The sequence below is a fragment of the Streptomyces sp. NPDC026394 genome (assembly GCF_055567735.1).
Window position 1 is genome coordinate 228,112 of the sequence record NZ_JBVHPX010000009.1, and the last position, 108,897, is coordinate 337,008.

Genomic DNA, 108,897 nt, shown 5'->3' on the forward strand with positions numbered 1-108,897 from the left:
ATACCGCAGCCGAACACGAAGGGCGACATGCCTGTCCCGTGGTCCGCGCCACGGCCCCTGCGACGACGGGTCTTCGGGAGCGGCCGGCGCCGGGTGACGACGCCGGCCGTCGGCGGGCCGGGCAGTGTCGTCCGGGTCGGCTGGTCGTTGGACCGGGTATGCCGTCAGATGTCGAGAAGAGCATGGCGCCGGAGCGGACCGGGCCCCGCGGCCTGCTCCTCGATTTCGGCGGGGTACTGACGACACCGGTCACCGACAGCATGCGGGCCTTCTGCCTCCGCGAGGGTCTGGCCCCCGACGCGTTCCTGGACGTCGTCTCGACGGACCCGGTCGGCCGGGAGCTGTACGAGAACCTGGAGTGCGGCGTCATCACCCAGGACGAATGGAACCTGCGTACCGCTCCCCTGCTGGGTGTCGAGGCGACGAATCTGCTGGGCCGCGTCCTGGCCGGCCTCCGCCCGGAGCCGGCGATGCTCGCCGCGGCGCGCTGCGCCCGGCGGGCGGGGGTCAAGGTCGTTCTCCTCACCAACAGCGCCGGCTCGGTGCCGTACGACCCTTACGAGGGTTACGGCCTCGACGCGTTGTGCGATGCCGTGGTCCTCTCCGAGCACCACGGCGTCCGCAAGCCCGACCCGGCGCTGTACAGGATCGCGCTGGAGTCCGTCGGGCTTCCCGCCCGGGAGTGTGCCTTCGTGGACGACTCGGCCCGCAACCTGCCACCGGCCGAAGACCTCGGCATGACCACCGTCCTGGACACCACCCCGACCGAGACGATCCGCCGCCTGGAAGGCGTCCTCGGCACCCCGCTCAGGTGACGGCGCCGACGGCACGTGCCGTTCGGCCGCCCGTCCGTCGCGTCACTGCGGGTCGCGGAGCTGAAGGAGATACGCGGCAGTCAGTGCGACAGCGCGGTCCTCGTCGTGCGAAAGCTCCCCGAGGGCACGGGACGCCGCCGTCCCCGGGATGTCCGCCAGTGCTTGGGTCAGCCGTCCGCGTGCAGGGGCTCCGGTGGTGTCGTGGGCGAGGCGGTCGACGAGCCTGGTCGCGATCTGGTCCGCCGTCGCGGTGTCGCTCGCCAGTCTGCTCAGTGCGTCGGCGGCGTCGGTGTCGTTCCGTCCCGCGACGATCATGTCGATGAGCACCGGGACCGCTTCGGCCACTCCCCGTGTCCCGAGCGCCAGAGCCGCGTACCCGCGGACCTCGGCGTCGGGGTCGGTGAGGGCGTCCCGCAGGAGCGCGGTCGCCTCAGCACCGGGCAGTACGGCGAGGCATTGAACAGCACGGCTGCGCACCGCGGCCACCGGCGAGCCGAGGCCCTTCGCCAGCAGTGCCGGGCCGTCGTCGCCGGATCGCGCCAACGCCCAGCGGAGGGCGCCGGCGACGCCGGGCTCCGTCTCGTTCAGTGCCGCCTCGACCAGGGCCTCCGTCGGCACCGGGATGCCGTCGGCCGAGGTGAGGGCCGCGCGCTGGCGGGCGTCGGCGCTCCGCGATCCCAGCGCCTGGAGGAGCGCGACGACCTGGAGGGCACCCTCCCAGTCGGCGGGGTCCGCGGCGTCGATCCGGCACAGCCGCGTGAGCAGCTCGGTTTCGGCCGCGATGCGGTCACGTGTCTGGCGGATGAGGTCGCCGACGAGCGCCGAGGGCGTGAACCCGGGATCATCGAGCGCGCGTCCGATCTCCCGCAGCGACAGACCCAGGGACCGCAGGCTCTCGATGTGGAAGACCCGCCGGATGTCCTGCGCCGAGTACTCCCGGTAACCGGAGCCCGTACGGCCCGAAGGCCGCACGAGACCGAGTGCTTCGTAGTGCCGGAGCATACGGGCGCTGACTCCGGACCGTTTCGACACCTCACCGATCAGCACGGTGCTCATCTTCCGTCCCGGGGGCCCCGGCGAGGATCCCGACGCGCTTGGCCTCCTCGATCGCCGACTCGAAGCCGGCGTCCGGGTCGCGCAGCAGCCGTTGGGTGGCGCGCGCGTGCGCACGCACGCGCGGGTCGGCGGCCGTCGTCGCGGCGAGCAGAGTCGGCACCGTCACTTCGCCCAGCGCGACCAGCGCCTGGCTGAGACTCAGCCGGGTGTCCCGGTCACCGCGTCCGAGCTGCGTCGCCAGCGCCGTGGCCAAGGCGGGTTCCGCTCCTTCCGGTACGAGCACGACCGCGGCCCGCCAGGCGCTCCGCGCCACCTCGTCGTCGGCGTCGGACAACAGGGCGGGGGTGATCGTCGGCCACGCCCGCCGGTCCCCGATCTTGGACAGCGTGTGCAGGGCCTGGCTCCGTGCCTGCGCACGCTCGGAGCGGACCTCGCGCAGCAGCCCGGGGAGTGTCAAGGACACCGGGTGGCGGGTGAGCGCCCAGGTCAGCATGTCGCGGACGAAGAACTCGGGTTCGATCGCACATCGCTCGATCAGCTTGTCGACGAAGCACGGGTCAGGCGCCGTACCGACCGCGAGGGCAGCCCGCAATCGCACGGACGAGCGACGATCCTCCAGCCCCTGCAACGCGCGTACGGTATCCGTGTCCTGTCTCGTCATGGTCATCGGGACCACCTCCTTGGGCAGCAGTGAAGACCTTGCCACCGTGTCAAGGTCAAGCGGAGACCGGACGAAAGCGGGTGAAGTCCGGCACACTTGCCCTGTGCCCGTACCGCCTGAGCGAAGGGCGGGACGTGTGTCGCTGGACGTACGTCGGCTCGTCGTCACCCCGGTCGGCCGGTCGTCGCTCCTGACGCGCCGGCCAGGCCCGGTCTCCGACGAACCCCAGGACATTCAGGCGTGCGTCTCCCGAATCAGGGACGGTGCGCACATCTGCATCTGTGCATCCAGGCAGCACCCCCGCTGGACGGAGGACAGCAGCCGCATCAGGACCGCTTGCCCGTGCGGTCCGACGACCTTGCCCTGGTGGTGTGCCGGCCCGTCGCCCCCGGCACCTCCCCCACCGGACGTACGGGCTGTCCGCCGGTGGCCACCGCCGTCCGGGGCGGCCCCGACCATGAGACGGCAGCGGCACAGGTCAACTACCTGGCGGCGCTGGCGGAGCCACCGCACGAAGCGATCCTGGCCAAGGCCAAGGCCAAGGCCAAGACCTTGGACCGCCGGATCACCTACTGGAACGCTGCGGCCCAGCGGCTGCACGGTCACCCCCCGCAGCAGGCGATCGGCTCCCATGGCTCGCTCCTCGCGCCGCCCGAGCGCGAGGAGCGAGATCGGCGAACTGCCGGACCGACTCAGCCGCGGCGCGAAGACCGGGCACTGCGGGACCATCCGGGTCACCAGCACCGGGGTACGGCTCGACGTGGACGTCACTCTCTCGCCCACCCGGACCTCCGACGGCCGGACCGGTTCCTCTTCTTCCGCCGAAGCGGGGCTTACCGATAGGCCGAGGAGTAGCCTACGGACAACGGAACGTGACCGCCTTGGGTGGTCCGTTCTTCGGCGCGGGGCTCAGAAAAGAGGCGCCGGATGTCTGTGCAGGAGTTGCTCACCGGCCTGAAGCGGGCCGTGGACGCGGGCGAGCACCGGGTGTGGGCGGTGCGGTGCGCACGTGCGTTGGGACTGGGAGGCATAGCGGTCTCGTTGCGGCAGGGCGCGGAACTGGTGTGGTTCAGCGACGACATCAGCGCACGGCTGGAGGACGTCCGATTCACCGTCGGGCAGGGGCCCGGCATGACGGCGGACTCCCACGGGGTGCCCTGTCAGGTACCGGATCTGCGCGCCCAGGAAGGCCGGCGGTGGCCGATGTTCACGGCGGAAGCCGAGGCATTGGGCGTACGGGCGGTGTTCGTGTGGCCCGTGCGCTCCGGGGCGGCGCGCTTCGGCGCACTGACCGGCTACCGTACGACGCCGGGTCCGCTGAGCACCCAGCAGGCAGCGGACGGGCTGCGGGTGGCCGACGCGCTGACCGGCCGGCTGCTGGCCTGGCACCCGGAGGCCGGCGACTCCGACGACGGGCCGGGGGTGGCGGGCGCGGTCGACCTGCACCGGGTGGAGGTGCACCAGGCCACCGGCGTGCTCAGCGTCCGCCTCGGCGTCCCGCTGGAGGAGGCGCTGGTGAGATTGCGGGCCCGGGCGTTCGCCTCGGGGCGGCCGCTGACCGAGACCGCCCTCGACATCCTGCGGGACCTGCCGACGTGAACCACCGCGGCGCGGGATCGTCGGCGCGCACCGAGGAGTGAGGACATGAGCAGGGAAGAGAAGATCACACAGACGTTCGTGGAACTCGCCGACACCCTCGTCGACGACTTCGACGTCATCGACTTCCTGCAGCAGTTGACCGTGCGCTGCTGCGACATCCTGGCCGTCACCGACACCGCCGTCCTGCTGGCCTACCCGGGGCCCCATCTGTACAGCCCCGCACCGTGCGATCCCAGCCCGGCCCTGTCCAAGGTGCTGGACCCGGCCCTGCGCGAAGGCCCTGGTCTGGACGCCTACCGCACCGCCACCACCGTCGCCCCCGGCCACCTCGCCCGCGCACCGGCCGCCTGGCACGACTTCACCACCCAGGCCATCGAGACGGGCTACACCTACGCCAGCGCCGTCCCGATGCGGCTGCGCCGAGAGAGCCTCGGCAGCCTCCTGCTGCTGCGCACCAGCGACAGCCCGCTGCCGGTCGCCGACCTGTCCGTGGCCCAGGCGTTCGCCGACGCGGCCGCCATCGGCCTCCTCCACGCCCACTCCCTGCGGCGCACCGACGCCGTCGACACCCATTTGCACGCCGCGCTGCACTCCCGCATCCTCATCGAACAGGCCAAGGGCGCCCTCGCCGCCCGCCGCGCCCTCTCCCTCTCCGAGGCCTTCACCGCCATGCGCCACCACGCCCGCTCCCACCATCTGCTGCTGACCACCGTCGCTCAGCACATCGCCGACCACGGCGACCTCCCCCAGCCACCACCCAATCGCCCCCGCCACCCCCGAGTGAGTACGAGCACCCGTGACGGAGACCGGCATGGCCCGCACACCGGTGGGCGAGACTGGTCGCGCACCAGATACTGGGATGCAGCCGGCAAGCAGCGTGAAGAGGGCAGGTACAGCACGCACGGCGCAGCCATGACCAGGCTCAACCACCTACCCAGGGAGAAGCGCGCTACGCCCTGTGAATACCTTCTAAACACTCCACGCACCGGGCCCACACCCGCCTGCCTCGGCGTGCCGCCGCCTGGCCAGGGCTGCGGCACGCTGTACCGCTGGCGCTCTGCTGGACTGACGTGAACATGCCCCCGGCCCCCGGGCGCACGCCGGGATGGCCATGCAGTCCATGCAGCAGCTCGCTGATAGTGCGCTATACGTTGGCGCCAAGGTTGACAACAGCCGGGAGTTCGGCAGGGCCCGGCTCGCAAACTCCGTCTCGGATCGTTTGGTGAATGCGACGGCGGATCCAGTCGAGGCGGACAGCTTCGGAAGTGGCCTGGATGACGTAGGCGAAGTCTGCGCGGCGACTGTTCACGCTGGTCCGGGTCATATCGGCGAGCCCATTCAAGGAACAGCGGCGCGTAAGCGTATTCGCCAGGCACCCGTATGGAGGCCAGGCTGTTATCACTCACGTCGTACCCGGTGGCGCGGAGGCCCCCAGCTCACCTGTAGTACTCCTCGTACGTCCGAGCCGACCGGCTGCTGTCACCGCTGAACTCACCTGATCTACGCCGGCACCCTCCCGGGCAACGCACCGCCCCACCAACCGAGTAGCCCTCTGCGTCCTCGCGGCTTCGCCACCTGCGGCACCTGCTGGTGGTGCTTATCGCCGCCGCCGATTCCCCGACGGCAGCGACCGCTCACCGCGGCCTGCCGGCCGACTGCGGTGAACATTCCCTGACCCTCTTGCAAAACCGATCAAGGTCATGGCCGAGTAACCCCTTTCCCCGACCGTAAACCCACCGCCCTATGCCAGTTGTCCAACCGCATCCGATGCGCCCGGTGCGCCCGGTGCGTAGGAAATCTCATGCAGACGATCAGGGATCCCGCTGGGGCAGACCATGCTGCTGGCGCGCACCGAGCTGGTCCGAGCCGCCGGAGGGCACGGCGGCCTGCCCCAGGCCGAGGGCTTCCTCATGGTCAACGGCGTCACCACCCTGACCGCGGGCGAACGGCTGCCCCACGTTGTGTGCTCTTACCGCAAGCCCCCACCAGGGACGCGCCGCCCTGGCCGAGCGCTTTGATCTCACATCCGCGAGTTGATGCGCTCTGTCCGGATTCCAGTTCATCGATCGCGCCACCAAACCACTGGTCCTCGCCCAACGCAGAGCAGGGTTCTCCCACGAAGCGGACGCGTTCCTCAAGACCCGTCGGCAGGCTTCAGCCGCCAACCGGACGTCGATCCGGATCTCCGTCCAGGAAGCTGACGTCTGGAAGGAGACGTATTTGCGGGTACTTCAATGAGTGCCGGCAGCCGGCGCCCGGGGCGCGTCAGGCGACAGCACACTGGGCACGGACGCGCACTGCCAGGCCGGTGCCCAGCGCCGGGGCTTCGCCCGCATCCACGACTGGCTGGGCGACGTCATGGCTGAAAGCGCCTGAGTCCGCCCGGGCACCGGCCCTTCCTGTCTCCCCGTCTCCCGGCGGCGGCTGCGCCGTCTCAATACAGACCGCTCGTGTCCTCCCGGTAGGTGTTGTCCAGGATGTCGTCGAGGAAGGTTCCGAACCCCGACCGGAGGTGGAGGCCGCTGCCCGGCTCGTAGGCGAACAAGCCGGGGCAGACACTCTCGTCGAGACTGCTGTCGACGAAGAGCGCGTACGAGAAGCGGTCCGGCTTGGCCCCGCCGCCCGGTGGCTGGCGTACCACGCGGTGGGCCACCGCGGCCACCGGTGTGGCGGTCCGCCGGGTCAGGATCTCTATCGCACATCCGAAGTTCACGATGAAGGTGCCGGGGACCGGGTCGATGGGGTGCCATTCACCGTCCCGGTCCACCTCCAGCCCGCGCTCGATGGAGCGCAGCACCGTCACCCAGCCGGAGTCCTTGTGAATGTTCAGGCCGCGCGCGGCCACTTCCGGGCGGAAGTGGTTGAAGGTCAGGGTGTGTGTGCCGTGCGGGGTCAGGCTGTGCCCGGTGCCCTGGTCCCAGAGGGCGCGCGGCAGGTCGAGGCGGGCGAGCACCGCGCGCTGGATGTCGAGCGCGAAGTCACGCATGCGCTCGGCCTGCCGGGCGAGTGCGGCCGGGTACACCTGGTCCCACCAGGCGCTCTCCAGGAAGAACTGTTCGGTCTGGTCGGCTTCCCGGCAGAAGTAGCCCTGGTGCGGGCCGAGTTGCTCGGACGTCCAGCGACGGTATCCCCGGTACGGGTCCGTATGCTCCGCGGCGGGGCCCGCCGGGTCTTCGGCCGCGAGGTAGAAGGAACGGGCGAAGCGGTCCCCGGCCGACAGGTCCGTGCCGGCGGGCTGCTGCACGTAGAAGAAGCCGTCCTTCAGGGCGCGCCGGAACCCGTCCTCGGCCGCGAAGTGCAGTTCGCCGTCGCGCAGTTCGGCCATCTGCCAGCCCTGCAGCGCGGCGGTACGCGAATGTCCCGCAGCCGTGCTCATACGCGGGAGTGGAAGTCGTAGCCGAGCTTGCCTGCCTTCTCCACCGAGAAGTCGCGGAAGCTCTGGTACTCGCGCAGTCGCCCGTCGGTGTCGTACTGGTAGAGCTGCATGTCGTAGCGGGGACCCATGTAGACCGTGAAGGAGGAACGGTCCGGGGTGCCCGCGTCCGGGCGCAGCTCCGGCACACGGTGGTAGACGGCGGTCACCGGCCTGGGCAGCTTCCTGGTCAGGACGCGGAAGGCGTCGCCGAGGTTGACGGTGAAGTGGCCGGGACGCTCGCGCACCGGAAGCCAGCGGCCTTCGTGGAGGATTTCGTAGCCTGGCTGGTCGGTGCAGATCGTGGTGATGAATCCGCTGTCGGAGTGCTCGACGATCCCGGCGCGGTCGCTCAGGCCCGAACGGTAGTGGTTGACCGTCGTGTAGCACAGGCCCGTGTCCTGCGCGGCGCCGCCGGTGATGAGGTCACGGTCGGCCTCGGGCACCCCCGCCGCGTCGAACACGCCGTAGAGGACGTCCAGGGTCAGCTGCCGCATGCGCCACAGCAGCGCGGTGACCTCGTCCGGCAGGTACTCCTCCCACAGAAAGCTCTCCAGCTGGAGCTGCTCGACCTGGTCGGGCCGGTCCTCGTATCCCAGCTTGGAGGCCGGGTGGCCGTGTTCGCGGTGGCCCCGGTGGCGGTCGTCCGGTCCGCCGGTCCCCGGCTTGTAGAAGGTGCGGCAGAAGTCGAGTCCGGCGCGCACGTCGAGGCCCTCGGGGACCGCCACGTTGAACGCGCCGATGCGCAGCGCCCGTTCGATGTCGTCCGCGGTGCCGAACCGCAGGGTGCCCGCGTCGGCCTCGGCCGCGGGGAGGGTGAGGTGGGTTTCATCCCGCTCTGCCTGCTGCGCCTGCGCAGTGTCCGTCATGGTGCGACTCCCGTCCTGGTCGGTTTCCGCCGGCGCCGTGCCCGTGCCCCGGCTACAGCGCGCCGTCGTTGTCATAGGTCCGGCTCACCTCCTGGGCGGCGAAGTCCGCGACCGACTGCACGGGGTGCGCCGTGCCGTTGTCGAGCCGGTAGACGGTGCCGTCGAGGGCGGAGTCCAGGAATGTCACGTACGAGATGCGGTCGGCCCGGCCCGCGGAACGCTCGGTGGAGACCACGCCGTGCACGTTCGCGCGCACGGGCCGCGGCAGGGCGGAGGTGAGCACTTCGAGCGAACTGCCGAAGTTCACGATGAAGTGCCCCGGCTCGGGGTTGACGGCGCCCAGCTCTCCGTCGATGAGCGCGAGGAGGCCCGGCTCGAAGGAGCGGAGTACCGTCACCCATCCGGAGTCGCGGTGGAACTTGCAGCCCCGGGTCTCCTTCCGGGAACGGAAGTGGTTGAAGGCGAGCATCTGGTGACCAGCGCTGTCGGTGAGGCCACCGGACACCTCGCTCCACAGGTGCCGCGGTACCTCCACGTGCCGCAGCACCGCACGCAGCACGGCGACACCGAGGCCGGTCATCCGGTGGCCGAGTTCGGCGACCTCGGGCGGCAGCAGCGCCCAGTTCGCCCTCTCGATGTAGAAGTTCTCCCACTGGTCGTGTTCGCGGTCGAAGTAGCCCTGGTAGGTGCCGGGGACCTCCGCGTGGCGGTAGCCCCGGTAGGGGTCCAGGTCGTCACCGGCCGGATCCTCGTGGAAGTGCGCGGCGAACCGGTCCCCCGGGCCCGTGTCGAGGCCGTCGGGTACGCGCAGCAGGAAGAATCCTTTGGCCAGTGCGCGGTCGAAGCCTCCGTCGCGCTCGAAGAGCAGCTCGTCCCCGTCGAACCAGGAGCGTTCGAGGTCCACCGGCGGGTACGCGGCCTGAGCCTGCCGCTCGCCGGGCATGGGTGGCAGGCTGACCGGGGGCCGGGAGGTGGCGGGGTGCAAACGCGTGGGTGACGTGCGGGAGTTGGCGGTGGTCATGGGGACGGCTCCCTCGGGGTTGCGGTGTCGCGCTGCGTGCCGGGACCGGGCGGCGCGCCGGGTTCGGGCCGGATCGTGATGGTTCCCGGCCGTGCCGGGCGCGGCATGGACGCGTGGTGCTTCAGCCGGAGGTCCACGCCCTGCGTGGCGACCGCGTACCGGCCGTACAGCTCGGCGAGGACCACGGACTGCATCCGCACCGAGAAGAGCCGGCCGGGGCACTTGCGGGGGTTCCGGTCGGCGTTGACCATGCTGAACGAGTTGATCTCGTAGCGGCCGCGGGAGAGCAGCGAGGAGACCGTCTCCCGGTCGGAGCGGACGATGGCCTTGATGTTGGCCGGGGCGAAGCGGCGCGGCTCGGGGAAGACGGCGGGGTCGCGGTTGGCCTGCCGCCGGTCCAGCCACATCATGGTGTCCGGCGGTACGGTCACCCGCACGCCCCGGTGGCGCAGGGTGAACGGTCCGGTCGTACGGCGCCACAGGGCGCTGGGATTGCTGCCGCCGAGGCGTACGGCCTCCAGGACCGCGAGGTCGGTCACGGACAGCGCGGCGCCCGCGTGCGAAGGCGGTGCTGCGTACGGGCACCCCGTTCCGGCCGCCGCCCCCGCACCGCTCCTGGCCTCCGCCACGACGGCGTCCTTGACCTGGGGCGTGGCCTCCACATAGCCGATGGCCCACATCAGGCTGAGCGCCGTCGTGTCGTACGTGGCGACGATGACCGTGCCCAGTTCCTTGACCCGCGCGGCATCGAGCGCGGCCACCGACCGGCGGGTGAAGGGCAGGCCCCACAGGCTGAAGTGGCGCCGGATCAGGTTGGAATCGGGGGCGTCGGCCAGGGCGTCGAAGTTGTCTGCCAGGAGGTCGCGGACGAACGGCACGATGATGTCGAACTCGCGCATCGCCGCCGGGTTGTCGTTGCTGATGACGTCGGAGGCGAGGTCGAAGAAGCCGCGCACCACACGGCCGTACTCTGCGGAGTGCAGGTACTCGGGCAGCGGCCGCTGGGTGAGGTCGAGAACGCCGGGGAGCATGCTGTCCACGTAAGCCGTCAGGGACAGCGTGAAGTCGTCGAGCGGCAGGGGGCGGCCGGCCGCGCGGCCGAGGTGGTCGGCCGTGAACCGGCGGACGGCGGGCTCCAGGCTCTCGACGAACTTGGCGTTGCCGAGGGAGCGTTCGACCACAGCCCGCTTCCCCGGGCGGTCCGGATGGTCGTGAGGCAGGGAGCCCATGAAGTCGCCGAACAGCTCGCGGTTGGCGTCGGTGGAGGGGGCGAGGAGGTCATCGCCGACGAGCGGCTCGTTGGTGATCTGGTAGACGGCGAGTCTGGGGCCCATCCAGAACGTGCACAGGCCGCCGTTCTCCTCGGCACAGGCACTGATGCCGGAGGCGCGGAAGTAGTGCGAGGCGGGCTCCCCGCGCACCACGGTCGCCTCGTGGAACGCCGGGGCGTGGCCGTGCCGCAGGCTGGGCCCGTCGTGGTGGGCGACGAGTCCGGGGAAGGCCGCGCCGGGGGCCTGCGGCAGGGCAACGGTACGGCCCTGCCGCGGGGCGCCGAGGCGGTCCGCCGGGGCGCTCATGCCGTACCGCCGCCGCTCGCGCCGGCGGCTTCGGCGATGCCGAAGTCGGCATGCCGGTCGGACCAGGTCCGCTCGTTGAACTCCCGCAGGAAGTCCTCGGAGCTGCGCACGGGGGCGGCCGAGCCGTCCTCGCGTACCTGGTGGAGGTAGCCGGTGGCGGGCGGATTGGCGAAGGCCGCGAAGGAGAAGCGGTCCGGGGCGCCCGAGGCCGGTGCGCACTGCCGCACCTGGTGCAAAATGGCCCGCACCGGGCGGTCGAGGGCCGCGGTGAGCAGTTCGAAGGCGCCGCCGAAGTTCACCACGAAGTGGCCGGGTACGGGGTCGACAGGCACCCAGGCGCCGTCGACGGAGGCTTCCAGGCCGGGCTCCTCGTTGTAGAGAACGGTCACGAATCCGGTGTCCTTGTGCGGGGCGCAGCCCAGCTTGGCGCGCTCCGACCGGTAGTGGTTGGCCGCGAACCAGTGGGTGCCGAGGCCATCGACGGCGCCACCGGTGATCTCGCTCCACAGCGCGGGCGCGATACCCAGCTCGCTCATCGCCTCACGCAGCACCAGGAGCGTCAGGTCACCCATCCGCTCGGCCATGGCGAAGAGTTCGCGCGGGAAGTGCCGGCTGCGCCCGGGGCCGTCGATGAGTACGTGCTCGGTCTGGAAGTGCTCCCGGTCGAAGTAGACGCCCGGCACGTCCTTGAAACCGCGGTACGCGCGGGTGGCCGCGGCCCCTTCATCGTGCGCCAGGTGGAACTCGCGGCACAGCGTGATGCCTGGCCCCGGATCGAACCCGGCGGGCATGGCGAGCAGGAAGCAGCCGTCCCGCAAGGCACGGGACAGGCCGTCGGCGGCATCGAAGCGCAGGCCGCCGCCCGCCACGGTGGCGCGCTGGAGGGTCATGGTGTCGGCGGTCATCGGCGTACACCCTTCGCGGTGGGGTGCTCCTCGGGGCTGCCCGGAGCGACGGTGGTGTCCGACCCGCCCGGTGCATCCGGTGCGCCCGGTGCATCCGGCGCATCCGTACCGGCGTAGATCTCGTAGTCGTTCTCGTCGATGAGTTCGCGCGAGCCGCAGACACGCTCCAGGCCGCTGCCGTGTACGTAGCGGTAGATGCCCTGGTCCCCGCCGGGCAGGCAGCCGCTGGAGCTGAAGTGCCCGAAGCTGGACCGGTCGCCCTGTTGGCGGGCGACCCTGTGCATGATGGCGGCGACAGGCATGCGGCTGCCGGCGGTCAGGATCTCCATGGACAGGCCGAAGTTGACGATGAAGCAGTCCGGGTCGGCCGGGACGGTCTCCCAGTGGTCCTCGCGGCTGACTTCGAGGCCCGGGGCGGTCGTCCGCAGGATGGTGAGGAACCCGTCGTCCTTGTGGGAGCTGAGCCCGATGTCCTCGTGCGCGGGACGGTAGTGGTTGAACGTCAGGTGGTACGAGCCCGCGCACCGCGAGCAGCCACCGGTGGCCCGGGCCCAGTCCCGCTCCGGTATGCCCACCGCGGAGAGGACGGAACACAGCACGTGCCGCGAGAGCCGGGTGAGCGACTCGCCCAGGGCGGTGATCTCCGGCGGATAGGCGGCGGCCCAGAACCGGCGTTCCAGAAGGAACTGCTCGATCTGGTTGATCCGCTGGTGGAAGCCGAGCAGCGGATCCCCGAAGTGGTCGCTGCCGATGTCGCGGAACCGGCCGTACGGCGCCGCGTCCGGACCCTCGTAGAACTGGCGCGCGAACGCGTCGCCCGCCGACACGTCGAGCCCGCCCGGGATCTCCAGGAGGAAAACGCCGTCCCGGAAAGCCCGGTCGCGCGCCCCGGAACCGCCGAAGTCCAGCGCCCCGCCCACGGCCCGGGCCCTTTCGAGGCGTGCTTCGCCGAGCGCGGGACGGCCGGGCGAACGCTTCTCGTAAACGTCCTGGTATATCTTTCCCCGCCGTATTTCGGGGACCAGGTCTCGGGCTTCGGCTGCCATACTCACCGGCCTTTCAGGTGGAGGGAGACCACGACGAGGTCGCGCAGCTCTTCCGGGGCTCCCGGATGTTCGCCCCTGGCTATCTCGGACAGGGTGCTGAACGATCCGGGATACACCATGACCGGCAGCCCCTGCTCTTTGAGGCAGGCGAAGATGGCGAACTCTTCGAGAAAGTAGTCGCTGGACATCCGGATGCGGTCTTCCAATGCGGCCGCACTGATGCCGTCGGCCCGCTTCCGGTGATAGGCACGACCGAACGATTCGACCGAGGAGCGGAACGCCTCGTCCTCGTCGAAGAACGCCCGCAACTTGCTGTGGAACTCGGCGTACCTCTCGCCTGCTTGCACTTCAGCGCAGGTCAGGAGGTGGAAGTCGGTGCTCTCACGGTACGCGTCGAACACCTCCCCCGTGGCCTCCACGAAGCGCCGGCCGAGCTCCAGCGCCCGTTCCCTGGCACGGTCCGGGGGAAGTTTCTGCGTCGACTCCAGAGTGAGCCGGTGAATGCTGTCGCCGATGAGCACAGTGCATCGCCCGAACCTTCGGGAGATCCACTTGACCATGCTCGCGAGTTTGGGGGAGGTGAAGTTACTGTTTTCCAGGCTGACACCGAGAAAACATGTTTCGAACTGCTCGAAGGTGTTCCTGCTCGAAACCGGAGAAACCGAGCCGATCTCTGCTTTGTAGCGCGTTCTGCGGGTGGGCGCTACCCGGCGCATCGGAGTAGCGGTCCCCTGCGCATCTAACGACATCACATCCGCCTAATCCATGGGGGGAGAGGTGCAGGAATGACATGCTTCTGCCGCATTGAATTTCTAACAGGAGGGTGAACCGGAAGCCAAGATCCCCCGGTAGGGATCAGGCCGCCCCGCCGAACGACCGCATTTTCCGGGCGCCGCACGGCGACTGACCAGGAAATTGGTCGGTGTAGGCAGCATGAACCCGGCCGGGCGATACGGGTGTTGCCCCTGTGGTCTCGCCATGGGCGATGGGCGGGGCCGCGACGCGAGATCCCGCCATCGGCGGGATGACCGACACACGGCGCTCAACAGGCAGTTCGCGGCCTGCGGGTCCGGGGCACGGCTCTCTGCCGTCAGGGGCGGGGAGCACCCCCGTGCGGCCCGCGGGGCCACAGCCCCCAGCGTGGCTCGAGATGGCTGAATGCCGCCGTCCCACCTGACGGAACACCACAAGCCTGCCACTCAGCGCAGATTCCGTAAATCCACGCCTTCTTCCGCTATGAGAGTCCGCGCAGGGACGGGTTGGCAAGTGCCCTGGGGTCGGTTACGGTGATCTCGTCCCGACCGCCTGTCGAGGCGCGGCCCTGCGTACAGCACGCACGGAGCGGCCCCGTCGACATGGCACATCGGACTTCCCGTGGGCAGCCTCTCCACACCGGCCCCACTTCTCCCCTCCTCCTCTCTCGCAGCGGCGCTCCACGTCCAGGAGCGCTCTTCGGCTGCCACCTCCCCCTCACCACCAGCGTCTCGTGCCGCCGCGCATCCGTGCGGCGGCAGTACATGCCGTCCCGGAAGGGGCCGACCATGAGGAGAAGTGGACCATCGTGAGCAAGAGCACGGCCTTGAAGGGCGGTACCGGCGGCGGCGCGACGGCGCCGCCCTTCGCCACCCGGCGATGGGCCCTCCTCGCCATGTCCGTGGGTGTGTTCTGCATCCAGCTCGACTCGTTCGGGCTGAACCTCGCCCTGCCGGAGATCGGCCGCGACCTGCACGCGGGCGGAGACGGTCTCCAGTGGGTGATCAGCGCGTACCTGCTGTCCACCGGCACGCTGATGCTGGGGGCGGGGCGGCTGGGCGATCTGTTCGGCCGACGGCGGCTCCTGGTCACGGGCCTTGCCGCGTTCGGCGCGTCCTCGCTGGTCTGCGCGCTCGCCCCGTCCCTGCCCGTCCTCGTGGGCGCCCGGGTGGCCCAAGGCGCCGGAGCCGCACTGATCATGCCGGTGGGGCTGTCCCTGCTGACCAACGTCTACCCGGCCGAACTGCGCGGCCGTGCCACCGGATGGGCCCTCGGCATCGGCGGGGTCGCCACCGCCTGCGGCCCGTTCATCGGCGGCGCCCTGACCGAATCGGTGTCCTGGCGTGCCGTCTTCTGGCTCAACGTCCCGCTCGCCGTACTCGGCGCGGTCTGTGCCGCACGTACCGCCGAGAGCTACGACACCAGCGCGCCCCGCAGCGTCGACTGGAGCGGCCTGGCCGGCGGCACGGCCTTGCTCGCCGCGCTCTGTGTCGTCATCGACCGCGGGCCGCGCTGGCCGTGGCCGGCCGCGCTGGCGGGCGTGGCCGTCGCGGCAGCCCTGCTGATCCTGTTCGTACGGCGTGAGCGGACCGCGGCCCATCCGCTGGTGCAGCTCAGCCTGTTCCGCAACGGACCGTACATGGCACTCACCCTGGCCGGTGCCGCGGCCAACACCACCACCGTGATGTTCCTCTTCGTGGTTCCCCTCACGCTCCAGGGCCAGTGGGACCTCTCGGTCGTCCTCGCGGGCACCGCGTTCCTGGCCCCCGCGCTGGCCATGGCGATCGCCGGGCCGCTCGCCGGGCGGGTACCGCCACGGGCCGCGGTACGGCTGATGGCGGGCTGTCTGTGCGGCGGAGCGCTGGTGCTGGCGTGCCTCGCCGGGGTCTCCTCCCTGGCTCTGTACGTAGCCGTGGCCACCGTAGGCGGAGCGGTCCTCGGAGTGGCCAACTCACTGACCCTCATCGCCACCCAGGCGGTGATCCGGCCGGAGCGGGCCGGGGAGGCCTCGGGCGTCACCAAGACGGTCATCACCGTGGCCGCAGGGCTGGGCGTCGGACTGGCCGGAGCCGTCACCGACCAGAACCGCGGCGTGGGCTCGGAAGCGGCCGCCGACACGGCATTGCTGATCACCGCGGCGGGCTGTCTGGCCGCGTGTCTGGTCCTCGTCGGGTGGATCAGACTCCGGGAGGGCAGGACGCGGGCCGGGGCGGGCCGGCCGGGAGGGTGACGTCGTTCCGCGGACGGCATACCGCAAAGCCGTCACCGGATCGGCGCCGAGGCCGGTAGGGCGGGAACGCCGCGGAGTCGGCGAAGTCCCGGTCGGCGGCGGGCCGGCGGCGGCGGGCTACGGCGGCGATGCGGTGTACGAGGTCGCCCCCGTAGCGCCGGTCGCCCTCGGCCTCCGGGATGCCTCGGGCCAGGGCGCGGCGACACCGGTCGGCCCAGGTCCGTACTGGCCGGATCGCCCACCGTGTGCCATGGGGTACCGACGACCGAATTCCGTAGTGGCGCCGAGCTGTTCGGATGCGCCCGCGCCTGCTCGGCAAGTCTTTCGCTCGACAGCGTTGTGAGGGGCAAGGCGGGTATTCTCCGCGCCCCTCTGTCTGTTCAGCGACGGCCCGATCAACACGACTCCACCGCCCCGCATCGCCGGTTCTCCCCCGCCTCACCGACCCCGTCCACCTCCCGGTGACTGGCACCAGGATCCGGACCATACGCGGGCCAACGTCCCCTCAGTATCCGCGACATCCGCCAAGGCCGCAGGTCAACACCACCGTGAGCCCTGTACCACCGGTAGACGAAGAACCTGCTCGTGTCGTACTCGCCGAAGAAGCCGGGACCCTTCTGAGCGTAGACAGGTAGGCGGCCTGACCTGGGCTATTGCCCGTCAGGCGCCTTCCGCTGGACTCACTCAGGGCCAGGCCCGGTTTCCGTCGTACCTCCCGCTTCCTCCCACCGCCAGCCCCGTCCCGACCAGCTCTTCCGGACCAGTCACGGACCAGAACTGCGCTTCACCCCCGCAGAAACGCCTCCTCCCCCTGAAGCGGTCCCACTCCGGCAGGGACTGCTCGATGAGCCGGTTGACCTGCTCGCGCACACCGTCCGGGTCAGGGCCAGTTCCCCGGCCCGCGCCCACGTCGTGCCGTACGCCGCGACCTCCACGTGATCGCCCGCCCTGTTGCGAAACAGCCATCCGCCCGGTGCCACGCCACCCGACGCCGCACTCGGCTCGCGGCGCGCGGCCCGAACCAGGCCACCGCGAAACGGGCCGCCTGCCGCAGAAGAAGACCGGCCCGGCACCCGGCCGGAAAAAATCCAGCACTGGGCCGACCACAAGGACCCGCGCACGACGCAGCGCTGCCTTACCTGGAGCGTTTCACTGATCTTTTTGATGTCGCCCGCAGCGGCGGTACGAGTTCCGGGTGGTCGCCACGGAAGGCGGACTGGAGCAGTTCCGTGGCCAGGATCATCTGGGCGGCTTGGCCCTGTGGTGGGTCGGCAACGTCGGCGAACTCGTGCTTCACACGCGAGGCGGTGGCGGGTGCGAGGAGGCTGTAGACGTACAGCAGCTCGGCGTCGTACCAGTCACGCCTCGGCCCCGCCTACTCCGACTCCTGCGTGGCCGCCTTGCGGTAGCGGGTCACGGCCATGCGGGACAGGAGGATGGAGGCGGCCGTGACGGCGAGCCACAGCGGCCCCATGAGGATGTGCAGGACTCCGAGCCAGGCGATCTCGGCCTGCCGGTAGAGAATCACCTGCGCCACCAGGCTCGCGAGGCTCACCACCGAGATGAGCAGTGTCGTCGCCCCGTAGAAGCGCCGGAGGGGCCGGTACGAGCGCCACCGCGGCGGGCCGCCGACCAGCCGGTTCGCGACCAGACCGGCCAGCGGGCGGCCGGCGGCCACCGACAGGACGCAGACCACCGTCGCCACGGCCGGTACCAGGATCGGCAGCAGGAAGAATCCTTTGGCCTCCCCGGTGCCGGCCGCCACGGCCGCACAGGCCACCGCCACCAGCGCGCCGATGACGGCGTGCCGTACCTGCTCCTTGGCGCGCAGCCGCCAGGCGAGGACGACGATCACCGTCACCGTGGTGGACACCAGGGCGAGCCGCAGGCCGCCGAGGCGGTCGGCGACGACGAACACGAGGGTGGGAGCCGCGGTGGCCACCAGTCCCGAGGCGCCGCCGAACCGTTTGATCACCGCCTTCCCGGGGCTGAGTCCGGAGGCCGGGAGGGGGCTGTGGAGGGCGCCCCCCGTCGAGACCTCGGTGTGTGGTGTGTCCATGGCTTCCTTCCGTTCGCCACAGTTGCGGCGGGCAGTCCGAGCCGCCGGGGACGGCACGTGCTCGGTTCCCGGTCCGCGCCGGAGGATGGCGCGCCCCGCCGTACCCGCCGTGGCAGGCAACGTACGGCGGGACGCGTATGCGTGCGAGGTGTCAGGCCGAAGCGGATGCGGACGACGACATGCCGGCGGCGGCGCCCTGCGCCGTGTCGAAGGGGCTGGGCTGCGGGACCGCCCCCTGGTCACGCCACACCACGCCCCGGCGTTCGTGCGCGAAGAGGTGCTCGACGGCCAAGGCGATCTTCGGGCCGATCTCCCGGTCCAGCAGGTGCAGGGCCAGGTCGAGACCGGAAGTGACGCCCCCGGCGGTCACCAGGTCACCGTCGTCCACGACGCGGGCGCGGACGACGGTGACGCCGTTCCGGGCGAGCAGGTCCACGCCCTGATGGTGGGTCATCGCGTTACGACCTTCGATGAGCCCGGCCATCGCCAGAACCAGCGAACCCCCGCAGACCGTGGCCACCGTGGTGCCGGGCGTGGCGAGGGCCTTGGCCAGCAGCCCCGGAAGCTCGGTGGTGAGGGAGTTGCCGATGAGGACGGGGATGGTCGCGCCGGACGGCCCCCCGGCGGGGTCGTCCGTCCCCGCGGGCAGCGTGCCCGCCGCGCCGGGTACGACGATCAGGTCCGCGCGGCTCGGGTCCAGCGGGGCAGCGGCCGTCAGGGAAACGCCGGGAATCCCACTGGGGACCTCCCTGGCCCCCTCGGCGCTGACCAGTTCGACCCGCACCTGGTCGGTGAAGTTCCCGGCGGCGCTGAACACCTCGTACGGGGCGATGACATCCAGCGGGTCGAAGCCGTCGAAGAGGACGAACTGGGCGAGCATGGCGCTTCTCATTTCTTCCGGAGGCTGCCGGTCTCTTGACCGCGCCCCTCACGCTAAGCAGCGCGGCAGGGGCGGGCCATGGGCTGGATCGACAGTCTCCAACGGGATCTCGCCAACGCCATGAGCTGCGGGTTCTTCCTGCTGACCGACGTTGCCCCGTCGGGAGGCCGTGGGGAGTGGCGCCGAGCTGAAGCGACCGGTGCGGTAGGTGCCGGCGACCCCGACCGGGTGCGAGCGGCAAGGTGAGGCGAGTACGGTCCGGCAGCGCGAACCGGGGCGGCGCTCGATGCCGTCCGCGTCGCTCGGGGTGGCTTCCTACGGGGCTGTCATGCCGCGGATGCTGTCGCAGACGTCTGGTTTGCGTCGGGAGCCTGTGATGACGTAGCGTGACAGGGTTCCTGTGCCGAGGTATCGGTGGCAGCGACCGGATTCTCTGTTTTCTTCTCTATCGATCTTGGGGTGGCGACCTATTAACCAGGCCATGTAGTCGTCCGCGTTCCCCGCGTGCTGTTGTGTCGCACGTGTCCGGGGCGGACGTCGCGCTGGCCTGAGTTGCGTCACCCTTCCCCGCAGTTTTCCTTCCCGGGTGCAGCTCTGCCGTCTGCCCCGGGTTTCGTGCTTTCCGGACCCGGTGCGGCTGTCGGCAGGGCTCCCCGATTCCTTTGGATCAGGAGTTTCCCGTCGTGTCTTCCTCCGCGCTCGGCAACGAGCCGAAGCACACCACCCAGCCCCCGACCCAGCCCACACCCGGTCTGTCGAAGATGGGCCTGGCGGCCTGGATCGCCCTCTTGGTGCTCCTGGGCGCCGAGCTGATGGACATGATCGACCAGTCGGTCGTCCTGACCGCCCTGCCCGCGATCCAGGAGTCCACCGGCGCCGGACCGGACACGGTGCAGTGGCTGACCACCGGCTATTCGCTGCCCATCGCCGTGGGGCTGATCACCGGCGGACGCCTCGGCGACCTCTGCGGCCGACGCAGAATCCTCCTCATCGGCACCGTCGTGTTCACCACGGCCTCACTGTTGTGCGGCCTCGCTGCCGGGCCGGGTGTGCTGATCGCCGCCCGTGCGCTCCAGGGCGTGGGCGTGGCCGTGATGGTCCCGCAGATCCTGGCCACCCTCCACGTCACCTTCGAGGGGCAGAACCGCAGCAAGGTGTTCGGCCTGTACGGGGCCATCATGTCGCTCGCCAATGTCCTGGGCCCGGTGATGGGCGGTCTGCTGACCGAGTCGGACCTGTTCGGGCTGTCCTGGCGGCCGATCTTCCTGGTCAACGTGCCTGTCGGCCTCGCCGTGATCCTCCTGGGGCGCAGGTTCATCCCCGAGTCGACCGTGAAGAAGGCCGACCGGCTCGACCTGACCGGCATGCTCCTGTCCGCGCTGGCCATCGTCCTGATCGTCTTCCCCCTCACCGAGGGTCACCTGCATCACTGGCCACTGTGGTGCTTCGCCCTGCTCGCCGCGGGCCTGCTCGTCCTCGGCGTCTTCCTGCGTCACCAGCAGCGCAAGCAGGGCAACGCCCCGCTCGTACCTCTGCCCCTCTTCCGGAGCCGGCAGTTCTCCGGCGGCATGGCCGCGCAGTTGATGCACGGCCTTCTGTGCGGGCTGTTCTTCATGACCTGGACCCTCTACCTCCAGCACGGACTGGGCATGAGCCCCTTCCACGCGGCCCTGGCCTTCGTGCTGCTCTCCGTCGGAGAGCTGGGCGGTGCGACGGTCGTGGCGAGGAGCGGCGGGCGTTTCGCCCGCCGGCTGCCGCAAGCCGGAGCTCTCGTCACGCTCGCCTCGATGGCTGCCTACGGGCTCCAGATCGAAGCAGGCCAGGCGGACCTGAGCCTCGTGGCGATGACTGCTCCGGTGGTACTGATCGGATTCGGCCTCGGCATGGTCGGCGGCCCGCTCGCCGACATGTCGCTGGCCAAGGTCCCGCACGAGGACGCCGGGGCCGCCTCGGGCCTGTTCAACACCGTCATGCACCTGGGTATCGCCCTGGGCACCGCGCTGACCGCGCTGGTGTTCTTCGCGACCACCGGCGGCTCACCCGAGGCCGCACTCAACCGCGACGCGTTCGTCACCGTGCTGTGGTGGGTCGGCAGCCTCCTGGCCCTGCTGTGGGCCCTGCTGTTCTGCCTGCCCAAGCACACGAAGAACCGGGCCGGGTAGACCAGTTCCCCAAGGCGGCGGCACCCGGCCCGTGCCGCCGCCTCGTCCTCTCCCCGTACACCCCATACAGCCACGACGGGTGAAGCCTCACGACCACGACCACGTCCACGCCCCCAACCCGACTCTGCGGACACCTACGGGTACGGGAGCGATAGGGCGGCCGGGCCGAACCACTGCCCGTCGAAAACGCGAGGTGGGACTTCACAACATCGGCGCACGCCCTGAAGACACACTCTTCGCCATGCTGGTCACCCCCACCCGGCGGCGCAGCCTCTGGCCGCACCGGACACAGGCCATCCGGCTGCTCAAGGGGGCCATTCAACCCCGCCTGCGTCGCCGGTTCGGCCGGAAAACTGACCATCACCCGGTGCGGTCCGGATCGCGGACCACAACAGCCCAGCGCGGCGCCGGGTCCCGGCAAACCGCAGGTCAGAAACCCTTGGCCACTTGCTCAAGGAACATCACACACTCCACATGTTGCGTAACGGGAAACAGATCACGCGTCGCCTCCGACAGCCGCCCCCAGCCTCCGCGTCCCAAAGGGTGACCCCATGGCGTACGGGTTCACCGGGGACCGAAGCAGCCCGGCAACGGTCTCCGACAGGGCGGAATCAGCCCTTCCGTGATCCTTTGTGGCCAGTTCCGGCCTCACGCCACCACCCCCTAAGGCCGCTACATTCACCCCGACCGGACACACACAACCAGGGGGAAGTGGGCAACGATGCGCCCCAGCAGACCCGTCAGCCGCATTGGCAGACCACTCATGGCGGTGACCGCTACGGCGGCCGCCTGTGCGGTCACCGCCATGGGCCTCGCCGCCTCACCGGCTGCCGCAGCACCCACCACCACGACGGCGCAGACGCCCGCGCCCGGCGACACCTGTACGGCGGCCGACCTCGGCACACGCCACCCGTACATCAAGACAACCGAAGTCTCCCCGACGATCACCCACTTCAAGGGCTGGTACGTCACCGAGGGCACCACCGGCACCCAGACCGTCACCGCCACCACCCAGACGACCATCACGGTCTCCGTCGGCCTCAACGGCAATGTCGAGGGTGGTTTCGGCAACGAGGTCCTCGGCAAGGTCGGCGCGAGCCTGGGCCTGAACGTAAAGGTCGACTACACCTCCACCAGCACCGAGTCGAACGCGGTCACGTGGAACTTCAACCAGCCCGGCTACTACGGCGCCTACAAGGGCACCAAGAAGGTCACCGGAACCTACGGAAGCCTCAACTGCAACCGAGTCCAACAGAGCGGCGGAGCTTGGGCGTTGAAGTGGATCGAGGGGCCCGACGGCGGCAACTTCACCACCTACACCACCCTTGAGGAAGGCGCGGTGCGCTGCCAGGACAAGGTGCCCGCAGGCAGCATCATGGCCAAGGCGCAGTCCCTCCTCGACTGCGGCTCGGCCGCCGCGAAGGCCGAGCACCCGGCGGGTGCGGTGGCGCCGACGGCGAAGCAGATGCGGGACCGCGTCGTGCAGCGCCCGGCTCTCGCCGGCGGCACGTCCGCCGAACAGCGCGGGGCCACCGGACGTAGCGCGCGGGCCGCGCTCGACTGCCAGGCCGGCGTCTACAAGATCGCCGTACCGGGCAAGCCCCTGTCCTGGGGCGCGCCGCTCCTGGCGGCCGACGGTGTCCGCCTGCGGCCCTCGACGATCTTCAGCGCCCACCTGGACAACTGGCGCCTGTGCAACGTGACGGAGCGCAACGGGGTCCTTGAGGCGTCCCTGTGGAACTGGGGCAACGGCGGGTGCGCGACCATCGCCTCGCAGAACGCGGCCACCGATCGGGCGGTCCTGCAGACGACCACCTGCGCGGAGGACGACCTCCAGCGGTTCTACATCTACCGCGACGTACCCGGCAGCTCGAAGATCGGTGTGCAGAACAAGTACACCGGCTCCATGATGGGCCACGACCGGTACGCGGACGGGGAGTTCATACGCCAGTACTCCAGCGGCCGGCAGGACGGTACGGGCACGTACAGCCTGATCGCAGTCTGACGGCCCACACCCCGTGAGCGGCCCCGCACGTGCAACCCGGCCTACCGGTTGCGTGCGGGGCCTACGCGTCCCTGCTTCTGGGCCGGCCTTGGGGGGCCTGGGCGTGTTGCTCGATCGCCATGGCGTCGGGTGACCGGATTCCGGGGGCGGCGATGGCTTCGTGGCGGGAGGGGGGCCGGAACTGGCGGGCTGGCTGAAGCTGCTGCGCCGCAGGCGGAAAGCGTTTTCCGGGCTGGCTGGAAGGCGTCCGAGAAGCCCCGTTCAGAACAGCGATCTTCCGAGCGGTGCAGCAGGCGCATCACGGTCGCCAGGTGGACCGCGTTCTCCTGGCTGGCGGCCAGGTACTCGTAGTCCTTCGAATGTCGCCGGTAGCGGCCCAGCCAGGCGGAACTCCGCTCGATCACCCAACGGCGGGGAGCCGCCGCGAACCTCGGCACCGCCCGTGGTGGAGCGTCGGCCCTGGCCCAGGTGCTGCGGAAGCCGCCGTCCTCGCGCTGGACGATCTGGATGGTGATCCCGGTCTCCTCGCGGACCCAGTTCAGGAAGTCCCGGCCGCGGTGGCCCTGGTCGGTCCACAGGTGCCGCAAGCGGGGGAACTTGCCCGCGCAGCGGGCCAGCAGCACGGCGGCGCCGTCCCGGTCGCTGACGTCGGCCGGGCTGACGCAGACTGCGAGCACCAGGCCGAGGGTGTCGGCCAGGAGGTGGCGTTTGATGCCCGGCATCTTCTTGCCGCCGTCGTACCCGTGCCGGCTGCCGCGTTCGGTGGCCCTGACGCTCTGGCTGTCCAGCAACCCGCACTCGGTGTCGGCTCCCGCCCCCGAACGGTACGTTCCCGAGCTCTGAGGGCCGCGAGGGCCCCTTCCCAACTGAGCGCCTCCCCGGGGACGGGAACGACTGCAACCGAGGAGCTTCTCCGGGGAGAAACTGGGGAGAACGGAGCCCCGGTGGGGGCACCTGGGGAGAATCGGCTGCGTAAAGCTGAGCCGCCTGGGCGTTCGGCTCCCCGTTCGCCCTCGTCCTGGTGGCGAACGTGTGCACCGGTCTGTACGTCGGGTTCAAGCGGCGGGACTGGTTGTGGGCCACCACCGGGACAACCTCGTCTCACGTGCAGGATGTCGGAGTACCGTACGCCGGAGTCGCGTCGACGGGCGGGCGCGGTGGGCGCCGCGCCCGCCCGTCGCGGGGACTGTCGTGGTACGCCGCTCCGATGGGCGGCGGCGTGGCCAAGGTGTGGGTCAGTTGCCGCCCGGCGGCACCAGTTCGCCGTAGTCCTCGCGGTCGCCGCCGCGGTCCAGGTAGAGGTCCTCCGCCATCTTCCGCTGGACGGCCGGGACGTGGCGGGCGACCCAGAAGTAGCCGCGCATGGAGGCGAGGGTGGCCCGGCCGATGACCGGCTTGTGGATGGGCTGATCGCCGCCGGTCTGCTTCAGGGACTCCTTGACCGCCTCGAACCCGTACTGGACCATTTTGGCCTCGTAGGTGTCGACGGCCTTCAGGAGCGGGATGTCACCGCGGACATACTCGATCAGCAGCTTGCACAGCCGGGCCGCGTCGCGCAGGGAGGTGTTGGCGCCGACGCCCTGACCGGGGGTCATGGTGTGGATGGCGTCGCCGATGAGGGTGACGTTGCTGGCGCTCCACCGCGGGATCGGCACCGAGGTGCGGATGTTGATGGGGAAGGTGGTCTGCGGGTCGCCCATGCTGAAGAGCTTGCGCAGGTTGGGGCTCCAGTCGGGCGTCATGTCCAGAACGAGCTTGATGAGCTCCTCCGGCGACTTCTTCATGACACCCTCGGGGAATTTGTCGGTCGAGGCCCAGAAACCCCAGTTGATGTAGTCGCGGGTGTTGTCGAAGAGCAGCCCGGGCCACTGCTCGATGAGCGCCGCGTCGTTGCCGCCGATGCCGGACTTGACCCGGCCCTCCCGGTCCCAGCCGAACTCCATCGTGTGCAGGATGCAGCTGTACCCCTTGGGGGCGACGACCAGGCCGATGCCCTGGTGGACCTTGTAGGGCAGCAGCGCCTTGGTCTCCGGGGTGAGCGGGACCTTGGCGGTGATGGAGATGATGTTGGCGTCCTGCACCCGGGAGTGCGGCAGGTACTGCTTGCGCACCCGCGAGTTGGCGCCGTCGGCGGCGACGAGCAGGTCGCCGGTGGCGTTGGTGCCGTCGTCGAAGTACGCGGTGACGCGGCCGTCGGACTCCTTCTCGTAGTGCGTGAAGGTCTTGCCGAAGTGGACGTCGTCCTCGATGCCGGTGAGCAGCACCTGCCGGAGGGTCATCCGGCTCACGGACCTCTCGTTGTTGACGGGGTCGTCGCTCTCGACGATGTCCAGGGTGACGCTGGGGGTGAGGTCCTCCTTGAGGAAGCTGAAGTACTTCGGCGCCCGGGCGCAGGTGGCGAGGAAGGTGTCGAACAGTTCGGGCGGCAGCAGGTACTTCAGCGCCCGGCTGCCGTCGGGGTTGATGCCCACGCGGTAACCGTGCAGGCCGGAGCTGCGGGTCTGCTCGCGCTCGTAGACCGCGAAGCTGATTCCGGCCCGCTTGAGGCCGTGCGCCAGGGCCATGCCACCGGTGCCGCCACCGATGATGAGGACGTGGAACGGTGAGTCGGTCATGTCGGGTTGTTCCCCTCAGGTGTCTTGCGGGTGTATTGCGAGTGCGTTACTGGTCTCTGCGGTACTGCGGGTGGTACGGGAAGGGGTACGGGGCGGTTCTCCCTGGCGGGTGCCGTGCTGCGTAGCGCGGTGTTGTGTTGTGTGGTGTTGTGCTGCGCGCGCGGGCGGAGTACGGGCCGGGTACGGCGAGCCGGCGTCAGGACTCCCCCGCGCAACTCATGCCCGATGAACGGCCGGTCACGTCAGCAACACTGTGGTTTTAGAGGGACTTGAGCATCCCGGCGTCGATGAGCCAGTCGCCACCCGTGGCGCCCGGGAGCCGCTCGGAGGCCAGGAGAACGACCATCGCGGCGACCTCCTCCGGGTCGATGAAGGCCCCCGTGGTCAGGCGCATCCGACCGGGGACCGCGGCCAGCCGCTCCTCGGTGCCGGGGTCCGGACGCTCCAGGCGGTGCGGGTTGACCCACGCGTCGGTGAGGACCGGACCCGGCGAGACGGTGTTCACGCGTACGCCCCGCGGGCCGAACTCCTCGGAGAGTGCCTTGGCCAGGTTGACCAGGGCGGCCTTCATCGCGCCGTACTCGGTGAGGAACGGCAGCGGCAGTTGTGCGTTGACCGAGCCGATGTTGACGATGGCGCCCCGGCTTTCCAGCAGGGCCGGCAGGGCCGTCCGCACGGCCCGTACGGTGCTCAGGAGGTTGAGGTCGAAGCTGGCCCGCCAGTCCTCGTCGGCCAGTTCCAGGAAGCCGGTGGCGGGCGTGGTGCGGCCGCCGACGTTGTTGACCAGGATGTCCAGGCCGCCGAAGGTGTCGACGGCGCGGCCGACCAGGCGGGCCGGCCCGTCGGGCGTGGCGAGGTCCACCTCCATGGTGTGCGGGGTGGCGTCGCGCAGGGCGGCGCTCTCGCTGCGCGTGCCTCCCATCACCTGCGCTCCTTCGGCGGTGAGTGCCCGAGTGACGGCCAGGCCGATGCCGCGTCCGGCGCCCGTGACGACGGCCCGCTTGCCCTGCAGCTTCAGATCCATGACGGCTCCTCGCGGTGCTCGTGGGGTGGGGTGCGGGAGTTCCCGCCGGTCGATCGTTGCCACGGACTCTCGACCGTGGCTCGAACGGGAGCGGGTGTCGCGGGTGTACGAGCCGGGCGGATCGGGGCGGGCCGGCCGGGTCGGGTGGATGCGGTGGGCCGGGACGGCCGGGCCGCCGGTTCAGGCGATGGTGAGCCGGTTGGCGCCGGAGTCCAGCGTGATGTCGTAGCACCCCGGTGTCGACTCGACCGGCTCCGCGCTGCGCCAGTCGGCCTCGGTGCGGGTGCCGGCCCATTCGCCGTCCAGTGAGAGGCCGGTGAAGCCGGTGTCGCCCCGCAGGGTGGCGCGCACGGAGGGCGGGCGCACGATCGTCGTCTTGCGGACACCGCTGCCGAAGTGCACGGCCACGGTGCGTTCGGTGTGCGGCAGGACGAAACGCGCCTGGGTGAGCCCGCCGGTGACGGTCAGCGAGAGCAGCGGCAGACCGGTCAGGTCGGCCTCGATGTGCGCGGCCGGGCCCTGGACCTCGATGTGCCAGGCGATGAGCGGGCTCAGGGTCACGTGCGCCGTGCGCCGGGCCAGGTCGAAGGGGTGGACGGGGCCGCGCCGGCGGATCGTGATCGTGCCCTTTCCGTCGTCCTCGACCAGCGAGTCCCGGCCGCCGAACTCGGTGCTGCACGGCTGCGGGGTGGCACCGGCCGAGACGTCGGCGACATCCAGCGTGAGGTGCTGGACCTGTGGGACGAAGACGAGTCGGCCGGTGGGGGTGGTGTCCATCGGAGCTCCTTTCACCGCACCAGACGTCCGTCTGGGCAAAAATCGTGTAAGCCGAGGTTCTAGTAGCTAGATTCCCTAGCCACTTAGAACTCTACGGAGCAGTTCGCTAGAATGTCAAGAGACCCGGGGAGAGGATCGGACGTGACAGTGGAGAAGGTTCCGGAGCAACGGCCTGAGCGGGCCGCCGCCGACGACGGGCGGGAACGGCTCATAGAGGAGTTCGGCACGGTCATGCAGGAGTTCCAGCGCTCGGCCGACACCCTCGACCAGCAGGTCGCCGACCGGCTCGGGCTCAACCGCACCGACCTGCGCTGCCTCGACCTGCTCTTCGGGCCCGCCCCGATGAGCCCCAGCGAGCTCGCCACCGCCGCCGGGCTGACCACGGGCGGCGTCACCACCGCCATCGACCGTCTGGAACGTGCCGGCTACGCCACCCGCGCCCGGGACACGGCCGACCGCCGCCGGGTCATCGTGACGCCCACCGAGAAGGGCTACGCGATGGTCGCCGAGATCTTCACACCCATCGCGCGCGAAGGGGCGGAGTACCTGCGCGGGCTCGACGCGGACACCCTGGGCGAGATGGTCGCCTTCCTCCGCTTCGCCACCGGCCAGCAGCGGGATCACGCCGCGCGCCTGGCCAAGGGGGACTGAGCCCCCACCGCGCGGCACGGGCTGCCGGTGGCGGACGACGCCCGGCCTCACCCGCCGTACGGGAGTTCCTGTCCGTTCGCCACGCACACATACGTCGGCCCCGGCCCGCTCGTACCGTCGCCCCCCGCGGGGGTGGCTTCGGTGCGAGCGGAGCCGGGGCCGGCCGTGCGTCGCGGATCAGTCCTCTTCCAGTCCCTCCACCCGGATGGAGCGCGTCGGGCAGCTCCTCCTGACGCGGAGCAGCTCGCGGGCCAGCTCGGCGGACGGGTGCGGATCGAGGACGACGACACAGCCGTCCTCGTCCTGGCCGAAGACCTCCGGGAGCCGGTTGACGCACAGATTGCTGGTCACACAGGTCTCGTTGTCGGCGATGACGGTCAGACCGGCCTCGGGGCCGTCCGGAGTGCCGGTACCGGGCATGGCAGCCTCACCACTTCACGGGGATCTCGGCGTATCCGGCGAGGAATCCGCCCACGGGACGGACCAACTGCTCTCCCGGCACCGCGAGAGCCAGGCCCGGGAAGCGGCGCAGCAGGCCCGCGGTGGCCTCCTGGAGCTCCATACGGGCCAGGGCCGCGCCGGCGCAGAAGTGGATGCCCGCGCCGAAGGTCAGGTGGTGGTTGTCCTCGCGCCGTATGTCGAGGGTGGTGGGGTCGGTGAAGACCTCCTCGTCCATGTTGCTCTCGACGGAGAGCAGGACGGTGCTGCCCTCGGGGACCACCGTGCCGTCCTGGAGGGTGATGTCCTCCAGGGCGTAGCGCAGCGAGCCGAGCGAGGTGCCCATGATCTGGTAGCGCAGCAGCTCCTCGACGGCCGAGGGGACGAGCGAGAGGTCGGCCTTCAGCTCGGCGGCGACCGCGGGCCGGTGCAGCAGGACGGCCATGCCGGTGCCGATCTGGGAGGCCGTGGTGACGTATCCGGCGATGAGCAGGGTCTTGACCCAGTGCTGGAGCTGGTGGTCGGTGAGCTTGTCCGGGTCCTCGGCATTGACCTTGATCAGGTCGCTGATCAGGTCGTCACCGGGGTCGGCCCGCTTGGTGGCGATCAGCTCGGAGAGGTAGTCCCAGTACTGCACGCGGCAGCGCTCGACCTCCTCGTCCGACAGCTTGCTCACGGACAGGTAGCCGTCGATCAGGGTGCGGAACTTGCCCCGGTCCTGCGGCGGTACGCCCAGCATGTGGCAGATGACGAGGATGGGCAGCGGGAAGGCGAACGCCTCCATGAGTTCGGCCTCGTTGCTCCCGTCCGCCTCCATGGCGTCCAGCAGATCACCGGTGATCTGCCGGACCACGGGGCGCAGTGCCTCCAGCCGGCGGTGGCTGAAAGCTCGCATGACGATGCCGCGCTCGACGAGGTAGCGCGGCGGGTCGTTGTCGATCTCGGGGTCGGCGAAGAGGTCGTTGCTGGCGGAGATCCGGGAGACCGGGTGACGGGCCCAGTTGCGGCTGAGCCGTTCGTCGGCGTACAGCCTGCGGACGTCCTTGTAACGGGTGACCAGGACCGCGGGGTCACCGCTGGGCAGCGTGATATCCAGCAGCGGACCCTCCCGCATGGAGCGCCAGTCCGTCGGGACATCAGGCGCGGGGGCCCACGGGAAGGGGTAACTGACCGGGCACTTGGAGCTCACCTGACACCTCTCTCGGCTGCGGGGCTGTCGTGCGCAGTCTTGGAAAGAGCACTGGTGCCCGGCTCAACGCCCGGTGGAGCCGGGCCGGCCGGGGCCCGGCACGGGACGACCGCGGATCGAGCGGTTCTCCATCCGGCGGTGCGAGATTCCGTTGCGGACAGGTCCAGGGACAGGGCGGCGAAAGGGAGTACCGGTCATGACGGGCAGCGCTTCGGACCTCGGTACGGCGGCGGGCATACTGCGCCTCGGCAATCGGTTCTGCGACGCGAAAGCGCTGCTCACCGCCGTACGCCTGGATCTGTTCACCGTTCTGGACGACGGACCGGCCACGGTCGGCGAGCTGCGCGTACGGCTCGGACTGCACGGGCGGGGCCTGGCCGACTTCCTCGCGCTGCTCACCGCCCTGGGTTTGCTGCGGCGGGACGCCGACGGGCGCTACCGCAACTCCGACGCCGCCGCCCGTCATCTCGTCACCGGCCGTCCGGAAGCGGTCTGCGGTTTCCTGCACGGCGCCGACCTCAACCTCTACCCCGTCTACGGCAAGCTCACGGAAGCGCTGCGCACGGGCCGGCCGCAGGCCGAGGGCGACTATCTGGGCATGCTGCGGGACCCGGTCGCCACCGGCCACTTCGTACGCATGATGGACGGTGTCACCGCCGGGCTGGGCGAGCCGGTGCTCGCCGCGCTGGACGGCGTGGACTTCGGTTCGGTGCTCGACGTGGGCGGCTGCCGCGGGCATCTGCTCGGCCAGGTGCTGGCCGCCCGCCCGGACCTGCGGGGGCACCTCTTCGACCTGCCGCAACTGGAGCCGTTCTTCGACGCGTACATGGCCGGGACCGGCCTCACGGGGCGGGCTGTCTTCCACGGCGGCGACTTCTTCCGCGACCCGCTGCCCCCGGCGGACGTCCTGATCTACGGCCATGTCCTGCACGACTGGGACGCGGCCCAGCGGCAGCGGCTGCTGAAGGCGGCGTACAAGGCGATCCGCCCGGGCGGCGCGCTGGTGGTCTACGACCGGATGCTCGGCGAGCAGCCGGACGACACCGAGAACCTGGTCGCCTCGCTCAACATGCTCCTGCTGACCGAGGGCGGCGGGGAGTACACCCTCGCCGAACTGACCGAGCAGGCCCGCGCCGCGGGCTTCGCCGCACCGGAGCACCGGCCGCTCGCCGACTTCGACACGCTCGCCGTCTGCCGCAAACCCTGACCCGGACCGCACCCTCGCGCCCTCCTTCCGGCGCCGCGGACCACCGCACCGACACCTCAAGGAGACGTACGTATGAGCCGTTCCCTCTCGGATCAGCCGACCTCGGCCGAGTACCTGCCCATCATGTTCGGTTTCGCCCTCTTCCAGATCGGCGGGGCCGTCTCCCGGCTCGGCATCCCCGACGCGCTCGGCGACTCCGCGAAGACCGCCGCCGAGCTGACCGAACACACGGGCGCCGACCCCGACTTCCTGCACCGGCTGCTGCGGGCCGCCGTCCCGGCCGGGCTGCTGTCCCAGGACGGTCAGGGCCGCTTCGCGCTGACCCCGCTCGGCGGTATGTACCGCAGTGACTCGCCGCTGCACGGCGGCCCGCTGGACGCCATGCACGGCGCGCCCGAGGTCTGGCAGGCATGGGGCGCGCTCGAACAGTGCGTACGGACCGGCAGGCCCGCCTTCGACCTGGTCCACGGGCACGGCCTCTTCGAGCACATGGTCCGGACACCCGAGCACGCGGAGGTCTTCCACGCCGCGATGGCCGCCGGCAGCGCGGTGCAGGTGCCCGCCATCGTCGAGGGGGTCGACTTCACGCGCTTCCGCCGGGTGACGGACGTCGGCGGCGGGAACGGCACGCACCTCGCCGGAATCCTGCGCGCCAACCCGGAGGTGCGCGGCACCGTCTTCGACACACCCGACGGGGTCCTCGACGCGCCCCGCGTGCTCAAGGAAGCGGCGCTGGAGGACCGTTGCGACGTCGTCTCCGGGTCGTTCTTCGACTCGGTGCCCGCCGGGGCGGACGCGTACCTGCTCAAGAACATCCTGCACGACTGGGACGACGACTCCTGCCGCCGCATCCTCGGCAACTGCCGGGAGGGCCTGGCGCCGGGCGGCCGGATCATCGTCTTCTCCTCGGTGCTCGCCGAGGGCCGGCACGACGAGGACCCGGGTGACGCGCTGGGCGCCGCGCTGATGGACATCGAGATGATGACGGTCACCACCGGGCGCGAGCGCACCCGCAGGGAGTTCGAGGAGCTCTTCGCGGGCGCCGGGCTGAAGCCGGCCGGACTCACACCGCTGAAGTGCCCGTTCCTCTATTACGCGCTGGAGGCCGTGCCGGTCTGACGTACGGTCGCGGAGGCGGACCGGCGGGCGGCCCTGAGGGGGGCCGCCCGCGGGCCCCGGCCGGACGGGGACGGCGGGCGGTCCCGGGCCCCGGCCGCCTCACAGCGGCACGTTGCCGTGCTTGCGCTCCGGGAGGTCGGCGTGCTTCCCGCGCAGCGCGGCCAGCGCCTCCACCAGCACCCGACGGGTCTCGCCGGGGTCGATGACGTCGTCGACGAGGCCCCGCTCCGCCGCGTAGTAGGAGTGCATCAGTTCCGCCCGGTACTCCTCGGCCAGGCGGGCCCGGGTCGCGTCCGGGTCGTCGGCGGCCGCTATCTCGCGGCGGAAGATGACGTTCGTCGCGCCCTCCGCGCCCATCACCGCGATCTCGTTCGTCGGCCAGGCGAAGGACAGGTCGGCACCGATCGAACGGGAGTCCATCACGATGTACGCGCCGCCGTACGCCTTGCGCAGCACGACGGAGACCCGTGGGACGGTCGCGTTGCAGTACGCGTACAGCAGCTTCGCGCCGTGCCGGATGACACCGCCGTGCTCCTGGTCGAGGCCGGGCAGGAAGCCGGGGACGTCCACCAGGGTCACCAGGGGGATGTTGAACGCGTCGCAGGTGGAGACGAAGCGGGCCGCCTTCTCGGACGCGTTGATGTCCAGTACCCCCGCCAGCACGGCGGGCTGGTTGGCGACGAAGCCCACGGACTGGCCGCCCAGCTTCGCGAGCGCGCAGACCACGTTGCGTGCCCAGCCCTCGTGCACCTCGAAGAACTCGCCGTCGTCGACGATCTCCTCGACGACCTCGCGCATGTCGTAGGACCGGGACGGGTCGGCCGGGACGAGGGCGGTCAGCGCGTCGGTGCGGCGCTCGACCGGGTCGGTGACCGGGACCTCCGGTGGCAGTTCCCGGTTGTTGGCGGGCAGCAGAGACAGCAGGAAGCGGACGTCCTCGATGCAGTCGGCCTCGTCGTCGTAGACCAAGCCGGCGACCCCGGAGACGTTCGCGTGCACCCCGGCGCCGCCCAGCCCGTCCTGGCTGATCTCCTCACCGGTCACCGCCTTGACCACGTCCGGCCCGGTGAGGAACATCTGGGACGTGCCGCGGACCATGAACACGAAGTCGGTCAGCGCGGGGCTGTAGGCCGCGCCGCCCGCGCACGGGCCGAGCACCACACTGATCTGCGGGATGACGCCGGAGGCGCGGGCGTTGCGCCGGAAGATGCCCCCGTAGCCGGCCAGGGCGGTGACACCTTCCTGGATACGGGCCCCGGCCCCGTCGTTGAGGCCGACGAGCGGGGCCCCGGCGGACAGCGCGAGGTCCATGATCTTGTGGATCTTCGCGGCGTGTGCCTCACCCAGCGCGCCCCCGAAGACACGGAAATCGTGCGCATAGGCGAAGACGGTCCGACCGTGCACCCGGCCCCAGCCGGTCACCACCCCGTCCCCGTGCGGCCTGCGGTCCGCCATGCCGAAGCCGGTGCTGCGGTGCCGCCGCAGCGGCTCGGTCTCCGTGAACGACTCAGGATCGAAGAGCAGTTCGAGCCGCTCCCGCACGGTGAGTTTGCCCTTGGCGTGCTGGCGCTCGGTGGCACCGGGGTCGGGCCCCCGGCGCACCTCCGCCTTCAGGCGGCGCAGTTCCGCGGTGGACCGGCGCAGGTCGGGCCGGGGCGCGGCGGCCAGGAGTTCGTCGAAGGTCGTCATTGCGCGACCGTAGGAGCGGCGCCTCAAAGGGTGCTGAAGGCGGGCTGGAAAGCCGCTCGTCCACCGGTCGGCACCCGTGCCACGACCCCGGCCAGGCGGCGTGCGCCCGGCCGGGGTCGTGGCACGGACTCTCAGTCCGCGCCCGCGGCCGCCAGGTCCGGCACCGTGCCGCCGGAGAGCACCGCCTGGTGGAGCCGCTGGAGGAACGGGGAGGGTTCCAGGCCCAGCTCCGTGACCAGGGTGCCGCGCAGCCGTTGGTACGCCTCCAGGGCGCGCCACGAACCGCTCGAACGGTGCAGGGCCAGCATGAGCTGGGCACAGAACCGCTCATGCATGGGGTGACGTGCCGTCAGAACACGGAGTTCGGGCACGAGTTCGGCTTGCCGCCCGAGGTGCAGGTCCGCTTCGATGCGGCATTCCAGGGCGGCCATCCGGCTCTCCTCCAGGCGCAGCGCTTCCAGTTCCAGGATGCTGCCGGCCCGTACGTCGACCAGCGCGGGCCCCTGCCACAGAGCAAGGGCCCGGGAGAGCATCTGGGAGGCGGTGCGGTAGTCCGCGGCGTGGAAGGCCGCCCGTCCGCCGGCGACCAGTTGCTCGAACTCCTGGACGTCGATCCGCCCGGGCCGCACCCGCAGCAGATATCCGCCGAACCGGGTGACGAGCACGTCCTTGGCGTCGACGGCGGGGTTTCCGGCGAGCGCGACCCCGATCTTGCGGCGGAGCTGGAGGATGTACGTCTGCAGCGTGGTGGAGGCGCTGCGCGGTATGCGCTCGCCCCAGATCTCCGCCATCAGGGTCGGTACCGTGACGACGTGGTCGGCCTGCAGCGCCAGCATGGCCAAGATCTGCCGGGGCTTGGCCGCGCTGGGTACCACCGGGACGCCGTCCTCGTGTGCGGTCAGCGGGCCCAGTAACGTGATGTCCATTGCGCGCTCTCCCCTCCTGGTTCACCTCGCACGGTCCAGGCCCCGGGGTGCGGCCACCCGGAACCTGTCGATCAGGGTGGCATCAAGGTCACCGGGCGCCCAGTGACCTTGACACGAACCCGGACATGAGATTTTCACACTCCGCCGATGACACGGGCAGACACTCGCCGCTCCGGGCCGGGCTCGCTCACCGGGCCTGCCGCACCTACGGAGCCGGGGACGGCCACGCCCCGGCGAACGGACGGCGGCTTACAGGTGGCCTCTGGGAACCCCGCCCCTTATCCAACCGACCGAATTTGCATAACCAAAGCACCATAACTGCCTATTCTTTCGGCCAAGTTCTCATCATCCGGGTAACGTATGCGCGGGTCTTCGCGCCCCGCTGCGCCATCTCACGAGGAGGCACCGCATGGTTGACCCTTTTCGACGAACGGCTGCCAAAGCCGCCCCCCTCGATACAGGGGCCAGCGGAAGCAGGCATCATGCCTCGTTAGGACAGGAGGTGGACGACCAGCCGTTACGCGTCGCCCCCGGGGGTGAGATTCCGGCCCTCCACGTGGCCAGAATCATCACCGTCATTGTGCTGTGCGGCTATACAGCCGTCCCTCTCCTCGATGTTCTCCGGGATGATCCACCCCTAAACCTTCTGCTAATGTGTACAGGTTCAGCAGTCGCACTCTTCTTCTTGCAATTGCTGCACAGCACGCCACGGGCCCGCCACTGGCCGTTGCCGCTGAAAACCCTGACCCTCACTGTCCAGTCCGTCCTGACATTCCTCCCATTCCTGTGGCTGGACATCACCTGGTCGGGCATGAGCGGCATTCTCGGCGCCTCGCTGCTGCTCATGCTGCCCGCGCCGCTGTCCTGGTTCCTCTTCGCACTGGTGACCGCGGTGGTCGACGGCTACGCGTTCGCCCTCGGACTGCCGGCCGTCGCCGAGCTGTACACCCCGCTCACCACGCTGCTCACCGGACTCGTGCTGTACGGGCTGACCCGGCTGACCGACCTCGTGCACGAGGTCCATTCGGCGCGTACGGCGCTGGCCCGCATGGCTGTCGCACAGGAACGTATGCGCTTCTCCCGGGACGTGCACGATCTGCTGGGCTACAGCCTGTCCGCGATCACACTCAAGTGCGAGCTCATCCACCGTCTGGTGGTGACCAGTCCGGCCCGCGCCCAGGAGGAGGTGACCGCCGTCCTGGGGGTGTCCCGGCAGGCCCTCGCGGACGCCCGGCTGGTGGCGCGGAGTTACCGCGAGATGTCCCTGGCGGACGAGGCCGAGTCGGCCGCGACGGTGCTGGCCGCGGCGGACATCCGGGTCACCCTGGACCTCTCCTGCGGCCGGCTCCACCCGGCCGTGGACACGGCGCTGGCGACCACCCTGCGTGAGGGGGTCACCAACATCCTCCGGCACAGCAAGGCCCAGTCGTGCAGCATCACGGCGGTCCGCAAGGACGACACCGTCTGGCTCACGCTCGTCAACGACGGGGTGGTGGGCAAGGACCGGCCCGCCGGCTCCGACGGCAGCGGCCTGAACAACCTGGGCACCCGGCTCACCGCCATCGGGGGCCGCGTCACCTCGGGGGTACGCCGCGACGGACGTTTCCACCTGGAAGCACATAGTCCGGTCCGGCCCGGCGCGTTGTGCCCGGAGCACGGATAATCTTCACCGCACGGCCGGAAGAACCGCACGTTCGATCGGGGGACATCCATGCTGTCGGTGAGAATCCTGCTTGCCGAGGACGTGCACATGATCCGGGGGGCGCTCGTCGCCCTGCTGGAGCTGGAACCGGACCTCGAAGTGGTCGCCTCTCTGGACCGCGGCGACACCATCGTGGAGACCGCGCTGCGCACCCGCCCCGACGTGGCCGTCATCGACATCGACCTGCCGGGCGCCGACGGCATCACCGCCGCGGCGGAACTGCACCGGCGGCTGCCGAGCTGCCGGGCGCTCATCCTCACCAGCCTCGGCCGCCCCGGCACGGTCCGCCGGGCGCTCAGCGCGCACGTCGCCGGTTTCCTGCTCAAGGACGCTCCCCCCAGCGACCTCGCCAGGTCCGTCCGGTCGGTGGCGGCCGGAGAGCGGGTCGTCGACCCCCAACTGGCGCTGTCCGCCTGGGAGGCGCAGGACTCACCGCTGTCGCCGCGGGAGACCGAGGTGCTCCGGCTCGCGGCCCGCGGCGCCGACGCGGCCGACATCGCACGTACCCTCTTCCTGACCAGGGGAACCGTCAGCAACTACCTCACCGCGATCGTCACCAAGCTCAACGCCCGCAACCGGATCGACGCCATCCGCGCCGCCGAGGAGGCGGGCTGGATACCGTGACGGCCGCGGTGTCCGGGGCCGGGCGGTCACCACCTGACCGCTCCCTCGGCGAGCGGCCGGGCGTCCAGCGCGGAGAGCACTCCCGCCAGGTCCGCCGCGCCGCTCCCCGGCCCGTCGCACACCGGGAAGCAGTTCGGCCCCGCCGCCCCGCCGATCCGGCGCACGTACGGGGTGAGGACGGCCTTCGGCGCGATCTCCACCACGTGGGTCGGCGCCTCCCGGCACAGCATCAGCCGTACGGCCTCGGCGAACCGTACGGGCGAGGTGATCTGAGCGGCCCAGTAGTCGGCACCCAGCGGCTCCGCCCACCGGCAGCCGTACACCGTCGAGTAGTAGGCCGTCCGGGGCCGCTCCGAGACGATCCCGGCCGCCAGTGCGCGCATCCGCGGGACCGCCGGTGCCATCAGCGGCGAATGGTAGGCGTGCCCGGTGGGCAGCAGCCGGCTGGCGACGCCCGCCGCCGACAGGGCGTCGCGCGCCCGGACCAGGGCGTCGCGCCGGCCGGAGAGCACGGTGGCCCGGGCCGCGTTGACCGCCCCGACGTACACCCCGGGCTCCGCGGCAGCCGCCAAGGCCTCGCCCGGGTCCGCGCAGACAGCCAGCATGCCGCCCCCGCCCGGCAGCCGCTGGGCGCCCGCACCGCACAGTGCGGCCAGCGCCGCCGCCTCGGCCAGCGGCAGGGCCCCGGCGATCACGGCCGCCGCCAGTTCCCCCACTCCGTGGCCGACCACCGCGACCGGCCGCACCCCGGCGTCCAGCAGGGTCCGGGCCAGGGCATAGCCGACGGCGAACGCCACCGGTGGCGACAGCGCGGCACGGTGCGGGCCCGGACCGCCGTCACGGATCAGCCCGGCGACCGAGCAGCCGACGTGCGGCCGCAGCGCCTCGTCCGCCTGGTCCAGGCAGGCGCGGTACGCGGCGGATCCCCGGAGGAGGCCGCCCGCCACGGCGGGGTGCGGACCGCCCGGCCCGCCGAGCACGAAGGCCGGGCGGATCCAGCGGCCCGTGTCCCAGCGGACCCGGCGCGCGGTGAGCTGGTACGCCAGGGCGCCCACGGAGGGGTACGCCCAGAAGTCCTCGGGGTCGAGCAGCGGGCCGAAGCCCTCCTCGATCTCGCCGAACAGGCCCAGCATCGCCACCGAGTCCAGTCCGCACTCCGCGAGGGGCGTCTGGGGGCCGATCTCCCGGGACGCGTAGCCGGAGATGCGCCGGATGAGCCAGTGCAGCGGGTCCGGCTCGTACGGTCCGCCGCGTGGTGGTGCCTCCACGTGTGCCCCCCTTCGCTTGCCGCCCCCGCGGGTCTCACCCGGCCAGGGCGGCGGATCCGGTGCTGAGGTCGCCGTCGAGCCGCTGGTGCAGCGGGCGGATCCGGCCACGCAAGAACAGGTCGCGCATCGCCGATCGCTCCACCTTGCCGCTGGTGGTGCGGCGCACCGTGCCCGGGCGGACCAGCAGCACCCCGCCGACCCGGACGTCGAACTCCTCGGTGAGGCAGCGCTCGACCTGGGTGGCGAGGGATTCGAGGTTCACGTCGAAGCTGGTGCGGGTGCGCAGCTCCTGGACGACCACGACCCGCTCCCGCTCCCCCGGCACACCGAACGCCGTGCCGGGCCCGAACAGCGCGCTGACGCGCTGCACCGTGCGCTCGACATCCTGCGGGTAGAGGTTGCGTCCGGCCACGACGATGACGTCCTTGAGCCGGCCGGTGACGAAGAGCCGGCCGTCGCGCAGCGCGCCGAGGTCCCCGGTGCGCAGGTAGCCGCCCTCGCCGTCCGCCGTGACGGCCTGGAAGGTGCGGGTGGTCTGGCCGGGGTCGCGCCAGTAGCCGCGCGCCACGCCCCCGCCGCGCACCCAGATCTCGCCGATCCGGCCTTCCGGCAGTACGGCTCCGGTGTCCGGGGCGACGATGCGGACGTCGCAGTCGGCGGCGGTCCCGCAGGACGCCAGGCGGCGCGTCGGCCGGCCCGGTACGGGGGCGCGCCACAGGTTGCGCTCCAGGGCCTCGGCGTCCACCGCGCACTCGTCGTCCGGCTCCTTGTCCCGGCAGCCGGAGACCAGCAGGGTGGCCTCGGCCAGCCCGTAGCACGCCGAGAAGGCCTCGGGGCGGAATCCGGCAGGGGCGAAGCGCTCGGTGAAGTCCCGCAACGTCGCGGGCCGTACGGGCTCGCCGCCGGAGACGGCGGTCCGCCACCTGCTCAGGTCGAGTTCGGTCGCCTGTTCGTCGGTGACCCGGCTCACGCACAGCCCGTACGCGAAGTCGGGGGCGCCGCTGACGGTGATCCCGTACCGGTCGATGGCCTGCAGCCAGCGCACCGGGTGGCGGACGAACGTCTCGGCGGGCAGCATCACCGAGGTGCTGCCCAGCCACAGCGGGTGCAGCAACTGGCCGACCAGGCCCAGGTCGTGGTGGAGCGGAAGCCAGCCGCCCAGCCTGGTGCCCGGTTCGGTCTCCAGTGCCTCGTTCATCGCCCGCTGGTTGGCCAGCAGGTTGGCGTGGGTGACGACCACCCCGCGCGGGCGGCCGGTGGATCCCGAGGTGTACTGGAGGTAGGCGACCGTGTCGGGCTTCAGCGCCGGGGGCCGCCAGGGGTCGGCGGCGGGCACCACGTCGGCGGGCAGACAGAGCGTGCCGCCGTGTCCGCACTCCGCCAGCATCCGCGACATCTCGGGGGCGAGCGCGGCATCGGTGAGCGCCACGCACGGCGCGGTGTCGCGGACGATCCCGGCGATGCGCTCCGTGTGGTGGGCCCGTCCGCCGCCCGGCGGAGCCGGTACGGCGACGGCGCCCGCGTACAGGCAGGCCAGGAAACTGACGGCGAACCGGTGGCGGGACCGGTGCAGGAGCAGCACCCGTTCACCCGCGGCGCCGTGGCTCTGCAGCCAGCCGGCGAGCCGGCGCGCCGAGATGTCCAGGTTCCGGTAGGTGACCGTCTCCGGCTGCGGCCACTGCGCGCCGTCCGGCAGCAGGAGCAGGGCTTCCCGGTCCGGGTCCGCCTCGGACCGGGCCAGCATGACGTCGGTGAAGGTGCGGTATGCGGTCAATGCGTCCCCCTCGCGAGTAATGCCTCGGTGCTGTCCTCGAACGCGGGCCGGTGGTCCGGCGGCGCGCACGTCCGGGCCGCGGCGCGCAGCGGTCCGCGTCGGCCGGTGGTGGCTCGACGGCGGCTCATGGCGCGGACCAGGACACCGCGGAGCGGCGCCGGGAGGGCGTGCTGCCCCAGGAGGCGCGGCGTGGGGCACCGGCGGTCCCCGGACGGCCTGGCGCCGCTGGGAAGGGCGGCCCCGCGGCGCTCAGCAACGATGTCAGCACGGCGGTCAGGGCGGCCAGTTCGGCGTCGTCGGGGTGACCGCGGAGCACGGTGAAGAGGGCGTGATCCGGCATGGCGCCAGTCTGTGCCGATCGGCTCGAACACCGGTGGAACTCCGCCTGCGAAACGCTTGAGCCGGTCCATCGGGGTCAGCTCCGTCCGCCGACGGTCCGCGCCCGCTCGAAGGCGAGTCCGGATGCCAGGTGGCGCAGTCGCCGCTCGCCTTCGAGGAAGCGGTCACCGCGCGTCGCGGCGTCGCACGACGTGGCGCTGTCCCACCAGATGAGGCCGAGATAGGCACGCGGCTCGACGGTGTACCGCAGCAGCAGGCAGCCTCCGCACCCGGGGTCGTTCAGGAAGCGGCCCGCCAGGGCGCCGAATTGCGCTTCGAAGGCGGCCGCCGGTCCGGACAGCGTCACCCGTACCAGCAGCGCGTGTACGGCTCCGGCCATGGCGGGACCGTCGCCCAGGTGCCCGACCGCGACCGCCTGCCCGGGTTCGACGGCCGCCAGCTCGCCGAGCCGGTCCAGCCGAGCGCAGGCCGCGTCCGAGTGGACCGCGCCGAACAGATGCTCGGGCGACTGCCAGAAGGCCAGTTGGAGGTAGGCGCCCGGGCGGTCCAGGGACCGCAGGAGCACCTGGTTCCTCAAGCCCGTCACGAGGTTCCAGGCGCGTACCTGGTCGGCGAGTTCGTCCTCGAACTCCTGCGCGCCGCGTTCGTCGCCGAGTACGAACCGCACGACGGAGGCGACCTGCCGGCCCCGCTCCCCGCCCAAGGCGGCGGGAGACGGCTCGCGCCCCTTCCCGCTTGGGACGTTCCACATCACTGCGTATCTCCCTCTCGGAACCCGGTGATCGCCACGAACCGGAGGGATTGCCCTCCGGTATCCGGAACCAGCAGGCGCGGGACCAGGCGGCACCGGCGGCGCGGCAGCTCACGCGCGGGTGCCGCCGGGCCCCACCGCGAGGTTTCTTCGAGGTCCCGTCGAGCACCGCTTGCCAGGCTGCCGCGCCCGAGCCGTAGCCGAAGGGACCGACACCATGCCACGTACCGACCGTTCCGCCGGACCGCGACCGGCCGGCGTGCTGCGCAGCCTGCTGCGTCCGGTGGCCCGCGCCCTCGTCATGTACGGCTGGCTGTGGCTGCCGGGCGTACCGCCCCAGGAGTGCTACGGCGATACCTGGCCGTAGGGGCGCGAGGACCCGGCACGGCCGGTGCGCGCCGACAAGTCCAGCACGGCCGACTTGAGCGGCCCTTGACCGCGGCGCGAGGCCGCGGGCACCGCGCGGGGGCGGCAGCCGCGTGACGGGGACGGCGGACAGCGACGGGAGGCGGAGACCATGACCGTGGCCACGACCGACACCGGGCCGGGTCCGGCGGAGGGGGCCGGGGCCGCCCGGGCCGCCGAGGCCGCCGTGCGGGAGCGCGTCGCCCGGCTGGAGCGCGGCTTCGGGGACCTGGACGACCCGGGCAACCCGCTGGGCACCGAGCAGTTCGTCCGGGCGGATGCCGAGCGGCGGCTGCTGCCGGCGGCCGAGGCGCTGCTGGACGGCTTCCGGCTGCAGGCCGAGATCGTGCCGCGGGAACTGGGCGGCAGGCTGGGGCGGCTCGATGTACTGGCGCGGGTGCTGCGGGCGGTGTTCCGGCGGGACGCGGCGCTGGGGCTGGCCTGCGGGACGGGCCCGTACCTGGCCGCGGCGGCCGTGTGGGCCGGGGGCTCGGCGCGGCAGCGCCACCGCACCGCGGACCTGCTGCTCTCCGGGGGCCGGATGGCCTGCGCCTACCCGCAGCCGGCCGAGGGCAACGCCTTCCTGCACAACGGTTTCACCGCTTCCCCGGACGGTGCCGGGTACCTGCTCGACGGCCGCAAGGAAGCACTCAACAACGCTGCCCGGGCGGCGTCCCTGCTGCTGTTCGCGCGCGTGGACGAGCCCGGCGGGGGCGGTCACCGCGCCTTCCTGATCGACGCGCCGCAGGCGGACGCGCCCGGATTTCGGCTGCTGCCCCGGCGGTCCACCACCGGCGTCCGCGGCTGCCTCGTGCACGGCCTGGAGTTCACCCGGTACCCCGTGACGGCGGACCGGCAGCTCGGCCCCGGTACCGGTACCGGTGCGGAACTGGCCGCCCGCGCCTTCCCCGTCATCCGCAGCACCGGCCCCTCGATGGCGCTGGGGTGCGCCGACACCACACTGCGCACGGCGGTCGCCTTCGCTCGCGCCCACCGCGCCCGCAGCCGGGCGTCGGTGCGCGCGCCCCGCACCCGTCAGGCGCTCCAGGACGCGTTCAGCGACCTGCTGCTGTGTGACGCGCTGGCGCTGGTGGCCACCCGGGCGGCGCATCTGCTGCCGCGCGAGAGCGCCACCCTGAGCGCGGTGGCGAAGTACCTCCTGCCCATGTTCCTGACCGAGTCCGCTTACGACCTGTCGGCGGTGCTCGGAGCGGAGTCGTATGCGCGGCAGGGCGCGTACGCGGTCTTCCGGAAGGCGCTGCGGGACCTGCCGATGATCGGTCTCGGCCCCGTGGGCAGCGAGGCGAGCCGGGCGGCCGTCGCGGACCGGCTGCTGCGGCTGCCCGGGTTGCGGCCGCCACCCGTGGGGGCGGCCGGTGCGGCGCTGTTCCAGTGGCACGAGCCGGGGCTGCCCGCGCTGCGGCCGCGGGAGTTCGTCCTGCCCGCGGAAGGGGACTCCTTGGTGGGCGGCCTGGAGGAGACCGTCGAGCGGGCCCGCGCGGCAGGCGGCGGCGAGCTGGACCGGACGCTCGCCGGATACGCCACCGCGCTCGGCCGTGAGCTGGACCGGCTCCGGCGCGACTGCGCCCTGCTCGGCCGGTCCGGCGGCCCCGCGCGCCCCCGGGTGTACGCGCTGGTGGACCGGTACGCGCTGATCGCCGCGGGCGCCGCCTGCCTGGGCGTGTGGCGGTACCGCACCGGCCCGGACGACGGCCTGCCGGCCGGGCCGGCCTGGGCGGTCATGGCGCTGGCGCGGGTCCTGCGCAGGCTCGACCCGGCGGCGCCCCGGCCTCCCGCGTCGGCCGCGGAACCGCTGCTCACCGAACTGCTGAACCGTTTCGACGACGCCCGCAGCTTCGACCTGTACGCGACTCCGATCGGCCGATGACCCCGATCGTACGGCGCCCCCGATCGGACGACGACGAGGAGACGGCGATGCCCCGCCCACCCCGTGTACCTCCGCCGGGCACCGTGCGCCCCTTGGACGGGCCGCTCCCCGTCACCGACGCCTCCTGGCAGCCGGTGCGCCGGGAACTCCGTTCCACCGGCGCCTCGGTGGTCTACGGGGCCGTCGCCGACTGGCTCCCCGCCGACCTCGGTGACCACCGCATCGCGGCGGCGCTCGGCCAGGACCACGCACGGCTCCGCCACCTGACCAGGCCCCAGGTCCGGCGCCGGTTCGTGGCGTCCAGACTGCTGCTGAAGACGGCGGCCGGCGCGGTTCTCGGCGCCGCCCCCGAGGAACTGGATCTGGCGTACAAGCCCGGCGGACGTCCATACCTGCGCGGCATCGACCAGCTCGACGTGAGCCTGAGCCACACCGAGGACCTCCTCGTGGTGGGGCTGACCCGGCACAGTCGCATCGGGGTGGACGTGGAACGCGCCGACCGGCGGATGCTGGGCCTGGGCACCGAGCGCCAGGTGTGCACCCCGTACGAACTGGAGGCACTGCGCCGTGTCGCGGAGGACCGGCGCAACGGCGAACTGGTGCGGCTGTGGACGCTGAAGGAGGCCTACAGCAAGGCGATCGGCCAGGGGCTGCGCTTCCGGTTCACCGAGTTCGGGTTCGGTGCCCGGGGCGGACGGATCCGGCTGCTGCGGCCGGACGGCTCGCCCGGCGTCGGCGAGGAGTGGGACTTCGGCAGTTGGCGGGTGTCCGGCCGGTTCACGGTGAGCGCGGCCGTGCACGACCCCGGGTTCGGCGACCGGCCGGAGCCCGGCGGGCGGCCGCCCTTCGGTGCCGCTTCGACCGGGCCGCTGCCGCTTCCCGACCGCGGTTCCACCGCTTGTTGAGCGCCGTTCCAGGAGATGCGGTGACTCTCGTTCCGTCTCGCCTGCCGACATGGCACGGAAAGGAGATACGGTGCGTGCTCTTCTCGGTTTTCTCGCTGCGCGATGGCCCGACGACAGCTCGGCCCGCCGGCTGCTGTGCTTCCACCACGCCGGTGCGGGGGCCATGGCCTTCGCCGGGTGGCAGCGGCGGGTCGGCCCGGGCGTGACGGTCCTACCGGTCCGGCTGCCCGGCCGGGAGTCGCTGCGGCACGAGGCCCCGGTCACCGAGGCGGCGACGCTCGTCGAGGCGCTCACGCAGGAGCTGGGGCCGCTGCTGGACGCGCCGTACGCCTTCTACGGGCACAGCCTGGGGGCCCTGGTGGCCTACCGGTTCGCCCACCACCTCATCGAGGCCGGGCACCGGGGGCCGGAGTTGCTGGCGGTCGGCGCGTGTCCGGCGCCGCAGTCGCCCTCCCGGCTGCTGGCGGGCGCGGCGGCGCCCGGCCCCACCGACGAGGAACTGGTGGGTCTGCTGGTCGACGGCGCGAGCGTGCCCGAGGCGATGCTCGCCCGCCGCGGGTGGCTCCGTGCGACGGTCCGCACCCTGCGGGCCGACCTGCGGCTGGCCGCCGGTCTGCGCGAGACGGCGCCGGCCACCCTGCCCTGCCCGCTGTGGGCGTTCGCGGGGACGGACGACCCGCTGGTCGGCGTCGCGCAGGTCGGTGCCTGGCGGCACTGCACGACCGCGCAGTTCCGCCTGCGGACCGTGTCCGGCGGCCACTTCTTCGTCCGCGGCCGGGAGGCGCCGCGGGCCGTGGCAGAAGCGCTGCACACGGTCATGCCCGTGCCCCGTACCGCCTGAAAGGTTCGTCAACAGATAGGGGATCCGCGGATGGACATCAGCGTACTGGGGCCGTTCAGAGCGGTTCAGTCGGGCGTGTCGGTGACACCCACCGCCGTCAAGCCCCGCAAGGTGCTCGCCCTGCTCGCTCTGCAAGCCAACCAACTGGTCTCGACCTCCTCACTCGTGGAGGAGGTCTGGGGGGAGTCACCGCCGCGCAGCGTGCAGACGACCCTGCAGACCTACATCCTCCAACTGCGCACTCTCATCTCCGCCGCCCTCGGTGAGGACCGCGCGGGACTGCCGAACGGCGCGAAGAGCGTCCTGGTCACCGAACCCGGCGGTTACCTCCTCGACACCATGGGCGGGCTGGTCGACGTCCAGGAGTACGAGGCGCTGGCCACGGCCGGCCACCGGGCGCTGGAACAGGGGGACTGGGGCGGCGCGGCGAGCTGCCTGGGCCGGGCGCTGGCACTGTGGCACGGCCGGGCCCTGGTCGACGTGCAGTGCGGTCCACTGCTGGAGGTGGAGGTCACGCGCCTGGAAGAGTCGCGGATGAGCGTCCTTCACGCGCGGATCGAGGCGGACCTGAGGCTGGGCCGCCACCATGAGGTCATCGGTGAACTGTCCGGGCTCGCCGCCCGCTACCCCCTGCACGAGGGGGTCCACGGACAGCTCATGGTGGCGCTGTACCGGGCGGGGCGCCGCGGTGACGCCCTCAACACCTACCGGCAGTTGCGTGCCGCGCTGGGCCAGCACCTCGGCCTCGACCCGTCGCCGGGCATCGAGGACCTCCAGCAGGCGGTGCTCGACTCCTCACCCCTGCTCGGCCTGGACGGCTCCCTGCCGCTCGCGTGCCTGGTCCGGGCCGGCTGACCCCCGGCCCGTGCCCGAGACTCCGCCCCCGCCCGGTCCTCCCCTTCACCGCGCACCGGGCTCTGACCGCTACCCGAGAAAGGAACACGGACGATGAGCGACATCTCGCTGGCCGAACTCAACGAACTGCTGCTGGAGTGCGTCGGGGCACCGGAAGAGGGCATGAGCCTCGACGGTGACGACGCCCTCGACACGCCGTTCCTGGAGTTCGGCTACGACTCCCTGGCCCTGCTCCAGGTCACGGGCGTCATCGAGCGCCGCCACGGCATCGCGCTGAACGACGACGCGGTGGCCGAGGCCGTGACGCCGCGCCTGCTGCTGGACCTCGTGAGGGAAGCGCCGCGCGCCGGAGCGGCCCGGTGACCACCCCGGCTCCCCGCTCCCCCGGACCGCCCGCCCCGGGAGCCGGCTTCGGCGGCCGCCGGGTGGTGGTCACCGGCGGCACCCGTGGCATCGGCCGGGCCGTCGCGCTGGCCTTCGCCCGGGCCGGCGCCCGCCTCGCCGTCGTGCACCGCAGCGGCGGCGAGGCGCCCCGGCAGGCTGCCGAGGAGCTGACCGCCCTCGCGGGCACACCGCCGGTCCTGGTGCGGGCCGACGTCACGCAGGCGGCCGGTGCCCGCACGGTGGCGGACGCGGTGGGTGAGCACCTCGGCGGCGTGGACGTGCTGGTCAACAACGTGGGGGTGGACGGCCACGCGAGGTTCGAGGACCTCACCGAGGCGGAGTGGCACCGGGTGCTGAACCACAACACCACCTCCGTCTACCAGGTCACCCACGCGCTGGCGGGGCAGCTCGCGGAGGGCGCCTCGGTGGTCAACATCGGCGCCTCCGTGGGGCTGCGCGGGCGGCCCCTGGGCGTGCACTACAGCGCCTCCAAGGCGGCCCTGGTCGGTTTCACCCGGGCGCTCGCCAAGGAGCTGGGCGGCCGGGGCATCCGGGTCAACACCGTGGCCCCCGGCGTGACCGCGGCCGGTCCCGGCACCGGCCCGCCGCCCCCGGTCGCCGAGCGGATCGCCGCGATGACGGCGCTCGGCAGGCTGGGCCGTCCCGAGGACGTGGCGGGCGCGGTCCTGTTTCTCGCCGGCGACGCGGCCGCGTACGTCACCGGTGTCACTCTCGACGTAGACGGAGGAATCTGATGCCTTACGCCGCCATCACCTATCGCGTGAAACCGGGCCACGAGGAGGAGATCGCGGAGATCTTCGCGGGCTTCCAGCGGGTCGACCGGCCGGAGTTCGCCGGAGAGTCCGGCGAGCAGGCGGGCCGGCTGCTGGGCACGGCCGTGTTCCTCAAAGACGACGTGCTGGTACGGGTCATCCACTACGAGGGGGACTTCTCCGCCGTCGGCCGCCACATGGCCGCGCAGAAGGGCGTGCACGTCCTGGAGGAGAAGCTCGCCCCGTACCTGGCCGAGCGCCGGGACACCCGTTCCGCGCAGGACTTCGCCGCCTACTTCCGCGACGCGACGATGCGCTCGATCGCGCAGCTCACCGTCGACACCCACCCCACCGCGACCCGGGCGTCATGACCGGTGTGCTCGGCGTCGCGGCGCTGCTGGGCAGCGGCATCACCGCGGGGGTGCTGTTCGCCGTGGCGTTGAGCGTGCTGCCCGCGCTCTTCGCCATGGACACGGGTACGTACGTGTACGCGCACCAACTGCTGGGACGGAACTGGGATCCCACCATGCCGGCCATCGTGCTCGGCAGCGCACTGGCCGACGGGGTGCTCGCCGCCCTGGCGGACGGTACGGCGCGGCTGCTGTTCGTGCTCGCCACCGTACTGCTGGTGGGCGTGTCGGCCGTGTCGCACCTGTGCAACGTGCCGATCAACCGACGGGTGAAGGCCGTCACCGACCCCACGGCGCTGCCCCCGGACTGGCAGGACCCGCGGCCCCTGTGGCGCCGCTGGCACCTGCTGCGTACGGTGCTCGCCGTCCTGGCCCTGGCGGTGACGGCCGCCGCGGTGAACGCCGCCTGACCTCTGCCGGGGCCTGTCGTCACCGCGGCCGGGGCCCCGGCACGGCAACGCCTTTGGCCCTCCCGCGCGCCAGGTGCGGAAGGGCCAAAGGCATGGGCGCGCGGCGGACCGCGGGGCTCACGTGCGCGGCGCCCCCTGCCCGGAGGACTCCCGGTCGCGTACGGAGATCTCGGCGACGGTGGTCAGGAGGCTGCGCCGGAACGTGGCCACGAACCCCTCCGTCGTGTCGGTGTCCCGGGGACGGCTCAGGTACGGCTTGAGCTTGCGCTCCACCTCACGCACCCCGGGCTGGCCCGCCATGTGCCGGGCGACGGCGTCGAGGTCGCCGGTGTACTCGATGACGCGGACCAGGGTGTCGTCGCGCAGGAAGACGGCGGTGGCCAGGATGGTGCCGGCCGCGCGGCCCTGCGCGTCGGTGACGCTACTGCCGCGTACCCGCGTGAAGTTCCCGAAGATCTCGGTCAGTTCCTTCTCGTGACCGGGCTTGACGTCGTACGTGATCGCTGCGAAGGGCATGGGGCGGCTCCTGGTGGCTCGGACGGGCTCCCAGTGCATCCGAGCCGGCTCGCGGGCAGCTCAAGGGGCCGTACAGCAGCGGCGGGCGGGCTGGACACGTCCTTGAGCGGCCCTCCAGACGCCGGTGCGACGGTCCCGACCGACGCTGTCCGTGGCACATTCCGGGAGGTACGCCGTGCACCGCACCCTGATCGTCGCCCGCCTCAAGCCCGACAAGACCGAGGACATCGCCCGGATCTTCGGCGAGTCCGACGCCACCGACCTGCCGCATCTGGTCGGCGTCTCGCGTCGCACCCTCTTCCGGTTCCACGGGCTCTACTTCCACCTCGTCGAGGCCGACCAGGACATCACGCCCAACCTGTACCGGGCCCGCAGCCACCCGCTCTACGAGGACATCAACACGCGGCTGGCCGAGTGCGTCGAGCCCTACGACCCGGACTGGAAGGAGCCCAAGGACGCGATGGCCGACCCCTTCTACATCTGGACGAAGGACGAGGGGCGGGTCAGGTGACCCCCGGACGCCACCGGACCCGCCCCACCGCCCCCGCCGGGAGGAAACACCCATGACCACCGCCATCACCCGGACCGTCAAGGTCTCAGCGGGCGAGGTCGCGCCCAACACCAAGCGCGGCGGCGACCTCCGCGTCACCCTCAGCCCCCGCACCGTCGGCTGCACCTCGGGCTTCGGCGGCATGCTGACCCTGGAACCCGGTGACTTCGTCACCGAGCACTACCACCCGTACTCCGAGGAGTTCCTGCACGTCGTCGAGGGCCGCCTGACGATGACGCTGGACGGCGAACCGATCGGGCTCACCGCCGGCGACTCGCTGCTGGTGCCCATCGGGGTACGGCACCGGCTGGTCAACACCGGCCAGAGCCCGGCGCGGTGCGCCTTCCATCTGTCGCCGCTGGCGCCACGGCCGGAGCTCGGGCACGTGGACACCGAGGAGGCCCAACGCCCCGAGGAGGCCAACCCGGACGTGAGCGGGGCGTCGTGAGACGACGGGCCGTCATCACCGGTATCGGCGCCGTGGTGCCGGGCGGGGTGGGCCGGGAGGCGTTCTGGGACCTGCTGTCCGAAGGGCGCACCGCCACCCGCCGCATCACCCTGTTCGACCCGGCCGCCTTCCGCTCGCAGGTCGCCGCCGAGGTCGACTTCGACCCGGCCGCCGCGGGCCTGGAACCGCGCCAGGTGCGCCGGATGGACCGCGCCGCCCAGTTCGCCGTGGTCTCCGCCCGCGAGGCGGTCCAGGACAGCGGACTGGACTTCGCGGCGCTGCCGCCCGAGCGGCTCGCGGTGAGCATCGGCAGCGCGGTGGGCTGCACCATGGGGCTGGAGGAGGAGTACGTCGTGCTCAGCGACCGCGGCCGGAAGTGGCTGGTCGACCACGAGTACGGCGTACCGCACCTCTACGGCTACATGGTGCCCAGCACTCTGGCCGCCGAGGTCGCCTGGGAGGTCGGTGCCGAGGGGCCGGTCGCCCTGGTCTCGACCGGCTGCACCTCCGGGCTGGACTCCGTGGCGCACGCGGTCCAGTTGATCGAGGAGGGCAGCGCGGACGTGGCGGTGGCCGGCGCCACCGACGCCCCGCTGTCCCCCATCACCTCGGCGTGCTTCGACGCGATCAAGGCGACGACACCGAACAACGCCGACCCCGAGCACGCCTCCCGCCCCTTCGACCGGGACCGGGACGGCTTCGTGCTCGCCGAGGGGGCGGCCGTACTGGTACTGGAGGAGCGGACGGCCGCCGAGCGGCGGGGCGCCCGCATCTACGGTGAGATCGCCGGCTTCGCGAGCCGCAGCAACGCCTATCACATGACCGGACTCAAGCCCGACGGGCGGGAGATGGCGGAGGCCATCACGGTCGCCCTGGAGCAGGCCCGGCTCGACCCCGGCGCCGTGGACTACGTCAACGCGCACGGGTCGGGCACCAAGCAGAACGACCGGCACGAGACGGCGGCGTTCAAGCGCAGCCTGGGGGCGCACGCCCACGACATCCCGGTGAGTTCCATCAAGTCCATGGTGGGCCATTCGCTGGGCGCGATCGGCTCGATCGAGGTGGCCGCCTGTGCGCTCGCCCTCGAACGGCAGGTCGTACCGCCTACGGCCAACCTGCATCACGCGGACCCGCAGTGCGACTTGGACTACGTGCCGCTCACCGCGCGCAAGCACGCGATGGACGTGGTGCTGAGCGTCGGCAGCGGCTTCGGCGGTTTCCAGACCGCGCTGCTGCTGGCGCGTCCGGGCACCGCGGCCGCCGCGGCCGGAAGGACCGACATATGACCGTCACCCGACCCGCCCGGGCCCCGGTGATCACCGGTATCGGCGTCGTCGCCCCGACGGGCCTCGGCGTCAAGGACCACTGGGCGGCGACCCTGGCCGGCACATCGGCGATCGGCCGGACCACCCGCTTCGACGTGTCCGGTTACCCCGTACGCCTGGCCGGCCAGGTACCGGCCTTCGACGCGCGGTCCGCCGTACGGCCCGGCCGGCTGATCTCCCAGACCGACCACTGGACGCACCTGGCGCTCGCCGCCGCCGAGGAAGCGCTCGGGGACGCGGGCGTCGACCCGGCCATGCTGCCCGAGTACGAGATGGCCGTGGTGACATCCTCGTCCTCGGGCGGCACGGAGTTCGGGCAGCGGGAGATGACGGCGCTCTACCGGCACGACCCGTCCTGGGTCGGCGCCTACCAGTCGATCGCCTGGTTCTACGCGGCCACCACCGGCCAGCTCTCCATCCGTCACGGGATGCGCGGTCCCTGCGGCGTCCTCGCCTGCGAACAGGCCGGCGGCCTCGACGCCATCGCCCAGGCCCGGCGGCTGACCGGCCGGGGCGCTCGGCTGGTGCTCACCGGCGGCACGGACGCCTCGCTGTGCCCGTACGGCCTGACCGCGCAGCTCTCCACCGGGAAGCTGTCCACGGTCACCGATCCGGAGCGGGCCTACCTGCCGTTCGACGCCGAGGCGTGCGGCTACGTGCCCGGCGAGGGCGGCGCCGTCCTGGTCCTGGAGAGCGCCGAGGCCGCCGAGGCGCGCGGGGCGGCCGGGACGGAGTACGGGCGGGTGCTCGGCCACGCCGCCGGATTCGACCCGCCGGCCGGCTCGGGACGTCCCCGGGCGCTGCGCCGGGTCGTCGAGCAGGCCCTGCGCGCCGCCCGGCTCACCCCGCGCGACATCGACGTGGTGTTCGCCGACGCGGCCGGGGTGCCCGCCGACGACCGCGCCGAGGCCGGGGCCGTCGCCGACGTCTTCGGGCCGTCGGCGGTACCGGTCACGGCGCCCAAGACGCTGACCGGCCGGCTCTACGGCGGCGGCGCGCCGCTCGACGTGGCGACGGCTCTGCTGGCGCTGCGCGACGGGGTCGTCCCGCCCACCGTCGGCACCCGGCGCCCCGCACCGGGACTGGAGATAGACCTGGTGACCGGAGCGCCACGGGAAGCGCCGCTGCGGCGGGCCCTGGTCCTGGCGCGCGGTCACGGGGGGTTCACCTCGGCCCTGGTACTGGGCCGCTGACCAGCACGACGACGTGAGGAGCACGCACCATGAGCGGACACACCGACAACGAGATCGTCATCGACGCCCCTATGGACCTGGTGTGGCGGATGACCAACGACGTGCCCCGGTGGCCCGGACTGTTCAGCGAGTACGCTGCCGCCGAGGTGCTGGAGCGGGACGGCGACACCGTGCTGTTCCGCCTGACGATGCACCCGGACGAGAACGGCCAGGTCTGGAGCTGGGTGTCCCGGCGGACGTCGGACGCCGCGAGCCGGACCGTGCGGGCCGAGCGGGTGGAGACCGGCCCGTTCGCGTACATGAAGATCTACTGGGAGTACGTCCAGGAGCCCGGCGGCGTGCGGATGCGCTGGGTGCAGGACTTCCACATGAAGGACGCGGCCCCGGTCACCGACGAGCAGATGACCGAACGCCTCAACCGCAACACCACGGTGCAGATGGCCCTGATCAAGGAGAAGGTCGAGGCCGCCGCGCGCGCCCTCGTCCGCTGAGGGGCCCCACGTGCTGGCCCTCTTCGCTCCGCTGACGTTGCTGCTCAACGGGCTGGCGGCCGGCGTGCTGTTCGGCACCCAGCTCGGCGGTTTCCCCTATCTGGCCTCCCTGCCCGTCGACCGGTACGTGCACGCCCACGCGTTCTTCGGCACCCGTTACGACCCGGCGATGCCGCTCTGTCTCGTCGGCACGGTCGGCTGCGACACGGCGCTGGCGTTCCTGGCACCGGAGCCTGCCGCGCGGGCGGCGTTCGCGGTGGCCGCCGTGCTGGCCGTGGCGACGGCCGTCATCTCGGTCGCGCGCAACGCCCCGGTCAACCGGTGGATGCGCACCCTGGACCCGGACCGCCTGCCGGCCGACTTCGCCGACCCGCGCCGCAGTTGGGGGGCCTGGAACCGCCGGCGCAGCCTGCTCGCCATCGCCGCCCTCCTGGCGAACTGCGCCGGTCTGGGCGTGCTCCTCTGACCCCCGCCCGTCCCCCACCCCCTACGCCCTTCACCCTCTCCGCTTCGTCCCGTCCCGTCCCCTACGGAGGAATCATGGAACTCGCACTGCGCGGAAAGAAAGCGCTGGTCACCGGCGGCACCCGGGGCATCGGCCGGGGCATCGTCCTCGCCCTGGCCCGGGCCGGCGTCGACGTCGTCACCTGCTACCGCTCCGACAGCGACTTCGTCGGCTCCCTGGAGGCCGAGCTGAAGGCGATCGGCGGCGACCACCACGTCGTACGGGCCGACCTGACCCGGCCGTCCGACGTGGCCGAGCTGCTGCGACAGGCCGAGGAGCGGTACGGCACCCTCGACCTGCTCGTCAACAACGCCGGCGCCATCAGCCACGTCCCCTACGCCGACCTGCCGCTGGAGGAGTGGGAACGCATCCTCCGCACCAACATCACCGGCACCCACCTCGTCGTCCAGCACGCGCTGCCGCTGCTCGGCGAGGGCTCCTCCGTCGTCAGCATCGGCTCCCGGGCCGTCGACGCGGGCGTACCGCTGCGCGCCCACTACACCGCCACCAAGGCCGCCGTCGTGGGGCTGAACCGCTCGCTGGCGCGGGAGTTCGGGCCCAAGGGCATCCGGTTCAACGTGGTCGCCTGCGGGGTCATCGAGACCGAGAACTTCCACGCGCTGCCCGAGGAGCAGCGCACCCTCATGACCCAGCGCTACGGCGGGAAGACCGCCCTGGGCCGGCTCGGCAAACCCGAGGAGGTCGCGGGCGCGGTGCTCTGGCTCGCCAGCGACCTGTCCCGCTACGTGACCGGCAACGTCATCGGTGTCGACGGGGGGATCTCCTGATGACCTTCCGTGTGATGCTCCGGATGGAGATCGAGCCGGGCCGCGAGGGCGACTTCGAGCGGGTGTGGCGCGAGGGCAGCGACGCGGTGACCGGGCATCCGGCCAATCTCGGCCAGTCGCTCGCCCGGGCCACCACCGAGGACGGCACCTACTACATCGTCAGCGACTGGCTGGACGAGGCGCGGTTCCGGGAGTTCGAGGACAGCCCCGCGCATCTGGAGCACCGGGCCAAGCTCCACCCGTTCCGCCGCAGCGGATCCTTCCACCCCATGGAGATGGTGGAGCACGTCGAGGGCCGGGCGGTGGCGGGCCGTGCCCGGTGAGGCTCGGGTCATCGTCTACCAGGCCGCGTACGACGAGGCGCAGCTCGACGCGGTCCGGGCCGCCTATCACCGGGTCAGCGAGCGGATGGCGAAGGTGCCGGGGCTGCTGGGCAACGAGCTGCTGCGCGATCCAACGGACCCCACCGCGCTCGCGGTGATGAGCCGCTGGGAGTCCATGGCCGCCTTCCTGGAGTGGGAGAAGGGCGCGGACCACCGCCAGGACACCGCTCCGCTGCGCCCGTTCCGCGACACCAGGACCGCCGCCCCGTTCGCCGTGTACGAGGTCGACGCCGCGTACTGAGGTACGCGCGCGCCGCCGTGTCGAAGGAGAGGAGTGCACATGGACCACCGGCAACTGGCGTTCATCGGCCTCGGTGCCATGGGCGGCGGGATGGCGTACCGGCTGCTGGAGAGCGGGTACGGGCTGACCGTGTACAACCGGACGGCCGGCAAGGCCGAACCGCTGCTGCGGGCCGGGGCGCGGGGTGCCGGCTCCCCCGGGGCCGCCGCCGCGGGGCAGCGGGTCGTCCTGCTGAGTCTCAGTGACGAACAGGCCGTCGAGGAGGTGCTGTTCGGCCGGGTCGTACCGGTCCTGGAGCCCGGGGCGCTCGTCGTCGACACCTCGACCGTCTCGCCCGGCTTCGCCCGGGAGGCGGCCGGGAGGCTGGCGGACCAGGGCCTGCGGCGCGTCGAGGCGTGCGTGGTGGGCAATCCGCCGCAGGCCCGCCGGGGCGAGCTGCGGGTCTTCGTGTCCGGGGCCGAGGCGGACCTGGCCGAGGTGCGGCCGGTGCTGGACACGCTCGGCTCCCAGGTGGTGCACATCGGGGCGCCGGGCACCGCGACCAGTCTCAAGATCGTGCTCAATCTGCTGCTCGGCGCCCAGGTCGCGTCGATGGCCGAGGCGGTCTCCTACGGGGTCGCGGCCGGCCTGGACCGGGAGCGGGTCATCTCCACCATCGCGGAGTCCGGGTTCAGTTCCCTGGTCATGCGGTTCCGCGCGGACCTGATGCTGCGCGGCTCGTACGAGCCGGCGTTCTTCCGCGCCGACCTGATGGAGAAGGACATCGGCATCGCCACCCGGGCCGCCAGCGAGAGCGGGCTCGGGCTGCCGGTGCTGGACGCCGTGCGGGAGCGGTTCGCGTCCGTGGTCGCCGCGGGCGACGGCGCCAAGGACGCCTCCGTCATCGTCGACCATTCCGCGTAGCCGGCCCGCCGTGTACGGCCCGGTGTCTCCCCCTGCGGAGGCCGCCGGGCCGTACGCGGCGGGCCGTTTCCGGCCCTCTCTCCCGGCTGAGCGGGTCCACATCGTCACGAAGGGACAACGTAAAGTCATGCGCGTACTGTTCACGTCCTGGGCCTGGCCCTCGCACCTGTACGCCCTCGTGCCGCTGGCCTCGGCCTTCCGGGCCGCCGGGCACGAGGTGCTGGTCGCCGGGCCGCCCGCGCTGAAGCCGGAGACGGACCGCACCGGGCTGCCGGGCGCGGTGGTCGGTACGGACACCGACGCGGCCGGCCTGGTGCGGGGCTACGTACTGCCGTCCGCGGCCGTCGGCCCGTCGGCCCCGCCCTCCGGCGGAGAGCCCCTGCCGGGCAACAACGCTCCGCGCGCCCTGCGGATGGTCGCGGCACTCGTCGCGTCGATGACCGACGACCTGGTGGAGCTGGCCCGCGACTGGCGCGCGGACCTGGTGGTGTACGAACCGACCGCGCTGGCAGGCCCGGTCGCCGCCGCGGCGGCCGGGGTGCCCGCGGTCCGGGTGCTGTACGGCACGGACCTGCTGGCGCGCGCCCGCGCGCTGCTGCCGCAGACGGTGGCGCCGTTCCTGGAGCGGTACGGCATCGAGGACTTCGACGCACTCGGCACGCTGACCGTCGACCCGTGCCCGGACGCCCTCCAACTCCCCGTGACGTACCGGCGGATGGCAGTGCGGTACGTGCCGTACAACGGGTGTGGCGAGGTCCCCCGGCCGCCGCTGCCGGACACGCCGCCGGGGGTGCGCCGGGCACTGGTGACCTGGGGGCACACCATGGCCCGTCTCGACGGCCGGCTCTTCCTCGGCGGCCAGGCGGCCGCGGCGCTGGCGGGCCCTGGTGTCGAGGTGGTGCTCGCGGTGTCGGCCCGGCAGCGGGACCTGCTCGGCCCGGAGCTGCTCGACGGGTCGGCGGGGGTACGCGTGGTGACGGACGTACCCCTGCACGCGCTGGTGCCCTCGGCGGACCTGGTGGTGGCCCACGGCGGGGCCGGCACGGTGCTCACCTCGTTGCGGGCGGGCGTGCCGCTGCTTCTGGTCCCGCAGTTGCCGGACCACAAGGGCCACGCCGGGCGGGTGGCGGCCGTAGGGGCGGGCCGGGCGCTCACCCGTGACGAGGCCACCGCCGAACGCCTTCGCGCGGAGGCGTACGAGCTGCTGGACGACGATGCGGCGCCGGCCGCCGCGCGCCGCATGAGCGCCGCCATGCTCGCCCACCCGACGCCGGCGCAGGTCGCGGCGGAACTGTCAGGCATGCTGCCGGTACGCGCGGCGGGGAGCCGCTGAGGGGCACCCGGGCGCCGGGAGCCCACTGGGCCCCGGCGGCGCCGCACACGACGAGGGCCGCCCACCGGTTCGACGGTGGGCGGCCCTCGCGCCGGCTCACAGCACGGCTTCTGCCAGGGACTCCAGGTGCCGCGGGTCGGCGGAGCACGGCATCAGGATCAGTTCGTCGCAGCCGAGGTCCGCGTAGCTCTGGGCGAGGTCCACCAGTTCCTGCCGGTCGGTGACGGCCATGGAGGCGATGCGCTGAGCGAAGGGGCCCGCGAAGGCGTAGTAGTCGCCGAGGTACGCCTGGGCCAGCTCGCGCGCGCCGGGGCCGAGCGCCGCGTAGGCGAGCGACACCAACCGCGGCCGGCCGGCGCGGCCCTCCGCCTTCCACGCCTCGCGGGCCCGTGCGACCAGGTCGCCGTACGCCGACGCGGAGCTGCCGCCGCAGAACCAGCCGTCGCCGAGGCGGGCGGCGCGCCGCATCGCCGCCGGCGAGTGGCCGCCGACCAGCAGCTGCGGCTGCCCGGTGCTCAGTTCGGGGCCGATACCGGACACCTCGCCCTTGCCCTGCCAGATGTCGCGCAACTCGGCGAGCTGGGCGTCCAGCCGGCGTCCGCGGTCGTGGTAGGTGGCGTCCACGGCCTGGAAGTCGTCCTCACGGCCGCCCGCGGCGACGCCCAGCACCAGCCGGCTGCCGGACAGCGCCGAGACGGTGGCCGCCTGCTTGGCCAGCAGCGCCGTCTGGGTGCGGTAGGGGGCGATGAGGATGCCGGTCGTCAGACGTACGCGTTCGGTCACCGCGGCCGCGGCGGCCAGGGCCGTCAGCGGTTCGTAGTTGTCGTAGACGAGCCGGTCGATCACGCCGAGACTGGCGAATCCGGCGTCCTCGGCCCGGCGGGCCCAGGAGGCCAGTGCGGGGCCGTCCTTGTCCGGGACCGTCGTCGGCAGGCCCAACCCGAATTCCATACCTGATCAGCTCCTTGTGTGTGCGGTGGGGCACGGTGTGCCGGGCGGGGGCGGGGTGTCGGCGCAGTCCGCCGTCCGCGGAGACCACGGGCCCCGGCGTACCGGCCGCGGGCCCGGCCGGGTCCGGTGGAGCCCGGGCGTGCGGCCACCTTGCAGGCGTCGTCTCAAAGGCGCGTCCAGTTCCGGTGGACGGACTTTCCAGGGATTTCCGAGCCGTCGTCCGCACAGTGGGCCGACACACCGTGCGAGAGGAGCGTGCCAATGGGCCGGAACGGAATGCGGGTCCTGGTGATCGGAGGGGGCGTCGGCGGTCTGTGCCTCGCGCAGGGCCTGCGCGGCGCCGGGGTGGACGTCACGGTCTTCGAACGGGACGGCGGCCCGGACGAACGGCGCCAGGGGTACCGGCTGCGGATCAGCCCGGAGGGCGAGGCGTCGCTGCGCGCCTGCCTGCCGCCGCCGTTGCGCGAACTGCTCGTGGCCACCGCGCACCGGCGTGGCGAGAACGGCCTCGACGCGTACGACGAACACCTCGCCCCCCAGTGGACGCCCAGCTTCGACGATCCGCGGGGCGAGCGGCCCGACAAGATCGACGCGGTGGACCGGGACGTGCTCCGCCGGATCCTGCTGGCCGGGCTGGAGCCGGTGGTCCGGTACGGCAGGACCTTCACGCGCTGCGAACGGCTGCCGGGCGGCGGGGTGCGGGCCCATTTCGCCGACGGCAGCAGCGCCGAGGGGGACGTCCTGGTGGCGGCGGACGGGGCCAACTCGCAGGTGCGGGCGCAGTTCCGGCCCGACCGCCGGCCCGCCGACCTGGGCGTACGGACGGTGTTCTCGCGCATCACGCGCGCGGACGCGGTGCGCGCGGGGCTGCCGGAGTCGCTGCGGGACCGTTTCAGCTATGTGATCGGCACGGACGGCAGCCATCTCGGGCTGATGCCGATGTCGTTCCGGGACGGGGTACGCGGGACGGCGGCCCGGCTGTACCCGGGGCTTACGCTGCCGGACACCGGGGACTACTACATGGCGGTGCTGAACGTGCACCGGGCGGACCTGGGGATGCCGGACGCGGAGTTCTTCGCCCTGGACGGGCCCGGCCTGTGCCGCTTCGCGGCCGCCCGGACCGCGGCCTGGCACCCGGGGCTGCGCGGCGTCTTCCGGCACGCCCGGCCGGAGCTCACCTTCGGCGTGGCCCTGCGGGCGCACACGCCCGTGGTGCCCTGGGAGGCCGGCCCGGTCGTCCCGCTGGGGGACGCGGTGCACACGATGCCGCCTTCGGGCGGGGTCGGTGCCAACACCGCGGTACGGGACGCCGCGGCGCTGACCGAGGCGCTGACCGCGGTGGACCGGGGCGAGCGCGGCCTCGCGGACGCGGTGGCGGCCTATCAGAAGGCCATGGTGGAGTACGCGACCGAGGGCGTGGAGATGTCGCTGCGCATCGCGCGCTGGTCGATCAAGAAGGTGGACGTCGACGGGTGAACGACGGGGAGGTGACGCGAGGGCCCGGGGCCGGTCGCCCGGCCCTGAGCCCTCCCGTGCGGGAGGCCGCGTGCGGGAGCCCTGGCCCGTAGGCCACCGCCCCGGCCGCGGCGGTGCGCCGTCGGTTCGCCAGGCTGCCCCGGCCGGGGGAAAGTCCGGGGCAGCCTGGTGGGCCGACGGCGCGGGTCAGCGTCCGCCGGCGGTGTGGACGACCTCGCCGTTGACGTTGCCGTTGCCGTCCGAGCCCAGGAACACGATGAGGCGCGCGACCTCCTCCGCGGTGGTCAGCCGCCCGCTGGGGGTCTCCTTGGCGCTCTTCTCGATGACCGCCGGGTCCACGCCGGCGAGCTGTTCAGTGATCGTGCCGCCGGGGGCCACCACGTTGACGAGGATGCCGTCGTGGTTCCACATCAGGCCGCGGGCGAAGCCGTGCAGCGCCGACTTGGCGGCGCTGTAGATCTCGGAGCCCGGCATCCCCGCGGTCGCGGTGACCGAGGAGAGCAGCACGACCCGCCCCCAGCCACGCTCGCGCATGCCGCGCAGCGCCTGCCGGACGGTGAGGATGTGCCCCTCGACGTTGGCACGCATCTTGCCGAACCACTCGTCGGTCGGCAGGTCCTCCAGCGGCGGCTGCTGGTCGGGGTCGACCCACACCCACGTCTGGGCGTTGGCGACGACCACGTCGATGCCGCCCCAGCGGTCCTCGGCGGCCCGGACGCCGGCGGTCACGGACCCCGGGTCGCCGAGGTCCAGGCGGACGGCGTGGGCGCGCTCGGCGCCGCCCAGCTCCTCCACCACGGCCTTCGCGGCGGCTTCGCCGGTGTGATACGTGACGATCACCCGGGCGCCCTCGGCGGCGAAGGCCTTCGCGGCGGCCCTGCCGATGCCGCGCGTCGCGCCGGTCACCAGCACCCGCTTGTCCTGCAAGCCCAGATCCATCGTTCGCCTCTCTGCCTGAATACGGTCGTGCCGACGTGGTGCGCTGCCATGGCTGTACAGCGGGAGCCAGGCGCGCATGGTCGCCCATCGGACATGACGCCTGGTCATGCGACGCGCCGCGCAGCCCGGTTCGAGGTCTCGCGGGCACCCCGGCCCAGTTAGCTTGGCGGACGAGTAGCTAGATTGTCAAGAGATTGTGCACAGGGGCGCGGGGCGGCCCGTGGCACCGTTCGACGCCGGGCCCGCCCGCTCAGAGCCAGGCCGTGCTGACGTGCTCGTCCCGGATCACGTACGCCTCCCGGTCCAGTACGGAGTTGAGGATCGTGGCGGCCCGTACCGCCAGCAAACTGAGGTTGGGGTCGGCGATGCCGTGCCCGGTCCGGCTGCGGTTCTGCACGTAGAGCCGGTTGTGCTCGGCGTACTTCCACCGCACCGAGTAGTCGGCCTCCAGCACGGGCTGGCCCGCCTCGTCCAGCTCCATCAGCGCGAGCAGTTCGGGGGCGAGCGGCAGGTCCGCCGCCTCCCGGCCGGTGGCGATCACCACCAGGGGCGCCGCGTGCCGTTCCCGGCCGCCCCAGTCCCGTTCGCACCACAGGACGAGCTGGCCGTCCCGTTCGCAGGCCCGCACCACGTCGCGCCCGGGCAGCAGCATGACCGGGTAGCGCCCCTCGCGCAGGTACATCTCGTAGTTGAGCTGGTAGATCTGCTGGATCGTGCTCAGGGAGATGCCGTCGCTGGTGAGCTGCTGCTCGGCCACGTACCGCTGCCGTACCTCCGCGGGCAGGCCGTGGAAGAATCGCAGGTACGTGGGCCGAAAGAAGTCGTTGGCCGAGGGCGAGTCGTCCATCGGCGCGAACCAGTTGCGCCGACCGATCCACCGGATGTCCCGGAAGCCGTGCTGGATCAGTTCCAGCACCGACTCGGCGCCGGTCTGCCCGCCGCCGACGACCACGGTCGGCTGGTACGGCAGTACGGCGGCGCCGCGCAGCCGGGCGTGCAGCCGCTCGGCCAGGACGAGCCCGTCGGCGGCGAGGCCCTCGAAGCAGGCCGGGACGCGTGGGCGGGTGCCCAGGCCGAGGACGACGTGGTCCGCGGTGGCCACCGGGCCGTCCGGGCCGTGCAGCACGAACCGCCCGGCGGCCCCGGCCCCGGTGTGGCCGATGCGCTCCACAGGGCTGCCGTACCGGACCGTGCCCAGTTCACCGGCCGCCCAGGCGAGGTAGCGGGCGAACTCCAGCCGAGGGATCTCCGCGTACTGGGCGTTGATGAAGGAGTACATGCGACCGCCGGCCACCAGGTAGTTCAGGAACGACAGCCGGTTGGTCGGGTCGACCAGGGTCACCAGGTCCTTGAGCCAGGACGTCTGCAGGCGGGTGCCCTCGCTGAGCTGGCCGGGGTGCCAGGCCGCCGAGGAACGCCGTTCGTAGAGCCGGACCCCGCCGGGGACCTCCCGCTCGCCGAGCGCGGCGAGACTCAGGTTGGCCGGGCCGGCCCCTATGCCGGCCACCGTGTGATGGGGCAGCCGGGTGCCGGACCGGTTCCCTGGCACTGCGACGGGCTGCTGGCGCTGCTCGCTCATCATTCTCCTCCCGGCCACGGGTGCGCAGGTTTCCGACGGGCCGTCGTCGGTACGGTCCAGGGTCCGCAGCGCGGATCGGGCGGCGGTCGAGAGCGGGCGGAGCGCGGGGCGGGTCGGCGAGGACAGAACCGCCCCGCCCCCGCCCCCGTCCCCCGCGCCCACCGGGCCACGCCGTCTGGCGCGCTCAGGCACCCTTGCGGCAGATCACCAGGGTGTCGTAGTCGCTCAGCGGAGTGACCTCGGTGCTCACGAACCCGGCCTGCTCCGCGACCGCCGTGATCTCGGAGGCCTGGTACTCCTCACCGCCGTCGGTGACCAGCAGCATGTCCAGGCTGATGACGAGGTTCTCGATGTGGGCCGGCTCGTCCTCCAGCATCCGGTCGTAGATCAGCAGGGTGCCGCCCGGGTTGACCGCCTCGTACGCCTTGCCGACCAGATAGGCCCGTTGCTCCCGGCCCCAGTCGTGCAGCACGTGGCCGAGCAGGACGACGTCCGCGTGCGGGAGCGGGTCCTCGAAGAAGCTGCCGCCGGTGAACGCGACCCGGCCGGTGAGGCCGTGCTCGGCCACCTTCTCGTCGAACAGCGGCGCCATCGCGGGCAGGTCGAAGACGTGCCCGGCCAGATGCGGGTGCGCCTTGACGATCAGGGAGCACAGGTTGCCGCGGGCGCCGCCCACGTCGAGCACCGAACCGTGGCCGGACCAGTCGTACTTCTGCGCCAGCTCCGGCCCCACCACGTTCGTCAGCCCGTCCATCATGCCGACGAACTGCCGCAGGATCGTCGGATTCCGGGTCACCTGCCCGAAGTCGCTGCCGGACTGCTGCTTCCCGGTGCGCAGCCCTTCCGCGAGCCGGCCCCAGGCCGGGTAGAGGTTGCGGTTGGAGCGCTCCAGGAACCCGCCGACGTACCCCGGCGCGCCGTGGACAAGGCAGGCGTCCGAGCCCGGCGCGTTGCGGTACCGGCCGTCGGCGCGCTCCAGCACGCCCAGCGCGGTCAGCAGGTCGAGGAAGTCGGAGAGCCCCCGGCCGTGCAGGCCGAGCGCGGTACGGATCTCCTCCTGCGTCGAGGGTCCCCTCTCGTGGAGCGTGCTGAACAGCCGCAGCTCGACGGCGGTCAGCAGCGCCTTGGCGTCGCAGAACATGTTGCCCAGCCGGATGATTCCGGCCGGGGTGGTGACATCGGGCAGGGTGTGCGTCATGCGCGAGGCTCCTTCTTCCGGCACCGACCGTGGCCTGGTGCCACACGGTCGGCGGGACCTTCGCAGCCGCGGGTCGAACACCCCTTGAGAATCCGCCGGGCGTACGGAAGGCCGTCCTCCAGCACCACTTGAGGGCTCGCCAGTACTCCTCGAAGGGCGCCCCGCGGCCGGACGGCCGGCGGGCTCCCGGTTGTCGGCAGGGCCCGGAAGCGGTCCTGGTCCGGCCCAGTCCACGCAGAGGGGACATGCATGTCTGACCTGAGAATTCCGGTGCTCATCGTCGGTGGGGGCCCGGTCGGGCTCGCCACCGCGCTGTTCTGCGGCCGGCACGGGCTGCGGACGATGGTGCTGGAGAAGCGCGACGACACCTCCACGCTGCCCCGCGCCCCGGGCCTGCAGGCACGCACCATGGAACTGTTCCGGGCGGCCGGGCTGGGCCCGGACATCCGGGCCCTGGAGATGGGCGACTCCCACCCGTACTTCGAGGGCGGCATCATCAAGGTGCGCACCTTCGCGGAGATCGACGACGCGGAGGTGCTGGAGGTGCCGTCCCTGGACGGCCCCACGGTCAGCCCCGAGCGGGTGATGGGCTGCGGCCAGGACCGCTACGAGAAGGTGCTGGTCACCAAGGCCCGGGAGCACGGCGCCGACGTGCGCTTCGGCTGCAGGCTGATCTCCTTCGAGCAGGACGCCGAGGGGGTGACCGCCGTCGTCGGCGAGAACGCGACCGGCGAGGAGTTCACCGTACGGGCGGACTACCTGGTGGGGGCGGACGGCGCGAGCAGCCGTACCCGTGAGGCCCTCGGAGTGCGGCGCGAGGGACGCGGCACCGTGTTCAACGCGCTCAGTGTCTACTTCCGCGCCCCGGAACTGGAACGCCTGCTGAAGGACCGCAAGTTCATCCTGTGCTACGCCTCCGCGGGAGGCGGGCTGATGGGCCTGTCCCGGCTGCACGGCTGCGACCCGTGGCTGGCCGCGCCGCTGTACTTCCCCGAGAAGGGCGAGTCGCCGGACGACTTCACCGACGAGCGGTGCGTGGAGATCGTACGGCAGGCGGCAGGCCGGGACATCGACGTGGAGATCATGGACAAGGTGCCCTGGCGCGGGGCGCAACTCGTCTCGGAGACGTTCCGGGCGGGACGGGTCTTCCTGGCGGGCGACGCCGCGCACGTCCACCCGCCGGCCGGCGGGTTCGGCGCCAACACCGGTATCCACGACGCCCACAACCTGGCCTGGAAGCTGGCCGCGGTGCTCAAGGGCTGGGGCACCGACGCGCTGCTGGACACCTATGACGCCGAGCGGCGCCCGCTGGGCATCGCGATGTCCGAACAGGCACTGGTGCGCAACCGGATCCGGCACGGGTACGCCACCGAGGCGGACCGGGCCGGCTTCGTGGACGACGTGATCATCACCCTGGGCTACCGCTACCGCTCCGCCTCCGTCCTGGCCGCCGACCCGGACGCCCGGGTCCTCAGCCCCGAACTCCGGCTCACCGGCGAGCCCGGCACCCGGGCCCCGCACGTGCGGCTGCGGCGCGGTACCGAGGAGATCTCCACGATCGACCTGTTCTGGGACTCGTACGTGCTGCTCACCGGCCCCGGGGGCGAGGCATGGGCCCGGGCCGCCGAACCGGTCGCCAGGAAGCTCGGCGTCCCGCTGCGCACCTGGTCCGTCGGCGACCGGGCGGAGCTGAGGCCGGTCGACCGCGACTGGGCCGAGGCGTACGGGGTGGGGCCGGGCGGCGCCGTCCTGGTCCGACCGGACGCCTTCGTCTCCTGGCGCGCCGAGCGCGTGCCAGGAGACCCGCAGGAAGTGCTGGCCGACGCGCTGTCCCGGGCCGCCTGCCAGGACTGACGCAGGCCCCGGCCGTTCGCGGAGGACGGAACGGCCGGGACGGAGTACCGACCGGCCGTACGCCGCCTCCTGACCGGCCACAGCGCCGTCCCCGGTCCGCCGGGGGCGGCGCTGTCCTTCGCGCGCGGCGCGGCGGCCTACGAAGGCCGGTCGCCCCGCGAGCCGTCTCCGATCCGTTTTCGAGCCCTTGCCCCCACGCTCACCCGCATGGAGCGCGACACCACCGACCGGCACCCGCCGGTACGGACCGAACTCGCCCGGGTCGTACGGGACACCGCCCGGCGCCTGACCGACCACCCCTTCTACCGGGGGCTGGCCGACGGAACCCTGCCGGAAGCCGCACTGGCGCACTTCCTCCAGCAGGACCACTGGCACGTCCTGCCCGCCTACGCCGCCGCCCACGCCCGCTGTGCCGCGGTGGCCGCCGGCCACCCCCACGCCCTGCTGTTCAGCCGGTTGGGCACCGGCACCGCCGAGGACGCCGAACGGCGTCGGGAGCGAGTACGGCGGTGGGGCGAGGACCTCCGGCTGCCGCTCGCGGACGGCACTCCCGCGCTGCTGCCCACCACGCTCGGTTACACGTCCTTCCTGGGCGCCGCCCCGGCCCGTTCACTGGCCGCCGGGACCGGCGCCGTCCTGCCCGCCGCCTGGCTGTTCCTGCTCGTCACCGACGAGCTGCTGACCCGGTGCGTACCGGGCTCCCGCTACGCCACGGTGATCGAGGAGTGGCACCCTGGCGACACCTACCGCGAGCTGGTGGACGTGTTCCTGGGCGCCGTGGCGGAGATCGCCGCGGACAGCGCGCCGGCCGGCCGCCGCGAACTCGTCACCTCCGCACGGCACGCCGCCTACTTCGAGTGGGCCCACGTGGACGCGGCCTGGCGGCAGGAGGCCTGGCCGTTCTGACCCGTCGCACCGGCAGCGCACCGGCGGCCGGCGCCATCCCGAGATCCGACCGACGACACAGTCGACAGTGAGGAGAGCTCCACATGTGCGGCATTACCGGTTGGGTGGACTACGCCCATGATCTCCGTCGCGAGAAGGCGACGGTCGAGGCCATGAACAACACACTCGGCCTCCGGGGCCCCGACGCCCGCGGTGTGTGGGTCGGCCCGCACGCGGGGCTGGGCCACACCCGCAACTCGATCATCGACCTGGCCGGCGGCATCCAGCCGATGGCCGCCGAGGAGGACGGCCGGACCCTCGCCGTCCTCACGTACAGCGGTGAGGTCTACAACTTCAAGCAGCTCCGCTCGGAGCTGGAGTCGCGCGGCCACCGGTTCCGCACCCGGTCCGACACCGAGGTGGTGCTGCGCTCGTACCTGGAGTGGGGCGCGGGCTGCGCGGAACGCCTGGAGGGCATGTTCGCCTTCGGGGTGTGGGACCTGCGCACCGAGGAACTGCTGCTGGTCCGCGACCGGCTGGGCATCAAGCCGCTGTTCTACAGCGTCCGGCCGGACGGCGTGCTCTTCGGCTCGGAGCCCAAGGCCCTGCTGGCGCATCCCGACATCGAGCCGGTGGTCGGCGTACCGGAACTTCAGGAGCTGTTCTCCACCGCCAAGACCCCGGGCCAGGCCGTCTTCCGCGACATGCGGGAGCTGCTGCCGGGCCACACCATGACGGTCAGCCGCTCCGGCGTCCGCGAGCGCCGCTACTGGGCCCTGGAGGCCCGCCCGCACACGGACGACCTCGACGCGACGGTGGGGCACATCCGCTCCCTGCTGGAGGAGATCGTCACCCGCGAGCTGGTGGCCGATGTCCCGCTGTGCACCACGCTGTCCGGCGGCATCGACTCCAGCGTGGTCACCTCCCTGGCCGCCAAGGCCCGCGAGGAGGCGGGCGACGAGGCGGTGCGCACCATCACCGCCACCTTCGTCGGCTACAGCGAGAACTTCCGCCCGGACGACCAGCGCGACACCCCGGACGCCCCGTATGCCGCCGAACTGGCCCGGCACGTCGGCGCCGACCACACCGACATCGTGCTCGGCACCGCCGACCTCATCAGCACCCGGGCCCGCGAGGCGGCGGTGCTGGCGCAGGACATGCCGACGATGCTCGGCGACATGGACACCTCGTTGTACCTGATGCTGCGCGCCACCCGCGAGCACTCGACGGTGGCCCTGACCGGCGAGACCGCCGACGAGATCTTCGGCGGTTTCAAGTGGCTGCACGACAGCGAACTGGTGGCGGCCGACAATTTCCCGTGGGTCGAGGCGGAGAAGCGCCAGGAAGGCAGCCGCGGCGGCGGTCTGGGGCGCGGTCTGTTCGGCCGCGGGCTGCTGGACAAGCTGGACATGCCCGGCTACTACGCGGACGCCTTCGCGCAGACGCGTGCCCTGACCCCCCACCAGGAGAACGAGGACCCGCACGAGCACCGGATGCGGGAGCTGTGCTTCTCCCACCTCAACCGCTGGCTGCCGATGCTGCTGGACCGCGGTGACCGGCTGGCCATGGCCTCCAGCCTGGAGACCCGGGTGCCGTTCTGCGACCACCGGCTCGTGGAGTACGTCTACAACACGCCCTGGTCGTTCAAGACCTTCGACGGCCGGGAGAAGAGCCTGCTGCGTGCCGCCGCCGGCGGGGGCCTGGTGCCCAAGTCGGTGCTGGAGCGCCCGAAGAGCCCGTACCCGGTGACCCAGGACCCCGCGTACACGCGCGCGCTGCACGACGCGATGGCCGCGGTCCTGGCCGACTCCAACTCGCCGGTGCTGCCGCTGCTGGACGTCGACGCGGCACACGCGGCGGTGGCGGACCAGTCCCCCACCGCCCACGAGTGGCACAGCCGGTCCAACCTGGAGATGGCCCTCGGGTTCGACTTCTGGCTGCGGCACTACGGCATCACGCTCGACCTGTAACCGCCGCGGTACGCCGTCGGGCCGGCCGGAGTTTCTCCGGCCGGCCCGACGGTCGTTCTTCCCGTTCAGACCTGTAGGTAGGTGCGCAGCTCCCACTCGGACACCTGACGGTGGTAGGCGTCGAACTCGGCGCGCTTCTGGTCCGCGTAGTAGTCGGCGTAGAAGCCGTCCGGCGTCTTGCCCAGGCCGTCACGCAGCACGTCGTCCTGGGCCAGGGCCTCCGCCGCGTGCAGCAGGGTGGGCGGCAGCGGACGCAGCCGCCGGGTGCCCGCCCCCGTCGCCTCCAGGTCCACGTCGAGCGGCCCGCCGGGGTCGGCGCCGCGCGCCATGCCGTCCGCTCCGGCGGCCGCGAGACCGGAGAGCGCCAGGTAGGGGTTGGCGGCGGAGTCCACGCAGCGCACCTCGATCCGGTCCGAGTCCGGCACCCGGACCAGGTGGGTGCGGTTGTTGCCCCCGTAACTGGCGTACCCCGGCGCCCAACTCGACCCGGACAGCGTCGCGGCCCCCGCCCCGAGCCGCTTGTAGGAGTTGACCGTCGGGCAGGTCAGCGCCATCAGCCCGGGCGCGTGGTCCAGCACGCCGGCGATGAAGCCGTACGCCCGCCGCGACAGGCCGAGGCCGTGCGGGTCGTCCGGGGCCTCGAAGACGTTGCGGCCGTCCTGCCACAGCGACAGGTGCAGGTGCAGTCCGCTGCCGGTGAGGCCGCCGAACGGCTTGGGCATGAAGGTGGCGACCAGCCCGGCCCGGTGCGCGGCGAGACGGACCAGGTGGCGGAAGACCACGACGCGGTCGGCGGTGCGCAGCGCCTCCGCGTAGCCGAAGTTGTGCTCGAACTGGCCGTTGGCGTCCTCGTGGTCGTTGGAGTAGTTCTCCCAGCCCATGGCGTCGACGGCGCGGCTGATCGTGGTCAGGTGGTCCAGCGACCGGCTGGCCGCGTGCGCGTCGTAGCAGGGCCCGGCGGTGTCGTCCAGCTCGTCCGCCACCCGGATGCCGCCGTCCTCGGTACGGCGCACCAGGAAGTACTCGGGCTCGGCGCCCGCCTTCAGTTCGAGCCGCTGTTCGGCGAGCTGGGCGAGCTGCCTGCGCAGGATGCCGCGGGGCGCGTACGGCCAGGGCTCGCCCCGTACGTACAGGTCGCACTGGAGGATGCCGAGGTTCTCCTGGATCGGCACCCGGACGTAGGAGGTGGGGTCGGGAATCGCCACCACGTCCGGATCGGCCGAACTCTGCCCCAGGCCGTCGGCGGCGTTCCCGGCGAAGCCCAGCCCCTCGCCGAGCAACCGGTCGAGGGTGTGCGCGGGCGCCAGCTTGGCACAGGTCTTCCCGCGCAGGTTGACGAACATGACCAGCAGGAACTCCACCCCGTCCCGGGCCACCGCCCGGGCCAGCTCGGCACCGTTCGCCGGTGGTGTGTGCGCCGTCATCGTGTCCTCCCCTTCGAGCGTGCACGTGTGGTCTGCCCGACAGGGTGAACAGGGGGACTTGAGAGCGGCTAGGGAGCTTGTGACGGATTCCGCGGCACGCCCCCTCAAGGCCCGCTCTAGTGCGGTGGAACACGGTGGACCCGGTGCGACATGTCGGGAATCCGGTGAACCAAGAAGAGGTACGGATGGACCACAAGGTACTGAACAGCGGGCTTGCCACGCGGCCGGGGAACGCGCTGGATCAGGTGCTGGGCACCCTGCCCCGCGAGGAGGCGGACGCGGTGCGCGGCTGGCTGCCGGGGGCCGGGGGCGGCGCGGAGCCGCTGGCTCTGCTGCGGTCGCTGGCGGCCTCGGGTGGGGACATGGAGCGGCCCGACGCGTCCACGCCCCGGGCGATCCGCCGGGTGGGCGTCATCGGCGGCGGGACGGCGGGATATCTCGCGGCGCTCGCGCTGAAGGCCAAGCGGCCGTGGCTGGACGTGACGCTCGTCGAGTCGCGGCACATCCCGATCATCGGGGTCGGCGAGGCCACCGTGACGTACATGACGCTCTTCCTCCACCACTACCTCGGGATCGACGCCGAGGAGCTGTATCGCCGCGTGCGCCCCACCTGGAAGCTGGGCATCAGGTTCGACTGGGGACCGCACCCGGACGGTTTCATGGGGCCGTTCGACTGGTCCAGCGACTCGGTGGGCCTGCAGGGCGCCCTCCGGACGACCGGCGGCATCAACGGCTCCACCCTGGGCTCCGCGCTGATGACGGCCGACAAGGCGGCCGTGTACCGCAAGGGCGAGGCCCCGCTGTCTCTGATGAAGTACCTGCCGTTCGCCTACCACCTCGACAACGCCCTGCTCGTGTCGTACCTGACGGAACTCGCCGAGCGCCGCGGCGTCCACCACGTCGAGGCGACGGTGGCCGACGTGGAACTCAGCGGCCCCGAGTGGGTCGAGAAGCTGCGGACCTCCGACGGGCGCGACCTGTCGTTCGACCTGTACGTGGACTGCACCGGTTTCCGTTCGCAATTGCTCGGCCGGGCCTTCGCGACACCGTACGTCCCGTTCTCCAGCACCCTGTTCACCGACTCGGCCGTCACCGGCAACGTCGCCCAGGACGGGAAGATCCGGCCCTACACCCAGGCGACCACGATGAACGCCGGCTGGTGCTGGCGCATCCCCACGCGGGGCAGCGATCACCGCGGCTATGTGTTCTCCTCGGCGGCGATCTCCGACGACGAGGCCGCCGGGGAGCTCGCGGCCCGCTTCCCCGGCATCTCCGACCCGCACTTCGTACGGTTCCGCAGCGGGCGCTACGCGAAGGCCTGGCGCGGCAATGTGGTGGCGGTCGGCAACTCGTACGGCTTCGTGGAACCGCTGGAGTCGACCGGGCTGATGATGATCGGCGTCGAGGTGCAGAGCCTGGTCTCGTGTCTGCCGGCGTCCTGGGACGGCCCGCAGGTGCGGGAGACCCTCAACGCCGCGCTGGGGCAGCAGTGGGACGCGATCCGGTGGCTGTTGGGCCTGCACTACCGGTTCAACACCCGGCTGGACACGAAGTTCTGGCAGGAGTGCCGCGCCTCCGCCGACGTGTCCGGTTTCCAGCCCCTGCTCGACGTCTTCGCGGGCGGGGCGCCGCTGTCCCGCCGCAACGCCTTCGTGCAGGACATGCTGTCCCGGGTGGCACCGTCCTTCTTCGGCCTGTTCGGCATCGACTACCTGCTGCTGGGTCAGCAGGTGCCCACACGGATCCTGCCCATGGACGAGCCGCTGTCGGCGTGGCAGACGCGCAAGCGGGCCGCGGACGCCCTGGTGCGTGCGGCGCTGCCCACGCGGGAGGCGCTGGAGGCGTTCGACGCCTGTCCGGAGCTGAACCGCCAGCTCTTGGAGGACGACGACAGCTGGGCCGGCAGGGAAATCGCGCGGCGGATGGGGATGCGGTGACGTCCCGCCCGCGGCGCCCGACCGGCGCGGGCCGGCCGGGTACCGCCGGGCACTGACAACAGCCGACGGTGACCGCCGTCACCGAACGTAAATACCCTGCTACCACATCAATTCGAAAATCCACAAGAGGAGTCCAGGCCTTCTCTAGTCCCGCTCATGCGGACCCGACCACGATGCGGCGCACACCCACGCCGACGACGGCCGTCCGCGTGGGCGGAATGGAGGAGATGTGCGTAAATGGTTCGCCATCGGGCCGGTCGGGACCGTACTGGCCGGCGCGCTGGCCCTGGGTCCCGTACCGGCGCCGGCCGCCGCGGCACCGCCCGTCGCCACGGCCCACACCAAGGCCGGCACCACGTATTTCGTCGACTGCGCCGGCGGCGACGACAACGCTGACGGCACCTCGGAGAGCACCGCCTGGCGGTCCCTGGCCCGGGCCAACAAGGTGAAGTTCGCGCCGGGCGACTCGCTCCAGTTGCGCGCCGGGACGACCTGCCAGGGCACCCTCGCCCCCAAGGGGTCCGGCACCGCGCAGGCACCGGTGTCCGTGGAGCCCTACGGCAGGGGCGGCGCCCCCGTCGTCGACGGCGCCGGGGCGTCCGCCGCCGTCCTGCTGGAGAACGTCGAGTACTACCAGATACGGAAGATCACCGTCACCAACACCGGCGCGACGCCGGCCCAGCGCGCGGGCATCCGGGTGCTGCTGCGGGACTACGGCATCGGTCACCACTACGTGATCGACAACGTCACCGTCCGCGACGTCAACGGCACCGACCACCGCTATCCCCGTCCCAGCGGCGGCATCCTCTTCGAGGCGGCCGGCTCCTCGGTACCGACCGGCTTCTCCGGGATCGCGGTGACCGACAGCACGGTCGACAACGTCGACCGGACCGGCATCGGCATCACCTCCGACTGGCAGAAGCGCCCGGAAAACCCCAAGGGCCCCGGTACCGAGTTCGTCCCCAACGAGGGCATCGTCATCAGCCGCAACACCGTGAAGAACATCGGCGGTGACGGCATCATCCTGTTCAACGGGAACCGGGCCCGGGTGACCGAGAACACGGTCGACGGATTCAACATGCGCTCCACCGATTACAACATCGGCGCCTACGCCTGGAATTCGGACCGCACCGTCATCGAACACAACACCGTGCGGCACGGGAAGGGCCCGGGCATGGCCTTCGCCGTGGAAGGGGGAAATGTCGGTACCACCTACCAGTACAACTACTCACAGGACAACGGCGGTGGTTTCCTCTACTTCTGCCAGGACGACGGGGAAACCGCCAAGGACGGAATCGTCCGGTACAATATCAGCCAGAACGACGCCGCCGACGCCCAGGGACTCGGCCTGCTCAACTCTTTCTGCACCGGCGTGTCGAATCTGCGGATCTACCAGAACACCTTCTACGCGCCGAACGCGAACAGCCTCGTGGAAGTCGTCCGGCCGAACGACTTCACCTTGCAGAACAACGTGTTCGTGGGCGCGAAGGACGGCTCGACCGTGAACGACCGCTACGGCACCTACCGGTACAACCTCTTCGACCGGGTCACGGCGCTCCCGCCGAACGGCGAGCACAACCTCGCCGGCGACCCGCTGCTGACGGCGCCCGGCACGGCGACCTCCGTGTCCGACGCCAACGGCTACCGGCTCCAGACCGGTTCACCGGCCCTGAAGGCGGGCAGCCGCGTCACCGGGGACGGCGGAAAGGACTTCTACGGCAATCCCGTCCCGGCCGTCCCGCACATCGGCGCCTACCAGAAGGCTCCACAGTAGGCCGGCGCCTGCCCGGAGCCCCGCGCCGGGGCTCCGCGTCAGGTCGGTGAACGGCCTGTCCCGCAGGGTGGCGGGCGGCTCCCCGGGGTGCCCCGTGGCGTCGGCGGATGCCAAGGGGCGCCCCTCCGTAGCCGGTCCGGGGTCGCGCCGGCCGCTTCAGTACTCCCCGTGGAGACCGGCCGCCAGGTAGCGGCCCAGGTCCGGCGGGTCGCACCGCAGCACGTACTCGACCCAGGCGTCCCGCTCACAGCCGATCACCGCCAGCTCCCACACGCAGGCGGTGGCGTGGCCCGGGGCCTCGGTCAGCCGCTTCAGGTCCGCCCAGTCGGCGAGCCAGGTGCGGGTGTGCAGGATCAGCCGGTTGGCGCTCCACCAGCCGACGACGGCGTAGACGCCGTCCGCGTCCTCGTGCACCACGCTGAACGCGTGGCGGAACCCGTCGGCGTACGGCTCCGGAAGGCTCCGGCGCACCGCGTCCCAGGCGAAGGCGTGCACCTCCGCGGGCGGCAGTTCCCGCAGCGCCGAGACGGCGTACCGCTTCACCGTCCAGCCGTCCGCCGTCCCGTGTTCCAGTGTGCGCACGGAGCGCGGCGCATACCGGGTGGGGCGCTGCCCCACCTGTAATTCGGTGGTCATGTCCTCATGGTGGCACGTACGGAACGGGCCACCCAACCCCGTTCGACCACTCCTTGAGCGGTGTCCTGGATGTTTTCCCCCGTCGGCCGCGCGCCGCGCGGGAGGGACTACCGGCTGGGAGCTGGCCGTGCAGACGTTCACCCTGGATGAATCGCAGCTTAGTCACGAATACGGGATCGGCATCGGACGCTGGGAGGAGCACCCGAAGAAACAGCCACTGCCGTTCGACGCCATGTGGTGCCGCATTCCGGCGCATTCCGAAAGCGCGCTGGACGAGCACCCCGAGGTCGAACTCGCCGTCGTGGTCAGCGGCACCGCCGTGTTCACCGTGGACGGTACGGAGGTCACGGCCGGGCCGGGTACGGCCGTCCTGCTGTCACCCGGGGAGCGGCACGTCATCAAGGCGGCCGAGGAACCGGTGCGCATTCTCAGCGTCTACTGGCTGCCGTCGGCGGCGGGCTCAGGTGAGGCCGGATGAGCGCGGTGACGGCGCCCCGCGGCCGGGGCACGACCGTACTGCTCTCCCCACCGCCCACCCCCAACGGCCCGCTGCACGTGGGGCACCTGGCCGGCCCGTACGTCGCCGCCGACGTCGCCGCCCGCGCGGCCCGCCTGCGCGGCGAGCGGGTGCTGACGGTGTGCGGCCTGGACGACCACCAGAACTACGTCCCCGCCAGGGCGCGGCAGCGGGGCACCAAGGTGCGCGAGGAACGCGACGGGCACGCCGCGCGGATCCGTGCGGTGTTCGACCGGGCGGGCGTGCGCCACGACGTGTTCACCGACCCGCTCAGTGACGTCGGTTACCGCACCGCGGTGGCCGGATTCCTCGACGAACTGGTCGCCTCCGGGACGCTGCCCGTACGGGAGTGGGAGACCCCCGTCTGCCCGTCCTGCCCCGGCGTCCCCCACCACGCGTACGTGTCCGGGGGCTGCCCCCGCTGCGGGACGGGTTCGTGCGGCGGTACCTGCGAGGGCTGCGGCTGGTTCACCACGGCCGGGAACCTGGTGGACGCGCGGTGCACCCGCTGCGGCTCCCCGCTCACCGCCCGGCGCACCGTAAGCGGCCCCGTCCTCCCGCTGGAGCACTACCGGGAGGGCCTCAGCCGCGTCTGGGCCGCCGCCGACGCCCCGCCCAGCGCCCGGCTGCTGCTGCGGCAGCTGTTCCGCCTGCCGGAACTGCCCGACGTCCCGCTCAGTTACCCGACCGACTGGGGCATCGAGTCCGTCACCACACCGGAGCACCGTATCGACGTGTGGTCCGAGATGGCGCTGGGCTACCTGTACACCATCGGGCAGCGGCTGGAACCCGGCGCGGCCGGGATCGACGGGCACGTGCGCGCCTGGCGCGGCGTCGACGCGCTGTGGGCCTTCCTGGGCCGGGACAACACGTTCTACTACCTGGCGCAGTTCCCCGCGCTGTTCCTGGCCTTCGGGCTGCCGCCGGACGTCCTGGGCGGCCTGGTGGTCAACGAGTTCTACCACCTGTCGGGCGCCAAGTTCTCCACCAGCCGGGGCCACGCCGTCTGGGCCCACGACCTGCTGGACCACGAGGACCCCGAGGTGCTGCGCGCCTTCCTGTGCTGGGACCGGCCCGCCCCCTACTCCACCGACTTCACCCCGGAGCGCTACCACGCCCTGACGGCGAGCTGGGACCTCGCGGCCCCGGCGGGCGAGGGCCCGGAGTACGCCACCGAGCGGGACCGGGCCGCGCGGGCCCTGACACCGGAGCACTTCGACGCCGCGTACGCCGCCCGGTGCCTGCTGCGCCCCGGCGGCGACCCGGAACTGCGCGGCGCGCTCACCGGCACGGCGGGCGCCCCGGTCCCGGAAGGAGCGCGGGCCGGATGAGGATCTGCGTCGTGGGCGCGGGGGTGGCGGGCGCGCTGCTGGCCTGGCGGCTCGTCGCGGAGCACGGGGCCCGGGTGACGCTGTTGACGGGCGCGCCCCGGCCGGACGCCACCGCCGCGTCAGGCGGCCTGGTGCGCGCTTTCGAGCGCGATCCGGAGGTGGCGCGGCTCGCCGCCCTCAGCCTCGCGGAGCTGCGGACCAGCCGCACCCTGCGCAAGTGGTCCGCCTACCGCCCCGGCCGGTCCCTGTACGTCCTGGCCCCCGCTGACGGGTACGACGCCGTGCCGGACGCCCTGCCGCCGACGGCCGAGCGGTGCGACCGGCGGCGGCTGGCCGACGAGTTCGGCGTGCAGGGCCTGCCGGAGGGAGCGGCCGGGGTGCTGGAACCGCACGCCGGCCACCTCTCCCCCGACGGTCTGCGCCGTGCGGCCATCATCGACCTCGTCGCCCGGGGAGCGGATGTGCCGTCCGGCCGACTGCGCTCCGTGACCTGCGACGGCCCGGAGGGCAGCGTCACGTACCGGACCGTCACCCACGAGGGCACGGCCGACGTCCTGGTGGCGGCCACCGGCGCCTGGACGGGCCGGCTGCTGCGGTCCCTCGGTGTCACCGCCGACGACACCGTACGGACGAAGGTCATTCAGTGTGCCGTCTACCGGGCCGGCGGGCTGCTGCCGCCCGCCTTCGTCGACGAGACCAGCGGCCTGTACGGACGGCCCGCCGGCCCCGGCCGGATGCTGCTGGGCCTGCCCACCGAACGCTGGGGGGCCGAGCCGGGCGCGGCGCGCTTCCTCGACCACGAGGAGCGCGCTGTCCGGGCCGCGGCCGCACGGCGGCTGCCCGGCCTGTCCCTGGGGCGGCTGATGCGCCCCGTGGCCGCCGTGGACGCCTACGGGCCGGCCGGGCGGCTCGCCCTGGCGCCCGTACTCGGCGCCCCGGGACGGCTGTTCACCTTCACCGGCGGCAGCGGCGGCTCGGCGAAGCTCGCGCTCGCCGCTTCCCGGGAGGCGGCGAGCGGCCTGCTGGCCGGCATCTCCTCCGGTACGCCCCGGACCGGCCGCGCCCCGATCACCACCATCACACGGAGGGAGACGTCATGAGCGCCGACGTGCGCAGCACGCTGGAGGCAGCCTGCCCGGGGAGGGTGGTCACCCCCGGTCACCCCGCCTACGACCGGATGCGGCTGCTGTTCAACGGAGCACACGACCACCACCCGGCCGCGGTCTGCCTGCCCAGGGACACCGCCGAGGTGCGGGCCGCGGTCCTGGCCGCGCAGGAGACGGGCCTGCCGGCCGTGATCCGGGGCGGTGGGCACAACGTCGCCGGAGCCGGGTCCGTCGACGCGGGGGTGGTGATCGACCTGCGGCTGCTGAGCGGGGTACGTGTCGATCCCGGTGCCCGGACGGCCCGCGTCGGCGGCGGGGCGACCTGGGCCGACGTCGACCTGGCGGCCGGTACGTACCAACTGGCCACCACAGGCGGCACGTTCGACGACACCGGCGTCGGCGGACTCACCCTCGGCGGCGGCATCGGGCACCTGATGGGCCGCGCGGGCCTGAGCTGCGACAACGTACTGAGCTACGAACTGGTCACCGCGTCCGGCGAGACGCTCACGGTCTCCCCGGAGACCCACCCCGAGACCGACTGGGCGCTGCGCGGGGCGGGCCACCACTTCGGTGCCGTCACCGAGTTCACGTTCCGACTGCACGACGTGCCGCGCGTGTACGGCGGTTACGTCGCCTACCCGGCCGACGACCCGGCGGCCGCCGTCCGGTTCTTCCGCGACCTGATGCGGGACGCGCCCGACGAGCTGATCTGCACCCTGCTGCTCGAACGGTACGGTCCGATGCAGGAACCCGCGGCCGTCATCAGCGTGTGCTACTCGGGGGACGACCCCGAGTACCCGGCCGTGCTGGACAAGGCGCTGCGCGCCACGCTCACCCCGCTGACCTGGGCTGTGGGCGAGCGATCGTACGTCTCCATGCAGCAGTGCCTGGGCCGGCTGCCGTTCGGACTGCGGCACTACTGGAGCGCGCGCTGTGTCGACGGTCTGCCCGACGAGCTGACCGAGGCCCTGGCGGAGAGATTCCGCGCCGCGCGGATCACCGACCCGTACAACGACACCATCCTGATCGAACCGATCCACGGCGCCGTGCGCGACCGGGCCCGGGTGCCGGGCGTGGTGCCCTTCCGCACCGCCCGGTTCAACATCACCGGCATGGCCATCTGGGACGCCGGGCTGTCGGCCGCCGACGCCCAGCAGCGGGAGTGGGCCAAGTCGGTGTCCCGGCTCGCCGAGCCGTACAGCACGTGGGGTGCCGGCTATCTCAACTACGCGGACCGGGACAGCCTCACGGCCGTCCGGGGCGAGCAGACCTACGGCCCGGAGAACTTCGCCCGACTGCGCAGACTCAAGCGGCAACTGGACCCGGACGGCTTCTTCCGGTCCGGCTACACTCTGACAGGAGCTCCCCGATGACCCACGCCACCCGCCCGCCCGCCGCCGCGGCGCCCTCTCTCTACGACGGGCTGACCTTCCGTTCCACGGCCGCGGAGACCGCCTCGGGCCCCGGTGCCGCACAGGTTCCGGCCGGCGACTACCACCAGCACCGGGACCTGGTCTGGGCGGAGTTCTCCGGCGGCCGGGTGCGCCACGGCCGGCTGGTCGGCCGGTGCGACTCCGACGGGGTCATCACCGCTGCGTACTGCCAGGTCCTCACCGATGGGGAGGTGGTCTCCGGACAGTGCGTCAGCCACCCGGAGCGGCTCGCGGACGGCCGGCTGAGGCTGCGCGAGGAGTGGAGCCGGGCGGACGGCTCGCACGGCACCTCCTACATCGAGGAGGTACGGACGTGACAGGACCGGCGCGTACCGCCCTGGTGACCGGGGCCAACCGCGGCCTCGGCCTGGCGGTGGCCACGGAACTGGCGCGCCGCGGGCACCGGGTGCTGTTCGCCGCGCGGGACGGGGCGGCGGCCGGGCGGGCCGCCGCCGGGGCCGCCGGCGACACGGCGGCGCTCGCGTTCGACGTCACCGACCCCGACGCGGTCCGTGCGGCCGCCGTCGGGCAGCCGGTAGACATCCTGGTCAACAACGCGGGCGTCCTGTCGGACTGGGGTGTCGCCCCCTCCGCCGCCGACCTGGAAGGCGTACGCCGCAGCCTGGAGGTCAACCTGCTGGGCGCCTGGCGGGTGACCCAGGCGTTCCTGCCCGGCATGGTGGAACGGGGCTGGGGACGGGTGGTGAACATCTCCAGCGGCGCGGCGTCGTTCGCGTACGGCCCGTCCCCGCAGTGCCCCGGCTACACGGCGTCGAAGGTGGCCCTCAACGCGCTCACCACGATGCTGGCGGAGGAGGTCAAGGGGACGGGGGTCCTGGTGAACGCCATCAATCCCGGTCTGGTCCGTACCCGTATGCAGCCGCAGGCGGAGCAGGCCCCCGAAGAGGCGGCCCGCCACATCGCGGACGCCGCGACGCTCCCGGACGACGGCCCCAGCGGAGTCTTCCTGCGCCGGGACACGGTCATCGACTGGTGAATCCGCTGAACGGGCCACGGGCCCGGCCCCTGTGCGGGGGCCGGGCCCGTGGCGCTTGCGGACGGTGCCCGGGGCCGGTGCTCAGCGGGCCGCCGGCTGTCCTGCCTCGGCCCAGGCGGCCTTGGTGACGGACGCGGTGTAGCGCAGCCCCAGCGTGAAGTACTCGACGAGTTCCGTCCGGCCGGGCGTGGCCATCAGGCCGCCCAGTTCGTCGTACGCGTCCTCCAGCTCGGAGACGGCTTCCGCGTACTCGGGGCCGGGCTGGAAGATGTCGATCCAGGCGCTGTGGCGCGAGCCGGGCACACGGCGCAGGAGCAGGTCGTCACCGAGGCGCTGACGGAACCAGGCCAGCGGCAGCAGCGCGCCCATACCGGCGGCCACCGTCGTCGCCGTCGCCGCGTGCAGGAACGTGGTGTGCGCGTGGGTGATGGCTCCGGCGGGCGCCTCGGGGTCGGCACGGGGGACGCCCAGCGCGGCGTCCAGTCCGTTGTGGGCCGCCAGCAGCCGGTCGCGCGCCCGGACCGTGCCCGCCGCGGCCTGCGCCAGCAGGACCACGTGCCGGTCCCAGCGGGTGGCGGCGGCGGTGCGGGCCAGGGCCCGTGCGTAGGCGGGCAGGACGTGGCCCGCGCACTGCTCGACGAAGTGCGTCAGCGCGCCGGCGGGCAGCGAACCGTCCCGCACTCCCGCCCAGAACGGATGCTCGATGATCTCCTTCCACTCGGGTTCCGCCCGTTCCTTCAGTTCCTGGTGCAACACGACGGTGCTCCTCTCCGGTTCACGGGTCCGGTTCACGGGGGACGAAGGGTGTGCCGGGAACGCCATCCGCCGCCTACTGCCGTGCTGACTCCCCCGGCAGCAGGCACAGTGTCTGGCTGAGCCGCATCTCGCCACCGCTGCGGAAGGGGGCGAGCCGCCGGCGGTTGTCCACGTGCTCCTCGCTGTGCTCGAAGCGGTGGAAGCTCGGGGCGTCGACCCAGTCGGTGACGACGTAGTAGACGTCGTCCTCGTCGGCCGAGCGGGCCAGGGACTGGCACAGGTTGCCCGGCTGAGCGGCGATGCGCCGCCCGATCTCCTGCCACACCCGCTCGAACTCGTCCCCGTGGCCGGGGTGGATCTCCATACGCAACATCACACGGAATGGGAGAGACTGCGGCATCTGGCCGGCCTCCGTCCTCGGTCGGCGTTCGCGGACGCCGCCCAGCGTCGGCGACCGCGCTCGACAGCGGCTCGAACCCACGGCTGTACGCGAACTCGCGTATCCCCTGGCGCGGACGGGACGCCGGGGTCTCCACCCGTCCTCGACCCGCCTGCGACGCGCCGGAGTGAACCTCACCTCCCCCCGAGCGTCGTGATGGAGGAACCATGAGCGCGCCGATATACCCGCGGGCCGCCGAACCGGCCCGCCCGCCCAGAGCCGGGAGCCGCGGCCCGCTGGGCCGTCCCCGCTGGTTCTTCACCCTCTTCGCCACCGACGTCTGGGAACGCTTCAGCTTCTACGGGATGTCGGCGATCCTCGTCCTGTACGCCTCGGCCCCGGCCTCCGGCGGCGGCCTCGGCATGAGCAGTGGCGACGCCGCCGCGCTCTACGGCCTGTACCTGGCCGCGGTCTTCGTCGCGTCGGTGCCGGGCGGCTGGATCGGCGACCGGCTGCTGGGCGCCCGCCGTGCCGTCCTGTACGGCGGTGTCCTGATCGGCCTGGGCCATGTGTCGCTGGCTGTTCCGGGCCGCCCGCTCTTCTACCCCGGGCTCCTGCTGATCGCCGCCGGGACCGGACTGCTCAAGCCGAACATGGCCGGCCTGCTGAGTGCGTTCTACGCGCCCGAGGACCGGGCCGGCCGGGACGCCGGGTTCGCCGTCTTCTACATGAGCGTCCAGCTCAGCTCGCTGGTGGCGCCCCTCGTGGTGGGTGCCGTGGGCGAGACCGTCGACTGGCACCTCGGGTTCGGGCTCGCCGCGTTCGGCATGGCGCTGGGCCTGCTGCAGTACGTGCGCGGCACCCGGCACTTCGGCACCGTCGGCCACGCCCCCGAACGCGCCGCGACCCCGGCGCAGCGCACCCGGGTGCTGCGGGGCACCGGGCTGGCGGCCGCCGTCCTCGTCGCCGGGTACGGCACGGACGCGGCGCTGGGCATGTTCCGGATCGCCCACGTCATGGCACTGACCGGGCTGCTGACCGTACTCGTCCCCGTGCTGTTCTTCTGGCGGCTGCTCCGCGACCCCCGGCTGACCCGGGCGGAGCGGGTCCGGGTGAAGACGTACGTCTGGCTGTTCCTGGCCTCGGCCGTGTTCTGGGCGCTGTCGCTGCAGGGCGGGTCGGTCTTCTCGGTCTTCGCCCGGGACGCGACGGACCGTACGGTGCTCGGGTTCACCGTGCCGGCGAGCTGGTTCCAGTCCGCGCTGCCGCTGTTCGTCCTGCTCACCGCGCCGCTGTTCGCCGCGCTGTGGAAGCGGGCGGGCGACCGGATCACCACCGCAGCCAAGTTCGCCATCGGCATGGTGTGCGTGGGCGCGGCCTTCACGGTGATGGCGCTCGCCGCGTGGCAGGCCGCGTCGGCAGCGGACGGCCGGGTCCCGGCAGTGTGGCTGCTGCTGGCCTTCCTGCTGCTCGCGGCAGGCGAAGTGGCCTTCGCCCCGGTCGGTATGAGCGCCGCGACCGCCGTGGCCCCGGCGACGTTCGTCAGCCAGATGGTGGGCCTGTTCTGGCTGGCCGGGGCGCTCGGCGGCGGCCTGGGCGGCAACGCCCTGCGGGTGGCGGGCGGCGGATCGCCGTCCCCGGCGTACTTCTTCGCGCTGGCGCTGGCCGCCCTGGTCACGGGCCTTGGCCTGTTTCTGGGGCGCGGGGCGCTGGCGCGGAAGCTGGGGGTATGAGATGTGCGGATGCCCCGGCGTGCGGGGGGGGACGGCGCGGCCGTGCAGGTCACCGAGGCGGTCCGGATGGTGGCCGCCCACTTCCCCGGCTCCCCCGGCTCCCCGACACGGAGAAACTCAAGAGGCAGCGTGCGGTGGAAATCGTCCCAGGTGGCGGCCCCCAACACCTCATACCAGAAGCGAGCGAGGCGATCAGGTTCTGCGCAGTCGAAGGTGACTTGGAACCTCTTGATCGCTGGCATCGGCGCTCCGTACCGCGTACGAAGGAGACCGCACCGCTCATTTCCAGAGGCACCCGCACGTCTTCCTGGGCCGCTGGCCTCCTGGCCTCCTGCGCCTCCTGCGCCTCCTGGCCGGACCTACCTGCCGCTCCACGGCATCCCGGCCATCGGCGCATCGGGCCGCCGTCCGGAGGTCAAGGCCAACCGGCGACGACCCGGTCTCGGCGCCCCTTTGCTTCGTCCTGCTCCAGCAGTTCATGCGTCTCACCGTCCGACGGGAGGGCCCCTCGGATCCCCCGCAGGCTTCCTCTCGTACCGACCGAAGAGTGCCCCACACGTCAGGCGGCTTCCCGGACGTAGCCTGCGATGGCCCGGGGGCGTGTATCCAAGTGCCGGTTCCCTGTTCCACCGTGCAACGGGGGTCGAATTCCACCGGCCCGGGTCCCTACCGGTGCGAGGCAACGTGCCCGAACGATGCCCCGTTCGGCGATGCTCACGCTGACGAGGATCGAGGCCCACGCCGATGTGGTGCAGACGCTCTCCACGGTCAGCCACTCGCAGCACGAGCGGGCCGCCAGGCCCAGGACGGGGAAGACCCGCGGCACGTGACGGGACAACCCGCCACTCAGCCGGGACGAGCCAACGCGAATGATCGCGTACAGCCGGAGCCCGCCGAGGTCTCCCACACCAGCCAGGTTGCCTGAAACTACACCCTGACCGGAGTCTGACGACCCACCCCCCGCGAGCGGCCCCGCACGTGCACCCCGGCCTACCGGTTGCGTGCGGGGCCCTGCGCGTCCCTGCTCCTGACCCGGCCTTGGGGGCCTGGGTGTGTTGCTCGATCGCCGGTCAGCTACGCCTGGTTGCTCAGGGGTCGGGTGGGATGCCGGCGGCGGTGCTGCCGCCGTCGCACCAGGACGTCATCGAGGTGCTCCAGAACGCGGTGCATCCGAGACGGGCGCATCATCTTTGTCCCGCGTAGACAGCGAGCGGCAGCCCATCATTCGGCGCTGCGCAGGTGGGCCCAGACGATTTTGCCTCGGTCGGCATCGAGGCAGTAGCCCCAGCGGGTGCTGAGCGCGTGGACGATGTGCAGGCCGCGGCCCCGCTCCGCGAGCGGGTCGTCGGGGGCGGGTTGCGGAGGCTGCGGGCTGGGGTCGTTGACGGCGCAGATGACGTGGGTGGTGGTGGCAGTCAGGCCGAGCCAGGCGTCGCTGCGGTGGTAAGGCAGCGCGTGGAGGCAGGCGTTGGCGGCGAGTTCGCCGACCACTGTGGTGATGTCGGCGTTGCGGGCGGGCAGGTTCCATCGCTTGAGGGTGGTGTGGGTGAAGTGGCGTACGCGGTGCAGGGCGTCCCAATGGTCGGTAAAGCGCAGGGCGGCGAAGAGAGGGGTGCCCAGGCCCATCGGCAGTCCCCAATCGGCCGGTGCGGGGCACGCGATTTCGGTCACCAGTGCGGCCGGTGTGCTGCGGGATGGTAGCGCGAGGGCAGGTTCAGGGCTCACGGACCCTCCGAAAAGAACACCCTTGCGGGTGGCTTCAGATGTGCCTGACGGGGCTAGTATTCCGGCACATTCGCGGTTCGTGCAATTGCACGCAGGGGCTGGGATGGTGCGCCGGCGCACAGCTTCGTCTCGGCACCGCGCCAAGCCGACCTGAGGAGATGGTGACGATGCAGCAGGTCTTCAACGGGATGCCGGCAAGCGACCTGGGCGTGCGGTGGGTGAAAAGCACGGCCAGCGGTGCGAACGGGAACTGTGTCGAGTTCGCGCAGGTCCCCGGGGGTGGCGTGGCGATCCGCAACTCCCGGGATCCGCACGGCCCGGCATTGGTCTATACCCGTGCCGAGGTGGCCGCGTTCCTTGAGGGAGCGAAACTAGGTGAATTCGATTTCCTGCTGGCTGGCTAGAATTCGACTCAGGCGCACCGGCATATGACGGCACGCCCTTGGCAGCGCTGACATACTGGCAGCCCGCCCCAGGTGTGGAGGACGAATGTCGGCCGCCGGATCAGGCCCTCACAGTGCGATAACGAACGTCGCGGCTTTCCAGGCGCCGTCAGCGGGCAATCCTGTTGCCGCGCTGACGGTGCTCGGTGCCTACCTCCGCCATCTGCGCACTGAGCGGGGGCTGACCATCAAGCAAGTGGCGCCGGAGGTGCATGCGTCCATCTCCAAGATCAGCCGTATCGAGGGTGGCGAGCACAGCGTCAAGGACTGCGATGTCTTTGCCCTGCTGTCCTTCTACGAGGTCACCGACTCCGAACACCTGGAGGGCATCCGGGCCCTGCTGGAGGCCTCCCGACGCAACCCGTGGTGGCAGGCGTTCAACGATGTGACACCGGGCTGGTTCCGCCGCCTGATCGGGCTGGAGGCCTGCGCCCAGTGCATCCGCACCTACGAGTGGGAGTACGTACCGGGGCTGTTGCAGACCCAGGCGTACGCGCGGGCCATCGTCGAGCGCGGACTGCCGCCCGGCGCCTCGGCCTACGAGGTAGACCAACGGGTCCAATTACGGCTGAACCGTCAGCTGCTGCTGGACCGCGCAGGGTCCCCCGACGTGCTGGCGCTGATGGACGAGAGTGTGCTGTGGCGCCCGTACGGCGGTCCTGCGGTGATGTGCAAACAGTTGGAGAAACTGCGTGATTTGACCCGCCGCGACGGCATCAACCTGCGGTTCATCCCCTACGAAGCCTGTGTGACCTCGACGTCTCTCACTTACCTGGTCTTTCCGCCTGGCGGCGGCCTGCAGGACTTGATCTACCTGGAGGCCCCCGACCATGCCCGCTACCTGACCAAGCCCGAGGAAGTCCAGTCATACAAGGGGCAGATGGTGCGCCTGCAGCAGGCGGCGGCCTCGCGTGGCGAGAGCCTGGAGTTGCTCGAAGCCGCTATTGCCCGCTACCGGGCCTGACCACGCCGCCCAGCAGGCTGATGGTGGCGACGCGATGCCTTGGGAGCCATTGCGATGCAGCTGCTGCCGACCGGTCCTGCTCGGCGAGTGGCCCAAGGCAAGCACTGGCCCGCCGCCCGGCTGTCTCTCCGGCCGGGAGTGTCAGATACGGGCGATGCCGCCGTATTCGATCCATTCCCGGGTGCGCTGGCGCGGTGCGACCTCAGTGTCCGGGCGCCACGCGGAGATTTCCACCAGATGGCCCGGGTCCAGGATCTCCATGCCGTCGAAATACGCCTCGACCTCGTGAGGCTCTCGTACGCGTCCCCAGTGGCCGTCAGTGTTGGCCAGCATGAGGTCGGTGGCCTTGCGACGCAAGTCAGGGTCCGTACTGGCGAGATGACTGATGACGATGAAGCTGCCGGGTACCAGCCGTCGGGCGACCTCGCGCACCAGGGCGGCTGCGGGTTCGTCGTCGAGGCAGTGCAACACCGAGACGAACAGCGCTGCCACCGGCGCGTCGAAGTCCAGCAGTTGTTGTACGTCGGGGTGGGCGAAGATGTGGTCGGTGTCCGTCATGTCGGCCTGCAACACCAGCGTCTTGTCGTTTTCGTCGAGCAGGGTGCGGCCGTGGGCCAGGACGATCGGGTCGTTGTCGATGTAGACGACGCGGGCGTCGGGGTCGATGCGCTGGGCGACCTGGTGCACATTGTCCTGGGTGGGTAACCCGGAGCCATGGTCGAGGAACTGCCGCACGCCGTAGTCGCGGGCCAGCACGCCTACGGCGCGCTGGAGGAAACGCCGGTTGTTGCGGGCCAGTGCCTCGGTGCTGGGGGCCAGCCGTGACAACTCGATGCAGGCTTGGCGGTCGGCCTCGTAGTAGTCGTGACCACCCAAGTAGTAGTCGTACATGCGGGCCACGCTGGGCTTGGTCACATCAATGCGCCCTAGGTCAAAATCTGGTTTCTCTTCCGGCTTCACCACGTCCCCCTGCCGGCCTGCGGGCCCGTAGGCCCGTCATGGAAGAGCAAGAGGCCATGGTAGGGGCGGCTACCCGCCGCTGTCAGGCCGCGAAGGGGTGTAACGCGCTAGCCCGGGGGCGATTCGGCCACCGCACGGTGGAGACTTTCGACCGTCGCGCCGTGTGGCACCGGTGCGGCGGTCGGCTACCGGGGTGGCAGGCCGGACGCGGCCACTGCGGCGATGTGAGACATGGCCCGGCGGGCACGGGCGAGGCTGGCTCGCACCGCCTCCGGAGCCGTGCCCATCAGGGCTGCCGCACCAGCCGCGGAGAGGCGCAGGCCCTGATGCAGGAGCACCGCGTCGGCCTGGTCGGCGGGCAGCAGCCGGTGAAGGTGGTCGGCCCGCTCCTGACGGTCAGCCGGCAAGACCCGCACGGCCTTCTCGGTGTGCGTCCCCAGTAAACGCCAGGCGAATGCCGGGCAGTTGGCGCTGCGCAGCACCCGCGGCCACAGAACTGCCAGTTCGGTGAAGACAGCCCCGGCCACGGCCGGCGCCAGGCCGGCGTCGTCCGTACGCAGTTGTACGTAGTGCAGGTAGTGCTCGTGGTGCAGTTGGCGAAAGGCGCGCAGCGCCAGGTCGCTGCGCGCGGTCGCGACCGACGTCGCCATCGTGGCGGGCTCCAGGGCGGGCCGGCGGCGGTCCACGGCGGTCAGTCCTCGTCCAGGGCTTCCGAGGGCGCCGGCAGCTTCGTGCGGGCCAGACCACCGGGAGGAAAAACGTCCTGGGCCACGAGGAAGGCGTAATGCAGTTCCTCCCACAGCGGCTGGATGTCAGCGGGGCGGCCGTGCAGCGCGCTGACCAGGCGCGCGAGAAGCTCCCAGTCCGGGACGTGCTGGCCGCGCAGGACCTCGGTGACGGTCACGGCGCTCAGACCACCGGCAGACGCCCCCAGGCGGGCCGCATCGGGGCAGCCGGCGGCCAGATGCAGGCCGCGCAGCGCAGCGCACAGCCGATCCGCCGCTCCAGCCAGGCTGCGCCGACGCGTGCCGCCCAGACCGTGGGCTGCCTCCCACAGATGGCGCACATCGGCCGGCGGCGCCTGGAAGATGCTGGCCAGCATGTGGGTCACCGGCCAGGACGGCAACCGCTTGCCGGACAGGATCCGGGACAGGTACGAGGGTGAAAGATCGGCCTGGCGGGCCGCCTCCTCCAAACTGACCCGGCTGGTCCGCTGCAGCTGAGCCATGGCGGCCGCGAACTGGCGCGCCGGGCACGGTGCCTGGGCTACCGGATGCGTGGCGGTGCTCGCCTGCCCCGGCACCTGACGGCCCGGCGGGTCAGCGATGCGCTGATCACGAGCGCGCCGGGCGAACAGGCGCTTGAGGGCGCTCTCCCCCCAGCGCGACCGTACCGTCTCCACCTCGGCGCACGCGGCGGCCGCTACGACCTCCCAGCCGCAGCCGGCCCTTCGGGCGTCTTGTACGGCTGCGGCCCGGTAGTAGGTGATCTCCTTCGCCAGACGTTCCGCGTGCTCGAGCAGGACCTGCAGCGGAGCCCTGTCATGTTCAGCGTCGACCAGGCGCGCCGCCAGCACTTGCAGGTATTCGGCGATGTCCCGCCCCCACGGCAAGGTCGCCAGAGGCACGCTGACGCGCTGGCCGTCACGCTGACGCTGCGCGCGACGACGACAACTGTGACTGCAGTACTCCTTGCGCCGGCCCGGCCCCGTGCGCTGCTCGAAGGGGGCCTGGCACTGAGCGCACCGGTCGTGTTGCGCAGCCGAACGGCCGGTGGTGTTGAAGCTGCCCATCGTTTCTCCCTCCCCTGGGCTGTTTCGCCCCGCCCCGGGTACGCAAAGTGCACGGCCCGAGGCGACGGCCGGTGACGCGCTGCAGCGGGTCCGGTGGGGCAGCGGGCCAGCCGGATGCCCCACCGGTACGTCAGCGCAGGCGAAGGGATATGCAGGTGGTGCAAGCCCCGGACGCGGCGGTGACAGCAGCAGCCAGAGCGCCGGCCGGAGCGACGGACGCCGCGGGCTCGTGCACCAGCAGCCACGCCGTGACGACCAGGCAGAGGAAGAGCCCTGCCGGGGCCGTGACAACCCGGGCAGCAAGGGGGGCTGTTTCACGAACGACGGGCCGCGGAATGCTAGCGTCGTGCGTTATCAGGAAAACCCAAACGTTCTCCTGGTACAGGCGATCGGGCATACGAATACCTCGCTTGATCGATGCTAGTAGGTGACCTCGGGAAAGACTCGCTACCTGGCCCGAGGTCGTCACCGGAAAGCTATCTCCCGTTCCCGCCTTCCGTCATACGCTTCCCGACCGGTGCAAATGCACGCTGAGCCCGCCCCGTTCGACCTCAGCCCTGCACATAAACTTTCCGTAAGCCGGTCGGGCGGTGCGGCGGAGCGATCACGCCCCGAAATGATCAAAAACGGTCATGCGGGACCTTCAAGCCTTCAGGATTGGCCAATTACCGGCCGTTTGGCGTCACGCCCCCTCCGGATACCCCAGTCGCGGGTACGCGCACCTCGCGTCAACCATTATTGACGCGCCGTGCACACTTTCGAGTGAACGAAGCGCCGGCGGCCCGACCGGCTCCAAGCATCGACGCAGCCACCCGGACCGCCTCGCACTCTGGCGTGCGAGCGCCACTGGGAACCGGCGGAAGCTGAGAGCCGCTGCCCAGAAGTCCGCCGCCACCTCGCCGGCGCCGGCGATGCCCGGCACGTCACCCACGCACTCGCCGCAGCCGGCTGGGACCGCACGTCCGACCCGTTCAGCCCCGAGATCATCCTGGGCAGCCCGAACGGACGGTTCACCCTGCACTTCGACCCGCAGTCCGTCACCTCCGCGTGGTGGCGGCTGCGGGCCGCGCCCACCGGAACCGAACCGGGCTGGTACGCCGAGTTCGGTGAACTCGTGCCCGCCGAGATCCTCGGCCGCCTCACCGACGCCCTCACCGCCCCGCCGCCGCCCCAGCCGCCGGACCCACTCCAGGCCCTTGAGTCGGCGGGATGGCTGTTGAGCGACGCGACCACGGCCCACTCCCCCGACCGCATGTGCCATGTGGAACGCTGTCCTGATCAGGAGGATCTCCGGGGGTTCTGGCACGTCGAGACCTGCGAGCCAGGACACGGCACGCTCCTGGGCCCCCGAATCTGGCACGCCCGCTTCGACGGCCAGGTTCCCGACCATCTCGTGGCCGCCTTCATCACCGGGCTCGCCGACCCTGCTCCGCTCCAGCGCGGCATGTTCGACCGCACCGCCCACCACAGCGTCGTGCAGGAACCAAGCCCGCACACGCCCGAACAGGTCGTCGCCGCCCACGCCAACCGGCTCAACGCCATCCGCGCACAGGCCCGCGCCACCCGCCGCCAGCAACCGGCCCGCCCCACCACGGCCTCGCCGATGACCGGCGCCGCCACCCGTCCGGCCGCCCGCCGCTGACCCGTTAGGACTCCACCGTCTCCCCCGACCACACCGCTCACCGCGCGTTCCTGCAGCACCTCGACGACTACATCCGCGACAGCAGAGAGATCCTCGACGCCTGGGACGCCTACTCCGACGAGCACACCGACCTCGACGGCTGGCCGCACGACGACCACACCTACGGGCTGCGCCAAAGCCAGCGCGACGCCGACACCGCCGAAGCCTTCGAAAACATCCGCGCCGGCACCCGCCACCTGCTGGCCACCGCCGACACCCAGCTCAGGACCATGCCGACCGGTGCGGTGCAAAGCCACTGGGTGTACCGGCTCGGCATCCTGCACACCGCGCTCGACCGCCTCGACGCCCTGCACGAACAATGGCTGCTCACCCGCGACGGCCTCCCCGCCGGAGCCCGTCCCGGCACCCCCGTCTTCGACGACGCTCTCGCGGAGTACCACGCCGAATCCTGGAGCTACCTGGACGACTGGGCGACCCACGGCCACGTTCTCCAGGACATCAACTCCGCGGCCCGACACACCTCTGCTCCGCTGACCCTACCACCGACTGCGACCGCGGTGCCCGCACCCGACCGGTCCCCTTCGGTACGCAGGTAACCGTACGCCGGCACACGTGATCGTCGCCGTGCCCGATCCGTGGCCCCTTGCCGCGCGTCAGCACCCGCTCAGCGTCCCGGCCGCCAGCCCAGTCTCGTGACGCGCCCGCGCCGGGACCTACCCACTGTGCAGGTCTCTTCCCGCCCGGAAGACCGCCTCCCTGCCCCACCGCCCGTCGCGACGCCCCGCCGAAGAACCCGAGCACCTGCGAGGGCCTCGGCCTGGAACGGCCGCAGTTACTGGTCTCTCCGTCCCCGTCCGGAAGCACATAGCCCCTTTGCCCCCCTCCTCCAACAGCTCCGACGGGTACGACATCGCCTTCCGGCTCCTGCTCGGAGCCCTCGCCATCGTCGTCCCCTTCTCCAACCTTGCCTGGCTGTCCGGCAACATCACCGCCTGCCTCACCAGCCTTCCGTGGGCGCCGTATCAGCCGACCGCAGCCCTGCTCCACCCTGATCAGCTCTGGCCCCAGGCCACAGAAACGTCCCTGCTCGTCGGCGCCCGCATCGTTCCCGCCGCCACCCTCCTCGTCCTCGGTGCCGCAGCCGGCGTCCTGTGGTCCCGCCGCAAGAACCGCAGCGGCAGCCGGAAGAAAAAGATCACCGGCATGGCCAAGGCGCGCGACATCGAACCGCTGATGGCGAAAGCGATCGAAGCCAAGGCACGGACCCTGCGCCCGAGCCTGAAGGACACCAAGCACATCGCCGCCCAGGACACCGGCATCCTCCTCGGCAACCTCCAAGGCACCCCGCACGAGGTGCGGATGGGGTACGAGGACGTCGCCGTCGCCATCATGGCGCCGCGCTCGGGCAAGACGACCTGCCTGGCCGTCCCCGCCATCCTCAACGCCCCTGGCCCGGTCCTGCTGACCAGCAACAAGGCGGCGGGCGACGCCTACACCGCCACCGTGGACGCCCGCTCGCGCGTAGGACGGACGTGGTCGATGGACCCGCAGCAGATCGCCCACGCCGCACGCACCATGTGGTGGAGCCCCCTGGCCACCGCGAAGACCCTGGACGGCGCCAACAGGCTGGCGGGCCACTTCGTCTCCGCCTCGGTGGACGCCTCGCAGCAGGGCGACTTCTGGTCGAAGGCCGGCTCCAACATCCTGAGCCAGTTGCTGCTGGCCGCCGCCCTCGACGAGCGTCCGATCACCGACATCATGGCCTGGCTCGCCTTCCCCGCTGACCGCACCCCGCTGGACATCCTGCGCGACCATGATTTCGCCGCCGTGGCGGCCCAGCTCAAGGGCACCGTCGAAGGCCCGCCGGAGACCAGGGACGGTATCTTCGAAACCGCCCGCCAGTACGCCGCCGCCCTGCTCAATTCGGAGATCGCGGCATGGGTGACACCGCAGAAGGACGTTGCCGAGTTCCAGCCGTCGCGGTTCGTCACCTCCTCCGACACCCTCTACCTCCTCAGCAAGGACGGCGGAGGCGGCGCATCGGCGTTGATCGCTGCATGTGCGGACGCGGTGATGCGGGCCGCGACCGCACAGGCCGAACGGGCCGGAGGACGTCTTGACCCGCCGGCCCTCGCGATCCTGGACGAGGCCGCCAACGTGTGCAAGATCAGCGACCTGCCCGACCTGTACTCCCACCTCGGCTCACGCGGCATCATCCCCATCACGATCTTGCAGTCCTACCGGCAGGGCCAGAAAGTCTGGGGGGACGCGGGCATGGACGCCATGTGGTCCGCCTCGACCGTGAAGGTCATCGGCAGCGGCATCGACGACCCGGACTTCGCGGACAAGCTGAGCCGCTTGATCGGCGACCACGAGGTGGAGACCACCTCCACCTCGCACTCCGAGTCCGGAAAGTCGACCTCCGTATCGATGCGCCAGGAGCGGATCCTGCCCGCCGACGCGATCCGCGCCCTGGCCAAGGGCACCGCCCTGTGCTTCGCCACCGGCATGCGCGCCGCCATGCTCACCCTGCGCCCCTGGTACGCCGAACCCGGCGCCAAGGAGCTGTCCGCCGCCTCCGCCCGCGCCTCCAAGGCGATCACCGCCCGTGCCGTTGCCAAGCACGCCCCCCAGCAGAACGACTACGGCACCGCCGCGTAACCCCTCCCCCCTCACGCCACCCGGTGCCCTCGCCCCTGAAGTTCCTTGGAGTTCGGATTGCAGTTCGTCGACCTGTCCGAGCAGACCCGCGTCCTCGGCCAAGTGGCTCCCACCTTGGAATCGCTGCGAGCGGAGGTGGAACAGGTCCGTGCCGGAGAGACCCCCAAGCCCGTCCGCGAGCTGGCGCCGCTCGCCGTCCGGGCACAGGAGCTGGCGACCCGGTGCACACAGCAGCTCGCGATGCTGTCGACCAGCCAGTACGCGGTCATGAAAGGCGGGCACGAGAACCTCGCCGAACTCGCCGAGGTCTCCGCCCAGGTATCGCTGGCCGCCGCCATGTGCACTCTCGCCATCCACACCCGCACCGAAGTGCTGCTGTATGAGGACGCCGATGAGAGCCCGCAGGCAAGCCGGCGTGTCCTGAACGACGCCGCCGAGAGGATGGATGCCTCTGCCAAGGCGTACCGCAGGCTGGCACATCGGCTCTCCCGTCGCCTGGCCTCCGCCGCCGCCCAACGCGAGGACCAGCAGCTCATCGACCGCGCTCTCGCTGGCCCCGGCGCCACCGCCGCTTCATCCGCAGCAGCGCGTACAGCGGCCAACACCCGGTGCCCGATACCCCCTGGGCCCACAGCCGCCCCAAGAACACGCTGACCGCAACCGGCTCAGCGCCTTCTCCTGATCCGCAGATCATGTCCTGCGCGGGGCTGCCCGATGTTCATTGGGACGACGGACGGCGTACGCACCGTCGCCACCCCAACCGCCAACTCCACAACGGGAACAACCTGCTGACCCGGGCACCGAGTCCGGCGCCAAGAGCTGCCCGCCGCCCCCGCCCACGCCTCCAAGGCCGCCACCGAGCGCGCCGTCGACAAGGCCGCCCCGGCCCAGTCCGGCTTCACCCCGCCACGTGCACCCCCGGCGCCCGCCGTCTGACGCCACCGGCGGCAACTTCGCTACCCGACCACCGCTTTGCCCTTCGGAGCACCATGGCCTTTATCGACCACAACGACGTCGTCATCGGGTCCACCGACGACGGCCACACCTTCGTCCTGCTCAACCGCGCCCTCCCCGCGGCCCAGCGCATCCTGACCGACCACGGCTTCACCGCCCGCCAGCCCAGCATCCCGGGCCGCCCGCTGTATCTGCTGCCGCCCGCCTATGCCGGTGAGCAGGCCCACACCCGCACCGGCGACGCCATGCATTTCCTCTTTCAGCACACCTGGGACGTGTCCGACCTGAGCTGGACCACGCGCTGGAACCCGGACGTGCCGCTGCCCGATCCGGATGTCCACTTCGATGTCTCCGGCGAGCGCGTCACCGCCACCGCCCGCACCGACGCCGCCCGCCGCGTCCTGGCCGGCCACGGCTTCATCGCCACCGAAGACGGCTACGCTCTGCCCGCCGGCACGGACGAGTCCCGGCAGCTCGGCGCGGTCGTCAAGGCGGAGATCGCTCTGTTCATGGAGAACCTGGGCGCTCGCATCGGCCTTGGATCCCGCACCCCCGCCGACATCCCCGCCGCCCCTGCCCGCACCAGCGGCCACACGCGCACACCGCCCGCAGCCCCGGCTCCGGACCGGCCGCGCCGTACGCGCTGACAGCCCAGGCGACGTGCCGAGCAGCCGTCCAGGCCCGTCCCGTTCTGCGCGGCGGGAGTACCACGATCACTGAGAGTCTCACACTTGCGTATCTCCACTCCGCCTCACGGCCACGCGCACCGGCTGTACCTGGCCCAGCTCTGCGACTACCTGCACAAGAGCGAGCAGATCCAGGCCGCATGGGACGCCTACTCCGCCGGGCACAGCGATCCGGAGACGGCCCAGCCGTACGACGCCGACGCCTACGCCCACCGACAGAACCAACGCAACGAGGACACCCTGGGCGCCTTCGGGCGCGTGTACTACCACGCCGATGAGCTGGTGTCCGCCGCGGAGCAGCAGCTCGTCCAGATGCCGGCCTCGGACCATGCGCTGCGCCACGCCTGGCAGCTCGCCCAACTGGGCGTCAGCACACAGCGTTTGTACGAGGCCCACGATGCCTGGCTCGACGACCGTCACAAGCTGCCAAAGGACGCCGTGGAGGGAACCGCGGCGTACGAGGAGCGGCTCGCTGAGTTCCATGCCGAAGCCTGGCCCCACCTTCATCAATGGTCCCTCCACGGCCGGGCCCTCATCGAGGTCAACGAGCTGGCGCACCAGCAGCAGCCGGGTCAGGGCCAGTCCCTCGTCCCCGCCATGGCGAAGCCCGTGCCCGTGGCCTCCGCGAAGCCGTCCGCACCCCGCCGGTGACACCCGTCAACGCCCTACCGCCACGTCAACGTGCCTGTCCCGTACGCCTCCGCGGGCCGCGCACCGAACGGAACCGTCCCGCCGCCGATGACCGCACCCACCGCCCCGGCCGAACAGCTCCTGCTCCTGGGGACCGACTTCGCCCGTCACAACGACTACCTCTCCCGCCTGCAGTTGGACGCTTCCAGTCCCGCGACCGCTCTGACCCAGCAAGCCACCTCCACCCAGCACCTGGCCCGCTCGGCGCTGGACATCATCGATGACCTCAACGCCCAGCCGATGTACCCCAGCCCGGAAATTAGCACCGTGTACGCGCGGGTCCGCCAGCTCGCCCACCTGGCCACCGACGCAGCCGACCACCTCCTGGACGCCGAGGACATCCTCGACGACACCCGGGCCGGCGTTCCCGTCAAGGGCGACGACCCGCTGCTGACCTACCGGCAGGCCCTTCAGATGGCCAACAGCCGCCTCATCCTCGTCCGGGAGCTGACCGCGCTCGGTCCCCAGGACACGCTGGCGGCCGCCGAACTGTTCGTCACCGACCGGCGCCGCCGGGGCGCGACCCCCTCACAGCAGCCGCCTGCCTTCTCCCCCGCGCAGGAGGCCGCGCTGCGTGCGGTGGCGCGCGGCGAGGTGACGATCTTCAACGGCAAGCCGTACCTGCGCCGCGATGACCTGCGCATCACCACCGGCACCCTGCGTTCGCTGGAGGCCCGCGGCCTGGTCGCCCGCGAGGACTGCCCGCTGTGGCTGCACGACGAGCGGGTGCACCTGAGCGCCGACGGCCGCCGCGACCTGGCCGCCACCTTCGGCCGGCCCCCGGCGCCCACGCGCACCGCAGCCCGCCCGGCGCCGGCACTCAAAGCCACCACCAGCCGCTCTCTCTGAGCTCCGTCCCCGGGAGTTCCCATGTCCACCGATGACGCGCCCACCCCGCACGACATCGCCCTCGCCGCCCAGATCCACCCGGACGCCGCGCCCCGCGACGTAGTCGCCAGCTTCAATGTGCGGCGCCTGGCCGACCCCCGTTTCCGCCACCGGGGCTCCGGCGGTCCGGTGACCGTCGTGGCCCGGTCCCTGCACGCCCGGCTGTACGGCCTGCCGGACGCCCCGTCACCGCTGCCCACAGCCCTCGACGAACTCCTGCAAGCCCTCGGGACCGTGAGCACCGGCGATGAGCAGCAGGCGGTGCTGGCCCAGCTTGCCGAACAGCTGCGCAATGCCGCCCAGATCCTCGAATAGGCCCGGGACACCGCTCGCCAACTGCCCGCCCCCGTCTGGGAATGGCTGCGGGACGCCACCGACACTACCCGCCACCTGGCCGACGGCCTCGACAGCGTGCGCCCCTCGTTCACCGCGCCGCAGGCTCTCGCCTCACCGCTTCCGCCGCCGGCGCCCGCCCCGCCCCGCTCCGCCCCCGTCCGGCGCTGACCGCACCCGCGGGTGCCGCCCCCGTACACCGCAAGGACGCCCCATTTCCGCAACCCCCGCCTTCCGATCCCTCTCCCTTGGCGCCGGTGTGCAGTCCAGTGCTCTGCTCGCCCTGTCCGCCGAAGGAACCCTTCCGCGCGTCGACTGCGCGATCTTCGCCGACACCGGCTGGGAGCCGCAGGCCGTTTACGATCACCTCGACCGCCTGGAGAAGGAGATAGCCGAACCGGCCGGCATCCCCATCCTGCGGGTCTCCTCCGGTAACATCCGCAACGACGCGCTCAACCCGGACCACCGGTTCGCTTCCATGCCGCTGCACGTCCTCAACCAGGACGGGCGCCCGAGGATGACCCGGCGCCAGTGCACCGGCGAATACAAGATCAAACCCATCAAGAAGCAGGTCCGCGCCCTCCTGGGCTGCCCGTATCCCCGGCGCATCCCCAAGGGTGTGTTCGTCGAGCAGTGGGTCGGGATCTCCACCGATGAGTTCCGCCGGGCCAAGGACGCCGACGTCGCCTACATGCGCAACCGGCACCCCCTGATCCAGGATGTGAACTGGTCGCGCGCCGACTGCCTGCGCTACCTCAAGCAGCGCGGTCTGGCCGACACCCCGAAGTCGAGCTGTCTGGGCTGTCTTATGTGGAATCGACCGAGTCTAGCTTGGAGCCATGGTCGATGTCCCTTGGGGCAAGTTCCCCACCCTGGCAGCAGGTCGAGAAGCCCGCCGGTGGTTGCAGTTCCTGGCGAACATCGGGCGGGCGCCGAACACAATCGACGCGTACGGCCGCGCGGTGGAGGGCCATCTGCGGTTCTGTGCCGCGGAGGGCGCGGAACCGCTGGACGCGAAGGCGGACACAGTGGCGGCGTGGGTCGGGGAGATGCTGGAGCGCACCCCGGTCCGGCCGCGGCGAGAAGGCGCGACTCTAGCCGGCCCGGGCCTTGCGAACGCGACGGTGCAGCAGCGGCTGGTGGCGGTCCGTTCCTTCTATGAGTTCCTCGTGGAGGACGGGCTGCGGGAGCGGAACCCGGTTCGGCGCGGGCAGGCGGGCAGACGGGGGCGCCGCCCCAAGCGGGGTCTGGTGCGGCGCATCGAGCAGGCACCGTGGCTACCCACGGAGGCCGATTGGCAGCGGATCCTGGAGGCTGCTCGCGCCGAGCCGCTGCGGAACCGCCTGATGGTCTCGCTCGCCTACGACGGCGCTCTGCGGCGTGAGGAACTCGTCCAGCTATCCGGCGACGACTTCGATCCCGCCTACCGTCTGATCCGGCTGAGAGCGGAGACAACGAAGTCCAGGCGGTCTCGGGAAGTCGCCTACGGCAAGGCGACCGGACGGCTGTTCATGGCCTATCTGGCTGAACGACGCAGCTCCGTCGGCAGGGCCGGCGGGCCCCTGCTGCGGTCGGTGTCGAACCGGAATCCGGGTGGTCCGCTCGGAGTATCGAGCTGGTCGAAGATCGTGGAACGTCTCAGCCGCACATCCGGCGTCGATCGCCTTTCCACGCACACGTTCCGGCACTTGCGGCTGACGGACCTGGCCCGCGCTGACTGGACCATCGATCAGATCGCCCAGTACGCCGGCCACCGCGACCTGACCACGACCATGCGCTACATCCATCTTTCCGGCCGTGAGCTCGCCGCCCGCTTCCACCGGGCCAACGCCGCCCTCCACGCTGACCGCGAACGGCTCCTCGCCCGTTGTCTAGTAGGGGTTGATCTTGCAGATGGCAGCTCTGAGCTGCCTGCGGTCTCGCATAGATCCGTGTGACCTTGCATCGAGGGGCGGGGGCGCAGGCCGCTGTGGATGCCGCCGTGGTGGAACACGTTCTGCCGCAGGACGCCATCGAAACGTTGATCCGCGCCTTCACCGACCGCGTCCCGCCCCGCTCCGCCTGACACGCCACCCTGCTTTGGCCCGCGCCCCGGTTCTGCCCGGCCAGCGGTGATCTGCGGGTGGGCGAAGGCTGAGGTGCGGCGCCGGTGTCGCTGGAGGGGCTGCGGTGGTAGTCGACAGGACAGTGCCGTCTTGGAGTAGTCGGGATATGGCGGTGGAGGCGCGGGCGGAGGCTGTGCGGCAGCGGGCGCGGCAGGCTCGTGAACGGGCGGCTGCGTTACGCAGGGCGGTCCGTCCCCTGGTCGAGGAGAACCGGCGGCTGCTGGACGAGCACTGCCGGCTCATGCGGATCCGGCGCGCAGCCCGGCGCCGACGACGCCGGGAAGCCTGACCCGGAACGCCCCACGGCGGCCCGCTGGATGGTGTACGTCGTGCCGTCCGTGCCGGTGCACGCGAACGGGACCTGGTCAGGTGCGTACGCCGGCCCCTGCGCGCTAGACGACAGGGGCCGGCGGTTGCGGCCGTCACGGCGGCCTCCGGGCAGTGCAGCCCGCGACGGATCCGGCGCGGGTGCGCATCGCTGAACGAAAGCGGAGCCCAGAGGTTGGTGGCGGTCCGTGCCGGTGCCACTCTGAAGGCGCGCCCCCCTACGAGGCCGTCGCCGGGCCCTGACCCCGCCCGGCGCAACCACGCCATACCCCCGAATGAAGGATCGAGAGGGAGTGCCATGCCCGCCGAGCAAGAGCGGGTCTCCCGTGAAGAGGAGATCACTTCCGTGCTCGTCGAACTCGCCGACACCCTGGTCGCCGAGTTCGACGTGATGGACTTCCTGCATACCCTGACCGAACGCACCACCCGCCTGCTGCCGGTGGACGCAGCCGGGGTCATCCTGCTGGACGCGCAAGGACGCATGGTCGACGCCACCGCCTCCGACGAACGAACCCGGCGCCTGGAGCTGGCACAGATCGAATGGCAGGAGGGCCCCTGCCGCGACTGCATCCACACCGGTGCCCCCATCCCCGACACCCCTCTCGACACCCACCAGGCCGAAGAGCACTGGCCCCGCTTCACCGGATGGGCCGCCGAACGCGGCTTCGCCGCGGCGGCCGCGGTGCCCCTGCGCCTGCGCGAGACCGCCATCGGCGCACTCAACCTCTTCCGCACCCGCCCCCAGGCCCTGAGCGAGCCGGACCTGCGCCTGGCCCAGGCCCTGGCCGACGCCGCGACCATCGGCATCCTGCAATACCGCGCCATCCGCGACCAGACCCTCATCAACGAACAGCTCGAAGGCGCCCTCGGCACCCGCGTGGTCATCGAACAGGCCAAAGGCATGCTCGCCGAACGCCTCGGCCTGACCCCCGACGAAGCCTTCACCCGCCTGCGCGCCCGAGCCCGCCACCACCAGATCCTGCTGACCGACCTCTCCCACCAGGTCATCAACGGCCAGGCCGATCCCGAACAGTTCACCGCACCACCCGCGTAGGAGCCCGCCCGCTGCCCCGGGCACGGTCAGCACCAGCTCAAGCCCGCTTTCCCGCGATCACACCGGAAGGGCCAGGCAGATGCCCTCGCCCCGTGACCCCCCGACCAGCCCGCTGATGACCGCCCTCCTGGGCTCCCTGGGCAGCCCCCCGGGCCTGGGCCTGCTGCCCGCCGACCGCTGCGCCCAGGCACTCGGCCTGGCCTGCGTCACCATCTCCGCCGAAGCCGGCGGCCACGCCCCCGAACTGCTCTGGCACGCACCCGGCGACCGCCTCGGCACGGTCCTGGAGGACCTGCAGTACACCCTCGGCGAAGGCCCCACCCTCGACTGCGTACGCCACGGCCGGGCCATCTGCGAATCCGACCTGGCCCGCCTGCCAGAGACCCGCTGGCCCGCCTTCCTGCCCGAGGCCCTGCAGGCCGGGGCCCGCGCCCTGTTCACCTTCCCACTGGCCATCGGGGCCGTCCGGCTCGGCGCCTTCACCGGCTACCGCACCCGCCCCGGCCCCCTCACCCTCCAGCAACAGCTCGACACCGGCGCCTTCACCGACACCGCCACCTTCCTGCTGCTGGCCCTGCTGCCCGGCGCCGACGGCCGCCGCGATCCGACCACCGACCTCGCCACCCTGCACCGCGCCGAGATCCACCAAGCCTGCGGCATGCTCGCCGTCCGCCTCCACCTCCCCCTCGACCAGGCCCTGCTCCTGCTGCGCTCCCACGCCTACACCACCGGACGCCCCATCCTCGACCTCGCCCGCGACATCATCGACCACCGCAACCCACCCGGCCTGACAGCCCCCACATGACACACCAATCAGCAGACTGGCCGCGCCAGAAGGCCGAAGACGCACGGCCAGGCCGGGCAGATCCGGACCACACCAGTCAGTGCGGGTCGTCACTACCCAGTCAGCGAAGACTCACGGATGCAGCGATGAGCAAGAACGGACACCCGTCTGCTGGGGAGACCGTGAACCGCACCTCCGGCCACCGACTGACCATGCACCTGCTGCCCGATCTGGCCCCGAAGGAGGTGACCGCCCTGGAGCACATCGCCCCGTTGAAGGCGATGCACGCCCGCTCGGCCGCAGATCTGGCCCGCCTGATCATCCCGATCGACACGGTCACCACCGCCTGGGATCCCAAGAAGGCACGCTCGGCCAGGTTTCGCCTGCTCAAGGAGGTCCACCGATGGCACAGGCCGTACTGGACCTGGGACGAGGCGACGTGGGCCGCAGCCGCAGCGGACGCGGGGGACTTCCGGTTTCATGTGGTGGCCCTGGGCCACCAGCTCGGCGGTCACCACCGCCTGCACGCCGCCGCGGGCATCACCAGCCTGGCCCGTCTCGCGGACCTCGTCTTCGGCCCGCAGACCATCCAGCCCGCGGTCGATGCCATCGCAGAGACCCTGACCGCCTGGCGCAACTCCACTCACCTGCTGCCCTGGCAGGTCCGCAACACGACCATCGACGTGCTGCTGAGCAACAACAGCCCCCACCTTCAGGACCTGCACAGACCTCTTCTGGAGGACCTGTTGGAACACTACCGCTCCACCGGCGCGACGAGCCGCCGCCGCGGCTTGTTCAAGATCTCCCGGGTCCTTGCCGACAAGGGCATCATCTCCTCGCCGCTGCGCCCCAACCAGGACAGGGCCGGGCCGGAGGCCGCGGCCCTGGCCACGGTCCCACCGCCGTGGCGGCATGCGGCCCTGCGGTGGATGCGCCTGGTCACCCACGAACCCGGGACCAAGCGGTCGATGCTCTCCGCCATCCTGGTCGCCGGCCGCTGGGCAGCAGAAAGGCACCCTGAGGCCGTCGCTCCCGAGCACTGGACACGTGACATCGCGGCCGAGTACATCGCCGACACGATGACCGCCAACGTCGGGCAGTGGGCCGGGCACAGCCGCAACCGCTCCCGCTTCGGACAGCCGCTGAGCCCGCGCGGGAAGGCGACCCGCATCGACAGCCTCCGCGGCTTCTTCAATGACCTGAGCGAATGGGAGTGGATCAAGCCGAGGTTCGACCCACGGCAGGTGCTGAGCTTGCCGCTGTCGCTCCGCGCCCTCCTGGTCCCCAACCCGCGGATCATCGACGACGCCACCTGGGCCAAACTCATGGCCGCGGGCCTGACCCTGAACAGCGAGGACCTCAAGCCCTACGGCACCCCGCGGGCCCGCTTGGCGGGCTGGCAGGCCACCTACTACCCCATCGAGATGGTCCGGGCCATGGTCGGCGTCTGGCTGTTCGCCGGCTGCCGCATGGACGAGCTGCGCCGCCTCGACCTGGACTGCATCACCTGGGACGAAGGAACCGACGAGCGGACCGGCGAGACCTACCCGATCTGCCTGCTGCACATCCCGCAGAACAAGACCAGCGGCCCCTTCGCCAAGCCCGTCGACCCGCTGGTCGGGGAACTGATCGACGCCTGGAAACTCGTCCGCTCACCCCAGCCCGACCTCGCGGACCGCAAGACCGGCCTGTCCCGCCAGTACCTCTTCTGCCACCGCGGCCAGCCGGTGGGCAACGCCTACCTCAACGAGAACATCATCCCGGCCCTCTGCCAGAAGGCCGGCATCCCCGCAGAAGACTCCCGCGGCGCCCTCACCAGCCACCGGGCCCGCAGCACCATCGCCACCCAGCTCCTCAACGCCCGCGAGCCCCTCACCCTCGGCGACCTGCAGCAATGGCTCGGCCACAAGCACCCGGCCAGCACCCGCTACTACGCCAAGATCCTCCAACGCACCCTGACCGCCGCCTACCGGAAGGCCGACTATTTCGCCCGCAACATCCGCACCATCGAGGTCCTCATCGACCGCGACAGCATCCTGACCGGCGCCGCCGCCGGCGGCGAACAGCCCTGGAAGTACTACGACCTGGGCGATGGCTACTGCAGCTACGACTTCTTCGCCAAGTGCCCCCACCGCATGGCCTGCGCCCGCTGCCCGTTCTACGTCCCCAAGGAGTCGGCCAAGGGTCAGCTCCTCGCGGTCAAGGACGGCATCAACAGGATGCTCGAACAGGTCGACCTCACCGACGACGAACGCGAAGCCCTCGAGGGCGACCGCGACGCTGTCACCGCCCTGGCCCAGAGGCTGGCCGATATCCCGACCCCCGCGGGTCCGACACCACGAGACCTCGGAACCACTACCGCCTTCATCCCCCTCACCCGGCTGACAGACACGAGCAAGCCGGGCCAGGAGCCGACTGGTCAAGAAGGCCAGTCGCCGCCCTGAACCCGTGCGTGAAAGTGCTCGTCGTGCCACCCGTCGGCATGCAGCAATGCCTCGCGCATCGTTCCCTCCAGCCGGAACCCTGCCCTTCCCGCGGTCCGACAGGATGCCGTGTTCGCGACCGAATGAACGATCCGCAGACGGTGGAGACCCAGGTCCTCCAGGGCCCAGCGGCTGACATGAATGGTGGCTTCAACCATCAGCCCGCCCCCGCGGCCGGCAGGGAGCAGCCAGTACAGGAACTCGCCCTGCCCACCCGGTAGGTCGAGGCCGGCAAGACCGATCAGCCCCAGGACTTCGCCGCCCTCCAAGGCGACGGCCCGGATCGCGGCGTCTTCACTCTGCCAGGGGCCCCGCCACTGGTTGATCTTCTCACGGGCCGACTCGACCGTCAGATGCGCCGGACGGTTCCAGCGCCGGACGTCTGGGCCAAGGCACGACTGAGCGAGCGCGCCAGCGTCCCTCACCTCCCACGGGCGCAGCTGCATGCCGCTGGCAAGCCGGAAGACCGGCTGCTCGCACTCTCACTCATCCGGCCGGGAGCAACCACCGGCGGTATCGGACTGACCATCCGCCCATGATCACAAACCATTCCTAACCAACACCACACGAAAGGGCACACCCCTGTCTCGATTCTCAATAACTTGCCCCTTCCACGGCAACGCCCAGTGGCGGCACATCCGGGACCACAGCCCGGCCGAGTGGGCCGACGTCGTCGCCTTCGACGCGGCCATCCGCGGCGGCAACGCCCGCGCGAACGCCTGTGGCAACCGGCTGCTCGGCCAGGCATTCCTGCACCGCTCCCGCGTCCCGCTCGACCAGGCGCCCATCGACCACGCCACCGCCGCCGAATGGGCCGCCCGCCAGACCGAACTCGGCGACCAAGGCCCCGTCCATGAGGGCCTCGTCGCGCTGGAGGAGGGCGTGGCCGACGGCTGTTCGCCCTGGGCCTGCCGCGGCGAGCAGCCGAGGCAGGACGACTTCGGGCTGGCCGCGTGATCCTGGATATGTTCGCCGGCCCCGGCGGCTGGTCGTACCCCCTGTCCGTGCTGGGCATACGGGACATCGGCCTGGAGTGGGACGCGTGGGCCTGCCGCACCCGCGCGGCGGCGGGCCAGTTGACGCTGCGTACCGATGTCGCCCGCTATCCGGTGGGGCCGTTTCTCGGCCGCTGCACGGGTGTGATCGCCTCGCCTCCGTGCCAGGCGTGGTCGATGGTCGGCAAGCGGCTCGGTCTGCTCGACCAGCCGCTGGTCCACCAGGCCGTCGCCGATCTGGCCGCCGGACGTGACACCCGCGAGAAGCTGCTCGGTGCCTGCCGGGATGTGCGTTCGCTGCTGGCCGCCGAGCCCATGCGCTACCTCCATGCGCTGAACACGGTGGGCGAGCCGGAATGGGTGGCCATGGAGGAAGTGCCCGATGTCTTGCCGCTGTGGAAGCAGTACGCGGCCATCCTGCGCTCGTGGGGGTTTTCCGTGTGGTGCGGGATTCTCAACGCGGCCGACTTCGGGGTGCCCCAGACGCGGCGGCGGGCGATCCTGCTCGCCTCGCGTACCCACCCCGCCGTACCGCCGGAGCCCACGCACGCCCGCGTTCCGGAACCGCCCACGCTCTTCGGCCCCGGCCGGGCCCGCTGGGTGTCCATGGCCGAGGCGTTGGGCTGGGGCGCCACCGACCGGCCCGTGCCGACCGTGTGCGCCGGGGGCGGACCCGGCGGAGGCCCCGAACCCTTCCCCTCCGGCTCGCGCAAGACGCTGGCCGACGCCCGCGACCGCGGCACCTGGCAGCACCCGCCCCGCACCCGTCGCACCGGCGGCCCGGCCGGCACCGCCCCCGCAAGGACGTGGTCGCTGCGCACCAACAGCCAGGCCAACGCCACCATCCGTCGCGCCGACGAGTCGGCCGGGACGCTGTTCTTCGGGCACCGCGCCAACGAGTGCGTCTGGGTCGCCGAACCCGCCCACACCACAGCGGCGGACGGGGACGCACCCGCCCCGGAGGCCATCCGCATCACCGCCCCGGAAGCGGGCGTACTGCAGACCTTCCCCGCCGACTACCCGTGGGCCGGCAACAAGGGCCAGCAGTTCTCCCAGATCGGCAACGCCGTCCCGCCCCGGCTCGCCGCTCACCTGCTGGCCCCGCACCTCGGCCGCACCCTCGGCCCCGACGACTTCACCCTGGCCGCCTGATGCCCTTCACCTCCGCGCCCTCCGAGGGCACCGGGCTGGAAAACACGCAGCCCCCGGCGCCGGTGCACTACGCCGAGCAGGCCCTGCTCGGCGCCCTCCTCCTCGAACCAGCCCGCCTGGACGGACTCGGCTCGCTGGCTGCCGAGCATTTCGGCGACCCTGCCCACAGCGCCCTGTACACAGCGATGCGCACCGCTGCCGTGCCTGGCGCCGACGAGTACCGCACGGCCCCGGTGTGGTTGCGCCGTGTCCTGGACGCTGCCCAGCCCCAGGCGCCTGGGCTGACCGCCTCCTATCTGCACAGTCTCGTGCACCGGTGTCCCTGGCCCGGGCACGCGGCGGCCTACGCCCGGATGATCGAAGCCGACTACGCCCGCCGCACCCTGCGCGAGCACGCCGAGCGCCTCGCCCAGGCCGCCACCGACGGGTCGCTTCCCGACCCGGCCGCCACCGTCCTGGCCCGGTGCGACGCCCTGTCCGGCTTCCTGGACACCCTGTCGGGCCGGTTCGCCCCGCACCCCGGCTCGCTGCCCCGCACTCCGCAGCCCCCGCCCGCCCGGCCCACCGTCGGCTGGGAAGCCCGGGAGGAGGAACAGGCGCTGCTCGCGTGTGCGACCGCGCAGCCCGCCAGGCTGCGTCAGATGCGCTGGCTGCAGCCCGACGACTTCGCCCTGCCCCGGCACGGACAGCTCTTTACGTGCCTGACCGCACTGGTGCACCGCCGCGAGCCCGTCGACGCGGTCACCGTGCTGTGGGAAGCCCAGCACCAGCACCTGCTGACCGCCGACTTCACCCCCGCCGACCTGCTCGGCCTGCTCACCACCCCGGTCGGCACCCCCGAACACTGGGGCGAGAAAATCCTGCGGCGCGCCCTGCTCGCCCAGGCCCACACCACCGCCCAGTACATCCAGGCGTTCACCGACGACGCGGCCAACACCCCGCACCAGCTCGCCACCGGCAGCCGCCGCGCCCTGGCCGACCTGACCGCCCGACGCACCCGCTGGCAGCACGCCACCCACACCCCCGCCCCGCCCCGCACGCCGGCCGTGCCCCGCGCCGGTCCCCGCCTGCGGACCACCGCGGCCTCACCGGTCACCCGCGTCTGGCGATAACCCACCCTGCCCGGCCGGGCCGCCGCGTCCAGCCGACCCAGAAACGAGCACCATGGCCCAGCCCGACACCGCCGCCCACGTCCGCCTCGACCGCCACCCCCAGCACACCTCCGCCGTCACCGCCACCCTCACCGGCTCCTCCCCCACCACCGCGCGGGCCCTGCTGAGCGTCCACGGCTTCCGCGCCACCGGCGAACGCACCCTGGTCCTGGCCCGCATCGACCACGAGGAACCCCACTACGCCCAGCAGGCCGCCCACGCCCTGCGCGCGGCGGGCCTCACCGTCGAGATCACCACCATCCTCCAAGAGGACATCGACACCGAGTGGGACTGGACCGGCCATCCCCTGCACTGGCTGGACCGCGACGAGATACGGGAGGTCTCCGACCAGGCCCAGCAGATCCACGACGACATCGTGTCCGGACGCCTGATCATTCACCTGCACGCCCACGACGGCTGGACCACCGTCGCCGTCGGCACCTACCGCGACGGCCACAGTGTCCACCTGCACGGCGAAGACCACCTGCGACAGATCGCCCTGGACTTCACCAGCGCCGCAGAAGCCATCTCCGACTTCGAGCGCCTCCACGGCGCCGCGGTCCGGCCCGGCCCGGCCCCCGCCACCGACACCGAACACGCCGCCGCACAGGCCCTGACTCCTGTACGCGAGGCGCAGTCAGAGACCGAGGCACACGAGGCGGCGCCCCGGACCGTTCCCGTCTACGCCGCCGATGCCGGCGACCACGAAGCGCTGCTGGCCGACTTCCTCGACAACCATCACGACTGGGAGAAGTACCGCACCTGGAGCGACGAGACGACCATCGCCAGCCACGAATCCCTCACCCGGCGGGCCGGTTCACCCACGAGGCCGCCCCCAGGGACACGGCTTGGGCCTTCGCCGTCTACGACTCTCCCGTCGGCGAGCGCCTCTGGCACGCCACCGCCAGTGCCCGTACGCCTGCGCCCCTCGTCCGCATCCTGCTCGACACCCTCGCCTCCCCTGACGCACACCGCCTGGGGCACGAGGGCACGGGGCCTGGACACGTCCGCGTCGCGAGTCCCGAACCGGACCTGGCCCAGGCGGCCTCCGCCTTGCTGAAAGCGGGCTGGCAGCAGACGAGCTACACCTGGGGGATCCAGTGGACACCGCCCAACGGAGACGGCGCCGGCCTGCGCTTCGACGCCCGCACCACCCGGAGCGCCGAGAACCTGCCGGGCTGGACCGCCTGGGCCGGAACCAGCATCGACCGGCCCACCTGGCGCTTCCGCCTCTCACCGCGCATCCCCGCCACCGCCCTGCAGGAACTCGCGCACGAACTCGCGCACGGGCGCGTCACTCGTCGGCTGCCCTCCACCGGCGCACCGCGACGGACCCACCACACCGCACCGGCCCCCGCCCTCCCGCCCCAGCCCCCTACACTCCGCACCTCCCGGACACGCTCGTAAGAAGGCGAAATCACGGCCCCGATCGCCATAGGTCGGGGCCGTTTCCGTCTGGCACCTTCGTCACCAGCACGCTGAGCCCGGTGAGGGTGAACGCTGGCAAGGTGGGGCCCAGTCAGGAGCCGAGAACCTGTCAGGCGCGAGGCCGGACCACGGCGTCTACGGTCAGGTGGATCAGGCGGCTGCCCAGCGCGGAACCGGCGCCGAAGGCGAGGCCGCCGCAGAACATGACGGTGGCTGCGGCGCCACCCCACCGCGCCGTGGACCAGGGCCGCGGTGCGCGCTGCGACGGTGCTGGGTTCGCCGGCGGTTTCCGCAGGGGTGGCGGCGGTGCCAACGCATCTGGTGCGGGGGTCTGACTAGTCTGTGCGGTTGCAGGCTGGACGGGGACGGGGGTACGGCGGATGCGGGGGATGTGGCTCACGGTTGCGACCTTGGCGAGCTGCCTGCTGACGGTCTGTTTCTCCCAGGCCAGGACGCGCAGTTCACCGAGAGATGCGAGAGGGGCGAAGGCGGCGTCGCCGGAGGCGACGGTGAAATGGCGTACGCCCTGGGCCGCGGCCTGGCGGGCACGGTTCAGCAAGACCTTGTCGGCGGCGTCGGGCCCGGTCCCGGCGGACAGCACCTTCACGCCGCGGTCGGTCAGGACGCGCATGACATCAGGCCGGATGCGTCAGGGCGAGCAGGCGGCGACGACGAGCGCCTCGGCGGGGGTGTGCTCCAGCAAGGCGGTCAGGCGGACGAGGGCCACAGAGGGCTGGGCGCGGGCGCCGATCGCATTCTCGATATCGATCAACACCAGGACAGTCTTGTGCGGGCGGAGGGTGGTCAAGGGCTGCTGCCTTCACGCGGGCGAAGATGCGGGAGCCCCGCATCTCCTTGAGGTCGAAGATGTAGTTGCGGGGCCATTCGGGGCCCCGCCCCGTGAACGAGAACGAGCCCACCATGGCAACCGTCACCGGACTGATCGACGCCGGCCTGCTGGCCCGGCCCGCCCCCCGGGGCAGGGGTTACTGACTTCGGCTCGTCAGGGTGATCTTCGCCGAAGTTACTGATGGGGCTGGGGTGTTGGCTGTATTCCGGGGTGTGTGAGATACGCGGATGGGGGTGGGTTGACTGTCATGGGGCGTCAGCGCCGGGAGTCGCTTCGGATGCAGGCGGCTGAGATGTTCGAGCAGAAGGTCAAACCGCCGGAGGTCGCACGGCGGCTTGCGGGTGAGCCGAAAATCGGCCTACCGGTGGCAACAGCTGTGGCGGGAGGGCGGCGTGCAGGGCCTGGCCTCGCGTGAAGCGAGCGGGTCGCGGTGCCGTCTGTCCCCGCGCTGCCTGGAGAAGCTGGCCATGTACCTCGAGGAGGGGCCGGCCGCCCACGGCTGGGGGGAGGACCAGGTGTGGACCGCCGCTCGGGTGGCCACGCTGATCGGCAGGAAGTTCCACGTCTCCTACAGCGTCTCCGGCGCGACTCGGCTGATGCACCGGCTCGGCTTCTCCCCGCAGGTGCCCGCCCGGAAGGTGGCCGAGCGCGACGAGCAGGCCGTCACCGTGTGGAAGGAGGCGACCTGGGCCGAGGTAAAGGGCCCGGGCGGTCTGCGGGGGCTACCTCTGCTTCGAGGACGAGGCAGGCTTGACCCGCAAGCCGCCCAAAGGACGCACCTGGGGCCGGCGCGGCGTGACGCCGGTCGCCACGGTCAGCGGACGCCGCTCGGGGCGGTTGTCGGTGGCCGGGCTGATCGCGATGCGGCCGGGCTCGCATAACCGACTGTGCCACCGGCTGATCTGTCACCCGTCGGGCAAGGGCAAGCGCCGCAGCATGGGCGAACGCGATTTCATCGCGCTGATCGACGGCGCCCACCAGCTCCTCAAGGCGCCGATCGTGCTGGTCTGGGACCGGCTCAGCACCCATGTCTCGCGTGCAATGCGGAAGTTGATCGACGAGCGCGAGTGGCTGACGGTGTTCCTGCTGCCTGCCTACTCGCCCGACCTGAATCCGGTCGAGTGGGTATGGGCGCACGTCAAACGCAGTCTGGCCAACCTCGCTGTCGTTGCCCTCGACCGCCTGGAGACACTCGTCCGCAACCGGCTCAAACGCCTCCAGTACCGGCCTGGCACCCTCGACGGCTTCATCGCCGGAACCGGCCT

At 71.8% G+C, this 108,897-nt stretch carries 106 protein-coding genes and 4 pseudogenes; 68 read left to right on the forward strand and 42 right to left on the reverse strand.

Translation table 11 applies throughout. The annotated features are described in order from the left end of the window. Positions 1-158 precede the first annotated feature (158 nt). Positions 159-815, forward strand: a complete 657-nt coding sequence (locus ACZ4QV_RS22380) for an HAD-IA family hydrolase (RefSeq protein ID WP_361152327.1) — start codon at positions 159-161, stop codon at positions 813-815. A gap of 42 nt (positions 816-857) precedes the next feature. On the opposite strand, the gene ACZ4QV_RS22385 is transcribed toward ACZ4QV_RS22380, so the two are convergent. After that, positions 858-1,862 carry a MerR family transcriptional regulator gene (locus tag ACZ4QV_RS22385; RefSeq protein WP_467763350.1) on the reverse strand — a complete coding sequence of 335 codons (1,005 nt, stop codon included), beginning with the start codon at positions 1,860-1,862 and terminating at the stop codon, positions 858-860. Continuing rightward, on the reverse strand, positions 1,849-2,538 hold the full coding sequence (locus tag ACZ4QV_RS22390) for a HEAT repeat domain-containing protein (RefSeq protein WP_361589349.1): 690 nt from the start codon (positions 2,536-2,538) through the stop codon (positions 1,849-1,851). The genes ACZ4QV_RS22385 and ACZ4QV_RS22390 overlap by 14 nt, the downstream gene beginning before the upstream one ends. Positions 2,539-2,874: 336 nt before the next feature. On the opposite strand from ACZ4QV_RS22390, the gene ACZ4QV_RS22395 reads away from it, so the two are divergent. From ACZ4QV_RS22395 to ACZ4QV_RS22410, 4 genes are all read left to right on the forward strand, one after another. Continuing rightward, positions 2,875-3,375, forward strand: coding sequence for a PAS domain-containing protein (locus ACZ4QV_RS22395; protein ID WP_361152321.1), 501 nt, complete (start codon positions 2,875-2,877; stop codon positions 3,373-3,375). A gap of 84 nt (positions 3,376-3,459) precedes the next feature. Continuing rightward, positions 3,460-4,131: an ANTAR domain-containing protein gene (locus tag ACZ4QV_RS22400; RefSeq protein ID WP_361152318.1), complete on the forward strand. Its 672-nt coding sequence runs from the start codon at positions 3,460-3,462 to the stop codon at positions 4,129-4,131. 45 nt (positions 4,132-4,176) lie between these two features. Continuing rightward, the gene (locus tag ACZ4QV_RS22405) at positions 4,177-5,205 is read left to right on the forward strand and encodes an ANTAR domain-containing protein (protein ID WP_467763316.1); all 1,029 of its coding nucleotides are present in this window, start codon (positions 4,177-4,179) and stop codon (positions 5,203-5,205) included. A gap of 1,164 nt (positions 5,206-6,369) precedes the next feature. Further along, the gene (locus ACZ4QV_RS22410; RefSeq protein ID WP_361589356.1) at positions 6,370-6,507 is read left to right on the forward strand and encodes a hypothetical protein; all 138 of its coding nucleotides are present in this window, start codon (positions 6,370-6,372) and stop codon (positions 6,505-6,507) included. A 58-nt stretch (positions 6,508-6,565) separates the two neighbouring features. On the opposite strand, the gene ACZ4QV_RS22415 is transcribed toward ACZ4QV_RS22410, so the two are convergent. Genes ACZ4QV_RS22415 through ACZ4QV_RS22445 form a run of 7 tightly spaced genes read right to left on the reverse strand, consistent with a single transcriptional unit; the run spans position 6,566 to position 13,710 of the window. Beyond that, positions 6,566-7,507 (reverse strand): 2OG-Fe(II) oxygenase family protein, encoded by a 942-nt coding sequence (locus tag ACZ4QV_RS22415; protein ID WP_467763317.1) that lies wholly within the window; start codon positions 7,505-7,507, stop codon positions 6,566-6,568. Beyond that, positions 7,504-8,412: a 2OG-Fe(II) oxygenase family protein gene (locus ACZ4QV_RS22420; RefSeq protein WP_467763318.1), complete on the reverse strand. Its 909-nt coding sequence runs from the start codon at positions 8,410-8,412 to the stop codon at positions 7,504-7,506. The genes ACZ4QV_RS22415 and ACZ4QV_RS22420 overlap by 4 nt, the downstream gene beginning before the upstream one ends. A gap of 52 nt (positions 8,413-8,464) precedes the next feature. Next, complete coding sequence (locus tag ACZ4QV_RS22425; protein ID WP_361589365.1) at positions 8,465-9,433, reverse strand: 2OG-Fe(II) oxygenase family protein; 969 nt, start codon at positions 9,431-9,433, stop codon at positions 8,465-8,467. Further along, positions 9,430-11,010 carry a cytochrome P450 gene (locus ACZ4QV_RS22430; RefSeq protein WP_361589368.1) on the reverse strand — a complete coding sequence of 527 codons (1,581 nt, stop codon included), beginning with the start codon at positions 11,008-11,010 and terminating at the stop codon, positions 9,430-9,432. The genes ACZ4QV_RS22425 and ACZ4QV_RS22430 overlap by 4 nt, the downstream gene beginning before the upstream one ends. After that, positions 11,007-11,915 (reverse strand): 2OG-Fe(II) oxygenase family protein, encoded by a 909-nt coding sequence (locus tag ACZ4QV_RS22435; RefSeq protein ID WP_361589371.1) that lies wholly within the window; start codon positions 11,913-11,915, stop codon positions 11,007-11,009. The genes ACZ4QV_RS22430 and ACZ4QV_RS22435 overlap by 4 nt, the downstream gene beginning before the upstream one ends. Beyond that, entirely contained in the window at positions 11,912-12,961 is a 1,050-nt protein-coding gene (locus ACZ4QV_RS22440; RefSeq protein WP_467763319.1) for a 2OG-Fe(II) oxygenase family protein, read from the reverse strand. Before ACZ4QV_RS22440 ends, ACZ4QV_RS22435 begins: the two co-directional genes overlap by 4 nt. A 2-nt stretch (positions 12,962-12,963) precedes the next feature. Continuing rightward, positions 12,964-13,710: a tRNA-dependent cyclodipeptide synthase gene (locus ACZ4QV_RS22445; protein WP_467763320.1), complete on the reverse strand. Its 747-nt coding sequence runs from the start codon at positions 13,708-13,710 to the stop codon at positions 12,964-12,966. Between the two features lie 812 nt (positions 13,711-14,522). Here ACZ4QV_RS22445 and ACZ4QV_RS22450 point away from each other — a divergent pair. Further along, positions 14,523-15,944 (forward strand): MFS transporter, encoded by a 1,422-nt coding sequence (locus tag ACZ4QV_RS22450; protein WP_467763321.1) that lies wholly within the window; start codon positions 14,523-14,525, stop codon positions 15,942-15,944. Between the two features lie 1,135 nt (positions 15,945-17,079). Here the strand turns inward: ACZ4QV_RS22450 and ACZ4QV_RS22455 are convergent. The 3 genes from ACZ4QV_RS22455 to ACZ4QV_RS22465 form a co-directional block, all read right to left on the reverse strand. Beyond that, positions 17,080-17,241 carry a hypothetical protein gene (locus tag ACZ4QV_RS22455; protein WP_361881260.1) on the reverse strand — a complete coding sequence of 54 codons (162 nt, stop codon included), beginning with the start codon at positions 17,239-17,241 and terminating at the stop codon, positions 17,080-17,082. 78 nt (positions 17,242-17,319) lie between these two features. After that, positions 17,320-18,003, reverse strand: a complete 684-nt coding sequence (locus tag ACZ4QV_RS22460) for a DUF3159 domain-containing protein (RefSeq protein ID WP_361152282.1) — start codon at positions 18,001-18,003, stop codon at positions 17,320-17,322. Positions 18,004-18,154: 151 nt separating this feature from the next. Continuing rightward, positions 18,155-18,883 (reverse strand): DJ-1/PfpI family protein, encoded by a 729-nt coding sequence (locus tag ACZ4QV_RS22465; protein ID WP_361639140.1) that lies wholly within the window; start codon positions 18,881-18,883, stop codon positions 18,155-18,157. 683 nt (positions 18,884-19,566) lie between these two features. Here ACZ4QV_RS22465 and ACZ4QV_RS22470 point away from each other — a divergent pair. Then, positions 19,567-21,045, forward strand: coding sequence for an MFS transporter (locus tag ACZ4QV_RS22470; RefSeq protein WP_361639137.1), 1,479 nt, complete (start codon positions 19,567-19,569; stop codon positions 21,043-21,045). Between the two features lie 763 nt (positions 21,046-21,808). Continuing rightward, positions 21,809-23,050 carry a hypothetical protein gene (locus ACZ4QV_RS22475; RefSeq protein WP_361152273.1) on the forward strand — a complete coding sequence of 414 codons (1,242 nt, stop codon included), beginning with the start codon at positions 21,809-21,811 and terminating at the stop codon, positions 23,048-23,050. A 41-nt stretch (positions 23,051-23,091) separates the two neighbouring features. Here ACZ4QV_RS22475 and ACZ4QV_RS22480 read toward each other — a convergent pair whose 3' ends face one another. The 4 genes from ACZ4QV_RS22480 to ACZ4QV_RS22495 form a co-directional block, all read right to left on the reverse strand. Further along, complete coding sequence (locus ACZ4QV_RS22480) at positions 23,092-23,916, reverse strand: transposase (RefSeq protein ID WP_467763322.1); 825 nt, start codon at positions 23,914-23,916, stop codon at positions 23,092-23,094. Between the two features lie 369 nt (positions 23,917-24,285). After that, positions 24,286-25,665, reverse strand: a complete 1,380-nt coding sequence (locus ACZ4QV_RS22485) for an FAD-dependent oxidoreductase (RefSeq protein ID WP_361152267.1) — start codon at positions 25,663-25,665, stop codon at positions 24,286-24,288. Between the two features lie 259 nt (positions 25,666-25,924). Further along, complete coding sequence (locus tag ACZ4QV_RS22490) at positions 25,925-26,689, reverse strand: SDR family NAD(P)-dependent oxidoreductase (RefSeq protein ID WP_361152264.1); 765 nt, start codon at positions 26,687-26,689, stop codon at positions 25,925-25,927. A 180-nt stretch (positions 26,690-26,869) separates the two neighbouring features. After that, a complete protein-coding gene (locus tag ACZ4QV_RS22495) occupies positions 26,870-27,466 on the reverse strand; it encodes a hypothetical protein (protein ID WP_361152261.1) in 597 nt (198 codons plus the stop codon). A gap of 141 nt (positions 27,467-27,607) precedes the next feature. Here ACZ4QV_RS22495 and ACZ4QV_RS22500 point away from each other — a divergent pair, with 141 nt between their 5' ends. Then, positions 27,608-28,117: a MarR family winged helix-turn-helix transcriptional regulator gene (locus tag ACZ4QV_RS22500; protein ID WP_361152257.1), complete on the forward strand. Its 510-nt coding sequence runs from the start codon at positions 27,608-27,610 to the stop codon at positions 28,115-28,117. 177 nt (positions 28,118-28,294) lie between these two features. Here the strand turns inward: ACZ4QV_RS22500 and ACZ4QV_RS22505 are convergent, their stop codons facing one another. Both ACZ4QV_RS22505 and ACZ4QV_RS22510 read right to left on the reverse strand, forming a co-directional pair. Beyond that, on the reverse strand, positions 28,295-28,537 hold the full coding sequence (locus ACZ4QV_RS22505; RefSeq protein WP_467763323.1) for a ferredoxin: 243 nt from the start codon (positions 28,535-28,537) through the stop codon (positions 28,295-28,297). A 7-nt stretch (positions 28,538-28,544) separates the two neighbouring features. Then, positions 28,545-29,669: a cytochrome P450 gene (locus ACZ4QV_RS22510; protein WP_361589401.1), complete on the reverse strand. Its 1,125-nt coding sequence runs from the start codon at positions 29,667-29,669 to the stop codon at positions 28,545-28,547. A 271-nt stretch (positions 29,670-29,940) separates the two neighbouring features. On the opposite strand from ACZ4QV_RS22510, the gene ACZ4QV_RS22515 reads away from it, so the two are divergent. Both ACZ4QV_RS22515 and ACZ4QV_RS22520 read left to right on the forward strand, forming a co-directional pair. Further along, complete coding sequence (locus ACZ4QV_RS22515; RefSeq protein ID WP_361152248.1) at positions 29,941-30,951, forward strand: methyltransferase; 1,011 nt, start codon at positions 29,941-29,943, stop codon at positions 30,949-30,951. Positions 30,952-31,023: 72 nt separating this feature from the next. Next, complete coding sequence (locus ACZ4QV_RS22520) at positions 31,024-32,070, forward strand: methyltransferase (protein ID WP_361152245.1); 1,047 nt, start codon at positions 31,024-31,026, stop codon at positions 32,068-32,070. Between the two features lie 99 nt (positions 32,071-32,169). Here ACZ4QV_RS22520 and ACZ4QV_RS22525 read toward each other — a convergent pair whose 3' ends face one another. Both ACZ4QV_RS22525 and ACZ4QV_RS22530 read right to left on the reverse strand, forming a co-directional pair. Then, positions 32,170-33,759 (reverse strand): acyl-CoA carboxylase subunit beta, encoded by a 1,590-nt coding sequence (locus tag ACZ4QV_RS22525; RefSeq protein WP_361152242.1) that lies wholly within the window; start codon positions 33,757-33,759, stop codon positions 32,170-32,172. A gap of 131 nt (positions 33,760-33,890) precedes the next feature. Further along, positions 33,891-34,685 carry an AfsR/SARP family transcriptional regulator gene (locus ACZ4QV_RS22530; RefSeq protein ID WP_361152239.1) on the reverse strand — a complete coding sequence of 265 codons (795 nt, stop codon included), beginning with the start codon at positions 34,683-34,685 and terminating at the stop codon, positions 33,891-33,893. Between the two features lie 691 nt (positions 34,686-35,376). On the opposite strand from ACZ4QV_RS22530, the gene ACZ4QV_RS22535 reads away from it, so the two are divergent. Then, positions 35,377-36,348, forward strand: a complete 972-nt coding sequence (locus ACZ4QV_RS22535) for a sensor histidine kinase (RefSeq protein ID WP_361640140.1) — start codon at positions 35,377-35,379, stop codon at positions 36,346-36,348. Positions 36,349-36,396: 48 nt separating this feature from the next. Further along, positions 36,397-37,011: a response regulator transcription factor gene (locus tag ACZ4QV_RS22540; RefSeq protein WP_361152233.1), complete on the forward strand. Its 615-nt coding sequence runs from the start codon at positions 36,397-36,399 to the stop codon at positions 37,009-37,011. A gap of 26 nt (positions 37,012-37,037) precedes the next feature. Here ACZ4QV_RS22540 and ACZ4QV_RS22545 read toward each other — a convergent pair whose 3' ends face one another. The 4 genes from ACZ4QV_RS22545 to ACZ4QV_RS22560 all read right to left on the reverse strand — a co-directional run bounded on the left by ACZ4QV_RS22545 (position 37,038) and on the right by ACZ4QV_RS22560 (position 41,143). Next, on the reverse strand, positions 37,038-38,279 hold the full coding sequence (locus ACZ4QV_RS22545; RefSeq protein WP_467763324.1) for an acyltransferase domain-containing protein: 1,242 nt from the start codon (positions 38,277-38,279) through the stop codon (positions 37,038-37,040). A gap of 34 nt (positions 38,280-38,313) precedes the next feature. Next, positions 38,314-40,053 carry a fatty acyl-AMP ligase gene (locus ACZ4QV_RS22550; RefSeq protein WP_361152227.1) on the reverse strand — a complete coding sequence of 580 codons (1,740 nt, stop codon included), beginning with the start codon at positions 40,051-40,053 and terminating at the stop codon, positions 38,314-38,316. A gap of 124 nt (positions 40,054-40,177) precedes the next feature. Beyond that, the gene (locus ACZ4QV_RS22555) at positions 40,178-40,393 is read right to left on the reverse strand and encodes an acyl-CoA carboxylase subunit epsilon (protein ID WP_361152224.1); all 216 of its coding nucleotides are present in this window, start codon (positions 40,391-40,393) and stop codon (positions 40,178-40,180) included. Positions 40,394-40,468: 75 nt separating this feature from the next. Then, the gene (locus ACZ4QV_RS22560) at positions 40,469-41,143 is read right to left on the reverse strand and encodes a hypothetical protein (protein WP_467763325.1); all 675 of its coding nucleotides are present in this window, start codon (positions 41,141-41,143) and stop codon (positions 40,469-40,471) included. A 217-nt stretch (positions 41,144-41,360) separates the two neighbouring features. Here ACZ4QV_RS22560 and ACZ4QV_RS22565 point away from each other — a divergent pair, with 217 nt between their 5' ends. The 9 genes from ACZ4QV_RS22565 to ACZ4QV_RS22605 all read left to right on the forward strand — a co-directional run bounded on the left by ACZ4QV_RS22565 (position 41,361) and on the right by ACZ4QV_RS22605 (position 48,014). After that, positions 41,361-41,510 (forward strand): hypothetical protein, encoded by a 150-nt coding sequence (locus ACZ4QV_RS22565; RefSeq protein WP_467763326.1) that lies wholly within the window; start codon positions 41,361-41,363, stop codon positions 41,508-41,510. Between the two features lie 150 nt (positions 41,511-41,660). Next, on the forward strand, positions 41,661-43,436 hold the full coding sequence (locus ACZ4QV_RS22570; protein ID WP_361589424.1) for an acyl-CoA dehydrogenase family protein: 1,776 nt from the start codon (positions 41,661-41,663) through the stop codon (positions 43,434-43,436). An 83-nt stretch (positions 43,437-43,519) separates the two neighbouring features. Next, complete coding sequence (locus ACZ4QV_RS22575; RefSeq protein ID WP_467763351.1) at positions 43,520-44,341, forward strand: 4'-phosphopantetheinyl transferase family protein; 822 nt, start codon at positions 43,520-43,522, stop codon at positions 44,339-44,341. A gap of 70 nt (positions 44,342-44,411) precedes the next feature. Then, positions 44,412-45,182 (forward strand): thioesterase II family protein, encoded by a 771-nt coding sequence (locus ACZ4QV_RS22580; protein WP_361152209.1) that lies wholly within the window; start codon positions 44,412-44,414, stop codon positions 45,180-45,182. Positions 45,183-45,212: 30 nt separating this feature from the next. Continuing rightward, positions 45,213-46,037: an AfsR/SARP family transcriptional regulator gene (locus ACZ4QV_RS22585; protein WP_467763327.1), complete on the forward strand. Its 825-nt coding sequence runs from the start codon at positions 45,213-45,215 to the stop codon at positions 46,035-46,037. A gap of 93 nt (positions 46,038-46,130) precedes the next feature. After that, entirely contained in the window at positions 46,131-46,400 is a 270-nt protein-coding gene (locus tag ACZ4QV_RS22590; protein ID WP_361152203.1) for an acyl carrier protein, read from the forward strand. Beyond that, the gene (locus ACZ4QV_RS22595) at positions 46,397-47,176 is read left to right on the forward strand and encodes an SDR family NAD(P)-dependent oxidoreductase (RefSeq protein WP_467763328.1); all 780 of its coding nucleotides are present in this window, start codon (positions 46,397-46,399) and stop codon (positions 47,174-47,176) included. Before ACZ4QV_RS22590 ends, ACZ4QV_RS22595 begins: the two co-directional genes overlap by 4 nt. Beyond that, on the forward strand, positions 47,176-47,565 hold the full coding sequence (locus ACZ4QV_RS22600) for a SchA/CurD-like domain-containing protein (protein WP_361152197.1): 390 nt from the start codon (positions 47,176-47,178) through the stop codon (positions 47,563-47,565). The genes ACZ4QV_RS22595 and ACZ4QV_RS22600 overlap by 1 nt, the downstream gene beginning before the upstream one ends. Next, positions 47,562-48,014: an anthrone oxygenase family protein gene (locus ACZ4QV_RS22605; protein WP_361152194.1), complete on the forward strand. Its 453-nt coding sequence runs from the start codon at positions 47,562-47,564 to the stop codon at positions 48,012-48,014. The genes ACZ4QV_RS22600 and ACZ4QV_RS22605 overlap by 4 nt, the downstream gene beginning before the upstream one ends. Positions 48,015-48,131: 117 nt before the next feature. On the opposite strand, the gene ACZ4QV_RS22610 is transcribed toward ACZ4QV_RS22605, so the two are convergent. After that, positions 48,132-48,530: a SchA/CurD-like domain-containing protein gene (locus tag ACZ4QV_RS22610; protein WP_361152191.1), complete on the reverse strand. Its 399-nt coding sequence runs from the start codon at positions 48,528-48,530 to the stop codon at positions 48,132-48,134. A 175-nt stretch (positions 48,531-48,705) separates the two neighbouring features. Here ACZ4QV_RS22610 and ACZ4QV_RS22615 point away from each other — a divergent pair, with 175 nt between their 5' ends. The 11 genes from ACZ4QV_RS22615 (at position 48,706) to ACZ4QV_RS22665 (ending at position 56,690) form a co-directional block, all read left to right on the forward strand. Next, positions 48,706-49,041 (forward strand): TcmI family type II polyketide cyclase, encoded by a 336-nt coding sequence (locus tag ACZ4QV_RS22615; protein WP_361152188.1) that lies wholly within the window; start codon positions 48,706-48,708, stop codon positions 49,039-49,041. Between the two features lie 52 nt (positions 49,042-49,093). After that, positions 49,094-49,528 carry a cupin domain-containing protein gene (locus tag ACZ4QV_RS22620; RefSeq protein WP_467763329.1) on the forward strand — a complete coding sequence of 145 codons (435 nt, stop codon included), beginning with the start codon at positions 49,094-49,096 and terminating at the stop codon, positions 49,526-49,528. Further along, complete coding sequence (locus ACZ4QV_RS22625; RefSeq protein WP_361589435.1) at positions 49,525-50,814, forward strand: beta-ketoacyl-[acyl-carrier-protein] synthase family protein; 1,290 nt, start codon at positions 49,525-49,527, stop codon at positions 50,812-50,814. Before ACZ4QV_RS22620 ends, ACZ4QV_RS22625 begins: the two co-directional genes overlap by 4 nt. Beyond that, complete coding sequence (locus ACZ4QV_RS22630; RefSeq protein WP_361152179.1) at positions 50,811-52,046, forward strand: ketosynthase chain-length factor; 1,236 nt, start codon at positions 50,811-50,813, stop codon at positions 52,044-52,046. The genes ACZ4QV_RS22625 and ACZ4QV_RS22630 overlap by 4 nt, the downstream gene beginning before the upstream one ends. 29 nt (positions 52,047-52,075) lie before the next feature. Then, positions 52,076-52,537 carry an SRPBCC family protein gene (locus ACZ4QV_RS22635; RefSeq protein WP_361152176.1) on the forward strand — a complete coding sequence of 154 codons (462 nt, stop codon included), beginning with the start codon at positions 52,076-52,078 and terminating at the stop codon, positions 52,535-52,537. Between the two features lie 10 nt (positions 52,538-52,547). Further along, positions 52,548-53,003, forward strand: a complete 456-nt coding sequence (locus ACZ4QV_RS22640; RefSeq protein WP_361152173.1) for an anthrone oxygenase family protein — start codon at positions 52,548-52,550, stop codon at positions 53,001-53,003. 74 nt (positions 53,004-53,077) lie between these two features. Then, entirely contained in the window at positions 53,078-53,830 is a 753-nt protein-coding gene (locus ACZ4QV_RS22645) for an SDR family NAD(P)-dependent oxidoreductase (RefSeq protein WP_361152170.1), read from the forward strand. Further along, positions 53,830-54,153 (forward strand): antibiotic biosynthesis monooxygenase family protein, encoded by a 324-nt coding sequence (locus ACZ4QV_RS22650; RefSeq protein ID WP_361152167.1) that lies wholly within the window; start codon positions 53,830-53,832, stop codon positions 54,151-54,153. The genes ACZ4QV_RS22645 and ACZ4QV_RS22650 overlap by 1 nt, the downstream gene beginning before the upstream one ends. Continuing rightward, a complete protein-coding gene (locus ACZ4QV_RS22655) occupies positions 54,143-54,454 on the forward strand; it encodes an antibiotic biosynthesis monooxygenase family protein (RefSeq protein ID WP_361152164.1) in 312 nt (103 codons plus the stop codon). The genes ACZ4QV_RS22650 and ACZ4QV_RS22655 overlap by 11 nt, the downstream gene beginning before the upstream one ends. Before the next feature lie 39 nt (positions 54,455-54,493). Then, positions 54,494-55,357 (forward strand): NAD(P)-dependent oxidoreductase, encoded by an 864-nt coding sequence (locus ACZ4QV_RS22660; RefSeq protein ID WP_361640133.1) that lies wholly within the window; start codon positions 54,494-54,496, stop codon positions 55,355-55,357. 127 nt (positions 55,358-55,484) lie between these two features. Continuing rightward, positions 55,485-56,690 carry a nucleotide disphospho-sugar-binding domain-containing protein gene (locus ACZ4QV_RS22665; RefSeq protein ID WP_467763330.1) on the forward strand — a complete coding sequence of 402 codons (1,206 nt, stop codon included), beginning with the start codon at positions 55,485-55,487 and terminating at the stop codon, positions 56,688-56,690. A gap of 96 nt (positions 56,691-56,786) precedes the next feature. Here ACZ4QV_RS22665 and ACZ4QV_RS22670 read toward each other — a convergent pair whose 3' ends face one another. Next, a complete protein-coding gene (locus ACZ4QV_RS22670) occupies positions 56,787-57,641 on the reverse strand; it encodes an LLM class flavin-dependent oxidoreductase (RefSeq protein WP_361152156.1) in 855 nt (284 codons plus the stop codon). Between the two features lie 261 nt (positions 57,642-57,902). On the opposite strand from ACZ4QV_RS22670, the gene ACZ4QV_RS22675 reads away from it, so the two are divergent. Then, entirely contained in the window at positions 57,903-59,117 is a 1,215-nt protein-coding gene (locus ACZ4QV_RS22675; RefSeq protein ID WP_361152154.1) for an FAD-dependent oxidoreductase, read from the forward strand. Positions 59,118-59,303: 186 nt separating this feature from the next. On the opposite strand, the gene ACZ4QV_RS22680 is transcribed toward ACZ4QV_RS22675, so the two are convergent. The 3 genes from ACZ4QV_RS22680 to ACZ4QV_RS22690 all read right to left on the reverse strand — a co-directional run bounded on the left by ACZ4QV_RS22680 (position 59,304) and on the right by ACZ4QV_RS22690 (position 62,833). Then, positions 59,304-60,056: an SDR family NAD(P)-dependent oxidoreductase gene (locus ACZ4QV_RS22680; protein WP_361152151.1), complete on the reverse strand. Its 753-nt coding sequence runs from the start codon at positions 60,054-60,056 to the stop codon at positions 59,304-59,306. A 250-nt stretch (positions 60,057-60,306) separates the two neighbouring features. Continuing rightward, on the reverse strand, positions 60,307-61,635 hold the full coding sequence (locus tag ACZ4QV_RS22685; RefSeq protein ID WP_467763331.1) for a lysine N(6)-hydroxylase/L-ornithine N(5)-oxygenase family protein: 1,329 nt from the start codon (positions 61,633-61,635) through the stop codon (positions 60,307-60,309). A 184-nt stretch (positions 61,636-61,819) separates the two neighbouring features. Further along, positions 61,820-62,833 carry a methyltransferase gene (locus tag ACZ4QV_RS22690; protein WP_467763332.1) on the reverse strand — a complete coding sequence of 338 codons (1,014 nt, stop codon included), beginning with the start codon at positions 62,831-62,833 and terminating at the stop codon, positions 61,820-61,822. Positions 62,834-63,082: 249 nt separating this feature from the next. On the opposite strand from ACZ4QV_RS22690, the gene ACZ4QV_RS22695 reads away from it, so the two are divergent. From ACZ4QV_RS22695 to asnB, 3 genes are all read left to right on the forward strand, one after another. Then, positions 63,083-64,687: an FAD-dependent monooxygenase gene (locus tag ACZ4QV_RS22695; protein WP_361152143.1), complete on the forward strand. Its 1,605-nt coding sequence runs from the start codon at positions 63,083-63,085 to the stop codon at positions 64,685-64,687. Between the two features lie 207 nt (positions 64,688-64,894). Next, positions 64,895-65,593, forward strand: a complete 699-nt coding sequence (locus tag ACZ4QV_RS22700; protein WP_361881223.1) for a thiaminase II/PqqC family protein — start codon at positions 64,895-64,897, stop codon at positions 65,591-65,593. An 83-nt stretch (positions 65,594-65,676) separates the two neighbouring features. After that, positions 65,677-67,542, forward strand: a complete 1,866-nt coding sequence (gene asnB / locus ACZ4QV_RS22705; RefSeq protein ID WP_361152138.1) for an asparagine synthase (glutamine-hydrolyzing) — start codon at positions 65,677-65,679, stop codon at positions 67,540-67,542. A 65-nt stretch (positions 67,543-67,607) separates the two neighbouring features. Here the strand turns inward: asnB and glnT are convergent, their stop codons facing one another. Continuing rightward, entirely contained in the window at positions 67,608-68,966 is a 1,359-nt protein-coding gene (glnT, locus tag ACZ4QV_RS22710; RefSeq protein WP_361152136.1) for a type III glutamate--ammonia ligase, read from the reverse strand. 185 nt (positions 68,967-69,151) lie between these two features. Between glnT and ACZ4QV_RS22715 the strand changes: the two genes are divergently transcribed. Then, positions 69,152-70,903, forward strand: a complete 1,752-nt coding sequence (locus ACZ4QV_RS22715; protein WP_361619665.1) for a tryptophan halogenase family protein — start codon at positions 69,152-69,154, stop codon at positions 70,901-70,903. Between the two features lie 229 nt (positions 70,904-71,132). After that, positions 71,133-72,677 carry a right-handed parallel beta-helix repeat-containing protein gene (locus ACZ4QV_RS22720; protein WP_361589465.1) on the forward strand — a complete coding sequence of 515 codons (1,545 nt, stop codon included), beginning with the start codon at positions 71,133-71,135 and terminating at the stop codon, positions 72,675-72,677. Between the two features lie 156 nt (positions 72,678-72,833). Here the strand turns inward: ACZ4QV_RS22720 and ACZ4QV_RS22725 are convergent, their stop codons facing one another. Beyond that, a complete protein-coding gene (locus ACZ4QV_RS22725) occupies positions 72,834-73,313 on the reverse strand; it encodes a hypothetical protein (protein ID WP_467763333.1) in 480 nt (159 codons plus the stop codon). Between the two features lie 127 nt (positions 73,314-73,440). Between ACZ4QV_RS22725 and ACZ4QV_RS22730 the strand changes: the two genes are divergently transcribed. The 6 genes from ACZ4QV_RS22730 to ACZ4QV_RS22755 are packed head-to-tail and all read left to right on the forward strand — an operon-like array spanning position 73,441 to position 78,697. After that, complete coding sequence (locus ACZ4QV_RS22730; RefSeq protein ID WP_361152126.1) at positions 73,441-73,791, forward strand: cupin domain-containing protein; 351 nt, start codon at positions 73,441-73,443, stop codon at positions 73,789-73,791. Beyond that, complete coding sequence (locus ACZ4QV_RS22735; protein WP_361152124.1) at positions 73,788-75,161, forward strand: class I tRNA ligase family protein; 1,374 nt, start codon at positions 73,788-73,790, stop codon at positions 75,159-75,161. Before ACZ4QV_RS22730 ends, ACZ4QV_RS22735 begins: the two co-directional genes overlap by 4 nt. Then, on the forward strand, positions 75,158-76,261 hold the full coding sequence (locus ACZ4QV_RS22740; protein WP_467763334.1) for an NAD(P)/FAD-dependent oxidoreductase: 1,104 nt from the start codon (positions 75,158-75,160) through the stop codon (positions 76,259-76,261). The genes ACZ4QV_RS22735 and ACZ4QV_RS22740 overlap by 4 nt, the downstream gene beginning before the upstream one ends. Next, a complete protein-coding gene (locus tag ACZ4QV_RS22745) occupies positions 76,258-77,640 on the forward strand; it encodes an FAD-binding oxidoreductase (RefSeq protein WP_467763335.1) in 1,383 nt (460 codons plus the stop codon). Before ACZ4QV_RS22740 ends, ACZ4QV_RS22745 begins: the two co-directional genes overlap by 4 nt. Further along, positions 77,637-78,017 carry an avidin-fold protein gene (locus ACZ4QV_RS22750; protein ID WP_361152114.1) on the forward strand — a complete coding sequence of 127 codons (381 nt, stop codon included), beginning with the start codon at positions 77,637-77,639 and terminating at the stop codon, positions 78,015-78,017. Before ACZ4QV_RS22745 ends, ACZ4QV_RS22750 begins: the two co-directional genes overlap by 4 nt. Then, positions 78,014-78,697, forward strand: a complete 684-nt coding sequence (locus ACZ4QV_RS22755; RefSeq protein WP_467763336.1) for an SDR family NAD(P)-dependent oxidoreductase — start codon at positions 78,014-78,016, stop codon at positions 78,695-78,697. Before ACZ4QV_RS22750 ends, ACZ4QV_RS22755 begins: the two co-directional genes overlap by 4 nt. Positions 78,698-78,778: 81 nt before the next feature. Here the strand turns inward: ACZ4QV_RS22755 and ACZ4QV_RS22760 are convergent, their stop codons facing one another. Next, positions 78,779-79,453, reverse strand: a complete 675-nt coding sequence (locus tag ACZ4QV_RS22760; RefSeq protein ID WP_361152110.1) for a thiaminase II/PqqC family protein — start codon at positions 79,451-79,453, stop codon at positions 78,779-78,781. A 73-nt stretch (positions 79,454-79,526) separates the two neighbouring features. After that, positions 79,527-79,853: an antibiotic biosynthesis monooxygenase family protein gene (locus ACZ4QV_RS22765; protein WP_031001543.1), complete on the reverse strand. Its 327-nt coding sequence runs from the start codon at positions 79,851-79,853 to the stop codon at positions 79,527-79,529. A 206-nt stretch (positions 79,854-80,059) separates the two neighbouring features. On the opposite strand from ACZ4QV_RS22765, the gene ACZ4QV_RS22770 reads away from it, so the two are divergent. After that, a complete protein-coding gene (locus tag ACZ4QV_RS22770; protein ID WP_361638530.1) occupies positions 80,060-81,565 on the forward strand; it encodes a peptide MFS transporter in 1,506 nt (501 codons plus the stop codon). Positions 81,566-81,681: 116 nt separating this feature from the next. On the opposite strand, the pseudogene ACZ4QV_RS22775 reads toward ACZ4QV_RS22770, so the two are convergent. Continuing rightward, a pseudogene (locus ACZ4QV_RS22775) lies at positions 81,682-81,807 on the reverse strand (VOC family protein); the annotation flags it as partial. A gap of 453 nt (positions 81,808-82,260) precedes the next feature. On the opposite strand from ACZ4QV_RS22775, the gene ACZ4QV_RS22780 reads away from it, so the two are divergent. Beyond that, positions 82,261-82,395 carry a hypothetical protein gene (locus tag ACZ4QV_RS22780; RefSeq protein WP_361152102.1) on the forward strand — a complete coding sequence of 45 codons (135 nt, stop codon included), beginning with the start codon at positions 82,261-82,263 and terminating at the stop codon, positions 82,393-82,395. Between the two features lie 391 nt (positions 82,396-82,786). Here ACZ4QV_RS22780 and ACZ4QV_RS22785 read toward each other — a convergent pair whose 3' ends face one another. Then, on the reverse strand, positions 82,787-83,290 hold the full coding sequence (locus ACZ4QV_RS22785) for an ATP-binding protein (RefSeq protein WP_361638532.1): 504 nt from the start codon (positions 83,288-83,290) through the stop codon (positions 82,787-82,789). 167 nt (positions 83,291-83,457) lie between these two features. Between ACZ4QV_RS22785 and ACZ4QV_RS22790 the strand changes: the two genes are divergently transcribed. Both ACZ4QV_RS22790 and ACZ4QV_RS22795 read left to right on the forward strand, forming a co-directional pair. After that, complete coding sequence (locus ACZ4QV_RS22790; protein WP_361152097.1) at positions 83,458-83,694, forward strand: DUF397 domain-containing protein; 237 nt, start codon at positions 83,458-83,460, stop codon at positions 83,692-83,694. Positions 83,695-83,779: 85 nt separating this feature from the next. Continuing rightward, a complete protein-coding gene (locus ACZ4QV_RS22795; protein ID WP_361152095.1) occupies positions 83,780-84,697 on the forward strand; it encodes a helix-turn-helix domain-containing protein in 918 nt (305 codons plus the stop codon). A gap of 141 nt (positions 84,698-84,838) precedes the next feature. On the opposite strand, the gene ACZ4QV_RS22800 is transcribed toward ACZ4QV_RS22795, so the two are convergent. The 3 genes from ACZ4QV_RS22800 to ACZ4QV_RS22810 all read right to left on the reverse strand — a co-directional run bounded on the left by ACZ4QV_RS22800 (position 84,839) and on the right by ACZ4QV_RS22810 (position 87,449). Further along, positions 84,839-85,618 (reverse strand): SAM-dependent methyltransferase, encoded by a 780-nt coding sequence (locus ACZ4QV_RS22800; protein WP_361152709.1) that lies wholly within the window; start codon positions 85,616-85,618, stop codon positions 84,839-84,841. Positions 85,619-85,842: 224 nt separating this feature from the next. Further along, positions 85,843-86,343: a sigma factor-like helix-turn-helix DNA-binding protein gene (locus ACZ4QV_RS22805; protein WP_361152092.1), complete on the reverse strand. Its 501-nt coding sequence runs from the start codon at positions 86,341-86,343 to the stop codon at positions 85,843-85,845. Positions 86,344-86,348: 5 nt separating this feature from the next. Beyond that, on the reverse strand, positions 86,349-87,449 hold the full coding sequence (locus tag ACZ4QV_RS22810) for a helix-turn-helix transcriptional regulator (protein ID WP_361152089.1): 1,101 nt from the start codon (positions 87,447-87,449) through the stop codon (positions 86,349-86,351). Between the two features lie 988 nt (positions 87,450-88,437). Here ACZ4QV_RS22810 and ACZ4QV_RS22815 point away from each other — a divergent pair. From ACZ4QV_RS22815 to ACZ4QV_RS22880, 14 genes and pseudogenes are all read left to right on the forward strand, one after another. Further along, positions 88,438-89,091: an SPDY domain-containing protein gene (locus ACZ4QV_RS22815; RefSeq protein WP_467763352.1), complete on the forward strand. Its 654-nt coding sequence runs from the start codon at positions 88,438-88,440 to the stop codon at positions 89,089-89,091. 269 nt (positions 89,092-89,360) lie between these two features. Beyond that, a complete protein-coding gene (locus tag ACZ4QV_RS22820) occupies positions 89,361-89,687 on the forward strand; it encodes a hypothetical protein (protein ID WP_467763337.1) in 327 nt (108 codons plus the stop codon). A 277-nt stretch (positions 89,688-89,964) separates the two neighbouring features. Next, the gene (locus ACZ4QV_RS22825) at positions 89,965-91,752 is read left to right on the forward strand and encodes a type IV secretory system conjugative DNA transfer family protein (RefSeq protein ID WP_467763338.1); all 1,788 of its coding nucleotides are present in this window, start codon (positions 89,965-89,967) and stop codon (positions 91,750-91,752) included. Positions 91,753-91,797: 45 nt separating this feature from the next. Beyond that, the gene (locus tag ACZ4QV_RS22830) at positions 91,798-92,406 is read left to right on the forward strand and encodes a hypothetical protein (RefSeq protein ID WP_467763339.1); all 609 of its coding nucleotides are present in this window, start codon (positions 91,798-91,800) and stop codon (positions 92,404-92,406) included. A gap of 335 nt (positions 92,407-92,741) precedes the next feature. Continuing rightward, positions 92,742-93,353, forward strand: coding sequence for a hypothetical protein (locus tag ACZ4QV_RS22835; RefSeq protein WP_467763340.1), 612 nt, complete (start codon positions 92,742-92,744; stop codon positions 93,351-93,353). Positions 93,354-93,437: 84 nt separating this feature from the next. Next, a complete protein-coding gene (locus ACZ4QV_RS22840; protein WP_467763341.1) occupies positions 93,438-94,043 on the forward strand; it encodes a hypothetical protein in 606 nt (201 codons plus the stop codon). 87 nt (positions 94,044-94,130) lie between these two features. Further along, positions 94,131-94,931: a hypothetical protein gene (locus ACZ4QV_RS22845; protein ID WP_467763342.1), complete on the forward strand. Its 801-nt coding sequence runs from the start codon at positions 94,131-94,133 to the stop codon at positions 94,929-94,931. A gap of 21 nt (positions 94,932-94,952) precedes the next feature. Further along, on the forward strand, positions 94,953-95,285 hold the full coding sequence (locus ACZ4QV_RS22850; protein WP_467763343.1) for a hypothetical protein: 333 nt from the start codon (positions 94,953-94,955) through the stop codon (positions 95,283-95,285). Positions 95,286-95,577: 292 nt separating this feature from the next. Then, positions 95,578-96,108: pseudogene (locus ACZ4QV_RS22855) on the forward strand (adenine nucleotide alpha hydrolase family protein); the annotation flags it as partial. Positions 96,109-96,142: 34 nt separating this feature from the next. Further along, complete coding sequence (locus ACZ4QV_RS22860) at positions 96,143-97,240, forward strand: tyrosine-type recombinase/integrase (RefSeq protein ID WP_361638552.1); 1,098 nt, start codon at positions 96,143-96,145, stop codon at positions 97,238-97,240. After that, positions 97,237-97,368 (forward strand): hypothetical protein, encoded by a 132-nt coding sequence (locus tag ACZ4QV_RS22865; RefSeq protein WP_359295344.1) that lies wholly within the window; start codon positions 97,237-97,239, stop codon positions 97,366-97,368. The genes ACZ4QV_RS22860 and ACZ4QV_RS22865 overlap by 4 nt, the downstream gene beginning before the upstream one ends. 665 nt (positions 97,369-98,033) lie before the next feature. Further along, positions 98,034-98,789 (forward strand): GAF and ANTAR domain-containing protein, encoded by a 756-nt coding sequence (locus ACZ4QV_RS22870; protein WP_361638554.1) that lies wholly within the window; start codon positions 98,034-98,036, stop codon positions 98,787-98,789. Positions 98,790-98,904: 115 nt separating this feature from the next. Continuing rightward, positions 98,905-99,594, forward strand: coding sequence for a GAF and ANTAR domain-containing protein (locus ACZ4QV_RS22875; protein ID WP_361638556.1), 690 nt, complete (start codon positions 98,905-98,907; stop codon positions 99,592-99,594). A gap of 125 nt (positions 99,595-99,719) precedes the next feature. Continuing rightward, the gene (locus ACZ4QV_RS22880; RefSeq protein WP_361638558.1) at positions 99,720-102,017 is read left to right on the forward strand and encodes a tyrosine-type recombinase/integrase; all 2,298 of its coding nucleotides are present in this window, start codon (positions 99,720-99,722) and stop codon (positions 102,015-102,017) included. Here ACZ4QV_RS22880 and ACZ4QV_RS22885 read toward each other — a convergent pair. Beyond that, on the reverse strand, positions 101,993-102,502 hold the full coding sequence (locus ACZ4QV_RS22885; RefSeq protein WP_361638560.1) for a GNAT family N-acetyltransferase: 510 nt from the start codon (positions 102,500-102,502) through the stop codon (positions 101,993-101,995). The two genes, ACZ4QV_RS22880 and ACZ4QV_RS22885, sit on opposite strands and share 25 nt — an antisense overlap. Before the next feature lie 148 nt (positions 102,503-102,650). Continuing rightward, positions 102,651-102,899 (reverse strand): hypothetical protein, encoded by a 249-nt coding sequence (locus tag ACZ4QV_RS22890; RefSeq protein ID WP_467763344.1) that lies wholly within the window; start codon positions 102,897-102,899, stop codon positions 102,651-102,653. A 110-nt stretch (positions 102,900-103,009) separates the two neighbouring features. On the opposite strand from ACZ4QV_RS22890, the gene ACZ4QV_RS22895 reads away from it, so the two are divergent. From ACZ4QV_RS22895 to ACZ4QV_RS22910, 4 genes and pseudogenes are all read left to right on the forward strand, one after another. Next, on the forward strand, positions 103,010-104,203 hold the full coding sequence (locus ACZ4QV_RS22895) for a DNA cytosine methyltransferase (RefSeq protein ID WP_467763345.1): 1,194 nt from the start codon (positions 103,010-103,012) through the stop codon (positions 104,201-104,203). Further along, positions 104,203-105,315 (forward strand): DnaB-like helicase N-terminal domain-containing protein, encoded by a 1,113-nt coding sequence (locus ACZ4QV_RS22900; RefSeq protein WP_467763346.1) that lies wholly within the window; start codon positions 104,203-104,205, stop codon positions 105,313-105,315. Before ACZ4QV_RS22895 ends, ACZ4QV_RS22900 begins: the two co-directional genes overlap by 1 nt. A gap of 324 nt (positions 105,316-105,639) precedes the next feature. Continuing rightward, positions 105,640-106,260, forward strand: a pseudogene (locus ACZ4QV_RS22905) (hypothetical protein); the annotation flags it as partial. 147 nt (positions 106,261-106,407) lie between these two features. Next, positions 106,408-106,761, forward strand: a complete 354-nt coding sequence (locus ACZ4QV_RS22910) for a DUF317 domain-containing protein (RefSeq protein ID WP_467763353.1) — start codon at positions 106,408-106,410, stop codon at positions 106,759-106,761. A gap of 130 nt (positions 106,762-106,891) precedes the next feature. On the opposite strand, the gene ACZ4QV_RS22915 is transcribed toward ACZ4QV_RS22910, so the two are convergent. After that, positions 106,892-107,413, reverse strand: coding sequence for a hypothetical protein (locus ACZ4QV_RS22915; RefSeq protein WP_361638568.1), 522 nt, complete (start codon positions 107,411-107,413; stop codon positions 106,892-106,894). 18 nt (positions 107,414-107,431) lie between these two features. After that, a complete protein-coding gene (locus ACZ4QV_RS22920; protein ID WP_361638570.1) occupies positions 107,432-107,557 on the reverse strand; it encodes a hypothetical protein in 126 nt (41 codons plus the stop codon). 289 nt (positions 107,558-107,846) lie between these two features. Here ACZ4QV_RS22920 and ACZ4QV_RS22925 point away from each other — a divergent pair. Continuing rightward, positions 107,847-108,897, forward strand: a pseudogene (locus ACZ4QV_RS22925) (IS630 family transposase); the annotation flags it as partial.

Excerpts from the sequence above, each read along its gene's own strand:
- ACZ4QV_RS22765 (WP_031001543.1), bottom strand. The coding sequence starts at position 79,853 with ATGCCGCAGTCTCTCCCATTCCGTGTGATGTTGCGTATGGAGATCCAC.
- ACZ4QV_RS22510 (WP_361589401.1), bottom strand. The coding sequence starts at position 29,669 with ATGCGGGAGGGTCCGCTGCTGGATATCACGCTGCCCAGCGGTGACCCC.
- ACZ4QV_RS22885 (WP_361638560.1), bottom strand. The coding sequence starts at position 102,502 with ATGCAGCTGCGCCCGTGGGAGGTGAGGGACGCTGGCGCGCTCGCTCAG.
- ACZ4QV_RS22490 (WP_361152264.1), bottom strand. The coding sequence starts at position 26,689 with ATGGATCTGAAGCTGCAGGGCAAGCGGGCCGTCGTCACGGGCGCCGGA.
- ACZ4QV_RS22605 (WP_361152194.1), top strand. The coding sequence starts at position 47,562 with ATGACCGGTGTGCTCGGCGTCGCGGCGCTGCTGGGCAGCGGCATCACC.
- ACZ4QV_RS22555 (WP_361152224.1), bottom strand. The coding sequence starts at position 40,393 with ATGCCGGATCACGCCCTCTTCACCGTGCTCCGCGGTCACCCCGACGAC.
- ACZ4QV_RS22560 (WP_467763325.1), bottom strand. The coding sequence starts at position 41,143 with ATGTGGAACGTCCCAAGCGGGAAGGGGCGCGAGCCGTCTCCCGCCGCC.
- ACZ4QV_RS22850 (WP_467763343.1), top strand. The coding sequence starts at position 94,953 with ATGTCCACCGATGACGCGCCCACCCCGCACGACATCGCCCTCGCCGCC.
- ACZ4QV_RS22600 (WP_361152197.1), top strand. The coding sequence starts at position 47,176 with ATGCCTTACGCCGCCATCACCTATCGCGTGAAACCGGGCCACGAGGAG.
- ACZ4QV_RS22670 (WP_361152156.1), bottom strand. The coding sequence starts at position 57,641 with ATGGAATTCGGGTTGGGCCTGCCGACGACGGTCCCGGACAAGGACGGC.
- ACZ4QV_RS22460 (WP_361152282.1), bottom strand. The coding sequence starts at position 18,003 with ATGGACACACCACACACCGAGGTCTCGACGGGGGGCGCCCTCCACAGC.
- ACZ4QV_RS22485 (WP_361152267.1), bottom strand. The coding sequence starts at position 25,665 with ATGACCGACTCACCGTTCCACGTCCTCATCATCGGTGGCGGCACCGGT.
- ACZ4QV_RS22790 (WP_361152097.1), top strand. The coding sequence starts at position 83,458 with ATGCAGCAGGTCTTCAACGGGATGCCGGCAAGCGACCTGGGCGTGCGG.
- ACZ4QV_RS22635 (WP_361152176.1), top strand. The coding sequence starts at position 52,076 with ATGAGCGGACACACCGACAACGAGATCGTCATCGACGCCCCTATGGAC.
- ACZ4QV_RS22685 (WP_467763331.1), bottom strand. The coding sequence starts at position 61,635 with ATGAGCGAGCAGCGCCAGCAGCCCGTCGCAGTGCCAGGGAACCGGTCC.
- ACZ4QV_RS22430 (WP_361589368.1), bottom strand. The coding sequence starts at position 11,010 with ATGAGCGCCCCGGCGGACCGCCTCGGCGCCCCGCGGCAGGGCCGTACC.
- ACZ4QV_RS22570 (WP_361589424.1), top strand. The coding sequence starts at position 41,661 with ATGACCGTGGCCACGACCGACACCGGGCCGGGTCCGGCGGAGGGGGCC.
- ACZ4QV_RS22915 (WP_361638568.1), bottom strand. The coding sequence starts at position 107,413 with ATGCGCGTCCTGACCGACCGCGGCGTGAAGGTGCTGTCCGCCGGGACC.
- ACZ4QV_RS22860 (WP_361638552.1), top strand. The coding sequence starts at position 96,143 with ATGGTCGATGTCCCTTGGGGCAAGTTCCCCACCCTGGCAGCAGGTCGA.
- ACZ4QV_RS22845 (WP_467763342.1), top strand. The coding sequence starts at position 94,131 with ATGACCGCACCCACCGCCCCGGCCGAACAGCTCCTGCTCCTGGGGACC.
- ACZ4QV_RS22880 (WP_361638558.1), top strand. The coding sequence starts at position 99,720 with ATGAGCAAGAACGGACACCCGTCTGCTGGGGAGACCGTGAACCGCACC.
- ACZ4QV_RS22540 (WP_361152233.1), top strand. The coding sequence starts at position 36,397 with ATGCTGTCGGTGAGAATCCTGCTTGCCGAGGACGTGCACATGATCCGG.
- ACZ4QV_RS22735 (WP_361152124.1), top strand. The coding sequence starts at position 73,788 with ATGAGCGCGGTGACGGCGCCCCGCGGCCGGGGCACGACCGTACTGCTC.
- ACZ4QV_RS22810 (WP_361152089.1), bottom strand. The coding sequence starts at position 87,449 with ATGGGCAGCTTCAACACCACCGGCCGTTCGGCTGCGCAACACGACCGG.
- ACZ4QV_RS22630 (WP_361152179.1), top strand. The coding sequence starts at position 50,811 with ATGACCGTCACCCGACCCGCCCGGGCCCCGGTGATCACCGGTATCGGC.
- glnT (WP_361152136.1), bottom strand. The coding sequence starts at position 68,966 with ATGACGGCGCACACACCACCGGCGAACGGTGCCGAGCTGGCCCGGGCG.
- ACZ4QV_RS22520 (WP_361152245.1), top strand. The coding sequence starts at position 31,024 with ATGAGCCGTTCCCTCTCGGATCAGCCGACCTCGGCCGAGTACCTGCCC.
- ACZ4QV_RS22565 (WP_467763326.1), top strand. The coding sequence starts at position 41,361 with ATGCCACGTACCGACCGTTCCGCCGGACCGCGACCGGCCGGCGTGCTG.
- ACZ4QV_RS22690 (WP_467763332.1), bottom strand. The coding sequence starts at position 62,833 with ATGACGCACACCCTGCCCGATGTCACCACCCCGGCCGGAATCATCCGG.
- ACZ4QV_RS22435 (WP_361589371.1), bottom strand. The coding sequence starts at position 11,915 with ATGACCGCCGACACCATGACCCTCCAGCGCGCCACCGTGGCGGGCGGC.
- ACZ4QV_RS22875 (WP_361638556.1), top strand. The coding sequence starts at position 98,905 with ATGACCGCCCTCCTGGGCTCCCTGGGCAGCCCCCCGGGCCTGGGCCTG.
- ACZ4QV_RS22715 (WP_361619665.1), top strand. The coding sequence starts at position 69,152 with ATGGACCACAAGGTACTGAACAGCGGGCTTGCCACGCGGCCGGGGAAC.
- ACZ4QV_RS22870 (WP_361638554.1), top strand. The coding sequence starts at position 98,034 with ATGCCCGCCGAGCAAGAGCGGGTCTCCCGTGAAGAGGAGATCACTTCC.
- ACZ4QV_RS22645 (WP_361152170.1), top strand. The coding sequence starts at position 53,078 with ATGGAACTCGCACTGCGCGGAAAGAAAGCGCTGGTCACCGGCGGCACC.
- ACZ4QV_RS22495 (WP_361152261.1), bottom strand. The coding sequence starts at position 27,466 with ATGGACACCACCCCCACCGGCCGACTCGTCTTCGTCCCACAGGTCCAG.
- ACZ4QV_RS22515 (WP_361152248.1), top strand. The coding sequence starts at position 29,941 with ATGACGGGCAGCGCTTCGGACCTCGGTACGGCGGCGGGCATACTGCGC.
- ACZ4QV_RS22745 (WP_467763335.1), top strand. The coding sequence starts at position 76,258 with ATGAGCGCCGACGTGCGCAGCACGCTGGAGGCAGCCTGCCCGGGGAGG.
- ACZ4QV_RS22650 (WP_361152167.1), top strand. The coding sequence starts at position 53,830 with ATGACCTTCCGTGTGATGCTCCGGATGGAGATCGAGCCGGGCCGCGAG.
- ACZ4QV_RS22820 (WP_467763337.1), top strand. The coding sequence starts at position 89,361 with ATGCCGACCGGTGCGGTGCAAAGCCACTGGGTGTACCGGCTCGGCATC.
- ACZ4QV_RS22665 (WP_467763330.1), top strand. The coding sequence starts at position 55,485 with ATGCGCGTACTGTTCACGTCCTGGGCCTGGCCCTCGCACCTGTACGCC.
- ACZ4QV_RS22675 (WP_361152154.1), top strand. The coding sequence starts at position 57,903 with ATGGGCCGGAACGGAATGCGGGTCCTGGTGATCGGAGGGGGCGTCGGC.
- ACZ4QV_RS22445 (WP_467763320.1), bottom strand. The coding sequence starts at position 13,710 with ATGTCGTTAGATGCGCAGGGGACCGCTACTCCGATGCGCCGGGTAGCG.
- asnB (WP_361152138.1), top strand. The coding sequence starts at position 65,677 with ATGTGCGGCATTACCGGTTGGGTGGACTACGCCCATGATCTCCGTCGC.
- ACZ4QV_RS22780 (WP_361152102.1), top strand. The coding sequence starts at position 82,261 with ATGCCCCGTTCGGCGATGCTCACGCTGACGAGGATCGAGGCCCACGCC.
- ACZ4QV_RS22525 (WP_361152242.1), bottom strand. The coding sequence starts at position 33,759 with ATGACGACCTTCGACGAACTCCTGGCCGCCGCGCCCCGGCCCGACCTG.
- ACZ4QV_RS22610 (WP_361152191.1), bottom strand. The coding sequence starts at position 48,530 with ATGCCCTTCGCAGCGATCACGTACGACGTCAAGCCCGGTCACGAGAAG.
- ACZ4QV_RS22505 (WP_467763323.1), bottom strand. The coding sequence starts at position 28,537 with ATGCCCGGTACCGGCACTCCGGACGGCCCCGAGGCCGGTCTGACCGTC.
- ACZ4QV_RS22680 (WP_361152151.1), bottom strand. The coding sequence starts at position 60,056 with ATGGATCTGGGCTTGCAGGACAAGCGGGTGCTGGTGACCGGCGCGACG.
- ACZ4QV_RS22585 (WP_467763327.1), top strand. The coding sequence starts at position 45,213 with ATGGACATCAGCGTACTGGGGCCGTTCAGAGCGGTTCAGTCGGGCGTG.
- ACZ4QV_RS22695 (WP_361152143.1), top strand. The coding sequence starts at position 63,083 with ATGTCTGACCTGAGAATTCCGGTGCTCATCGTCGGTGGGGGCCCGGTC.
- ACZ4QV_RS22795 (WP_361152095.1), top strand. The coding sequence starts at position 83,780 with ATGTCGGCCGCCGGATCAGGCCCTCACAGTGCGATAACGAACGTCGCG.
- ACZ4QV_RS22530 (WP_361152239.1), bottom strand. The coding sequence starts at position 34,685 with ATGGACATCACGTTACTGGGCCCGCTGACCGCACACGAGGACGGCGTC.
- ACZ4QV_RS22770 (WP_361638530.1), top strand. The coding sequence starts at position 80,060 with ATGAGCGCGCCGATATACCCGCGGGCCGCCGAACCGGCCCGCCCGCCC.
- ACZ4QV_RS22835 (WP_467763340.1), top strand. The coding sequence starts at position 92,742 with ATGGCCTTTATCGACCACAACGACGTCGTCATCGGGTCCACCGACGAC.
- ACZ4QV_RS22380 (WP_361152327.1), top strand. The coding sequence starts at position 159 with ATGCCGTCAGATGTCGAGAAGAGCATGGCGCCGGAGCGGACCGGGCCC.
- ACZ4QV_RS22405 (WP_467763316.1), top strand. The coding sequence starts at position 4,177 with ATGAGCAGGGAAGAGAAGATCACACAGACGTTCGTGGAACTCGCCGAC.
- ACZ4QV_RS22390 (WP_361589349.1), bottom strand. The coding sequence starts at position 2,538 with ATGACCATGACGAGACAGGACACGGATACCGTACGCGCGTTGCAGGGG.
- ACZ4QV_RS22740 (WP_467763334.1), top strand. The coding sequence starts at position 75,158 with ATGAGGATCTGCGTCGTGGGCGCGGGGGTGGCGGGCGCGCTGCTGGCC.
- ACZ4QV_RS22590 (WP_361152203.1), top strand. The coding sequence starts at position 46,131 with ATGAGCGACATCTCGCTGGCCGAACTCAACGAACTGCTGCTGGAGTGC.
- ACZ4QV_RS22440 (WP_467763319.1), bottom strand. The coding sequence starts at position 12,961 with ATGGCAGCCGAAGCCCGAGACCTGGTCCCCGAAATACGGCGGGGAAAG.
- ACZ4QV_RS22465 (WP_361639140.1), bottom strand. The coding sequence starts at position 18,883 with ATGCTCGCCCAGTTCGTCCTCTTCGACGGCTTCGACCCGCTGGATGTC.
- ACZ4QV_RS22700 (WP_361881223.1), top strand. The coding sequence starts at position 64,895 with ATGGAGCGCGACACCACCGACCGGCACCCGCCGGTACGGACCGAACTC.
- ACZ4QV_RS22660 (WP_361640133.1), top strand. The coding sequence starts at position 54,494 with ATGGACCACCGGCAACTGGCGTTCATCGGCCTCGGTGCCATGGGCGGC.
- ACZ4QV_RS22900 (WP_467763346.1), top strand. The coding sequence starts at position 104,203 with ATGCCCTTCACCTCCGCGCCCTCCGAGGGCACCGGGCTGGAAAACACG.
- ACZ4QV_RS22420 (WP_467763318.1), bottom strand. The coding sequence starts at position 8,412 with ATGACGGACACTGCGCAGGCGCAGCAGGCAGAGCGGGATGAAACCCAC.
- ACZ4QV_RS22620 (WP_467763329.1), top strand. The coding sequence starts at position 49,094 with ATGACCACCGCCATCACCCGGACCGTCAAGGTCTCAGCGGGCGAGGTC.
- ACZ4QV_RS22400 (WP_361152318.1), top strand. The coding sequence starts at position 3,460 with ATGTCTGTGCAGGAGTTGCTCACCGGCCTGAAGCGGGCCGTGGACGCG.
- ACZ4QV_RS22475 (WP_361152273.1), top strand. The coding sequence starts at position 21,809 with ATGGCGGTGACCGCTACGGCGGCCGCCTGTGCGGTCACCGCCATGGGC.
- ACZ4QV_RS22415 (WP_467763317.1), bottom strand. The coding sequence starts at position 7,507 with ATGAGCACGGCTGCGGGACATTCGCGTACCGCCGCGCTGCAGGGCTGG.
- ACZ4QV_RS22750 (WP_361152114.1), top strand. The coding sequence starts at position 77,637 with ATGACCCACGCCACCCGCCCGCCCGCCGCCGCGGCGCCCTCTCTCTAC.
- ACZ4QV_RS22425 (WP_361589365.1), bottom strand. The coding sequence starts at position 9,433 with ATGACCACCGCCAACTCCCGCACGTCACCCACGCGTTTGCACCCCGCC.
- ACZ4QV_RS22725 (WP_467763333.1), bottom strand. The coding sequence starts at position 73,313 with ATGACCACCGAATTACAGGTGGGGCAGCGCCCCACCCGGTATGCGCCG.